The organism is Streptomyces sp. RLA131 (genome assembly GCF_056270125.1).
Window position 1 is genome coordinate 5,777,070 of the sequence record NZ_JBWDOQ010000002.1, and the last position, 114,568, is coordinate 5,891,637.

General features: G+C 71.3%; 95 protein-coding genes and 1 pseudogene (1 of these 96 running past the window's edge). 44 read left to right on the forward strand and 52 right to left on the reverse strand.

All coding sequences use genetic code 11. The annotated features are described in order from the left end of the window. From RWE79_RS27220 to RWE79_RS27245, 6 genes are all read left to right on the forward strand, one after another. A protein-coding gene (locus RWE79_RS27220; protein WP_475946132.1) for a F0F1 ATP synthase subunit delta crosses the window boundary here: on the forward strand, positions 1-418 show its 3' portion. The gene continues 398 nt to the left of window position 1, outside the view; 418 of the gene's 816 nt are visible here — the last part of the coding sequence; its start codon lies beyond the left edge, outside the window; its stop codon occupies positions 416-418. Positions 419-557: 139 nt separating this feature from the next. Further along, positions 558-2,129, forward strand: a complete 1,572-nt coding sequence (atpA, locus tag RWE79_RS27225) for a F0F1 ATP synthase subunit alpha (RefSeq protein ID WP_475942700.1) — start codon at positions 558-560, stop codon at positions 2,127-2,129. 2 nt (positions 2,130-2,131) lie between these two features. Beyond that, entirely contained in the window at positions 2,132-3,046 is a 915-nt protein-coding gene (locus RWE79_RS27230) for a F0F1 ATP synthase subunit gamma (RefSeq protein ID WP_475942701.1), read from the forward strand. 5 nt (positions 3,047-3,051) lie between these two features. Further along, positions 3,052-4,494: a F0F1 ATP synthase subunit beta gene (gene atpD / locus RWE79_RS27235; protein WP_475942702.1), complete on the forward strand. Its 1,443-nt coding sequence runs from the start codon at positions 3,052-3,054 to the stop codon at positions 4,492-4,494. 118 nt (positions 4,495-4,612) lie between these two features. Further along, positions 4,613-4,990 carry a F0F1 ATP synthase subunit epsilon gene (locus RWE79_RS27240; RefSeq protein WP_475946134.1) on the forward strand — a complete coding sequence of 126 codons (378 nt, stop codon included), beginning with the start codon at positions 4,613-4,615 and terminating at the stop codon, positions 4,988-4,990. Positions 4,991-5,111: 121 nt separating this feature from the next. Further along, the gene (locus RWE79_RS27245) at positions 5,112-5,567 is read left to right on the forward strand and encodes a DUF2550 domain-containing protein (RefSeq protein ID WP_475942703.1); all 456 of its coding nucleotides are present in this window, start codon (positions 5,112-5,114) and stop codon (positions 5,565-5,567) included. Between the two features lie 10 nt (positions 5,568-5,577). Here RWE79_RS27245 and RWE79_RS27250 read toward each other — a convergent pair whose 3' ends face one another. The 3 genes from RWE79_RS27250 to RWE79_RS27260 all read right to left on the reverse strand — a co-directional run bounded on the left by RWE79_RS27250 (position 5,578) and on the right by RWE79_RS27260 (position 7,893). After that, entirely contained in the window at positions 5,578-6,150 is a 573-nt protein-coding gene (locus RWE79_RS27250) for a cob(I)yrinic acid a,c-diamide adenosyltransferase (RefSeq protein WP_475942704.1), read from the reverse strand. A 108-nt stretch (positions 6,151-6,258) separates the two neighbouring features. After that, positions 6,259-7,014, reverse strand: coding sequence for an ABC transporter permease (locus RWE79_RS27255; RefSeq protein WP_475942705.1), 756 nt, complete (start codon positions 7,012-7,014; stop codon positions 6,259-6,261). A gap of 57 nt (positions 7,015-7,071) precedes the next feature. Beyond that, positions 7,072-7,893: an ABC transporter ATP-binding protein gene (locus tag RWE79_RS27260; protein WP_475942706.1), complete on the reverse strand. Its 822-nt coding sequence runs from the start codon at positions 7,891-7,893 to the stop codon at positions 7,072-7,074. 79 nt (positions 7,894-7,972) lie between these two features. Between RWE79_RS27260 and RWE79_RS27265 the strand changes: the two genes are divergently transcribed. From RWE79_RS27265 to RWE79_RS27280, 4 genes are all read left to right on the forward strand, one after another. Beyond that, complete coding sequence (locus RWE79_RS27265; RefSeq protein ID WP_475942707.1) at positions 7,973-8,629, forward strand: TetR/AcrR family transcriptional regulator; 657 nt, start codon at positions 7,973-7,975, stop codon at positions 8,627-8,629. Between the two features lie 79 nt (positions 8,630-8,708). Continuing rightward, the gene (locus tag RWE79_RS27270; protein WP_475942708.1) at positions 8,709-9,557 is read left to right on the forward strand and encodes a 3-hydroxyacyl-CoA dehydrogenase family protein; all 849 of its coding nucleotides are present in this window, start codon (positions 8,709-8,711) and stop codon (positions 9,555-9,557) included. A 179-nt stretch (positions 9,558-9,736) separates the two neighbouring features. After that, positions 9,737-10,057 carry an STAS domain-containing protein gene (locus tag RWE79_RS27275; protein ID WP_475942709.1) on the forward strand — a complete coding sequence of 107 codons (321 nt, stop codon included), beginning with the start codon at positions 9,737-9,739 and terminating at the stop codon, positions 10,055-10,057. Positions 10,058-10,230: 173 nt separating this feature from the next. Then, a complete protein-coding gene (locus RWE79_RS27280) occupies positions 10,231-12,756 on the forward strand; it encodes an ATP-binding protein (RefSeq protein ID WP_475942710.1) in 2,526 nt (841 codons plus the stop codon). Between the two features lie 46 nt (positions 12,757-12,802). Here the strand turns inward: RWE79_RS27280 and nucS are convergent, their stop codons facing one another. After that, the gene (nucS, locus tag RWE79_RS27285; protein WP_475942711.1) at positions 12,803-13,468 is read right to left on the reverse strand and encodes an endonuclease NucS; all 666 of its coding nucleotides are present in this window, start codon (positions 13,466-13,468) and stop codon (positions 12,803-12,805) included. Positions 13,469-13,714: 246 nt separating this feature from the next. Between nucS and RWE79_RS27290 the strand changes: the two genes are divergently transcribed. After that, on the forward strand, positions 13,715-14,107 hold the full coding sequence (locus tag RWE79_RS27290) for an SCO5389 family protein (RefSeq protein ID WP_475942712.1): 393 nt from the start codon (positions 13,715-13,717) through the stop codon (positions 14,105-14,107). Between the two features lie 41 nt (positions 14,108-14,148). On the opposite strand, the gene RWE79_RS27295 is transcribed toward RWE79_RS27290, so the two are convergent. Beyond that, complete coding sequence (locus RWE79_RS27295) at positions 14,149-15,210, reverse strand: LLM class flavin-dependent oxidoreductase (RefSeq protein ID WP_475942713.1); 1,062 nt, start codon at positions 15,208-15,210, stop codon at positions 14,149-14,151. A gap of 214 nt (positions 15,211-15,424) precedes the next feature. On the opposite strand from RWE79_RS27295, the gene RWE79_RS27300 reads away from it, so the two are divergent. Next, complete coding sequence (locus RWE79_RS27300) at positions 15,425-15,763, forward strand: ATP/GTP-binding protein (protein ID WP_475942714.1); 339 nt, start codon at positions 15,425-15,427, stop codon at positions 15,761-15,763. 19 nt (positions 15,764-15,782) lie between these two features. Here RWE79_RS27300 and RWE79_RS27305 read toward each other — a convergent pair whose 3' ends face one another. From RWE79_RS27305 to mce, 7 genes are all read right to left on the reverse strand, one after another. Continuing rightward, positions 15,783-16,679, reverse strand: a complete 897-nt coding sequence (locus RWE79_RS27305; protein ID WP_475942715.1) for an ABC transporter permease — start codon at positions 16,677-16,679, stop codon at positions 15,783-15,785. Beyond that, positions 16,676-17,833 (reverse strand): ABC transporter ATP-binding protein, encoded by a 1,158-nt coding sequence (locus tag RWE79_RS27310; RefSeq protein WP_475942716.1) that lies wholly within the window; start codon positions 17,831-17,833, stop codon positions 16,676-16,678. Before RWE79_RS27310 ends, RWE79_RS27305 begins: the two co-directional genes overlap by 4 nt. A gap of 84 nt (positions 17,834-17,917) precedes the next feature. Continuing rightward, positions 17,918-18,688: an ABC transporter permease gene (locus RWE79_RS27315; protein WP_475942717.1), complete on the reverse strand. Its 771-nt coding sequence runs from the start codon at positions 18,686-18,688 to the stop codon at positions 17,918-17,920. 1 nt (position 18,689) lies between these two features. Continuing rightward, entirely contained in the window at positions 18,690-19,688 is a 999-nt protein-coding gene (locus tag RWE79_RS27320) for an ABC transporter ATP-binding protein (protein ID WP_475942718.1), read from the reverse strand. A gap of 173 nt (positions 19,689-19,861) precedes the next feature. Further along, positions 19,862-20,791: a cellulose-binding protein gene (locus RWE79_RS27325; RefSeq protein WP_475942719.1), complete on the reverse strand. Its 930-nt coding sequence runs from the start codon at positions 20,789-20,791 to the stop codon at positions 19,862-19,864. Between the two features lie 105 nt (positions 20,792-20,896). Further along, complete coding sequence (scy, locus tag RWE79_RS27330) at positions 20,897-24,658, reverse strand: polarized growth protein Scy (RefSeq protein ID WP_475942720.1); 3,762 nt, start codon at positions 24,656-24,658, stop codon at positions 20,897-20,899. Between the two features lie 183 nt (positions 24,659-24,841). Next, a complete protein-coding gene (gene mce / locus RWE79_RS27335; protein WP_475942721.1) occupies positions 24,842-25,270 on the reverse strand; it encodes a methylmalonyl-CoA epimerase in 429 nt (142 codons plus the stop codon). A 148-nt stretch (positions 25,271-25,418) separates the two neighbouring features. Here mce and RWE79_RS27340 point away from each other — a divergent pair, with 148 nt between their 5' ends. Continuing rightward, on the forward strand, positions 25,419-26,630 hold the full coding sequence (locus RWE79_RS27340) for an acetyl-CoA C-acetyltransferase (RefSeq protein ID WP_475942722.1): 1,212 nt from the start codon (positions 25,419-25,421) through the stop codon (positions 26,628-26,630). A gap of 37 nt (positions 26,631-26,667) precedes the next feature. Further along, positions 26,668-27,627 carry a methylmalonyl Co-A mutase-associated GTPase MeaB gene (meaB, locus tag RWE79_RS27345; RefSeq protein ID WP_475942723.1) on the forward strand — a complete coding sequence of 320 codons (960 nt, stop codon included), beginning with the start codon at positions 26,668-26,670 and terminating at the stop codon, positions 27,625-27,627. 52 nt (positions 27,628-27,679) lie between these two features. On the opposite strand, the gene RWE79_RS27350 is transcribed toward meaB, so the two are convergent. From RWE79_RS27350 to RWE79_RS27375, 6 genes are all read right to left on the reverse strand, one after another. Further along, positions 27,680-30,091 (reverse strand): WD40/YVTN/BNR-like repeat-containing protein, encoded by a 2,412-nt coding sequence (locus RWE79_RS27350; RefSeq protein WP_475942724.1) that lies wholly within the window; start codon positions 30,089-30,091, stop codon positions 27,680-27,682. Between the two features lie 173 nt (positions 30,092-30,264). Beyond that, positions 30,265-30,759 carry a MarR family winged helix-turn-helix transcriptional regulator gene (locus RWE79_RS27355; protein WP_475942725.1) on the reverse strand — a complete coding sequence of 165 codons (495 nt, stop codon included), beginning with the start codon at positions 30,757-30,759 and terminating at the stop codon, positions 30,265-30,267. 65 nt (positions 30,760-30,824) lie between these two features. After that, complete coding sequence (locus tag RWE79_RS27360) at positions 30,825-31,610, reverse strand: AIM24 family protein (RefSeq protein ID WP_475942726.1); 786 nt, start codon at positions 31,608-31,610, stop codon at positions 30,825-30,827. A gap of 97 nt (positions 31,611-31,707) precedes the next feature. After that, complete coding sequence (locus RWE79_RS27365) at positions 31,708-32,358, reverse strand: AIM24 family protein (RefSeq protein ID WP_475942727.1); 651 nt, start codon at positions 32,356-32,358, stop codon at positions 31,708-31,710. Between the two features lie 2 nt (positions 32,359-32,360). After that, on the reverse strand, positions 32,361-32,999 hold the full coding sequence (locus RWE79_RS27370; protein ID WP_475942728.1) for an AIM24 family protein: 639 nt from the start codon (positions 32,997-32,999) through the stop codon (positions 32,361-32,363). Positions 33,000-33,002: 3 nt separating this feature from the next. Beyond that, positions 33,003-33,797: a DUF2127 domain-containing protein gene (locus RWE79_RS27375; RefSeq protein WP_475942729.1), complete on the reverse strand. Its 795-nt coding sequence runs from the start codon at positions 33,795-33,797 to the stop codon at positions 33,003-33,005. Between the two features lie 182 nt (positions 33,798-33,979). Between RWE79_RS27375 and RWE79_RS27380 the strand changes: the two genes are divergently transcribed. Next, positions 33,980-34,333: a DUF3817 domain-containing protein gene (locus RWE79_RS27380; RefSeq protein ID WP_475942730.1), complete on the forward strand. Its 354-nt coding sequence runs from the start codon at positions 33,980-33,982 to the stop codon at positions 34,331-34,333. Then, entirely contained in the window at positions 34,330-34,632 is a 303-nt protein-coding gene (locus RWE79_RS27385; RefSeq protein ID WP_475942731.1) for an MTH1187 family thiamine-binding protein, read from the forward strand. Before RWE79_RS27380 ends, RWE79_RS27385 begins: the two co-directional genes overlap by 4 nt. 67 nt (positions 34,633-34,699) lie before the next feature. On the opposite strand, the gene RWE79_RS27390 is transcribed toward RWE79_RS27385, so the two are convergent. Further along, the gene (locus RWE79_RS27390) at positions 34,700-35,689 is read right to left on the reverse strand and encodes an ArsR/SmtB family transcription factor (RefSeq protein WP_475942732.1); all 990 of its coding nucleotides are present in this window, start codon (positions 35,687-35,689) and stop codon (positions 34,700-34,702) included. 82 nt (positions 35,690-35,771) lie between these two features. Here RWE79_RS27390 and RWE79_RS27395 point away from each other — a divergent pair, with 82 nt between their 5' ends. After that, positions 35,772-37,007, forward strand: coding sequence for an MFS transporter (locus RWE79_RS27395; protein ID WP_475942733.1), 1,236 nt, complete (start codon positions 35,772-35,774; stop codon positions 37,005-37,007). Positions 37,008-37,155: 148 nt separating this feature from the next. Here RWE79_RS27395 and RWE79_RS27400 read toward each other — a convergent pair whose 3' ends face one another. Continuing rightward, positions 37,156-38,793, reverse strand: a complete 1,638-nt coding sequence (locus tag RWE79_RS27400) for a M4 family metallopeptidase (RefSeq protein ID WP_475942734.1) — start codon at positions 38,791-38,793, stop codon at positions 37,156-37,158. 370 nt (positions 38,794-39,163) lie between these two features. Between RWE79_RS27400 and RWE79_RS27405 the strand changes: the two genes are divergently transcribed. The 3 genes from RWE79_RS27405 to RWE79_RS27415 all read left to right on the forward strand — a co-directional run bounded on the left by RWE79_RS27405 (position 39,164) and on the right by RWE79_RS27415 (position 41,846). Continuing rightward, entirely contained in the window at positions 39,164-39,676 is a 513-nt protein-coding gene (locus RWE79_RS27405; RefSeq protein WP_475942735.1) for a MarR family winged helix-turn-helix transcriptional regulator, read from the forward strand. 33 nt (positions 39,677-39,709) lie between these two features. Next, positions 39,710-40,054 carry a DUF3817 domain-containing protein gene (locus RWE79_RS27410; RefSeq protein ID WP_475942736.1) on the forward strand — a complete coding sequence of 115 codons (345 nt, stop codon included), beginning with the start codon at positions 39,710-39,712 and terminating at the stop codon, positions 40,052-40,054. 91 nt (positions 40,055-40,145) lie between these two features. Continuing rightward, positions 40,146-41,846 (forward strand): acyl-CoA mutase large subunit family protein, encoded by a 1,701-nt coding sequence (locus RWE79_RS27415; RefSeq protein WP_475942737.1) that lies wholly within the window; start codon positions 40,146-40,148, stop codon positions 41,844-41,846. Between the two features lie 91 nt (positions 41,847-41,937). Here the strand turns inward: RWE79_RS27415 and RWE79_RS27420 are convergent, their stop codons facing one another. Continuing rightward, positions 41,938-42,552 carry a TetR/AcrR family transcriptional regulator gene (locus RWE79_RS27420; RefSeq protein WP_475942738.1) on the reverse strand — a complete coding sequence of 205 codons (615 nt, stop codon included), beginning with the start codon at positions 42,550-42,552 and terminating at the stop codon, positions 41,938-41,940. Between the two features lie 99 nt (positions 42,553-42,651). On the opposite strand from RWE79_RS27420, the gene RWE79_RS27425 reads away from it, so the two are divergent. The 4 genes from RWE79_RS27425 (at position 42,652) to RWE79_RS27440 (ending at position 46,812) form a co-directional block, all read left to right on the forward strand. Beyond that, positions 42,652-43,626 (forward strand): tetratricopeptide repeat protein, encoded by a 975-nt coding sequence (locus tag RWE79_RS27425; RefSeq protein ID WP_475942739.1) that lies wholly within the window; start codon positions 42,652-42,654, stop codon positions 43,624-43,626. A 609-nt stretch (positions 43,627-44,235) separates the two neighbouring features. Then, positions 44,236-44,862, forward strand: a complete 627-nt coding sequence (locus RWE79_RS27430) for a DUF6230 family protein (RefSeq protein ID WP_475942740.1) — start codon at positions 44,236-44,238, stop codon at positions 44,860-44,862. Between the two features lie 95 nt (positions 44,863-44,957). Beyond that, positions 44,958-45,542, forward strand: a complete 585-nt coding sequence (locus RWE79_RS27435) for a DUF6114 domain-containing protein (protein WP_475942741.1) — start codon at positions 44,958-44,960, stop codon at positions 45,540-45,542. Continuing rightward, positions 45,532-46,812, forward strand: a complete 1,281-nt coding sequence (locus tag RWE79_RS27440; RefSeq protein ID WP_475942742.1) for a hydrogenase expression protein HypF — start codon at positions 45,532-45,534, stop codon at positions 46,810-46,812. Before RWE79_RS27435 ends, RWE79_RS27440 begins: the two co-directional genes overlap by 11 nt. 114 nt (positions 46,813-46,926) lie before the next feature. Here the strand turns inward: RWE79_RS27440 and RWE79_RS27445 are convergent, their stop codons facing one another. After that, complete coding sequence (locus tag RWE79_RS27445; RefSeq protein ID WP_475942743.1) at positions 46,927-47,952, reverse strand: ATP-dependent 6-phosphofructokinase; 1,026 nt, start codon at positions 47,950-47,952, stop codon at positions 46,927-46,929. Between the two features lie 270 nt (positions 47,953-48,222). Here RWE79_RS27445 and pta point away from each other — a divergent pair, with 270 nt between their 5' ends. The 3 genes from pta (at position 48,223) to pyk (ending at position 52,959) form a co-directional block, all read left to right on the forward strand. After that, positions 48,223-50,307 carry a phosphate acetyltransferase gene (gene pta / locus RWE79_RS27450; protein WP_475942744.1) on the forward strand — a complete coding sequence of 695 codons (2,085 nt, stop codon included), beginning with the start codon at positions 48,223-48,225 and terminating at the stop codon, positions 50,305-50,307. Next, positions 50,304-51,452, forward strand: a complete 1,149-nt coding sequence (locus RWE79_RS27455; protein WP_475942745.1) for an acetate kinase — start codon at positions 50,304-50,306, stop codon at positions 51,450-51,452. The genes pta and RWE79_RS27455 overlap by 4 nt, the downstream gene beginning before the upstream one ends. An 85-nt stretch (positions 51,453-51,537) precedes the next feature. Next, the gene (gene pyk, locus RWE79_RS27460) at positions 51,538-52,959 is read left to right on the forward strand and encodes a pyruvate kinase (protein WP_475942746.1); all 1,422 of its coding nucleotides are present in this window, start codon (positions 51,538-51,540) and stop codon (positions 52,957-52,959) included. Positions 52,960-53,078: 119 nt separating this feature from the next. Here pyk and RWE79_RS27465 read toward each other — a convergent pair whose 3' ends face one another. From RWE79_RS27465 to RWE79_RS27480, 4 genes are all read right to left on the reverse strand, one after another. Further along, a complete protein-coding gene (locus tag RWE79_RS27465; protein WP_475942747.1) occupies positions 53,079-54,089 on the reverse strand; it encodes a chitinase in 1,011 nt (336 codons plus the stop codon). A gap of 11 nt (positions 54,090-54,100) precedes the next feature. Further along, entirely contained in the window at positions 54,101-55,336 is a 1,236-nt protein-coding gene (locus RWE79_RS27470) for a family 8 glycosyl hydrolase (protein ID WP_475942748.1), read from the reverse strand. 189 nt (positions 55,337-55,525) lie between these two features. Then, positions 55,526-56,224 (reverse strand): response regulator, encoded by a 699-nt coding sequence (locus RWE79_RS27475; protein WP_475942749.1) that lies wholly within the window; start codon positions 56,222-56,224, stop codon positions 55,526-55,528. After that, positions 56,221-57,858: a sensor histidine kinase gene (locus RWE79_RS27480; protein WP_475942750.1), complete on the reverse strand. Its 1,638-nt coding sequence runs from the start codon at positions 57,856-57,858 to the stop codon at positions 56,221-56,223. The genes RWE79_RS27475 and RWE79_RS27480 overlap by 4 nt, the downstream gene beginning before the upstream one ends. Before the next feature lie 134 nt (positions 57,859-57,992). On the opposite strand from RWE79_RS27480, the gene RWE79_RS27485 reads away from it, so the two are divergent. The 5 genes from RWE79_RS27485 (at position 57,993) to RWE79_RS27505 (ending at position 63,496) form a co-directional block, all read left to right on the forward strand. Beyond that, positions 57,993-59,354, forward strand: coding sequence for a cation:dicarboxylate symporter family transporter (locus RWE79_RS27485; protein ID WP_475942751.1), 1,362 nt, complete (start codon positions 57,993-57,995; stop codon positions 59,352-59,354). Between the two features lie 243 nt (positions 59,355-59,597). Continuing rightward, entirely contained in the window at positions 59,598-61,118 is a 1,521-nt protein-coding gene (locus tag RWE79_RS27490; protein WP_475942752.1) for a cellulase family glycosylhydrolase, read from the forward strand. Positions 61,119-61,254: 136 nt separating this feature from the next. Then, on the forward strand, positions 61,255-62,487 hold the full coding sequence (locus RWE79_RS27495) for a YncE family protein (protein WP_475942753.1): 1,233 nt from the start codon (positions 61,255-61,257) through the stop codon (positions 62,485-62,487). A gap of 131 nt (positions 62,488-62,618) precedes the next feature. Beyond that, the gene (locus RWE79_RS27500) at positions 62,619-63,053 is read left to right on the forward strand and encodes an SRPBCC family protein (protein ID WP_475942754.1); all 435 of its coding nucleotides are present in this window, start codon (positions 62,619-62,621) and stop codon (positions 63,051-63,053) included. Beyond that, positions 63,053-63,496 carry a MarR family winged helix-turn-helix transcriptional regulator gene (locus RWE79_RS27505; RefSeq protein ID WP_475942755.1) on the forward strand — a complete coding sequence of 148 codons (444 nt, stop codon included), beginning with the start codon at positions 63,053-63,055 and terminating at the stop codon, positions 63,494-63,496. The genes RWE79_RS27500 and RWE79_RS27505 overlap by 1 nt, the downstream gene beginning before the upstream one ends. Here the strand turns inward: RWE79_RS27505 and RWE79_RS27510 are convergent. The 8 genes and pseudogenes from RWE79_RS27510 to RWE79_RS27545 form a co-directional block, all read right to left on the reverse strand. Continuing rightward, positions 63,475-63,909 carry a GNAT family N-acetyltransferase gene (locus tag RWE79_RS27510; RefSeq protein WP_475942756.1) on the reverse strand — a complete coding sequence of 145 codons (435 nt, stop codon included), beginning with the start codon at positions 63,907-63,909 and terminating at the stop codon, positions 63,475-63,477. The genes RWE79_RS27505 and RWE79_RS27510 overlap by 22 nt on opposite strands. 227 nt (positions 63,910-64,136) lie before the next feature. Continuing rightward, complete coding sequence (gene glgB / locus RWE79_RS27515) at positions 64,137-66,647, reverse strand: 1,4-alpha-glucan branching enzyme (RefSeq protein WP_475942757.1); 2,511 nt, start codon at positions 66,645-66,647, stop codon at positions 64,137-64,139. Next, a complete protein-coding gene (locus RWE79_RS27520; RefSeq protein WP_475942758.1) occupies positions 66,644-68,116 on the reverse strand; it encodes a maltokinase N-terminal cap-like domain-containing protein in 1,473 nt (490 codons plus the stop codon). Before RWE79_RS27520 ends, glgB begins: the two co-directional genes overlap by 4 nt. 220 nt (positions 68,117-68,336) lie before the next feature. After that, positions 68,337-70,055, reverse strand: coding sequence for a maltose alpha-D-glucosyltransferase (gene treS / locus RWE79_RS27525; RefSeq protein WP_475942759.1), 1,719 nt, complete (start codon positions 70,053-70,055; stop codon positions 68,337-68,339). Beyond that, positions 70,052-72,049 (reverse strand): alpha-1,4-glucan--maltose-1-phosphate maltosyltransferase, encoded by a 1,998-nt coding sequence (locus RWE79_RS27530; RefSeq protein ID WP_475942760.1) that lies wholly within the window; start codon positions 72,047-72,049, stop codon positions 70,052-70,054. The genes treS and RWE79_RS27530 overlap by 4 nt, the downstream gene beginning before the upstream one ends. Before the next feature lie 371 nt (positions 72,050-72,420). Next, positions 72,421-73,827: a S8 family peptidase gene (locus tag RWE79_RS27535; protein WP_475942761.1), complete on the reverse strand. Its 1,407-nt coding sequence runs from the start codon at positions 73,825-73,827 to the stop codon at positions 72,421-72,423. A 123-nt stretch (positions 73,828-73,950) separates the two neighbouring features. Continuing rightward, on the reverse strand, positions 73,951-74,742 hold the full coding sequence (locus tag RWE79_RS27540) for a pectate lyase (RefSeq protein WP_475942762.1): 792 nt from the start codon (positions 74,740-74,742) through the stop codon (positions 73,951-73,953). 56 nt (positions 74,743-74,798) lie between these two features. Continuing rightward, positions 74,799-76,710, reverse strand: a pseudogene (locus RWE79_RS27545) (rhamnogalacturonan lyase). Between the two features lie 218 nt (positions 76,711-76,928). Between RWE79_RS27545 and glgP the strand changes: the two are divergent. Further along, positions 76,929-79,616, forward strand: coding sequence for an alpha-glucan family phosphorylase (gene glgP / locus RWE79_RS27550; protein ID WP_475942763.1), 2,688 nt, complete (start codon positions 76,929-76,931; stop codon positions 79,614-79,616). A 49-nt stretch (positions 79,617-79,665) separates the two neighbouring features. Here the strand turns inward: glgP and RWE79_RS27555 are convergent, their stop codons facing one another. Then, positions 79,666-82,050, reverse strand: a complete 2,385-nt coding sequence (locus RWE79_RS27555; RefSeq protein WP_475942764.1) for a glycoside hydrolase family 44 protein — start codon at positions 82,048-82,050, stop codon at positions 79,666-79,668. Between the two features lie 224 nt (positions 82,051-82,274). Beyond that, positions 82,275-82,760, reverse strand: a complete 486-nt coding sequence (locus tag RWE79_RS27560; protein ID WP_475942765.1) for an ATP-binding protein — start codon at positions 82,758-82,760, stop codon at positions 82,275-82,277. Between the two features lie 158 nt (positions 82,761-82,918). On the opposite strand from RWE79_RS27560, the gene RWE79_RS27565 reads away from it, so the two are divergent. Both RWE79_RS27565 and RWE79_RS27570 read left to right on the forward strand, forming a co-directional pair. After that, positions 82,919-83,782, forward strand: a complete 864-nt coding sequence (locus RWE79_RS27565; protein ID WP_475942766.1) for a helix-turn-helix domain-containing protein — start codon at positions 82,919-82,921, stop codon at positions 83,780-83,782. Beyond that, the gene (locus RWE79_RS27570; RefSeq protein WP_475942767.1) at positions 83,779-83,985 is read left to right on the forward strand and encodes a DUF397 domain-containing protein; all 207 of its coding nucleotides are present in this window, start codon (positions 83,779-83,781) and stop codon (positions 83,983-83,985) included. The genes RWE79_RS27565 and RWE79_RS27570 overlap by 4 nt, the downstream gene beginning before the upstream one ends. Positions 83,986-84,033: 48 nt before the next feature. Here RWE79_RS27570 and RWE79_RS27575 read toward each other — a convergent pair whose 3' ends face one another. Both RWE79_RS27575 and RWE79_RS27580 read right to left on the reverse strand, forming a co-directional pair. Next, positions 84,034-85,020 carry a hypothetical protein gene (locus RWE79_RS27575; RefSeq protein ID WP_475942768.1) on the reverse strand — a complete coding sequence of 329 codons (987 nt, stop codon included), beginning with the start codon at positions 85,018-85,020 and terminating at the stop codon, positions 84,034-84,036. Then, positions 85,017-85,574 (reverse strand): DUF6932 family protein, encoded by a 558-nt coding sequence (locus tag RWE79_RS27580; protein WP_475942769.1) that lies wholly within the window; start codon positions 85,572-85,574, stop codon positions 85,017-85,019. The genes RWE79_RS27575 and RWE79_RS27580 overlap by 4 nt, the downstream gene beginning before the upstream one ends. 836 nt (positions 85,575-86,410) lie before the next feature. On the opposite strand from RWE79_RS27580, the gene RWE79_RS27585 reads away from it, so the two are divergent. Further along, positions 86,411-87,928 carry an AAA family ATPase gene (locus RWE79_RS27585; protein WP_475942770.1) on the forward strand — a complete coding sequence of 506 codons (1,518 nt, stop codon included), beginning with the start codon at positions 86,411-86,413 and terminating at the stop codon, positions 87,926-87,928. 93 nt (positions 87,929-88,021) lie between these two features. On the opposite strand, the gene RWE79_RS27590 is transcribed toward RWE79_RS27585, so the two are convergent. Next, positions 88,022-88,357 carry a hypothetical protein gene (locus RWE79_RS27590; RefSeq protein ID WP_475946441.1) on the reverse strand — a complete coding sequence of 112 codons (336 nt, stop codon included), beginning with the start codon at positions 88,355-88,357 and terminating at the stop codon, positions 88,022-88,024. 21 nt (positions 88,358-88,378) lie between these two features. On the opposite strand from RWE79_RS27590, the gene RWE79_RS27595 reads away from it, so the two are divergent. Continuing rightward, positions 88,379-88,990 carry a PfkB family carbohydrate kinase gene (locus RWE79_RS27595; RefSeq protein ID WP_475946136.1) on the forward strand — a complete coding sequence of 204 codons (612 nt, stop codon included), beginning with the start codon at positions 88,379-88,381 and terminating at the stop codon, positions 88,988-88,990. Here the strand turns inward: RWE79_RS27595 and RWE79_RS27600 are convergent. The 3 genes from RWE79_RS27600 to RWE79_RS27610 all read right to left on the reverse strand — a co-directional run bounded on the left by RWE79_RS27600 (position 88,954) and on the right by RWE79_RS27610 (position 91,376). Beyond that, positions 88,954-89,100 (reverse strand): hypothetical protein, encoded by a 147-nt coding sequence (locus RWE79_RS27600; RefSeq protein ID WP_475942771.1) that lies wholly within the window; start codon positions 89,098-89,100, stop codon positions 88,954-88,956. The two genes, RWE79_RS27595 and RWE79_RS27600, sit on opposite strands and share 37 nt — an antisense overlap. A gap of 100 nt (positions 89,101-89,200) precedes the next feature. Beyond that, entirely contained in the window at positions 89,201-90,637 is a 1,437-nt protein-coding gene (locus RWE79_RS27605) for a sensor histidine kinase (RefSeq protein WP_475942772.1), read from the reverse strand. Between the two features lie 61 nt (positions 90,638-90,698). Then, positions 90,699-91,376 (reverse strand): response regulator transcription factor, encoded by a 678-nt coding sequence (locus tag RWE79_RS27610; protein WP_475942773.1) that lies wholly within the window; start codon positions 91,374-91,376, stop codon positions 90,699-90,701. Between the two features lie 136 nt (positions 91,377-91,512). Between RWE79_RS27610 and RWE79_RS27615 the strand changes: the two genes are divergently transcribed. After that, complete coding sequence (locus RWE79_RS27615) at positions 91,513-92,106, forward strand: PepSY domain-containing protein (RefSeq protein WP_475942774.1); 594 nt, start codon at positions 91,513-91,515, stop codon at positions 92,104-92,106. Between the two features lie 143 nt (positions 92,107-92,249). Here RWE79_RS27615 and RWE79_RS27620 read toward each other — a convergent pair whose 3' ends face one another. From RWE79_RS27620 to glgX, 8 genes are all read right to left on the reverse strand, one after another. Further along, positions 92,250-93,614: a DEAD/DEAH box helicase gene (locus RWE79_RS27620; protein WP_475942775.1), complete on the reverse strand. Its 1,365-nt coding sequence runs from the start codon at positions 93,612-93,614 to the stop codon at positions 92,250-92,252. A 231-nt stretch (positions 93,615-93,845) separates the two neighbouring features. After that, positions 93,846-94,049 carry a cold-shock protein gene (locus tag RWE79_RS27625; protein ID WP_475942776.1) on the reverse strand — a complete coding sequence of 68 codons (204 nt, stop codon included), beginning with the start codon at positions 94,047-94,049 and terminating at the stop codon, positions 93,846-93,848. Between the two features lie 180 nt (positions 94,050-94,229). Beyond that, a complete protein-coding gene (locus tag RWE79_RS27630) occupies positions 94,230-96,626 on the reverse strand; it encodes a M4 family metallopeptidase (RefSeq protein WP_475942777.1) in 2,397 nt (798 codons plus the stop codon). A 230-nt stretch (positions 96,627-96,856) separates the two neighbouring features. Further along, on the reverse strand, positions 96,857-98,614 hold the full coding sequence (locus RWE79_RS27635) for an ABC transporter ATP-binding protein (RefSeq protein ID WP_475942778.1): 1,758 nt from the start codon (positions 98,612-98,614) through the stop codon (positions 96,857-96,859). Continuing rightward, positions 98,611-100,440 (reverse strand): ABC transporter ATP-binding protein, encoded by a 1,830-nt coding sequence (locus RWE79_RS27640; protein WP_475942779.1) that lies wholly within the window; start codon positions 100,438-100,440, stop codon positions 98,611-98,613. The genes RWE79_RS27635 and RWE79_RS27640 overlap by 4 nt, the downstream gene beginning before the upstream one ends. Next, positions 100,437-102,287, reverse strand: coding sequence for an ABC transporter ATP-binding protein (locus RWE79_RS27645; RefSeq protein ID WP_475942780.1), 1,851 nt, complete (start codon positions 102,285-102,287; stop codon positions 100,437-100,439). Before RWE79_RS27645 ends, RWE79_RS27640 begins: the two co-directional genes overlap by 4 nt. A 73-nt stretch (positions 102,288-102,360) precedes the next feature. Continuing rightward, complete coding sequence (locus tag RWE79_RS27650; protein WP_475942781.1) at positions 102,361-104,178, reverse strand: ABC transporter ATP-binding protein; 1,818 nt, start codon at positions 104,176-104,178, stop codon at positions 102,361-102,363. A gap of 91 nt (positions 104,179-104,269) precedes the next feature. Continuing rightward, positions 104,270-106,558: a glycogen debranching protein GlgX gene (glgX, locus tag RWE79_RS27655; RefSeq protein ID WP_475946138.1), complete on the reverse strand. Its 2,289-nt coding sequence runs from the start codon at positions 106,556-106,558 to the stop codon at positions 104,270-104,272. A 264-nt stretch (positions 106,559-106,822) separates the two neighbouring features. Between glgX and RWE79_RS27660 the strand changes: the two genes are divergently transcribed. From RWE79_RS27660 to RWE79_RS27675, 4 genes are all read left to right on the forward strand, one after another. Further along, positions 106,823-108,019, forward strand: a complete 1,197-nt coding sequence (locus RWE79_RS27660; RefSeq protein ID WP_475942782.1) for a L,D-transpeptidase — start codon at positions 106,823-106,825, stop codon at positions 108,017-108,019. 160 nt (positions 108,020-108,179) lie between these two features. Beyond that, on the forward strand, positions 108,180-109,361 hold the full coding sequence (locus RWE79_RS27665; RefSeq protein ID WP_475946140.1) for a L,D-transpeptidase: 1,182 nt from the start codon (positions 108,180-108,182) through the stop codon (positions 109,359-109,361). 63 nt (positions 109,362-109,424) lie between these two features. Beyond that, positions 109,425-110,192, forward strand: a complete 768-nt coding sequence (locus RWE79_RS27670) for an enoyl-CoA hydratase/isomerase family protein (RefSeq protein WP_475942783.1) — start codon at positions 109,425-109,427, stop codon at positions 110,190-110,192. 265 nt (positions 110,193-110,457) lie between these two features. Then, positions 110,458-110,961, forward strand: coding sequence for an ATP-binding protein (locus RWE79_RS27675; protein ID WP_475942784.1), 504 nt, complete (start codon positions 110,458-110,460; stop codon positions 110,959-110,961). A 175-nt stretch (positions 110,962-111,136) separates the two neighbouring features. Here RWE79_RS27675 and RWE79_RS27680 read toward each other — a convergent pair whose 3' ends face one another. Further along, positions 111,137-112,174, reverse strand: coding sequence for a phosphatidylinositol-specific phospholipase C domain-containing protein (locus RWE79_RS27680; protein WP_475942785.1), 1,038 nt, complete (start codon positions 112,172-112,174; stop codon positions 111,137-111,139). Between the two features lie 89 nt (positions 112,175-112,263). Further along, positions 112,264-112,830 (reverse strand): TetR/AcrR family transcriptional regulator, encoded by a 567-nt coding sequence (locus RWE79_RS27685; protein ID WP_475942786.1) that lies wholly within the window; start codon positions 112,828-112,830, stop codon positions 112,264-112,266. Between the two features lie 167 nt (positions 112,831-112,997). On the opposite strand from RWE79_RS27685, the gene RWE79_RS27690 reads away from it, so the two are divergent. Together RWE79_RS27690 and RWE79_RS27695 are read left to right on the forward strand one after the other, a co-directional pair. Further along, the gene (locus RWE79_RS27690) at positions 112,998-114,155 is read left to right on the forward strand and encodes an MBL fold metallo-hydrolase (protein ID WP_475942787.1); all 1,158 of its coding nucleotides are present in this window, start codon (positions 112,998-113,000) and stop codon (positions 114,153-114,155) included. A gap of 182 nt (positions 114,156-114,337) precedes the next feature. Beyond that, positions 114,338-114,466 carry a hypothetical protein gene (locus RWE79_RS27695; RefSeq protein WP_475942788.1) on the forward strand — a complete coding sequence of 43 codons (129 nt, stop codon included), beginning with the start codon at positions 114,338-114,340 and terminating at the stop codon, positions 114,464-114,466. The last annotated feature ends 102 nt before the right edge of the window (positions 114,467-114,568 follow it).

Sequence of the window (114,568 nt, forward strand, 5' to 3'; positions counted from 1 at the left end):
CAGCTCCGAGCTGCGGGCGGCCCTGTCCGACAAGGCGGCGTCCAACACGGCCAAGGCCGAGCTGCTCCGATCGCTGCTGGGCGGCCGGGCCAACCCGGTGACCGAGCGGATCGTGGTCCGCCTGGTGACGCAGCCGCGTGGACGTAGCCTGGAGACAGGGATCGACGCCCTGTCCCGGCTGGCCGCCGCCCGTCGCAACCGGATGGTCGCGGTCGTGGTGTCGGCGGTTCCGCTCAGCGACCGGCAGAAGCAGCGTCTCGGCGCCGCGCTTGCCAGGCTGTACGGCCGGCAGGTGCACCTGAACCTCGACGTGGACCCCGCGGTCCTCGGCGGGATCACCGTTCGGGTGGGCGACGAGGTCATCAACGGGACCATCGCGGACCGTCTCGACGAGGCGGCCCGGCGCATGGCCGGCTGACACAGCCACTGACTCAAAGAGCCCAGTTTTTTCAGATAGAGCGCAGCCAGCGGCCCGAGTTGGGCCGTAGCACAGAATTTCTGGGGGGAGCCCCAGACCCCCCGGACTTCGGGCCCAACAAGGAGAGCAGGGAACCCAGATGGCGGAGCTTACGATCCGGCCGGAGGAGATCCGGGACGCGCTGGAGAACTTTGTCCAGTCGTACAAGCCGGACGCCGCCTCACGCGAGGAGGTCGGCACGGTCAGCGAGGCCGGAGACGGCATCGCGAAGGTCGAGGGCCTTCCCTCGGCCATGGCGAACGAGCTGCTGAGGTTCGAGGACGGCACCCTCGGTCTCGCCCTCAACCTCGAAGAGCGTGAGATCGGCGCGATCGTCCTCGGCGAGTTCAACGGCATCGAGGAGGGCCAGCCGGTCACCCGCACCGGTGAGGTCCTGTCCGTCGCTGTCGGCGAGGGCTACCTGGGCCGGGTCGTCGACCCGCTCGGCAACCCGATCGACGGCCTCGGCGAGATCGAGACCGACAGCCGCCGCGCGCTGGAGCTCCAGGCTCCCGGCGTCATGGCCCGTAAGTCGGTGCACGAGCCGATGCAGACCGGTCTCAAGGCCGTCGACGCCATGACCCCGATCGGCCGTGGCCAGCGTCAGCTGATCATCGGCGACCGCCAGACCGGCAAGACCGCCCTGGCCGTCGACACGATCATCAACCAGCGCGACAACTGGCGTTCCGGCGACCCGAAGAAGCAGGTCCGCTGCATCTACGTCGCCGTCGGCCAGAAGGGCTCCACCATCGCGTCCGTGCGCGGTGCCCTGGAGGAGGCCGGCGCCCTGGAGTACACGACGATCGTCGCGGCTCCGGCGTCCGACCCGGCCGGCTTCAAGTACCTCGCCCCGTACACCGGTTCGGCCATCGGCCAGCACTGGATGTACCAGGGCAAGCACGTCCTGATCGTCTTCGACGACCTGAGCAAGCAGGCCGACGCCTACCGCGCCGTGTCCCTGCTGCTGCGCCGCCCGCCGGGCCGTGAGGCCTACCCGGGCGACGTCTTCTACCTGCACTCCCGCCTGCTGGAGCGCTGCGCGAAGCTCTCCGACGAGCTGGGTGCCGGTTCCATGACCGGTCTGCCGATCGTGGAGACCAAGGCCAACGACGTGTCGGCGTTCATCCCGACCAACGTCATCTCCATCACCGACGGCCAGTGCTTCCTGGAGTCCGACCTGTTCAACGCGGGCCAGCGCCCGGCGCTGAACGTCGGCATCTCGGTCTCCCGCGTCGGCGGCTCGGCACAGCACAAGGCCATGCGGCAGGTGTCCGGCCGGCTGCGCGTGGACCTCGCCCAGTACCGTGAGCTGGAGGCCTTCTCCGCCTTCGGTTCCGACCTGGACGCGGCGTCCAAGTCCCAGCTGGAGCGCGGCAAGCGCATGGTCGAGCTGCTCAAGCAGGGCCAGTACGCGCCGTACCCGGTCGAGGACCAGGTCGTCTCCGTCTGGGCCGGCACCAACGGCAAGATGGACGACGTACCCGTCCAGGACATCCGCCGCTTCGAGCGTGAGCTGCTGGACTACCTGCACCGCGATCGCAAGTCGCTGATGACGGGCATCGTCGAGGGCGGCAAGATGGGCGACGAGACGATCCAGGCGCTGGGCGAGGCAGTCGACACCTTCAAGAAGCAGTTCGAGACCTCGGACGGCAAGCTGCTGGGTGAGGGCTGAGCATGGGCGCACAGCTTCGCGTATACAAGCGTCGCATCAAGTCCATCACCGCCACCAAGAAGATCACCAAGGCGATGGAGATGATCGCCGCCTCGCGCATCGTCAAGGCCCAGCGCCAGGTGCAGGCGTCGACCCCGTACGCGACCGAACTCACCCGCGCGGTGACCGCGGTGGCCATCGGGTCCAACACCAAGCACCCGCTGACCACCGAGGCCGAGAACCCGAGCCGGGTCGCGGTCCTGCTCGTCACGAGCGACCGCGGTCTGGCAGGCGGCTACTCCTCCAACGCCATCAAGGCCGCGGACCGGCTCACCGAGCGCCTGCGCGCGGAGGGCAAGGAGGTCGACTCGTACATCGTCGGCCGCAAGGGTGTCGCCTACTACGGCTTCCGTGAGCGCCCCGTCGTGGAGTCGTGGACCGGGTTCACCGACAAGCCGTCCTACGCGGACGCCAAGTCGGTGGCCGGACCGCTGATCGAGGCCGTACAGAAGGACACCGCTGAGGGCGGCGTGGACGAGCTGCACATCGTCTTCACGGAGTTCGTGTCGATGATGACGCAGACGCCGGTGCAGAACCGGCTGCTGCCGCTCAGCCTCGACGAAGCGGCCAAGGAACAGGAGTCGAAGGGGGAGATCCTTCCCCTCTACGACTTCGAGCCGTCGGCGGAAGGCGTCCTGGACGCGCTGCTGCCTCGCTACGTCGAGAGCCGGATCTACAACGCTCTGCTGCAGGCCGCCGCTTCCGAGCACGCCGCCCGCCGCCGCGCGATGAAGTCGGCGACCGACAACGCCGGGGACCTCGTCAAGAGCCTGTCCCGGCGTGCCAACGCGGCCCGCCAGGCCGAAATCACCCAGGAAATCAGCGAGATCGTCGGTGGCGCGAGCGCCCTGGCCGACGCGACCGCGGGGAGTGACTGACACCAATGACCACCACTGTTGAAACCGCCACGGCCGCCGGCCGCGTAGCGCGCGTCATCGGCCCGGTCGTCGACGTGGAGTTCCCCGTCGACGCGATGCCGGAGATCTACAACGCGCTGACCGTCCAGGTCGCCGACCCGGCCGAGAACGGCAAGCTCAAGACGCTGACCCTCGAAGTCGCCCAGCACCTGGGCGACGGCGTGATCCGTTCCATCTCCATGCAGCCCACCGACGGTCTGGTCCGCCAGGCCCCGGTGACCGACACGGGCGCGGGCATCTCCGTCCCCGTCGGTGACGTCACCAAGGGCAAGGTGTTCAACACCCTCGGCGAGATCCTGAACGTGGACCCGTCCACGGTCGAGGTCACCGAGCGCTGGCCGATCCACCGCAAGGCCCCGGCCTTCGACCAGCTCGAGTCCAAGACCGAGATGTTCGAGACCGGCCTGAAGGTCGTCGACCTGCTGACCCCGTACGTCAAGGGCGGCAAGATCGGTCTGTTCGGTGGTGCGGGCGTCGGCAAGACCGTCCTCATCCAGGAAATGATCATGCGTGTGGCCAAGCTGCACGAGGGCGTTTCCGTGTTCGCCGGCGTCGGCGAGCGCACCCGTGAGGGCAACGACCTGCTCGCCGAGATGGAGGAGTCCGGCGTTCTGGACAAGACCGCGCTGGTCTTCGGCCAGATGGACGAGCCCCCGGGCACCCGTCTGCGGGTCGCGCTGGCCGGTCTGACCATGGCGGAGTACTTCCGCGATGTGCAGAAGCAGGACGTGCTGTTCTTCATCGACAACATCTTCCGCTTCACCCAGGCCGGTTCCGAGGTCTCCACGCTGCTCGGCCGCATGCCGTCCGCGGTGGGCTACCAGCCCAACCTCGCGGACGAGATGGGTCAGCTCCAGGAGCGCATCACCTCGACCCGTGGTCACTCGATCACCTCGATGCAGGCGATCTACGTCCCCGCGGACGACCTGACCGACCCGGCTCCGGCCACCACCTTCGCGCACCTCGACGCGACGACGGTGCTGTCCCGGCCGATCTCGGAGAAGGGCATCTACCCGGCGGTCGACCCGCTGGACTCGACGTCCCGGATCCTGGACCCGCGCTACATCGCGCAGGACCACTACGACTGCGCCATGCGCGTCAAGGGCATCCTGCAGAAGTACAAGGACCTCCAGGACATCATCGCGATCCTCGGTATCGACGAGCTGGGCGAGGAGGACAAGCTCACCGTCCACCGTGCCCGCCGGATCGAGCGCTTCCTGTCGCAGAACACCCACGCGGCGAAGCAGTTCACCGGTGTCGACGGCTCCGACGTCTCCCTGGAGGAGTCGATCACCGCGTTCAACGCCATCGCCGACGGTAAGTACGACCACTTCCCCGAGCAGGCGTTCTTCATGTGCGGTGGCATCGAGGACCTGGAGCGCAACGCGAAGGAACTGGGCGTCGGCTGACGCTGACCGCTCATCGCGGCAGGGGGACGGACGCCCTGCGTCCGTCCCCCTGCCGCACCCCCGTTATCCTGTGTTTCACGCACCCGCCGGAAGGCGGTGGGTGCCGACCCGAGGAGCCATCTTGGCTGAGCTGCACGTCGAGCTGGTCGCCGCGGACCGCAGTGTCTGGTCCGGCGAGGCCACCCTGGTCGTCGCACGCACCGAGTCGGGCGACATCGGCGTCATGCCGGGCCACCAGCCGCTGCTCGGTGTGCTGCAGTCCGGCCCGGTGACCATCCGTACGAGTGACGGCGGCACGGTCGTGGCGGCAGTGCACGGCGGCTTCCTGTCGTTCGCCGACAACAAGCTGTCGGTCCTGGCCGAGATCGCCGAGCTCGCCGAGGAGATCGACGTCGCGCGGGCGGAGCGGGCACTGGAGCGCGCCAAGTCCGACGCCGACGCACTGAGCGAGCGCCGCGCCGAGGTACGCCTCCTGGCCGCCACGGGCACGCGCTGACAACCAGCCGGAAGCCGCGGAAAGCCTTTCGAGGCCTTCCGCGGCTGCGGCGCATCCGGCACGGGTGCCGGAGAGTATTCCTATTCGTGACGTCGAGCGTTGAGCGAGGAGGTCGGTGGGCGTGATCCTCGCTTTTCAGCTGTGCGGAGTGATTGTCGCCGCGGCGCTGCTGGGACTGTTCGTCTTCGGGCTGCGCAGGCGGCTCATCCAGCGGTCCGGTGGCACCTTCGACTGCAGCCTGCGTCTGGTCGGAGCGCCCGCCGCGGCGGACGCCGAGCCGTCGGGCAAGGGCTGGATCTACGGCGTCGCCCGCTACAGCGGCGACCGTGTGGAGTGGTTCCGGGTCTTCTCCTACGCCCCCCGGCCGCGCCGGGCCCTGGAACGTTCCGCCATCGAGGTGCTGCACCGCCGTGAGCCGCGCGGGCAGGAGGAGCTGGCGCTGCTGTCGGACTCCGTCGTCCTGGCCTGCGAGCACAAGGGCCTGCGGCTGGAACTGGCGATGAGCGACGACGCCCTGACCGGGTTCCTGGCCTGGCTTGAAGCCGCCCCTCCCGGCCAGCGGGTCAACGTGGCCTGAACGCAGTGGCCTAGCGGTTCTCGCCGGGCACCCACAGCACGTCACCGACGGCCCTGTTGGCGATCCGGGCCAGGATGAACAGCAGGTCGGAGAGCCGGTTGAGGTAGGTCGCCGTCAGGGGGTTCATCACCTCCGCGTGCACCTCCATGGCCGCCCAGGTGGACCGCTCGGCACGCCGCACCACCGTGCAGGCCTGGTGCAGCAGGGCCGCGCCAGGGGTGCCACCGGGCAGGATGAAGCTGCGCAGCTTCTCCAGCTCCTCCAGGAACCGGTCGCAGTCGCCCTCCAGCTTGTCCACGTACCCCTGCTCGACCCGCAGCGGCGGATACTTCGGGTCGGGCACCACCGGCGTCGCCAGGTCGGCCCCCACGTCGAAGAGATCGTTCTGTACGCGGGTGAGCACCGCCGTGACGTCGGGGGACAGCCCGCCCAGCGCGATGGCGACCCCGATGGCCGCGTTGGCCTCGTTGGCGTCGGCGTAGGCGGCGATACGCGGGTCGGTCTTGGCGGTGCGGCTCATGTCGCCCAGGGCCGTGGTGCCGTCGTCGCCGGTACGGGTGTAGATGCGCGTGAGATTGACCATGGGCCGAGCCTAGTGCGGTGGCCGCACGGGTTCACCAGGCCCGTGGGGTGGCTGGATGTGTCCTCGGATCGTGGGTCGGGCTGATATTCGGCCCGACCCGCGCACCGGTCAGGCGCCGGCCCTCACGAAAACCCTGGTGCCCACCGTCACCGAAGCGGCGGCGAAGACGACCGCGACCAGCGCGCCGATGCCGACGGTGCCGCTCCCGTAGTCCCCGACGAAGGAGGCGCGGACCGCGTCGACGAGGTAGCGGAACGGCACGAGGTGGGAGACGGCGTCCAGCCAGCCGGGGGCGAGGGCCATCGGGAGCAGGAGTCCGGAGAGCAGCATCGCGGGCATGTTGACCGCGTTGATGACGGGGGCGAACTCCTGCGGGGTGTTCACGCGCATGGCCAGCGCGTACGACAGCGAGGCGAGCGAGACGGTCAGCACGGCGACGAAGACGAAGCCCAGGGCGACACCGGCGACCGGCGCGCGGAGCCCGAGGGGCAGGGCGGCCAGGACCAGCACGAGCGACTGGACCAGCAGCAGGAGTACGTCCTTGAGGGCCCGCCCGAGCAGCAGGGCGAGCCGCGAGACCGGGGTCACCCGCATACGTTCCACGATGCCGTGCTGTTTCTCGACAAGGATCCCGAAACCGGCGAACGCCGCACTGAACAGGCCGAGTTGGATCATCAGCCCGGGGACCAGGGTCTGCCAGGAGCTGCCGGCGGTGCCGAGTTTCAGCCCCGTCAGCAGGGGGCCGAAGAAGACCAGGTAGAGCAGGGGCATGAGCAGGCCGAAGACCACACCCAGGCGGGAGCGCAGGGTCTGGCGCAGGTAGCGGCGGAAGACGAGCGCGGTGTCGGTGAGCAGCTGGGACAAGGCGGGCTCCTGGTGGGCGGCTGGTGAGACGCTGGTGAGTCGGCTGGTGGGACGGCGTCAGATGGCGACGGGGGCGGAGTCCCGGGGGGCGCCGGTGCGTCCGGTGACGGCCAGGAAGGCGTCCTGGAGCGTGGCGCCGGGGGAGCCCGCGTACTCGGTCTTGAGGGCGGCGGCCGTGCCCTCGGCGGCGATCCGGCCGTGGTCGACGATCACCAGGCGGTCGGCGAGCGCGTCGGCCTCGTCCAGGTAGTGCGTGGTGAGGAAGACGGTGGTGCCGCGCTCGGCGCGGATCCGCCGGACCAGGTCCCACAGGTCGGCCCGGCTGCCGGGGTCCAGGCCGGTGGTGGGCTCGTCCAGGAACAGGATCCCGGGCCGGTGGGTCAGGGCCATGGCGATGTCCAGGCGCCGCCGCTGCCCGCCGGACAGGGCGCCGCACTTGCGGTCGAGCAGGCCGTCCAGGCCCAGGTCGCCGGCCAGTTCTTCGGCGCGGGCCGCGGCCACGGCCCCGGGGAGCCGGTACAGCCGGCCCTGGGTGACCAGTTCCTCCCGCAGGGAGACCGCGGGGTCGACGCCGCTGGACTGGGCGACGTAGCCGATCCGTTCGCGTACCCCTTCCGGATCGCCGGCGAGGTCGCGTCCGGCGACGGTGGCCGTGCCGCCGGTCGGGGCGAGGAGCGTGGTGAGCATGCGCAGGGTGGTGGTCTTGCCGGCGCCGTTGGGGCCCAGGAAGCCGAGGATCTCGCCGCGCCCCACGGTGAGGTCGATGCCGCGTACGGCTTCGACGGCGCCGCGTTTGGTGTGGAAGGTCCGGGCGAGTCCGCGGGTGCTGATCACCGGGTCCGGATGGGGGAGTGCCGTGGTCGAGGAGGTCGTTGTCATGGCCCCAGAAAATCAGAGTGATAGCAAATTTGCAATGACTCCAAAAATTAAGTGATGCCAGCGAAGCTAGGATGGGGCCATGGACGCGACATCGGGCGCCGAGGGGCTGCGGGAGCGCAAGAAGCGGCAGACCAGGCAGTACATCTCCGACGTGGCCACCGGACTCTTCGTCGAGCGGGGCTTCGACGAGGTGACCGTCGCCGAGATCGCCGAGTGCGCGGACGTATCGGTCAACACCGTCTACAACTACTTCCCGGACAAGGTCGACCTCTTCTTCGACCGGCACGACGCGGTCGAGGAACGGCTGTCCGTCATCGTGCGCGGCCGCGCCCCGGGGGAGTCGGCCGCGCGGGCCGTCCTGCGCACCCTGCGCGAGGAGCTGACCTCGATCTCGCCCGCGCTCGGCCTGATGCCGGGCTATGCCAGGTTCCTGCGGGTCTGTCATGGCTCGCCCGCGCTGATGGCCGGACTCTGGCGCATGCAGAACCTCGCCGAGGACGCCCTGGCCCGCACCCTCCGCTCCGAGACCGCCGCGCGGGACGGCGACCCGCTGCCCGAACTGGTCGCCGGTCAGATCGCCTGGGTGCAGAACTCCGTGATGCGCGCGATCGGCCGCGCCATGGCCGACGGCGGCGAGCCGGACGGCGTGTCCCGGGCAGTCCTGGTCAAACTGGACGCCATGGGGGACCTGCTGAGCGACGCGGTCCTCAACTATGCGACGAAGGACACAGGGTGACCCGCCTCTCTTAGTGCTGCGCCCGCCTGTGAACCGACGTTAAGGTCCCCGCAACAGCGTCGAGAAGAAGGTGTGTGCCGTGGCGAAGAAGCTCGCCGTCATCGGAGCCGGCCTCATGGGCTCCGGTATCGCTCAGGTGTCGGCCCAGGCGGGGTACGAGGTGGTGCTCCGCGACGTCACGGACGAGGCGCTGGACCGGGGACTGGGCGGTATCCAGGCCTCCTACGACAAGTTCGTCACCAAGGGCAGGCTGTCGGCCGAGGACGCGGCGGCGGCGCTGGGCCGGATCACCACCACCACCGATCTGGACGCCGTGGCCGAGGCGGACATCGTCGTCGAGGCCGTCTTCGAGAAGATCGAGGTCAAGCAGGAGATCTTCCGGGCGCTGGACAAGATCGCCAAGCAGGACGCGGTGCTGGCCTCCAACACCTCCGCCATCCCGATCACCAAGATCGCGGCCGTGACGGAGCGCCCGGAGCGCGTGGTCGGCACGCACTTCTTCTCCCCGGTCCCGCTGATGCAGCTCTGCGAGCTGGTCCGCGGCTACAAGACCAGCGACGAGACCCTGGCCCGCGCCAAGGCCTTCGCCGAGGAGATCGGCAAGACCACGATCACCGTCAACCGTGACGTGGCGGGCTTTGTCACCACCCGCCTGATCTCGGCGCTGGTCGTCGAGGCGGCCAGACTCTACGAGTCCGGGGTGGCCTCCGCCGAGGACATCGACATCGCCTGCAAGCTGGGCTTCGGCCATGCGATGGGGCCGCTGGCCACCGCCGACATGACCGGTGTCGACATCCTGGTGCACGCCACCGGCAACATCTACACCGAGACCCAGGACGAGAAGTTCGCCCCGCCGGAGATCATGCGGCGGATGGTGGACGCGGGCGCCCACGGCCGGAAGACCGGCGAAGGCTTCTACAGCTACTGAGGCCACCGAGGCCACCGAGGAGATTCACCCGCACGGGTGAATTGGGTATCGGTTCGCTCACAGACGGCAACCTCTTAGTACGACGGACCGTCAGTTACGTAGTACTACGGCACATTCTCACGGGGCCCAGGGGACCCGCGGGATCCACGGGATACACGCGACAGGGGAGCGGAGCGGATATGCACATCAGGGGCGACCACGCCGAGCTGGTCGTCGGGGGCCGCCTCGACGTCCGCAGCGCGGCGGACGCCCGGACGGTCCTGCACCGCGCCGTCGACTCCGGCGAAGGGGACCTGGTGCTCGACCTGAGCGAGCTGGACTCGTGGGACGCCACGGGACTCGGTGTGATCATGGGGGCGCACCGCAGGGCCGGCCGGGCCGACCGGCGGCTGGTGCTGCGGTGCGTGCCGCCGCAGCTGCAGCGGCTGCTGGTCGCCACCCGGCTGCACCGCATCCTTTTCATCGAGGGGGGCATCGTGGTGGGATCGGCCCAGGGCTGACCAAGCTGGCCAAATCCGTACGCAAGGGCGGCCTGCCGCCCCTGGCGTTCATTCATACTGTGTGAAGGTCTAGGGTTCGGATCTGACCGGGCCCGGTCCAATGGCGGACGCGCGGTGGCCCTCGACACGGCCCTGCTCGCAACGCACCTGGGGGGCGGAGACATATGGACCACATGGACCCACACAACGGCGTGCCCGGCGAAGAGCCCGAGGACGAGAGGCCCGAGGGCACCGAGGCCGACGACAGCACCGTCGTCCTGCCGCACGCCCAGCGCCAGCCGCTGCTGCCGCCCGCCCAGGAACCGAGCGGCGCCGCGGCGGCGCGGATCGTACGGCTGGTCGCGGGCGACTACCTGCTGACCCTCAACCCGGTGGACGGCAGCGAGATCACCGGCTGCCCGCCGCAGGAGCGGCCCGTACCCGTGCGGCGCACCCCGCGGGAGCGTGCCGCCCGCCAGGCCACCGTCCGGCCCCCCGTGCCCCCCGGGCCGCGCGGGCCCGAGCTGCCCCTGCTGGAGCGCGAGGAGGAACGCGAACGGCTGGCCCGGCTGCTCGCCCGCGGCCGCTCCGTCCGGGTCGCCGGCCCCTCCGGCGCCGGCCGCAGTGTGCTGCTCGACGCCGTCGCCGCCGCCTGCTCCGAACTGGCCCCCGACGGGGTCATCCGGCTCTCCGGATACCGCCGCACCCCCAGCGACCTGCTCCAGGAGCTGTTCGCCGCCGTCTACGAGGCCGAGGGCCACCGGCCGGACCGGGCCCTGCTGCTCGACCTGCTGCGTGACGTGGGCGCGGTCGTGGTCGTGGACGACCTGGAGTTCGGCGGCGCCGCCCTGGAGGATCTGCTCGGCTCGGCGCCCGAGTGCGCCTTCCTGATGTCGGCGACCCCGGATGTCGCGCCCCCGGCCGCCGATTCGGCGGTCGAGGAGATCTTCCTGCCCGGCCTGACCCGGATCGCCTGCCTGGAGCTGCTGGAGCACGCGGTGGAACGGCCGCTCCAGGACGAGGAGGCCGCCTGGGCCGCGGACCTGTGGTTCGAGTCCGAGGGGCTGCCGCTGCGCTTCGTCCAGGCCGGCGCCCTGCTGCGGCGGCGCGACGAACAGGGCGTGCTGTCGGTCGCCGGTGACGAGCCGGTCTGGTCCTCCGGCTCCGGCCAGGACCGTGACCGTGACCACGACCTGGAGCTGGACCTCGGGACCACCGTGCCGCTGGACGCGCTGCGCGACGGCGTCCCGTCGGCGCCCGCCGGGCACATACCCCTGCCCTCGCTGGCCGAGAGCGCGGCCCCGGCCGAACTGCTCGCCTCCTGGCTCGGGGAGTCCGCGCGCGAGTCCCTGCGGTTCGCGGTCGCCCTGGGCGGCGAGATACCGCACCAGGCCCACCTGCCCGCCCTCGTCGGCGACACCCACGGCGACGCCGCCCTCGGCGAGCTGGTCGCCGTCGGCCTCGCCACCCCGGTCGCCGCGCACTACCGGCTCGCGGCCGGTGTACGGCAGCAACTGGCCCTGGCCGACGTCCCGGGCGGCCCCGGCCGCCCCGGTGGATCCGGCACCGACCGGGCGCACACCGCCGCCCAGCACTACGCCTGGTGGGCCGGGCACCGCTCCGTCTCCCCGGACCGGGTCGCCGCCGAGGCGGAGGCGATCCTCGCCGCACTGGCCGCGTGCCGCGACGGCGGGCACGCCAGCGCCGCCGTGCTGCTGGCCCGTACGGCCGCCCCGGTCTTCGCTGCCGCGCTCCACTGGAGCGCCTGGGAGCGGACGCTCCGGCTGGGCCAGGAGGCCGCCCGGCAAGCCGGTGAGGTCGCCGAAGAGGCTTACTTCCACCACGAGTTGGGCGTCCTCGCGCTCTGCACGGGCAGCCTCGACCGGGCCCGCAGCGAGCTGGAGGCCTCGATAGCCCTGCGGGGCGCTCTCGCGGACCGGCAGGGCACCACCGTGGGGCGCCGCACCCTGGCCCTGGTGGTGGACCGCTCCGGCGGCCCCGCCCCGGCCACCACGCCCGCCGGTGTGGAGGCGCCCACCGTCGGCACGGACTCCTCCGCGCTGCCCGGTGAGGCTCCGGCCACCGTCATCAGCAAGCGTCTCGCGCTGGGCGCGGCTCCCGGCTCCCGTACGGGCGGACCGCCCCAGCACGCCCGCCGCCGTCACCTCGCCGCGGCCGGCGCGGGCGCCCTGCTGGCGGCCGTGCTGGGCACCATCGTCACCCTGGGGACCACCTCCAACGGCGACGACACCAACACCCCGATGAACATCAAGCCGGTGGAGTCCGCCCAGCAGGACGAGGCCGACAACGACCTCCCCGCCGTCTCCGACCCGCCGGACGCCACCGCCAGTCCCGGCACGGCCGGTTCCGGCGCCTCCGCGGGGGCCACGTCGCCCGGGGCGACCGAGGGAGTGCTCTATCCCGGTGCCACCGGCACCTCCGGCAGCCCTTCGGCCACCGGCACGCAGAAGGCGACGAGCCGGCCGACGAAGACCCGTTCCTCGTCGACCCCGCGCCCGTCGTCCACGCACTCCGCCAGCCCGGCCCCGACGGGGTCGTCTTCGCCCTCCCCGTCGGCCAGCGTGTCACCGTCGGTCTCGTCGACCTCGCAGTCGCCGTCCACCTCCGACAGCGCCAGCGGAGCGGTGTCCACCAGCCCGGTGGGCTCCACCGTCGGTGACACGGGGGACGCCGGCGCCGCCGAGGGCCCGATCGCCTGAGCCGGACCGCTCGGCCGGACCACTCGGTCGGACGACAAGCTCCGGCTCAGAACAGCCGGAGCTTGTCGTCCTGGATGCCGCGCATCGCGTCGTAGTCGAGGACGACACAGCCGATGCCCCGGTCCGTGGCCAGTACGCGGGCCTGCGGCTTGATCTCCTGGGCCGCGAAGACGCCCTTGACCGGGGCGATCCGGGTGTCGCGGTTGAGCAGCTCCAGATAGCGGGTGAGCTGTTCGACGCCGTCGATCTCGCCGCGGCGCTTGATCTCGACGGCGACGGTGGTGCCGTCGCCGTCGCGGCAGAGGATGTCCACCGGGCCGATCGGGGTCGGGTACTCACGCCGGATCAGGGTCCAGCCCTCCCCGAGTACCTCCATCCGGTCCGCGAGCAGCTCCTGAAGGTGCGCTTCCACACCGTCCTTGATCAGGCCGGGGTCGACGCCCAGTTCGTGCGACGAGTCGTGCTGCACCTCCTCGATGGAGATGATCAGCTGTTCGCCGGCCTTGTTGGTGACGGTCCACAGACGGCCGTCCTCGCTCTCCTTCAGGGAGCACGGCGGCGACATCCAGTTGAGCGGCTTGTAGGCCCGGTCGTCGGCGTGGATGGACACCGATCCGTCGGCCTTGACGAGCAGCAGCCTGGTGGCCGAGGGGAGATGGGCGGAGAGCCGGCCCGCGTAGTCGACGGAGCAGCGGGCGATGACGAGACGCATGGTCGGCAACGCTACTCGAAGGCGCCCCCGGCACGCGATTCGCGGTCCGGACCGGCCGCACGCGGCGGTGGTCAAGAGTCGGTCAGGTTGTTGGAATGTGGCCGGTTGTGCGCCTCTGCTCCTGGTGCGGCCGGACCCTCACAGCCTACGGTTGTGAGTGGAAGCCGTCGTGCGGGAGAACACAGAGCGGCTTTCTCCGTTGTCCGTCTGACTCCTCGGACACGGGGGGTCACGAGAGGAGTACTCATGTCGCTCGACGTCTCACCGGCCCTCCTCGAACAGGCCGAGCGAGGCGAGGTCGACGAGCAGGAATTCGTCGACTGCGTCCGGACCTCCCTGCCCTACGCGTGGGAGATGGTCAGCTCTCTGGTGGCACAGCTCAAGGTGGACGGCGGTACGTTCGCCGACAACCAGACGCCGCCGCCGGACGAGCAAGCGCGTGGACAGCTGCTCCGCGCTCTGGCGAGTGACGCTATCCGGGGGGCCCTGCAACGGCATTTCGGGGTTCGGCTGGCCTTTCAGAACTGCCATCGGGTGGCGGTTTTTCCGCTCGACCCGGCGGTGGACGGAAGCTACGCCAAGTTCACCTCCGTACGGTCTCAACTGCTGAACCAGTCACCGGAGTTCAGGGACTGCTGAACCACCGCACCACAGCTCGGTGAACTGCTCCCGCGATTGGTTCAGCGCTGTGAAGTACCTGATCCGGCCAATTGCGGGAGCACTTCACTGCCCAGCGCCGCCACGTTCGCCTCGGTGGCCGCGAGATCACCGGAGCCCTCCACCAGCAGGGCGAAGCGCGTGATGCCGGTGCGCTCGGCGGTGGCGGAGAGCCGGTCCGCGCACAGCGCGGGCGGTCCCACCGGGTGCATGCCGCAGAGGAGTTCGGTGTAGGCGAACGGATCGCGCATCGCGCGCTCGCGGCCGTCGACGGTCACATGGGCCCCCAGGCCGCGCTGCAGCCAGCCGGGCATGGCCTTGAGCAGGGTCTCGGCCGCGTCCTGACGGCTGTCCGCGATCTGCGCGACTCCCGCCGATACATGTTCGGTCCCCGCCGACGCCACCATTTCGGGTGAAAGGCCCGCGCCGAGCGCCTCCGCCTGCCACATTGCGACCATGTCCGCCTTCTCCTCGTCGCCGCAGTGCATGCCCAGCAGCATCGGCAGCCCGCGGTGCGCGGCGAGCCGGACACCGGCGGGCGAGGTGCAGGCCACCACGACCTGCGGCCGGGACGGGCCGGCCGGTTCGTCGAACTCGTCCGGGCGCGGCACGACCGGCACTTCGCGGAACCGGAAGCGCGGACCGCGGCCCTCCACGCGGGCCTCGCCCAGCCACCGCAGCAGCAGGTCCAGCGACTCAGGGAACCCCGACTCGTACGCCGCCAGGCCCGCGCCGAAGACCTCCAGATCCACCCAGGGGCCGCCGCGGCCCACGCCGAGGGTGAAGCGGCCCCCGGAGGCGATGTGCAGCAGGGCCGCCTGTTCGCCCAGCGCCACCGGGTGCGCGGTGGGCAGCACGCTGACGGCTGTCCCGACCCCGATCCGGCTGGTGCGGCCGAGCAGCAGCGCGGCCAGCGTCACCGCGGAGGGGCACACGCCGTACGGGACGAAGTGGTGTTCGGCCAGCCACACCGTGTCCAGCCCGGCAGCCTCCGCGGCCTCGGCCGAGCGCACGGCCCGGTGCAGCGCCTCCGCCTGGCCCTGGCCCGGGAACTGGGCCGCGAGAACGAACGTACCGACGCGCATCGCGCTTCACACCCTCCGGTTGGCTCTGCCGGCATAAACGACTGACACGTGCCAAAGGCACGGTCGAACACCGTGATTTCATGATTTTGTACGGGCGAATCGGACAAATTAGGCAATGGTGGCGACGGGCGCCTACCCGGGCCCTGCGGCGGTACGCGCCCGCTGTCCTACGCTGGACACACCCGCGCTCCCGACCAGTCCGTGAGGTGTCCCCGTGTCCCCGCGCCGAAACCGCCAGCAGCGAGGCGGCGGCAAGCCCGCCCCCGCCGAGCGCCCCGGAGGCCTCGACGGCGGCCCCGGTTACGGTGCCGGACGCACCGAGACCTGGCAGGGGCAGGAGTGGTCGGTCCGCCCGGTGGCCGGCAGTACCGCCGGCAAGCACTACCGCTGCCCCGGCTGCGACCAGGAGATCCCGCCCGGCGTCGGCCATCTGGTGGCCTGGCCCGAGTTCGGCGGCGTGGACGACCGCCGCCACTGGCACCGCTCCTGCTGGAACGCCAGGGACCGCCGCACCACGAAGGTGCAGCGGTCCCGTAACGCGCCCAGGTACTGAGCCGGCTACGACCAGGTCGTCAGACGTCGCGCCTGGCCAGCACCGCGTACGCGCCGGCCAGCGCCACGGCCGTCACCACCGCCAGCGTCACCAGCTGCGGTACGCCGTTGACCTCGTCGGCCCCGGTCATGCTGACCCGGTAGAGGGCGGCCAGCCCGACCGGGGTGGAGTACGTGACGAGCTTCTCCTGCACATGCTCAAGGCCCGGGGCCTGCATGAAGATCGCGATGATCAGCGGCAGCAGCACCAGGCCCATCATGGTCGTGATCGCCCCGGCCGAGTGCCGCAGCAGGGTCCCGACCGCGAGCGCCAGCAGCGCGAGCAGCGCGACGTACAGTCCGGCGCCGACGGTGGCGCCCAGCCACTCGTAGCCGCTCGCCGTGGTGACGCCGTCCCGGATCGTGGCCCCGCTCCCGATGTCGCAGCACTCCCGGGTCGCGTTCCGGCCGCTCAGCGCGGCCCAGTTGACCAGCGCGGTCACCGAACAGGCCAGCGTCGTCAGCGCGAAGCTCAGCCCGAAGAGGACCATCGCCTTCGCGGTGAGCACCCGCCACCGCTGCGGGCACGCGGTGAACGTCGTACGGATCATTCCCGTCCCGTACTCGGAGGTGATCACCAGCACCCCGAGGGTGATCGTCGCGAGCTGTCCCAGCATCAGCCCGTACAGACCGGGGCTGAGCACCGGGTCGCTGTAGTAGCCGGTGCCGGCGGCCGTGATCGCCCACAGCATCAGCATGTTGATGCCGAGCACCAGCACCACCATGATTCCCAGCGTCCAGATGGTGGACCGCACCGTCCGGATCTTGGTCCACTCCGACCGCAGGGCGTGCGTGAGGCCGGTCGTCTCGACCGGGACCGGCGAGGCGAACCCCGGTGCGTACGGCCCCGAGGGGGCGGTTTCGACGGGCGTGATCATCGGGCGTCCTCGGGTGTGGTGGTGGCGGGGGCCACGGGCACGGCATACGGCTGCGGCTGTGCGTGCGCCTGCGGCTGTGCCTGCGCGTGCGCCTGCGGCTGTGCCTGCGCGTGCGCCTGCGGCGGGCCGGGCGGCAGCGGGGGCTGCGGCTGGGGCGGAGACTGAGGCGGAGACTGAGGCGGAGACTGAGGCGGGCCCCAGCCGGGCGGCACCGCCTGGTGCAGACCCCACCGCTGGTCCTGCGTCGAGCGGTAGTCCACCGCACCGCTCGTCATCCGCATGTACGCCTCCTCCAGCGAGGCCTGGTGCGGCGACAGTTCCCACAGCCGTACGTCCGCCTCGTGCGCCAGATCGCTGATCCGCGGCAGCTCCAGCCCCGACACGCGCAGCGCCCCGTCCGGCTCCGGCAGCACCTGCCCGCCGGCCTCCGACAGCGCCTTCGTCAGCTTCTCGCGCTGCCCGGCCACGTCCGGCGTACGGACCGTCGCGTATCCCGCCGAGTTGTGCGCGATGAAGTCCTTGACGCTCATGTCCGCCAGCAACTGCCCCCGCCCGATGACGATCAGATGGTCGGCGGTCAGCGCCATCTCGCTCATCAGATGGCTCGACACGAAGACCGTACGGCCCTCCGAGGCCAGCCTGCGCATCAGGTTGCGTACCCAGTGGATGCCCTCCGGGTCCAGCCCGTTCACCGGCTCGTCGAAGAGCAGCACCTCCGGATCGCCGAGCAACGCGCCCGCGATGCCCAGGCGCTGCCCCATCCCCAGGGAGAAGCCGTTGGATCTGCGGTGGGCCACCTGCCGCAGGCCCACCACGTCCAGCACCTCGTCCACCCGCCGCGCCGGTATGCCCGACAGCTGGGCCACGCACAGCAGATGCTGCCGCGCGCTCCGCCCGCCGTGCACCGCCTTGGCGTCCAGCAGGGCCCCCACCCTGCGCGGCGCGTTCGGCAGCTGACGGTACGGAAGTCCTCCGACGGTCACCCGGCCCTGCGTCGGAGTGTCCAGCCCGAGGATCATCCGCATCGTCGTCGACTTCCCGGAGCCGTTCGGCCCCAGGAAGCCCGTGACCGTTCCCGGCCGCACCTGGAAAGACAGGTTGTACACGGCCGTCTTCGCGCCGTAGCGCTTGGTGAGGCCCTGTGCCTCGATCAATGTCCCGCCCCTCGCTCGCCACCCACACTGCGTTTCAGGGTTAGGAGGCTACGGGGCGCTTTCCGGTTCCGTCACGGACAGCTGTCAGGCGTCCCGCTTCCTGAGCACGACGTAACCGCCGATCAGGGAGGCGGCCACCCACAGCAGCATGATGCCGAGCCCGCCCCAGGGCCCGTACGGGCGCTCGTCGTTGACCGAGACCACCTGGAGGATCTTGGAACCGGCCTGGTCCGGGAAGTAGCGGGCGACGTTCTTCGCCCCGGGGACGTTGGCGAGGATGGTGGAGATCAGGAAGAAGAACGGCATGAGGATGCCCAGGGAGAGCATCGGGCTGCGCAGCATCATGGCGACACCGGCGGAGAACAGCACCATCAGCGCCATGTAGAGGCCGCCGCCGAAGACGGCACGCAGCACACCGGTGTCGCTGATGGAGGTGCTGTGGTCGCCGAGGACGGCCTGACCGACGAAGAAGGTCAGGAAGCTGGTGGCCATGCCCACGATGAGGGCCAGCACACCGGTGACGACGATCTTGGACACATAGAAGGTGCCGCGCTGCGGCACGGCCGCCAGCGAGGTGCGGATCATGCCGGTGCTGTACTCGCTGGAGACCACCAGGACACCGAAGACGATCAGCGCGAGCTGGCCCAGCCACAGTCCGGAGAAGCTGGTGGAGGTCGGGTCGAACCGCAGCCGGTCGGACGCGTCGAGGTTCTTCCACTGGGTGGCGGTGAGCAGGCAGATCAGGCCGCTGACGACGATGGTGACGATCAGCGCTGACGCCAGGGTCCAGACGGTGGAGCGGACGGACCGGACCTTGGTCCATTCCGACTGGAGGACTGCGATCGGTGCCGCCATGTCAGGACTTCCCCTTCTTCTGCTGCCAGTCGGCGCCCCAGGCGGGCGCGGGCCGCTGCTCCTGCTGCTGGTCCGCGGGCGGGCCGCCGGTCGCCGGCATGCCCGCGTGGTACTCGACCGACTCGGCGGTCAGGCCCATGAAGGCCTCCTCCAGGGAGGCGCGCTGCGGGCTGAGTTCGTGCAGCACAAGCCGGTTCTGCGCGGCGAGTTCACCGATCTTCGCCGGATCGGCGTCCTGGACCTCCATCGACCCGTCGCCGACCGTCACCGGGGTCAGCCCGGCCGCCGCCAGCACGTCCTTCAACTGCTCGGGCTGCGGGGTGCGTACACGGACGTAGGACCGCGAGTTCTGCTCGATGAAGTCGGCCATCGAGGTGTCCGCGAGGAGCCTGCCCCGGCCGATGACGATCAGGTGCTCGGCGGTCAGGGCCATCTCGCTCATGAGGTGCGAGGAGACGAAGACGGTGCGGCCCTGGGAGGCGAGGTTCTTCATCAGATTGCGGATCCAGTGGATGCCCTCGGGGTCCAGGCCGTTGACGGGCTCGTCGAACATCAGGATCTTCGGGTCGCCCAGGAGCGCGCCGGCGATGCCCAGACGCTGGCCCATGCCGAGCGAGAAGCCCTTGCTGCGCTGCTTGGCGACGGCGGTCAGGCCGACCGTCTCCAGGACCTCGTCCACGCGCGCGCGGGGAATCCGGTTGGCCTGGGCCAGACAGAGGAGGTGGTTGTAGGCGGTGCGGCCGCCGTGCATGGCCTTGGCGTCCAGCAGCGCACCGATATAGGTGAAGGGGTCACTGAGTTGGGCGTAGTGCCTGCCGTCGATGGTGACGTCGCCCGAGGTGGGATTGTCCAGACCCAGGATCATGCGCATGGTGGTGGACTTGCCGGCCCCGTTGGGCCCCAGGAAGCCGGTGACGACACCCGGCCGGACAGAGAAGGAGAGATGGTCTACGGCGGTTTTGCTCCCGTACCGCTTGGTCAGCGCCTGAAGCTCGATCATGCGGTCCACGCTATGCGTCCCGCGCCCCGGTTGCACCCGGAAATACCGGTTCCGGATGGCTGCTCGGCGGCCCCCGTGAACGCCGGGGCCCCCGCCCGAGGAGTGGTGGGCGGGGGCTCCGGCGGCTGAGAGTCCGTCAGCGCCGAGGGGATGCGTCGGCGCTGGTGGATGGGTCAGCGCTGGGCGGGGACGCCACGGGTCACGGGCTCGTCGTCCGGGACGGTGGCGGCGGCGACGGCGGCACCGGTCAGCGTGGCGAGCATCTCGCGGACGTTGGTCAGCTGGGCGTTGATGCTGTCGCGGCGGTTGGTCAGGGCCGCGAGCTCGCGCTCGGACTCGCTGCGGATGCGGTCGGCCTTGGCGTTGGCGTCGGCGACGATGTCCTCGGCCTGGCGCTGGGCGGTCTCGACCGTCTGGCGGGCGCGGCGCTCGGCGTCGGTGCGGAGCTTCTCGGCCTCCAGGCGGAGCTGCTCGGCGCGGTGCTCGATCTCGGCGAGGCGCTTCTCGGCCTTGGCCTGACGGGAAGCCAGGTCACGCTCGGACTGCTCGCGGCGCTTGGCGAGGTTGGTCTCGAAGTCGGCGGCGGCCTGGGCGGCCTTGGCGCGGGTCTCCTCGAAGAGGGCGTCGGCCTCCTCACGCTTGGCCTGGGCGTCCTTCGTCGCGTCGTTGCGCAGCTGCGAGGCGTCGCCCTTGGCCTTCTCGACGATCCGTACGCCCTCGTCCTCGGCCTTGGACTTGCGCTCGGAGGCGAAGGACTCGGCGTCGTTACGGACCTGGTTGGCGGCCGACTCGGCCAGCTCACGGTGCTGCTCGGCGGCGCGACGGGCCTCCTCGCGCAGGTCCTTCGCCTCCTCCTCGGCGAGGCGGAGGATCTTCTCGACACGGGCACCGAGACCGGCGTACGACGGCTCGGCGTCGTTGACCTGGGCCTGGGCGTTCTGCGTTTCGAGGTGCAGCTCCTCGATGCGCTTCTCCAGCGCGTTGATCCTGGCCAGTGCGCTGTCACGGTCGGCGACCAGTTTCGTGATGCGGTCGTCCACCTGGCCGCGGTCGTACCCGCGCCTTACGAGCTCGAACCCGAAGGGGGAGGAAGTGTCGCTCATGGGGTTCCTGTCAATTCAGACCGGTGGTGGGGTGTTAGGGGGAATCCTAGGGGCCGCAAGGGCGCGGCATCGAGTCAATGTCCATTAGCTGTGCAGAATGTGCGCTCAATCGAGTGGCGCGTCGTCCGAGCGTTTGCCGCTCGATCGGGTGGCGCCCGCGCCGGCTCCCGCCGTCACCGCGCTCTTGCTGTCGGCCGGTGCCTGGAACGACTCCAGGGCCTCCAGCACGTCCTGTACGCGGGAGATCTCGGCGTTGATGTCCTGACGGCGGCGTACCAGCACCTCCAGCTCGCGTTTGCCCTCCGTTACGATGCGCTCCGCCTCGGCGCGCGCCTCCGCCTTGACCCGCTCCGCCTCGCGCTCGGTGTCGGCCTTCTTCTGCTCGGCACCCTTGAGCAGTTCCTCGGCCTTGCGCACCGCGGCGATCCGGACCCTGCTCGCCTCGGTTCCGGCGGTGGACCGGGTCTCCTCGGCCTCCGCCTTCGCCTGCTCGATCTCCCTGCGGGCCTTGGCCTCGGCCATGTCCAGCTGTTCGGTCGCGGCCTCGACCAGCTTGTCGACCCGCTCACCGGCCGACTTCATCTGGGCGGCGGCCTCCTTGCGGGCCCGGTCGTGCAGTTCCTCGACCTCGGCCTCGACGCGGGCGCGCAGCTCCTCCGTGCGCTCCCTGATGGCCGTGGAGTCCTGGCGGGCCTCGCGCAGCAGCGTGTCCGCGTCGGTACGGGCCCGCTCGACCATGCCGTTGCTCTCGGCGGTGGCCCCGCTGACGATTCGTTCGGCCTCCTTGCGCGCCGCGCCGACCATGGTGTCGGACTGCTCCTCGGCGGCCGCGCCGATCCGCACCGCCTCCTCGCGCGCCTTCGTGATGAGCTCGTCGGCCTGCTGCGCGGCCTCGCTGCGACGGCGGTTGGCGTCCTCGCGGGCCTGGTCGCGCACCGCCTGGGACTCCTCGCGGGCGGCCTCGGCGTCGCGTTCGGCGGTGTCGAGGGCGTCCTTGGCCAGGATGCCGAGGCGCTCGGCCTCCGCGCGGGCCTTGGCGATGAGCTGGTCGGCCTGCTGCGCGGCGTCGGTACGGCGCCGGTTGGCCTCGTCACGCGCCTGGTCGAGATTGCGCTGCGCCTGCTCGCGGGCGGCGCCCAGGGCGTCCTCGGCGGCCCTGCGGCGCTCGTCGGCGTCCCGCTCGGCGGTGTCCAGGGCGTCCTTGGCCAGGATGCCCAGACGTTCGGCGTCCCGCTGGGCCTTGGCGACGGTCTCGTCGGCCCGGACCGCGGCGTCGGCGCGCAGCCGGTCGGACTCCTCGATCGCCTCGGTGACCGTGCGGTCGGCCAGCGCCCGGGCGGCCTCGGCCTCCGCGCCGGCCTCCCGGCGGATGCGCGAGGCGTCGTCGGAGGCGCGCTCGCGCTCGGCGTTGGCGTCGGCGTGCAGCCGGTCGGCGGCCTGCTGGGCCTCGGCCTTGACGCGCTCGGCGGCGTGCTCGGCGGCGTTGCGCAGCCCGGCGATGTCCTGCTCGGCCTGCTCGTACAGCCCGGCGACGGAGTCGCGTACCTGCTGCGCGGTCTGCTCGGCGGTGCCGATCAGCTCGGCGGCATGCCGCTCCGCCTCGGCGACCAGCCGCTCGGCCTCGGCCTGCGCCTCGTCGACCCGCTTACGGGCCGAGGCCAGCAGCTCCTCGCTCTGCTGACGGGCCCGGGCCCGCTCCTGCTCCGCCTCCGCGCGCGCCGATCCGAGCATCTCCTCGGCCTCGCGGCGGCGGCGCAGCGCCTCCTCACGGGCGGCGGCCAGCGCCTCGGCGGCCTCGGCCTCGATCCGCTCGGCGGCGGTCGCGGCCTCGGCACGCACCCGGTTGGCGGTCTCCTGGGCCTCGGCCCGCAGCTGCTCGGCCTCGGTGGCCGCGTCGGTGCGCAGCCGTACGGCGTTCTGCTCGGCCTCGGCGCGGGTCTGCGAGGCGTCGGCGGCGGCCTCGTCCCGCAGCCGTACGGTGTCCTGCTCGGCGTGCTCCTGCAGGACCCGGACCCGCTCGGCGGCCTCGGCCCGTACCTGGGCGGCCTCCTCGGCGGCCTCGGAGCGCAGCCGCTCGGCCTCGGCGCGGGCGTCGCGCAGGGCCTCCTCGGCGGCGGCGATGCGCAGTTCGGCCTCGCTGCGCTGGCGGTTGAGGTCGGCGGCGGCCTCGTCCCGCAGCCGCTGGGCCGCCTCGACGGCCTCCTCGCGCAGCTGCAGCCCCGCGAACTCCGCGTCCTCCTTGACCTGGACGGCGTTCTGCTCGGCCTCGTTCCTGACCTGGTCGGCCTCGGTACGGGCCCGCTCCAGGGTCTCGTCGGCCTGGCGGCGCAGATTGGCGGCCCGCTCGATGGCCTCGGTACGGACCCGCTCGGACTCGGCGGTGGCGGCCTGGCGCTGCTCGTCGTTGTCGGCCTTGGCCTTGGTCAGCAGCTCCTCGGCGGTACGGGCCGCCTCCTCGATCTGCTGGACGGCCTCGCGGCGGGCCTCGCCCCGGATCCGCTCGCCCTCGGCGACCGCCTCGGCGCGCAGCTGCTCCGCCTCGCCGCGCAGCCGGCGCGCCTCCTCCTGGAGCTCGACGGTCTTGGCGCGGTACTCCTTGGTGTCGTCCTGCGCCGCCCCGCGCAGCTGCTCGGCGGACTCCTCCGCCTGGCCGCGCAGCCGTTCCGCCTCCGCCTCGGCCTCGCGCTTGATCCGCTCGGCCTCCTCGCTGGCGGCGCGGGTGGTGGCCTTGGCGTCCTCGGTGGCCTTGTCCAGGACCTCCTCGGCCTGCCGGGCGGCCTTGGCCAGCGCGGCGGCGGCGTCCTCGGCGAAGGCGGCCTTGGCGGTCTCGGAGGCCTCGGAGAGCATCCGCTCGGCCTTGGCGGCGGCGTCGGCCTTGACCTGCTCGGCCTCGGCCCTGGCGGCCTCGGACTCCTTGGTGGCCTCGGTGACCAGGCGGGCGATCTCGGCGCGGGCGGTGCGGGTGCGCTGCTCGTTGTCGGCGTCCACGGTGGCCAGCCGCTTGGCCGCGTTGGCGGCGGCCTCCTCGCGCAGCCGGTCGGCCTCGGCCTTCGCCTCGCGCAGCGTCTCCTCGGCCTCGCGCTTGCGCTCGTCGGCGGTGCGGGTCAGCTCGGCGGCCTGCTGGCGGGCCTGGTCGGCCTCGCCGATCGTGGAGCTGCGCAGCTGCTCGGCCTGGCTGGTGGCCTCCTGGGCCTGGGTGCCGGCCGCGTTCAGCAGCCGCTCGGCGTCGGTGCGGGCCCGGCGCAGCAGCTGCTCGGCCTCGGCCCGTGCGGATCCGGTCTCGGACTCCAGGCGCTCACGGGCGCCCTCCGCGATGCGTGTCGCCTCGGCCCGGGCGGCGGCCAGCCCGGCCTCCGCCTCGGCCCGGGACTCGTCCATGAGCCGCCGTGCCTGCGCCTCGCTGCGGGCCCGCAGCTGTTCGGCCCAGGCCACGTTCTCGTTGACGTGCTGCTCGACGCTGGCCCGGCGCTCGGCCAGCTCCTCGTCCAGGCGACGGCGGCGCGCGACGGCCTCGGCGTGCCACTCGGCCGCCAGCTGCGCCTGCCGCTCGGCCTGCTCCTGCAGCAGCCGCTGGGTGGCCGCACGGGCCTCGCGCAGCTCGCGTTCGGCGTCGGCGCGCAGCTGGTTCGCCTGGATCTCGGCGTTGCGCAGCAGCTGGTCGGCCTGGTGGCCCAGGTTGTCGTAGGCAGGACGGGACGCGAGGTTGCGGCGCGCCTCGTGCAGCTTGGCGCGCAGCACCTCCACCTGGTAGCCGAGGTCGTCTGCGTGTTGCAGCACCTTGTCCCGCTCGGTCCGAAGCCGTTCCATCTCGGCCTCGAACTGCGAGAGGTGGTCGCCCTCAACCTCGTAGCGGTCGTAGCCCCGCACTCCGCGGTCCCATCCGTCCGTCCTGGTGTACCCACCCGCCAACCGAGTGAGATTCCCCGGGGCCCTGTTTGTGGCAGGGCCTTACGGAGAATTGTGTCTGATCCACGCCGAAGCGCGGGCCGGTACCCCAACCGGCCCACCCCGGGGTCGCTCGGTCACTCTACCGGGGTGAATGGGCCTGGGTCAGTGGTCCTTGACGGACGTGACGAGCTCGGTGAGTACCCCGTGACAGTCCTTGGGGTGCAGAAACGTGATCCGGGACCCCATCGAACCGGTGCGCGGTTCGTCGTAGAGAACCCGAACACCCTTGCTTTTGATGTCGGCGGCCTCCCCGTCGACGTCGGCCGTGCCGAAGGCGATGTGGTGCACCCCCTCGCCGTTCTTGGCCAGCCACTTCGCGACGGTGGAGTCCTCGCGGGTCGGTTCCAGCAGCTGGAGGTAGGAGGCACCGCCGTCGTCGGTGTTATTGATCTTGAGCATGGCCTCGCGTACCCCCTGTTCCTCGTTGACCTCGGAGTGGAACACCTCGAAGCCGTAGGTGGCACGGTAGAACTCGACGGTGGTGTCGAGGTCGAAACAGGCGATACCGATGTGGTCGATTCGAGTCAGCATGAGTCCAGTGCACCGCTCCGGCGCATGGTCACGCAACGTGCGCGCCATCACACCCTCCGCCGGGTGACCGCCGGACTACCGCTCAGTACATTGGCTGCACCCTCGTAAAACGTTCGTTAACTCTCCCTCTGTGCAAAGGGGCCGCGTCATGACCAGCCAGGACAGCCAGGCAGCACGGACCTCCGTGATCGTCGCGGGTGCGCGCACCCCCATGGGCCGTCTGCTCGGCTCCCTCAAGAACTTCTCCGGGGCCGACCTCGGCGGCTTCGCCATCAAGGCCGCCCTGGAGCGGGCCGGCATCGGCGGCGACCAGGTGCAGTACGTGATCATGGGCCAGGTGCTGCAGGCCGGCGCCGGCCAGATCCCCGCCCGCCAGGCCGCCGTCAAGGCCGGTATCCCGATGAACGTCCCGGCGCTCACCGTCAACAAGGTCTGCCTGTCCGGCCTCGACGCCATCGCGCTGGCCGACCAGCTGATCCGCGCCGGCGAGTTCGACGTGGTGGTCGCCGGCGGCCAGGAGTCCATGACCAACGCCCCGCACCTGCTCCCCAAGTCCCGTGAGGGCTACAAGTACGGGGCCGTGGAAGTGCTGGACGCGATGGCGTACGACGGCCTGACCGACGCCTTCGAGAACATCGCCATGGGCGAGTCCACCGAGAAGCACAACACCCGGCTGGGCATCGGGCGCGCCGAGCAGGACGAGATCGCGGCGCTGTCCCACCAGCGGGCCGCCGCCGCGCAGAAGAACGGCGTCTTCGAGGCCGAGATCACCCCGGTCGAGATCCCGCAGCGCAAGGGCGAGCCCGTCGTCTTCAGCAAGGACGAGGGCATCCGCGCCGAGACCACGGCGGAGTCCCTGGGCCGGCTGCGCCCCGCCTTCACCAAGGACGGCACGATCACCGCCGGCACCTCCTCGCAGATCTCCGACGGCGCGGCCGCCGTGGTCGTGATGAGCAAGGCCAGGGCCGAGGAACTGGGCCTGGGGTGGATCGCCGAGATCGGCGCCCACGGCAATGTCGCCGGCCCGGACAACTCGCTGCAGTCCCAGCCCTCCAACGCCATCGCCCACGCCCTGAAGAAGGACGGCCTGGACGTCTCCGACCTGGATCTGATCGAGATCAACGAGGCGTTCGCCGCGGTCGCCGTCCAGTCCATGAAGGACCTGGGGGTAACACCTGAAAAGGTGAACGTGAACGGCGGTGCGATCGCCCTCGGTCACCCGATCGGTATGTCGGGCGCCCGGCTGGTGCTGCACCTCGCCCTGGAGCTCGGGCGGCGTGGCGGAGGCGTCGGTGCGGCGGCCTTGTGCGGTGGCGGCGGTCAGGGCGATGCTCTGATCATCCGCGTCCCCGGCAAGTGACCGCGCGCGTGACCCACCCGTACCGAACGGAGCAGTGATGGTGGACGTCCCCACCCTGGTCGAGCAGGCACGGCAGGGCCGCCCCCGCGCCGTGGCCCGGCTCATCTCCCTCGTGGAGGGGGCGTCCCCGCAGCTCCGCGACGTCATGGCCGCCCTCGCCCCGCTCACCGGCGGCGCCTACGTGGTCGGCCTGACGGGATCACCCGGTGTCGGCAAGTCCACCTCGACCTCGGCCCTGGTCACCGCCTACCGCCGGGCCGGCAAACGGGTCGGGGTGCTCGCCGTCGACCCCTCCTCGCCGTTCTCCGGCGGCGCGCTGCTCGGTGACCGGGTCCGGATGTCCGACCACGCCTCCGACCCCGGCGTGTACATCCGTTCCATGGCCACCCGCGGCCATCTGGGCGGCCTCGCCTGGGCCGCCCCGCAGGCCATCCGGGTCCTCGACGCCGCCGGCTGCGAGGTGATCCTCGTCGAGACGGTCGGCGTGGGCCAGTCCGAGGTCGAGATCGCCGCCCAGGCCGACACCTCGGTGGTCCTGCTGGCCCCCGGCATGGGCGACGGCATCCAGGCCGCCAAGGCCGGCATCCTGGAGATCGGCGACCTCTACATCGTCAACAAGGCCGACCGCGACGGCGCCGACGCCACCGCCCGCGAGCTCAACCACATGCTCGCCCTCGGCGAGTCCCGCACTCCCGGCGACTGGCGGCCCCCCATCGTCAAGACCGTCGCCGCCCGCGGCGAGGGCATCGACGAGGTGGTCGCCTCCCTGGAGAAGCACCGGGCCTGGATGGAGGAGCACGGCGTCCTGGCCGACCGGCGGCGCCGCCGCGCCGCCCTGGAGGTCGAGCACATCGCCGTCACCACCCTGCGCGAACGCATCGGCGACCTGCACGGCGACCGCCGCCTCGACGCCCTCGCCGATCGCATCGTCGCCGGTGACCTGGACCCGTACCGGGCCGCCGACGAACTGGTGGCCGGACTCACCGACCGCGCCTGACGGGTCCTGGCGGGGCCTGACCGGGCCTGTCGGGTCCTGGCGGGGTGGCGGGTCAGGCGCGGTCGCCGTGGACCACCCCGCGGCCGTTGGTGGCGACGTAGACCCGGCCGAAGACGCGGGGGTCGCCGGTGATGGCGGCGCCGGTCCAGCCGAACTGGTGCCGGTCGTCGTTGATACGCAGCCAGGTGGCACCGGCGTCGTCGGAGCGGAAGAGGCCGCGGACGCCGCTGATCCGGGCGGACACGAAGACGGCGGGATGGCGCCGGCCGGCGGCGGCCCGGCCGAAGCCCACGGCGTCGGCCTCGTCGACGCCGGCCAGCCGGGCGAAGGTGTCACCGCCGTCCGTGGAGCGCCACAGGCCGTACGCGGCGCCGGTCCTGCCGCCGGCGAACCACAGATGGCCGGGGTGGCCGGGGACGGCGGCGAAGCGGACGTTGCCGTCGGTGGGCAGGCCGGTGGCGGCGCAGGCCCTGAAGGTGGCCCCGCCGTCGGTGGAGCGGTGGAAGGTGCCGGCGGACACCGCGTAGGCGTAGAAGACCCCCGGCGTGGTCTTGTCGGCCTCGACCCGGGCGCCCGCGGGGACGCCGCCGCTGGCCGCCCAGACGCCGCCGGCGAGGTGGTGCACGGCGGCCCCGGCGGGGCTCCACACGGTGTGCCCGCCGTCGGCGCCGAGGGCGACGGTGCCGCCGCCCGAGGTGCCCTGCGGCTCGGGTCCCGCGGTGGCCCAGGTGCGGCCGTTGTCGGTGGAGGAGGCGAAGCGTACGCCGGCCTCGGAGTTGCCCACCCGCACGACGCGGTCGCCGTCCAGGCCCGCGTAGTCCAGGGAGGTGGTGGAACCGGCGACCGGGTCCAGGAACATCTGCGGGACCACGGCGAGGTCCGCGTGCCGGAAGCCGCCGATGTCGCCGAGCCCGGAGAGCAGATGGGCGCCGGTGGGCGGGCTGATGACATCGGCGACGGAGGTCTCCTCGATGCCCCGGGCCACCGGCTCGATGGCCACGAGGCCGCCGGAGTCCCAGTCGGTGAGGTTCCCGGTGCCGTACAGCGTGGCGCCGGTGCCGTACATCATGCGGTCGGAGTCGAAGGGGTCGATCTCCAGGGTCTCGGTCATCCAGCCGAGTTTCGGGGAGAGTTCGGGGTACTGGTCCCGCTCGCCCCGGCCCCAGGTCAGCCACGGGCTCGTGGAGACGTCGATCGTGTAGTGGTTGACGCGGTCGGGGTAACCGTCCCACTCCCACAGCGACTTCCAGGTCGCGCCGGCGTCGGTGCTGCGGTACACGAGCGTGTCCGGCCACCAGCTGCTGTAGCCGGTGACCATCACGGTGTCCGGGTTCTGCCGGTCCACGGTGAGGCCGCTGAAGCCGAAGGCGGCGCCGGCCACCGGGCTGACGTCGGTCCAGTCGCCGGAGGCGGTGTCGAGCTTCCACAGCGCGCCCCGGGCGCCGCCGTACGGGCCCGCGACGTCGCTGTAGGCGACGTACAGGCTGCCGGAGGACTCCTCCAGGACCGCCTTGTGCGGGATCAGCCCGGTGGGCTGGCCGTCGACCCGGGCCCAGGTGGAGCCGCCGTCGGTGGTGCGGTAGACGCTGTTGTCCTTGTCGGCGACGCCGACGTAGAACGTCGGGGTGGCCCTGCCCGCGGTGCCGCTGCCCTTGTCGAACAGGACCCAGACCAGGCCCATCGGGTCGCTCTGGTAGCCGCTGGTGTCGGTCGGGTCGTCGGCGTACAGGCCGGGGTCGGGGAAGGCGGTGACCTGGCTCCAGCTCTGGCCGCGGTCGCTGCTGCGCCACAGGCCCTTCCCGCTGGGGGCGCCGAGGAGCAGGATCCTGTTGCGGTTGGGGTCGACGGCCAGCCGCTCGCCCATGCCCCGGCCGGGCATGTTGCCGCCGAGCTTGAAGGGCAGGTCGGTGCGCTGCCAGGTCCGGCCGTAGTCGGCGGAGCGCAGCACGGCGCCGTTGCCGGGGTCCGCGTCGGTGGTGTACGAGCCCGCGGCCAGGTATACGCGGCGCGGTTCCACCGGGTCGCTGGCGATGCTGACGATGCCGGTCAGGCCCCAGTCGTCCCAGCCGATCCAGTCGGTGAGGGGGATCCAGCGCCTGCTCCTGCTGTCCTGCCGGTACGCGCCGCCGATGTCGGTGCGTACGTAGACCAGTCCCGGCTCGGTGCGGTTGAAGATCACGCCGGGTATGAAGCCGCCGCCGTCGATCCTGGCGTTGCCCCAGGTGTACGCCTGGCAGACGGGCGCCCCGGCGCCGGCGCGGGTGTGCTCGACCGCGCGCGGCGCGACCGGGGACGGGGCCGCGGGGTGTCCCGAGGCGGCCCCTGCCGCCCGTGCGGACGGTGTCCCGGTGCCGACGGCCGCCGCGGCGACGGCGGTGGCGGCGCCGGCGCGCAGCACGCCGCGGCGGGCGTATCCGCGGGCGGCGGAGGAGTCCTGGGCGTCCTGCTGGATGTCTTCTGGCATGGCTCGTAGCACCTTCGCTCCGGTGGGGGCGCTCGCGTGGACCACGGCTCGGCGCGAGCGGTGCGACGATAGAATCGAAGCGCTTCGAAGAAAAGACCTCCGACAGCTTCTTCTGCGCCCGTTGTTCGGGGAGAGAGCTGCCGGAGGCAATCGAAGCGCTTCGCCAGGGGCCGTCAGCCGCGCCCGCGCACCGCCCGCAGGTGCTCCGCCACCGGTGTCAGGGACCGCTGCAGGGCCGTCAGGTCCTCGCCGGTGAGCAGGTCGATGAAGTGCTCCCGGACCGCGGCCACATGGTGCGGGGCGACCTTCTGCATGGTGTCCCAGCCGGCGTCGGTGAGGACGGCGTACAGGCCCCGGCGGTCGGACTCGCAGTTCTCGCGGCGGACGAGGCCGCCGGTCTCCATCCGGGAGATCTGGTGCGAGAGGCGGGACTTGGACTGCAGGGTGGCACGGGCGAGGTCGGACATGCGCAGGCGCCGGTCGGGCGCCTCGGAGAGGTTGACCAGGATCTCGTAGTCGTTGTACGTCAGTCCGAAGGGCTGGAGGTCGCGTTCGAGCTGGTGGGTCAGGAGCTTGCTGACCTCCAGATGGGTGCGCCAGGCACGTTGCTGCTCAGGGGTGAGCCAGATGGTGCCGTTCGGGGTCTCCGTCGTCGTCTCCGTCTGCATGCTGTGAGTATACCAAGAAAGTTGAAAACCGGACTATCTGGGGTACCCCTTGCGTGTTCGGGCGGTCACAGACCGAAGCGGCGCTGGAGGTCGCCGAGCTGACCGGGAAGCCTCGGCGCGCCGGGCTGCTGGGCGTGGCCGCCGCCGGGAACGCCCTGCTCGTGCGGGGTGGCCCCGGTCGGCAGCTCGGGCATCAGGACCTCCGTCGACTGCAGCAGCACCTGGCCGGCCCCGACGAACTCGAACTGGTGCTCCTCCCCCGAGGTGCCGCCGATGCCGGTCAGCGCCCGGATGCCGCCGAGCACCCCCCGCATATAGCTGTGGTCGTAGTGGTGACAGGGCGACGGGCAGTCCGCCCAGCCCACCAGGGCCTGCGGGTCGACCCGGACCGGCGGCTCCACGAAGTGCACGGCGCCGTTCGAGGCGGCGACGAACTTGCCGGTGCCGATGAGGGTCAGGAACCCCGGGATGATCGACTGCTTGAGCGACAGACCGGGCTGGAAGGCCAGCAGGTTCCCCGACCGGATGGTCAGATTGCCGTTGTCGAGGTCGTAGGAGTTGACGTCGAAGGCGCGGTCGGCGAGCAGCAGCTTGCCCTGCCCCTCGGCGACCACCCAGTCGGCGGCGTGCAGCGGGGAGTGGAAGTTGGTGCGGACCAGGCCGTCGAGCGCGCCGTGGCCGATCCCGTTGAAGGTGATCTGCCCGTAGTAGGCGATCATCTTGCCCTTCTGCAGGAACCACTGGCCCTTGAGGTCCACGCAGAACGCGTACGGATTGACGTTGTCGTCGACCGGCAGCGTGTACGGGTCATGGGCGACGGGCCCTCCCGGGCCGGGGAACGGGGACGTCATCGGGCCTCTCCTCGTGGTGCCGCACCCGGCCGCGCGGCCGTGGTGCCGTCCGGCCGCCGGCGGCCGGTGTGTTGTTCCCGCGCGGGCGGACGCCGCGTCACAGCTTCTCCTCCGACGCCTGCACGTACACCGTGCCCTGGCCGGACAGCTCCAGCTGGAAGGCCTCGCCGGAGCCGCGCCCCACCATGTCGCGCCAGCCCAGCGCCGTGGACAGCTTGTTGCGTACGTCGCCGCGGTGGGCGACATACGCCTGGGGGTCGACATGGACCGGCCGCTGCGGGGTGATCGGCAGCTCGATGACGCCGCCGTGGGCCATCACGGCGACCGCGCCCTGCCCCTGCAGGGTGGTGGTGAACAGCCCCTGCCCGGTCACCTGGCCCCGGATGACGCCCATGACGCCGCCCTGGGAGCCCATGAACATGGTGCTCTGCCGCAGGGTGCCCTCGAAGGCCAGCAGCCGGTCCGCCTCGACGTACAGGGTGTCGCCGCGCAGGTCGATGGTGTGGACGTGGTGGCCGCCGTGCCCGAACATCACCGAGCCGCGCCCCTCCACCGTCATCAGCGGGGTGGCCTCGCCGGCCACCCGCCGCCCGATCATGGAGGCGACGCCGCCCTGCCCGCCCTGCATGTTGGGGGTGAAGGTGACCTCGCCCCGGTACGCGAGCATGGCTCCGCGCTGGCTGAACAGCCGCTGCCCCGGGACGACCTGGGCCTCGACCATCTTGGAGTTGATCCGGGTGAAGGCCATGGCTAGAACTGCCCCCCGACCGTGTTGCGCTCGCTGGGCTGGACGTAGACCAGGCCCTCGCCCTCGAAGCGGATCTGGAAGGACTCGCCGCCGCTCTCACCGATCAGCGCCCGCCAGCTCACTCCCGTCTGGAGGTTCTGCCGGAGGTTGCCGGTGTGGGCGACGTACGCGCCCGGGTCGACGTTCAGCGGCGTGCCGGAGGTGACCCGCAGCACGATGGCCGGCCCGTCGGAGGTGATGGCGGCCTGGCCGACACCCTCGACGGTCGTGGTGAACAGCCCGTTGCCCTGGGAGGCGCCGCGCAGACCCGTGAAAGTGGTGCCGGTGCGCAGGGTGGCCTCGGTGGCCAGCAGGTTGCTCGCCTCGACGTACAGCTTCTCACCGCCGAGCCGGACCAGGTTGATCTCGCTCGCGCGGTCGGCGAAGAAGCAGGTGCCGTGCCCCTTCACCTCCATGACCTCCATCGACTCACCGGTGAGCCGGCGGGTCACCATGCCGCGCAGGCCCTCACCGCCCCCGGACATCTTCTTGAACGCCATCTGGCCGTCGTACGCGACCATCGCGCCGTTCTTCGCCTTCACGGCATCGCCGGTCATGTCCACGGCGAGCACTTTGCTGCCCTGCAGTCGGAATCGCGCCACGGGTCAGACCGTACCCTGAGCCGGGGCCACGGCCGAGGGCGCTTCGCCCGCCGCCACCTCGACCTCCAGCAGCGAGGCGCCGCGCCGCTCGGCCTCGAAGGCCTCCACACCGCCGCGCAGCCCGAACAGCCGCTTGGAGACCAGGATGTAGAGGACGGCCAGGATGTTGAGGACCAGGGTCGCGATCTTGATCCAGCTGACCTTCTCGGTCAGCTCGTAGATCTCCAGCGGAAGGAACGCGGCGGTCGCGACGACCGTCAGGTACTCCGCCCAGCGCTTGGTCATCCACAGGCCGACGGCCTCGACGATCTCGATCAGCGCGTAGAGCAGCAGCGCGACGGCGACGATCAGCAGCGTCGAGTGCTTGTACTCGAAGGTCTTGCGGATGGTGTCGACGACGGGGGAGTGGTCGACGTCGTAGTGGAAGTGCCGGGCGACCGGCCGGAAGACCGTGAGGTTCTCCTCGAAGAACCGGTGCACCGCGTCCTGCCGGTTGCTGAACCGCCACACCGCCCAGGCGGCCAGCACGATGAAGATCCCGCGCAGCGCCCGCTCCACGGCCAGGAAGCGCAGGATGAACAGGTCGCGCAGCGCCCGCCCGCGCGGCACCTCGGGCGCGTGGTCGGCCGGGCCGGAGCCGTGCGGCTCGCCGAGGGCGAAGTCGCCGCAGCGCAGGCAGCGCCAGGCGTCGCCGAGCGCGGTCGCCGCGTGCAGCCGTTCCCGCAGGTGGTCCTCGTCCGGGGCGTAGGTGACATGTCCCTTACGGGAGCAGGTCCGGCGGTCCCAGTCGAACGTCATCGCTTTCCATCCCCGTCGCCGGTGTGTGCTGTGGAGGGGGACGCTACCGGGCGTACCGGCGGTTGCCGACCCCCGGTGCGGCGGCCCGCGGTCCGGCGGGCGATAATGGGCACACCTTGTGAACGCGTGCACAAGCTGTGCGGGCCGGCACCGGCCCCGAGCCCCGACCCCGAAGGTGATCCGTGGACATCAACACAGCATCGGCGCTGCGCCGGCTCCGCCTGGTCTCCGCCCCCGAGGCGGTGTCCTTCCTGCTGCTCCTGGTCTGCTCGGTGCTCAAGCGCACCACGGACTTCAACGCGGTCCCGGCCATGGGCATGATCCACGGCATCCTCTTCATCCTCTACGTACTCTTCTGGGCCGACGCCTGGAAGCGGGCGAAGTGGCCGCTCCGCCGGGCCGCGCTCTACCTCGTGCTGTCCGTCCTGCCCACCGGCGGCTTCTTCGCCGAGCGCAAGCTGAGCCGTGAGACGCAGGACAGCGTGATCGCCTCCCGCGCCCGTGCGGAAGCGGCCGAAGCAGGTGCCAAGGCATGATCGTCTCCTTCTCCGTCACCCCGCTCGGCGTCGGCGAGGAGGTCGGCGAGTACGTGGCCGACGCCGTCCGGGTGGTCCGTGAGTCCGGGCTGCCGAACCGCACCGACGCGATGTTCACCTCCGTCGAGGGCGAGTGGGACGAGGTCATGGACGTCGTCAGGCGCGCGGTCGCGGCGGTCGAGGCACGCGCCCCGAGGGTCTCGCTGGTGCTCAAGGCCGACATCCGCCAGGGCGTGACGGACGGCCTGACGGCCAAGGTCGACACGATCGAGCGGCACCTGTCGGCCGGCGGGTCCTAGGCGTTCGAGGATCGCGCGGCCGAAGGCCCGGCGATCCGTTGGACGGGCCCGTGGGGGCCCGGGGCCTTTACGCCGTGCCCGCGCCGGCCAGGGCGGTGCCCAGCGGCGTGCGCTCGTACAGCACCTGGTGCCCGTGACGGCGCGAGGTGAGCAGGCCCGCGACGCGCAGCGCGGTCAGGTGGGCGGAGACCGAGGACGCGGCCAGGCCGAGCCGGCCGGCCAGGGCACTGGTGGAGGCCGGTTCGTCGAGGCCGCCGAGGACGGCGGCGCGGTTGCGGCCCAGCAGGCCGACCAGCGCGTCCGAAGGCGTCCGCGGGGTCTGCCGCAGCCCGCCGACACCGCGCGCCGGGTAGATCACCGTCGGCTGCCAGGGCTCGGCGAAACCGCTGACCGCGTCCGGCCAGGCGAAGGCGCTGGGCAGCAGCAGCACCCCCCGGCCGTCGAGCCGCTGTTCCTCCAGGATGCCGTCCCGGGTGCGCAGGGTCAGCGTGCCGTCCGCCCAGACCAGTTCGGGGTGCAGGCCGGTGAACAGCCCACCCAGCCCGTCGTTGGCCAACTGCCGTGAACGGTAGGCGATATCGGCCTCCAGCAGGGACCGCAGCCGGGGCCAGTCCGGGGCCACCAGCGCCAGCCAGGCCCGTTCGGTGGCATCGGCCAGCCGCTGGACGGCCGCCGCCGGATCCGCCAGCAGCTCCCGGCCCAGGGCCGACCGCGCGGCACCCGGCGTCCCGGCCAGGGACCTGGCCATCTCCGCCCGGGCCAGCGCCGGGTCGGTGCCGCGCAGCAGCGCCAGCTCGTCCTCGAAGGAGGGCGCCGGAGCGGCCGGGGGGCGGCCCAGGAAGTCCGGGGTGTAGCCCGGCTGCGGCATGAACAGCCACAGCGGCGCCAGATCCAGCCCCGCCACCGCATCCCGCATCCGCCGCAGCCACGGCTGGTGGTAGCCGTGCCGCTCGGGGCGCCGCAGGGTGCGTACCGCCTCGTGCGTCTCGCACAGCGGCGACAGCGCGAACCGGCAGCGCAGCAGGTCGTCGGTGCCGAAACGCAGATGCAGCGGCACGGCCGGCCCGCCCCCTCCCGTCCTGGATTCGTCTCAGGCCGAAAGACTACGGCGCGCGGACGGCGTGCCCCACGCTGCTGCCATGCCAACCAAAGCCCGCTCGGGTGCGATTCCGGCTGCCGAGCCCAGTGCCGGCTACCGGTCGGTGTTCGCCGTCCGCGAGTTCCGCTTCGTCTTCGCGGCGGACGTGGTGTCCATGCTGGGCCGCGTCGTCTGCGAACTCGCCCTGTCCGTCCTGGTCTACCGGCTGACCGGGTCACCGCTGCTGAGCGCGCTGACCTGGGCGCTGGGCATGCTGCCGTACGTGGTGGGCGGGACGCTGCTGTCGTCGGTCGCCGACCGGTATCCGCCCCGCCGGGTGCTCGTGGGGTGCGACCTGGTCTGCGCGGTCTGCGCGGCGGGGATGGTGGTGCCGAGCGCACCGATCGCCGTGCTGCTGGTGCTGCGCTGCGCGACGGCCGTCGTCGGGCCGGTGTTCGGCGGCACCCGGGCGGCCACGCTCAGCGACATCCTGGGCGAGGGCGACCGCTTCGTCCTGGGCCGGTCGCTGCTCCGGCTGGTCGCGCAGAGCGCGCAACTCGCCGGGTTCGCGGCGGGCGGGCTGCTGCTCGCCGTCGTCTCCCCGCGCTCGGTCCTCGTGCTCACCGCGGTCGCCTTCCTCGGCTCCGCGCTGCTGCTGCTCACCGGTACGCGGGCCCGCCCGGCCCGTACGGGGGCCGGGGCGCGGCTCACCACCTCGGCCGGTATCGGGCGCCTGCTCGGCGACCGGCGGATCCGCGCCCTGCTCCTGCTGTACTGGGTTCCGCCGATGTTCGTCGTCTGGTCCGAGGCGCTGATGACGCCGTACGCCGACTCGCTCGGCCTCGGTCCGGCCGGTCTCGGCCTGCTCATGACCGGTATGCCCGTCGGGGCCGTCACCGGCGAGCTCCTCGTCGGTTCACTGCTCGGCCCCGCCGCCCGCGCCCGGCTCATCGTCCCCGTCGCGGTGGTGTCCATGCTGCCGCCGCTGGGCTACCTGCTGCACCCCACCCTCGGCTGGGCCCTGCTGGTCCAGTTCCTGACCGGCTGGGGCATCACGTACAGCCTGGGGCTGGACCGGTGGTTCGTCCGCGCCGTGCCGGAGGAGGTGCGGGGGCAGGCGATGACCCTGATGACGGCCGGCCTGATGACGACGCAGGGGCTGGGGATGGCGCTGGCGGGTGTGGCGGCGGAGTTCGCGCCGGTGCATGTGGTGGTGGCGGGGGCCGGGGTGGTGGGCTGTGTCTGTGTGCTGGGTGTGGTGCGGGAACTGAGGGCGACCCGGGCTGACAGCGGCTGACGCGGAGTGACACCGGCTGACGCGGGAGCCGTGGCTGACGCGGGAGCCGCGGGATGAAGCGGGATGACGTGCGCCGGCGGTGGCGCGTCCCGTGGGGCTCGGGGGACGCGCCACCGCCGGCGCTGGTCGGCCGTGAGGGCCTGCCGGGTCAGCTGACGTTGACACCGGTCCAGGCGGCGGCGACGGCGGCGTACTCGGTGGAGGAGCTGCCGTACAGGTCCGCGGCGGCCTTCAGGCTGCCGGTGCGGGCGCTCGCGTAGTTGGTGGTGGAGGTGAAGTACACGCTCAGCGCGCGGTACCAGATCGCGGCGGCCTTGGCGCGGCCGATGCCGGTGACGGTGGTGCCGCTGTACGTCGGGCTGGAGTAGCTGACGCCGTTGATGGTCTTGGAGCCGCTGCCCTCGGACAGCAGGTAGAAGAAGTGGTTGGCCACGCCCGACGAGTAGTGGACGTCGAGGTTCTTCACCGTCGAGGACCAGTAGTCGGCGGAGCCGCCGTCCTTGGAGGGCTTGTCCATGTAGCGCAGCGGGGTGCCGTCGCCGTTGATGTCGATCTCTTCGCCGATGAGGTAGTCCGGGGTGTCGGCGGAGAGGTTCTCGTAGAACTCGACCATGGTGCCGAAGATGTCGGAGGTTGCCTCGTTGAGGCCGCCGGACTCACCGGTGTAGTTCAGGCCCGCGGTGTTGGAGGTGACGCCGTGGGAGATCTCGTGGCCCGCGACGTCGAGCGAGGTGAGCGGGGAGGCGTTGCCCGACCCGTCGCCGTAGGTCATGCAGAAGCAGCTGTCGTCCCAGAAGGCGTTGACGTAGCTGCTGCCGTAGTGGGTGCGCGACAGCGAGCCGACACCGTTGTTCTTGATGCCGCTGCGGCTGAAGGTGTTGAGGTAGTAGTCCCAGGTGGCCGCGGCGCCGAACTGGGCGTCCACACCGGCCGACTGGCGGCTGGAGGTGCTGCCGGTGCCCCAGGCGTTGTCGGTGTCGGTGAAGGTGGTGCCCGTCGAACTGGTGGCCTTGTTGTTCAGGTCCGTGGTGTAGATGCCGCCGCGGCTGGCGTCCTTGAGCGAGTAGGTGGTGCCGCTCAGGGTGGTGGTGAGGGGGACGGACCCGACCCGGACGCCGTTGCCGGTGCCGGTGGCGGTCTCGATGCCCTCGTACTTCTCGATGACGGCGCCGGTCGAGGCGTCGGTGATGACGTTGACCTTGCTCGGCGTGCCGTCGGCCTGGGTGCCGGTGACCACCGTGCGGTAGGCCAGGCGGGGGGTGCCGGAGACGGCCCAGACGACCTTCTCGGGCTTGCCCGCCGTACCGACCGACTTCAGCGGCTCCTCGCCCTTGGCCAGGGCGGTCTTGAGCAGCTTCTTGACGGTGCCGGTGGCGGCCGCCCTGGTGTCGGCCGCGGAGACGGCCGGGGTGAGGGTGGCCGGCTTGACGGCCTTGGAGGTGGCGCGGCTCACGGACTTGGTGGCGCCGCTCTTGGTCTCGTGCACGACGAGGTCGCCGCCGAGCACCGGCAGGCCCGCGTAGGTGCGGTCGTAGCGCAGGTGGCGGGTGCCGTCCGCGTCCACGACGACGTCCTTGACCGTGAGCTTCTCCTTGGCGCCGAGGCCGAGGGAGTCCGCGATCTGCGGTGCCTGGGCGGTGCCGTAGGCGATGGCCTTCACCTGGGAGCCGGCGATCGAGGCGGCGAAGGACGGGGCCGGGGCCGCGCTGGCCGAGAAGGACTGCAGACCGGAGGCTATGAGCGCGGCTGCTGCCGCCGCGGTGCCGAGAACGAGCTTGTTCCGCAAGGTGATGCTCCTCGTCAGAGGTTGGTGTGGGGGGATGCGCGGATAAATCCGCGCTGGCCAGGAGCTTGGCATCGTTCAACGGGTAAATGACAGGTCCACTACAGGCAATGGCCGGTTAGGTGGGTGCCGGACCGCCCTTAGCCGCGGCTTACTCCGGACAAAGCAGGGCCAGAGGGTGATCAACCGGTCGGAGGACTAGGGGAAACCCTCCCCCTACAGGGGTGGTTTTCGGACGGACTCCGGTCTTGGGGTGGCTGAAACACGCCCGAAATACTCGCCTTCGGCCCGGCGCTTAAGATCATCTGTTCGGGTCCGGTCCGTTCACTGAGACATGGCTGCCCTCAATGTGACCGGCGGGTAGGCTCTGGCCGTGCCGAAGCCGCTGAGTCTGCCTTTCGACCCGATCGCGCGCGCCGACGAGACCTGGGAGCGCCGCTGGGGCCGGGTGCCCTCGATGGCCGCGATCACCTCGATCATGCGTGCGCAGCAGATCCTGCTCGGCCAGGTCGACGCCGTCGTCAGGCCGTACGGCCTCACCTTCGCCCGCTACGAGGCGCTGGTGCTGCTCACCTTCAGCAAGGCCGGCGAGCTGCCGATGTCCAAGATCGGTGAGCGGCTGATGGTGCACCCCACCTCCGTCACCAACACCGTCGACCGGCTGGTCCTGGCCGGTCTGGTCGCCAAGCGGCCCAACCCCAACGACGGGCGCGGCACGCTCGCCTCCATCACCGACAAGGGACGCGAGGTCTGCGACGCCGCGACCCAGGACCTGATGGCGATGGATTTCGGCCTCGGCACGTACGACGCCGAGGAGTGCGGGGAGATCTTCGCCCTGCTGAGGCCGCTGCGGATAGCCGCTGGCGACTTCGAGGAGGGCGCGTAAAGCGCCGGAATCGCGCCGGTTAGGCTCACTGCCATGAAGCAGAGTGTTCTGACCCGGTACCGCGCGCTCGCGTACACCACCGGCGTACTGCTGATCCTGCTGACCATCGGTGTGATCGCCAAGTACGTCCTGAAGATCGACGGCGCGGCGGGTTTCACCCAGGTCGTCGCCATCGCCCACGGCTGGCTCTACGTCGTGTACCTGGTCCTCGCCTTCGACCTCGGGACCAAGGCGAAGTGGCCCTTCGGCAAGCTGCTGTGGGTGCTGCTGGCCGGGACCGTTCCGACGGCCGCCTTCTTCGTCGAGCGCAAGGTGTCGCGCGAGGTGGAGCCGCTGATCGCGGCCGCCGCCGGTGACGCGGAGCCCGTCAAGGCCTGACCCGCCGGTCAACCGCCCGCCGCGGGTCTCACCCGTGCGGTGGGCGGTTTGCCATCGACATTTACTAGGACGTCCTAGTAAATTCGTTCGTATGGACGCCGATGCGATCGACGAGGCCCGCCAGCGCTGGCAGGCCCGCTACGACGCCTCCCGCAAGCGGGACGCGGACTTCAGCACGCTCTCCGGGGATCCCGTCGAGCCGGTGTACGGACCGCCCCCGGGCGTCGACGTGCCCGGATTCGAGCGGATCGGCTGGCCCGGGGAGTACCCCTTCACCCGTGGCCTCCACCCCACCGGCTACCGCGGCCGGACCTGGACCATCCGCCAGTTCGCCGGCTTCGGCAACGCCGAGCAGACCAACGAGCGCTACAAGATGATCCTCCAGGCCGGCGGCGGCGGCCTGTCCGTCGCCTTCGACATGCCCACCCTCATGGGCCGGGACTCCGACGACCCCCGCTCCCTCGGCGAGGTCGGGCACTGCGGCGTCGCCATCGACTCGGCCGCCGACATGGAGGTCCTCTTCCGGGACATCCCCCTCGGCGAGGTCACCACCTCCATGACGATCTCCGGGCCCGCCGTCCCGGTCTTCTGCATGTACCTGGTCGCAGCCGAGCGCCAGGGCGTCGACCCGGCCGTGCTCAACGGCACCCTCCAGACCGACATCTTCAAGGAGTACATCGCGCAGAAGGAGTGGCTCTTCGCGCCCGAGCCGCATCTGCGCCTGATCGGCGACCTCATGGAGCACTGCGCGCGTTCCATCCCGGCGTACAAGCCCCTGTCGGTCTCCGGCTACCACATCCGCGAGGCCGGTTCCACGGCCGCGCAGGAGCTCGCCTACACGCTCGCCGACGGCTTCGGCTACGTCGAACTGGGGCTCTCGCGCGGGCTGGACGTGGACACCTTCGCGCCGGGGCTGTCCTTCTTCTTCGACGCGCATCTGGACTTCTTCGAGGAGATCGCCAAGTTCCGTGCCGCGCGCCGGATCTGGGCGCGCTGGATGCGTGATGTGTACGGCGCGAACAGCGACAAGGCGCAGTGGCTGCGCTTCCACACCCAGACCGCCGGCGTGTCGCTGACCGCCCAGCAGCCGTACAACAACGTCGTACGGACCGCGGTGGAGGCCCTCGCGGCCGTGCTCGGCGGCACCAACTCCCTGCACACCAACGCCCTCGACGAGACCCTGGCGCTGCCCAGCGAGCAGGCCGCCGAGATCGCCCTGCGCACCCAGCAGGTCCTGATGGAGGAGACCGGCGTCACCAATGTCGCCGATCCGCTCGGCGGTTCCTGGTTCGTCGAGGCGCTGACCGACCGCATCGAGGCCGACGCGGAGCGGATCTTCGACCGGATCAAGGAGATGGGCGCACGGGCCGTTCCCGACGGCCGGCACCCCATCGGGCCGATGACCTCCGGCATCCTGCGCGGTATCGAGGACGGCTGGTTCACCGGCGAGATCGCCGAGGCCGCCTTCGCCTACCAGCGGGGCCTGGAGAAGAAGGAGAAGCGGGTCGTCGGTGTCAACGTCCACCACGGCTCGGTCACCGGGGACCTGGAGATCATGCGGGTCAGCCACGAGGTCGAGCGCGAGCAGGTCCGCGCCCTCGGCAGCCGCCGGACGGACCGCGACGAGACGGCCGTCCGGTCGGCCCTGGACGCCATGCTGGCCGCCGCCCGGGGCGGTACGAACATGATCGGACCGATGCTGGACGCAGCGCGGGCCGAGGCCACGCTGGGCGAGATCTGCGGCGTGCTCCGCGAGGAGTGGGGCGGGTACACCGAGCCGGCGCGGTTCTGACCCCGGGGCGGGGCGGGCGGTTGAGGCCTCGCGGGCGGTCGCGGGCGCTGTCCGCCGGTGGGGCCGGGCCGGACCGGGGCCCGGTGGGCCCTCAGGGCGAGGCCAGGCCGCCGAGCAGCAGGCCTGTGAAGCGCGCGGCCCAGTCGGGGGTGACCGGTTCGCCGGTCACCAGGACGCGGTGGACGACGGCCCCGGCGATGACGTCGAAGATGAGGTCGATCTGGGGTGACGGGTTGTCGCCGGGCGCGTCCGGGGGGATCTCGCCGCGCTGTTGGGCGCGCAGGCGGCCCTCGACGACCAGCCGCTTCTGCCGGTCGACGATGGACGAGCGGATCCGCAGCCGCAGCGCGGCGTCGGCGGTGGACTCCGAGACCACGGCCATCAGCGCGGTCTTGGCCTCGGGCAGTTCCAGCAGGGCGGCGAACTGCAGCACCACGCCCTCGATGTCGGCGTACAGGCTGCCCCGGTCGGGGAGCCGCAGCTCGTCGAAGAGGACGGCGACGGCGTCGACGACGAGGTCGTTCCGGTTGGTCCAGCGCCGGTACAGCGTGGTCTTGGCCACCCCGGCCCGCGCGGCGACGTCGCTCATGGTGAGCCCGCCCCAGCCCAGTTCCACCAGGGCGGCACGGGTTGCCTCCAGGATCGCCGCGTCGGCCGAAGCGCGGCGCGGGCGGCCGGTGGGTTTTCCTGTGGCGCGGGTAGACATGGTTCCGGAGCCTATCCCGGCGCCCGCCGTGTTACGCTACGGCGCGTAGCGTAAAGGGGCGATTGTCCGAGGACCGTGTCGAGGGGGGAGGATTGGTCCATGCAGCCACGGAACATGTCCATGAGCGGCGTGGTCGACCTCGCCGCGGTGAAGGCGGCCAGTGAGGCCAAGGCGAAGGCCGAACAGGCCCGCGCGGAAGCCGCTCGTAACGGCGGCGGGACCGCCGCACCCGCTTCTTCCCTTGTGTTCGACGTCAGTGAGGCGACCCTGGAGAGCGATGTACTCCAGCGCTCCAACGAGGTGCCGGTCGTCATCAACTTCGAGGCCGACCAGGCCCCGGTCAGTATCGAACTCGGCGACGCCCTGGCCCGGCTGGCGGGCGAGTACGGCGGCCGGTTCGTCCTGGGCCGGGTCGATGTCTATGCGAACCAGCTGCTCGTCCAGCAGTTCAGGCTCCAGGGCATCCCGGCGGTCTTCGCGGTGCTGGCCGGTCAGGTGATGCCGCTCTTCGAGGACGTCGCGCCGGAGGACCAGATCCGCCAGGTGCTGGACCAGCTGATCGCGGTGGGGGAGCAGCGGTTCGGGATCCAGGGCGCCCCCGTCGAGGGAGCCGTGGCCGACGAGGCCCCGGCCGTCGAGCCCGAGCGGCCGGCGACCCCCCAGGAGCTCGCGCTGTCGGCGGCGCACGACGCGCTGGACCAGGGCGATCTGGGTGGCGCGATTCAGGCGTACAAGAACGTACTGTCCGACGACCCCGCCAACACGGAGGCGAAGCTCGGATTGGCCCAGGCCGAGCTGCTGAGCCGGGTGCAGGACGCAGACCCGCAGGCCGTGCGCAAGGCGGCGGCGGACGCCCCGGCCGATGTCGCGGCGCAGCTGGCCGCGGCCGACCTGGATCTGGCCGGCGGTCATGTGGAGGACGCGTTCGGGAGGCTGGTGGACACGGTGCGCAGGACGGCGGGCGACGACCGGGACGCCGCCCGGGTGCGTCTGCTGGAGCTCTTCGAGGTCATCGGGACGGACGACCCGCGGGTGACCGCGGCCCGGGCGGCGCTGGCACGCGTACTGTTCTGACCCCGTCACACAGGGTGACCGGACTCGAAAAAGTGTTCGCTCACGAGGTGATGACTCGGCCGCGCTTTACCAAATCTTGATGAAGCGCGGCCTCTGTTACTCGTGGTAGGAGAACGGCGCCCTTTCGTCCGTTTCCATCATTCTTTATCCAACTTTCACGGACCCCACTCAACTACCCAGTGTGAGTGAGTTGGTTGCGTCCTGCCGTCGCGGGTTATCGCTCCGTTACCCGCTAGTAACGAAGCCCCTTGTGCGACGGCCGGGAATGGACCACGATCGGCCAAGCTCGGTCCGTCACCGCAGCCCGGCACCCGGTCGGTGCTGAGGAGGACGGGTCCCCACCGGGCCGGGTACGCGGCCACCGCCGCGTCCCGTGGACAGGGGGGTCTCTGCCGACCGGCGGGGCCTGTCCAGCAGGTTGCGCGAGAGCGTGGCCGAGCGGTTGTCGCTCGGGGGTGATCGCCGATGCTACGGACACTGCCGTCCGCCCTCCCGTGGGATGGCCGCCCGTCGATGGCGCTCCCCTTCCCGAGGACGTAGCTCTTCTCCCATTTCAGGCCCGGATCCCGATCTCGGCCGGAGATGTACGTCCGAGAAGGAGGAAATTTCATGGAGTCGCTCGTTCGCGGCGGTACCAGATGGAAGCGGTTCGCCGTCGTCATGGTCCCGTCCGTCGCAGCCACCGCGGCGATTGGTGTTGCCCTGGGCCAGGGTGCGCTCGCCGCGTCGTTCAGTGTGTCCGGACAGCAGTTCAAGGTTTCGGCCGAGAAGCTGACCGGTGAGGGCTTCGTCCAGTACGGGGCACTCGACACCCAGCACGGCGGCAAGGTTGTCCCGGTCGCGGTCGCGGGGTTCAACAGCGCCACGATCCAGAGCCTTTGCCAGTCCGTGGTCGTGCCGGTCCCGGTCTTCGGCGATGTGACGCTGAAGCTGGGCGCGGGTAGCGGTGACTCGCCTGTCGAGGCGAAGAACCTCTACATCGACATGGACCAGCTCAACGCGGACGCCACGTTCACCAACATCAACATTGGTGTCGCGGCGGCCGACAGCACGAAGGGTCCCGGCATCCACACCGGCGACGCAGCCCTCCCGGGCTCCTTCGCGCAGGAGGCCGACAAGGCCGTTCTGACCGACGTGAAGCAGACCGCCTGGGCGACCAGCGCGGGCACCTTCAAGCTCAGCGGGCTGAGCATGACGGTCAAGAAGGGCTCCGGCTCAGGTTACGAGTGCTTCTAAGCACTGACTGAGGGGGGTGAGGGGCGCGGGACGCCCCTCACCTTTCCCATCCACACCCTCTTTCTTTGAAAGCCAGTCCCAGGGAGCTGTTTTCCATGAGCGCCGAGACAAACGGCCGGGTCGGCTATTGGCGGTTCCGCTTCCACGCGTGGCGCGGGCAGCGGCCGTTCTGGGCGGGCCTGCTCACGATCCTCGCCGGGGGGCCCATCGCGTACTTCCCGTACGCACATCTCAACCTCGGCGGGCTCACGGTGGCCATGGCCACCACGGCCGGAGCCGGTTCGCTGATCATCGGCGTACTGCTGGTGACGCTGGGGCTGACCATGTGGTTCCAGGCTGTGGCGCGGGTCTTCGCGGGTGTCGCGACGATCATGCTCTCGCTGGTCTCCCTGGTCGTCTCCAACATCGGCGGCTTCCTCATGGGCTTCCTGCTCGGCCTGATCGGCGGAGCCCTCGCCGTCGCCTGGGCCCCCGCGGGCCCGGCGGCCGACCCCGGCGCACAGCCGGCCGAACTGCCGGACGGCGGCGACACCGACGGCGGCGACACGGACAACGGCGGCCAGGGCGAGTACGGCCGGTCCCCCGAGGACGGGCAGCACTTCGAGCACGAGCACGACCATGAGCACGGGCACGGTCACGACCACGCCGTAGAAGCGAACGGGAGGCACAGTGCGGGGTGACGAAGGGCAGCAGGCCGACGTGGCCGTGAGCGGCGGCTCACGGGTCAGAACGGGGCCGCGGCACGCGGCCCCGAGGAAGTCGCTGCTGACCAAGTTGCAGGTGCCCGCGGGCAAGGCGATAGCCATCGCCGCCATGCCGACCGCCGTTTTCATGGGCATGGGCCTCATGCCGAAACTGGCCTCCGCCGACACGCTGCCGAAGAACCCGTTCTCGGGCACCTCGTGCTCCGACACCACGGAAGAGGCCTCGGAGTCGGCCACCCCGTCGACGAGTTCGAGTCCCTCGTCGTCGAAGTCGTCGACGTCATCGTCATCGTCGTCGTCCTCGGGCGACACCAAGGCGACCGCCACGCCCACCCCGTCGGCGACCAAGTCGGCGGAGTCGGATTCGTCCTCGTCCTCCGGGGAGTCGAAGGAGACGACGGCCACACCGTCCGCGTCGGCCAGCGCCTCGGCGTCGGCCAGTGCGAGCGCCACCACCAACCCGCTGGACCCGCTGGGCGTCGGCGACGCCCTCAAGGACCTGCTGGGCCTGAGCAGCACCGAGTCGTCCACCACCACGACGACGAGTACTACGACGACGACCTCGGACGACGCGTCGGCCGACGCCGGTGCGACCGCCACCGCCACGGCCACCCCGAAGGCGAGCTCCACCAAGGACGCGGCCACCGAGACGGTCGAGAAGTCGGTCAAGGAAGCCGTGGTGAAGGCGACCACCGCCGCCGACGCCACCACGTCGTCGGCGACCGCCTCCCCGAGCGCCTCGGCGTCGTCCAGCAAGAGCGCGTACCCCTGCCCCACCCGCGACGCCGAGGCCCTGGCCGACGCGGAGTACGAGGAGACCTCCTCGCTGCTCCCCGACACGGCCTGGACCCTCAAGTCGGACCTGCTCACCCTCACGGGCCTTGACTACAAGGGCATCGTCGAGGTGAAGACGCACAACGGCACGGTCAAGAAGGTCCTCAAGTTCACCGCGACCGGGGTGGACATCAAGAACCTGCACCAGATCGTGGACGGCCCGGGGAGTACGACGTCCCATGTGAAGGGGGCCGACGGTTCCACGTCGACCATCAAGGACGGCACGGTGACCATGTACACCGAGTCGCTCAAGGGCAACCTCTTCGGCCTCATCCCGATCACCTTCACGCCCGACAGCCCGCCCCCGATCAATGTGCCGGTGGCCTTCTTCACCGACGTCACGGTCGTGCAGGCCGGCCAGTTCGGCGGCACGCTGACCATCCCCGGCATGCACGTGTACAACGAGAGCTAGATCCCCAGACCTTTCCGGGAGCCGCACACAACGGTGGGGGGCACGCGAGCAGGACCGCGTGCCCCCCACCGGTGTGTCACGTCCCGCGCGCGGCCCACACGTCCCGCGCGGGGCTCAGAAGACCGACTCCGCCTCCTCCATCCGGTCGTCCGGCACCCGCTTGAGCGCGGTCACCGCGTCCGCCAGCGGCACCATGTCGATCGTCGTGCCGTGCAGTGCCGCCATGTGCCCGAAGGCGCCCTTGTGGGCGCCCTCGACGGCATGCCAGCCGAAGCGGGTCGCCAGGATCCGGTCGTACGCGGTGGGAACGCCGCCGCGCTGCACATGGCCGAGGATGACGGGCCTGGCCTCCTTGCCGAGGCGGTGCTCCAGCTCGGCGGCCAGGCGGGTGCCGATCCCGATGAAGCGCTCGTGGCCGTACTGGTCGATCGCGCCCTTCGCGTACGGCATGGTGCCGTCGGCCGGGTGGGCGCCCTCGGCGACACAGATGACGGCGAACTTCTTGCCGCGCGCGAACCGCTCCTCGACCATGGTGACCAGGTCGGCGGGGTCGAAGGGCCGCTCGGGCAGGCAGATGCCGTGGGCGCCGCCGGCCATCCCGGACTCCAGGGCGATCCAGCCGGCGTGCCGGCCCATGACCTCGACCACCATCACCCGCTGATGGGACTCGGCGGTGGTCTTGAGACGGTCGATGGCCTCGGTGGCGACCGTGACGGCGGTGTCGAAACCGAAGGTGCGGTCGGTGGAGGAGATGTCGTTGTCGATGGTCTTCGGTACGCCGACCACCGGCATCCCGGCGTCGGCGAGCATCCGGGCGGCGGTGAGCGTGCCCTCGCCGCCGATGGGGATCAGCACGTCCAGGCGGTAGCCGGCGCAGATCCGCCGCCAGTTGTCGGCGGCCTCGTGCAGCCGGGACCGCTCCAGGCGGGCCGAGCCCAGGATGGTGCCGCCACGGGCGAGGATGCCGCTGACCGAGTCCAGGTCCAGGGGGCGGAAACGACCTTCGAGGAGCCCCTTGAAGCCGTCCTCGAAGCCGATGACCTCGTCGTGGTGCTCGGTCACGGCGCGGTGCACGACGGAACGGATCACAGCGTTGAGCCCGGGGCAGTCGCCGCCGGCGGTGAGAACTCCGATGCGCATGGCGGTAGGTCTCCTTGATTGTCCGTACACGCACCGTTAACCCTATATGTGCCCTCTCGTGCGAGGCTGCCGCAGACGCATCCGCGGTCCCCGGCGAGCCCGGGCCCGCGGCAGTGCGCACCCCCGGGACCCGGCGGGCGCTTTATGCGGGCCTGACGCTATTGTCAAGAGGGATCGGCGGACTGCCGGGCCGGAGACGCGACCGGGCGGCCCCCGGGCCCTGAGCCGCTTTTCCAGTGATTTCCCATTTCCAGCGATCGGAGACAGTGCGTGACGCGCAGCGTGTACGTGACCGGTATCGGCCGCGGTGACGGCCGGCAGGTCGTCGAGCTGGGGGTCATGGAACTCCTCACCCGGCAGGTGGACCGGGTCGGTGTCTTCCGGCCACTGCTGCACGATGTGCCCGACCGCATGTTCGACCTGCTGCGCAGCCGCTACCGGCTCTCCCAGGATCCGCGGACCGCCTACGGCACGCGGTACGAGGAGGCCGCCGCCCTCCAGGCCGAGCAGGGCCGCGACGCGTTGATATCCGTCCTGGTCGACCGCTTCCACACCGTGGCCCACGACTACGAGGCGGTACTCGTCCTCGGCTCCGACTTCGAGGAGACCAACCTCCCCGGAGAGCTGGGCATCAACGCCCGCCTGGCCAACGAGTTCGGCGCCTCCGTCCTGCCCGTGGTCGGCGGCCGCGACCAGAGCGCCGAGTCGGTCGCCGCCGAGGTCCGCAACGCCCACCTGGCCTACCTCAACCTCGGCTGCGACATCGTCGCCGTCATCGCCAACCGCGTCCCGCGCGACGCCGTCGCGGAGACCAACGAACGGCTGAGCCGCCGGCTGCCCGTGCCCGCGTACGTACTGCCCGACGAACCGGCGCTGTCCGCCCCCACCGTCTCCCAGATCGCCCACGCGCTGGAGGCCGAGGTACTGCTCGGCGACCACTCCGGGCTCTCGCGCGACGTGATGGACTTCGTCTTCGGCGGCGCCATGCTGCCGACCTTCATCAAGGCCCTCACCCCCGGCTGCATGGTGATCACCCCCGGCGACCGCGCCGACCTGATCATCGGCTCGCTGGCCGCCCACTCCGCCGGCGCACCCCCCATCGCGGGCATCCTGCTCACCCTCGACGAGCGCCCCGGCCCCGAGATCATCGCGCTGGCCACCCGGCTCGCCCCCGGCACACCCGTCATCTGCGTACCGGCCGGCAGCTTCCACACCGCCACCGAACTGTCCACCATGGAGGGCAAACTCGGCGCCGCCACCCCGCGCAAGGCCGAGACCGCGCTCGGCCTCTTCGAGCGGCACGTCGACACCGCCGAACTGCTCCAGCGGCTCTCCGTCGTGCGCAGCGAGCGCGTCACCCCGATGATGTTCGAACACGAACTCATCGAGCGGGCCCGCTCCGCCCGCCAGCGCGTCGTCCTCCCCGAGGGCGCCGAGGAACGCATCCTGCGCGCCGCCGAGGTGCTGCTGCGCCGCGACGTCTGCGACCTGATCCTCCTCGGCGACCAGGACGCGGTGCGCAAGCGCGCCGCCGAAATGGGCATCGACCTCGACGTACCCGCCTGCGAGGTCGTCGACCCGCAGACCTCGCCGCTGCGCGAGAGCTTCGCCGAGCTGTACGCCAACGTCCGCGCCCACAAGGGCGTCTCGTACGAGCTGGCCTACGACGTCGTCGCCGACGTCTCGTACTTCGGCACACTGATGGTGCAACAGGGCCTGGCCGACGGCATGGTGTCCGGCGCCGTGCACTCCACGGCGGCCACCATCCGCCCCGCCTTCGAGATCATCAAGACCTCCCCGGGCGCCTCGATCGTGTCGTCGGTGTTCTTCATGTGCCTCGCCGACAAGGTCCTGGTCTACGGGGACTGCGCCGTCAACCCGGACCCGGACGCCGAGCAACTGGCCGACATCGCCATCCAGTCGGCCGCCACCGCCGCCCAGTTCGGCGTCGAGCCCAGGGTCGCGATGCTCTCGTACTCCACCGGGACCTCCGGCTCCGGCGCGGACGTCGACAAGGTGCGGCGCGCCACGGAACTCGTACGCCGGCTGCGGCCCGATCTGCTGGTCGAGGGCCCCATCCAGTACGACGCGGCGGTGGACGCCCATGTGGCCGCCACCAAACTGCCGGAGTCGCGGGTCGCGGGCAACGCGACGGTGCTGATCTTCCCGGACCTCAACACCGGCAACAACACCTACAAGGCCGTCCAGCGCTCGGCGGGCGCCGTCGCCGTCGGCCCGGTGCTGCAGGGCCTGCGCAAGCCGGTCAACGACCTGTCGCGCGGCGCGCTGGTCTCCGACATCGTCAACACGGTGGCGATCACCGCCATCCAGGCCCAGGGGGAGTCCGACCAGTGACCGCCAGCCGTGTGCTCGTCATCAACTCCGGCTCGTCGTCGGTGAAGTACCAGCTCATCGACATGGCCGACGGCCGCCGTCTGGCCTCCGGACTGGCCGAGCGGATCGGCGAGCAGGGCGGCGCTCCCGACCACGGTGCCGCGCTCAAGCACGTCGCCGACGAACTGGCCGGCCAGGGCCTCGGCCTGGACTCGCCGGAGCTGGCGGCGGTCGGCCACCGGGTCGTGCACGGCGGTACCCGTTTCACCGAGCCGACACTGGTCACCGACGAGGTGCTGGCCGCCGTCGAGGCGCTCGTACCGCTGGCGCCGCTGCACAACCCGGCCAACATCACCGGGATCAGGGTCGTCCGCGAGCTGCGCCCCGACCTGCCGCAGGTCGCCGTCTTCGACACCGCCTTCCACTCCACGATGCCCGAGGCCGCCTACCGCTACGCGCTGGACCGGGCCACCGCCGACGCCCACCGGATCCGCCGCTACGGCTTCCACGGCACCTCGCACTCCTACGTCTCGCGCGCCACCGCCGAGCTGCTGGGCCGGGACCCCGCCGACGTCAACGTGATCGTGCTGCACCTGGGCAACGGGGCCTCCGCCTCGGCCGTGCGCGGCGGGGTGTGCGTGGACACCTCGATGGGGCTGACCCCGCTGGAGGGCCTGGTGATGGGCACCCGGTCGGGCGACCTGGACCCGGCCGTACTGCTGCACCTGCAACGGACGGCGGGGATGACGCCGGACGAGGTGGACACCCTGCTCAACAAGCGCAGCGGCCTGCTGGGGCTGTGCGGGGACAACGACATGCGGGAGATCGGCCGCCGGATGGCGGAGGGCGACGAGCGGGCGCAACTGGCCTTCGACATCTACATCCACCGGCTGCGCAAGTACGTGGGCGCCTACGCGGCCGTACTGGGCCGGGTCGACGCCGTCACCTTCACCGCCGGGGTCGGCGAGAACTCCGCCGCGGTGCGCGAGGCGGCGCTGCGGGACCTGGCTCTGCTGGGAATCAAGGTGGATGCGGTACGCAATGCCGTAAGGGGCAGTGCGGCGCGGCTGATCTCGGCTGAGGACAGCCGGGTGGCGGTGGCGGTCGTACCGACCGACGAGGAAATGGAGATCGCGCGGGAGGCGTACTCGCTGGTCACCCTCTAATCTATGGCCCGCCGTCCGCACCGAGAACCAGCACGCCCGCACAGGAATTATTCCGGAGCGGAACAAACCCGATAGGATCGTCTTCATGCGCCGAGCGAAAATCGTCTGCACCCTGGGTCCCGCCGTTGATTCCTACGACCAGCTGAAGGCACTGGTCGAGGCCGGCATGAATGTGGCCCGTTTCAACTTCAGCCACGGCAGCCACGCCGAGCACGAGGAGCGCTACCACCGGGTGCGCAAGGTCTCCGAGGAGACCGGGCGTGCGATCGGCGTACTGGCCGACCTGCAGGGCCCCAAGATCCGTCTCCAGACCTTCGCGGACGGACCTGTCGAGCTCGTCGCGGGCGACGAGTTCACCATCACCACCGAGGACGTCCCCGGTGACAAGACCATCTGCGGTACCACCTACAAGGGCCTGCCCGGCGACGTCAGCGCCGGCGACCCGGTCCTGATCAACGACGGCAACGTCGCGCTGCGCGTCATCGAGATCGAGGGCCCGCGCGTGCGCTGCCTGGTGGTCGAGGGCGGCGTCATCTCCGACCACAAGGGCATCAACCTGCCCGGCGCCGCCGTCAACGTCCCCGCGCTGTCCGAGAAGGACATCGACGACCTGCGCTTCGCGCTGAACATGGGCGCCGACATGGTCGCCCTGTCCTTCGTGCGCGACGCCAAGGACGTCCGCGACGTCCACCGCGTGATGGACGAGGTGGGCCGCCGGGTCCCGGTCATCGCCAAGGTGGAGAAGCCGCAGGCGGTCGACAACATGGAGGACGTCGTCGCGGCCTTCGACGCGGTCATGGTCGCCCGTGGCGACCTCGCCGTGGAGTACCCGCTGGAGAAGGTGCCGGTCGTCCAGAAGCGCCTGATCGAGCTCTGCCGCCGCAACGCCAAGCCGGTGATCGTCGCGACCCAGATGATGGAGTCGATGATCACCAACTCGCGCCCCACGCGCGCCGAGGCCTCCGACGTCGCCAACGCCATCCTGGACGGCGCGGACGCGGTCATGCTCTCCGCGGAGTCGTCGGTCGGCAAGTACCCGATCGAGACCGTCAAGACCATGTCCCGGATCGTCGAGGCCGCCGAGGTCGAGCTGCTCAAGCAGGGCCTGTGGCCGCTGAACGGGCGCAAGCCCCGTACGCAGTCCGGTGCCGTGGCCCGCGCCGCCGCCGAGCTGTGCGACTACCTGGACGGCAAGGCCCTGGTCGCCTTCACCCAGTCCGGCGACACCGCCCGCCGCCTGGCCCGCTACCGCGTCCCGCAGCCGGTCATCGCCTTCACCACCTCCGAGTCGACCCGCAGCCAGCTCGCGCTGACCTGGGGCGTCTCCACCGTCGTCGTCCCGCATGTGGAGACCACCGACGAGATGGTGCGCATCTGCGAGGCCGAGATGCTCAAGCTCAGCGAGTTCGGCGAGGGCGACACCGTGATCATCACGGCCGGTTCGCCGCCCGGCGTCCCCGGCACCACCAACATGGTCCGGGTCATCCACCTCGGCGAAGGTGTCTGATATCCGGCATCTGATACGCGATATCTGATATGCGGTATCTGGTATCTGGTATCTGACGTACGTCATGTCGCAGCGCAGGGCGCCGACCCCACCGGGGGCCGGCGCCCTGCGCCGTTCGTTCACCCGGTGTAGCCCGCCAGGGCCCTGGTGAAGTCGTACGTGCCCTGGCTGATCCCGCTGCACGAGTCGGCGTCGCTGCCGGAGCCGCACGCGCGGTCGCGGTTGACCGACCAGAAGCTCACCCGGGCCAGGTGATGGCTCCTGGCGTAGCCGAGCATCGAACGGAAGTCCGCCAGGGTGATCCTCTCGCCGTCCACATCGGTGATGCCGTTCATCGACGAGAACCCGACCTTGCGGTATGCGGCGTCGGAGGACAGGCCGTAGGCGGCGGCCACGTCGTTCTTGAGGCCGTTGACGGCCGACTTGGTGGCGGCGGCCATGTCGATGGCGCCCTGGTCGTAGTCGAAGGGCATCACGGCCCAGGCGTCGGGGTCGAGGCCCTTGGCCGCGCCGCGCCGGATGAGGTCCTGGCCGTCGGCGTCGGGACCGGAGGTCGTGGTGCCGACGGTGATGTAGGTCCGGAGGCCGGGATTGGCGGCCTTGACGGTCTTGAGGGCGTCGACGACCCGCTGCCGCACCGTCGCGCTCTCGAACTCGGTGGACTCGATGTCGATGTCGATGGAGGTGAGCCCGAGGGCGTCGATGGTCTTCTGGTACGCGCCCGCCAGCTTCGCCGCCGACGAACACCGCTCGCCGAGCTTGTCGCCGCTCCAGCCGCCGAAGGAGACGGTGACGTCGCCTCCGGCGGCGCGTATCGCGTTGATGGTCCGCTGGTCCGTGCCGCCCGTCAGGGCGCGGCTGCCGTCCCACGCGGGGTTGCAAGTGCCGTCGGCGAGGACGAAGGCCATGGTGAACTGCTTGACGCCGGTCGCCGACATCACCGACGTGGCGGACGGCGGGTCGCCCCAGCCGAGGTAGAGGTAGGGCGCGGCCAGCCCGCTCGGCAGCGCGGCGGCCCGGTGGGGTGCGGCCTGGGCGGTGGCCGTGAGGGCGGTGACGGCGGCCGGGCCCGCCGCGGCGGTGACGGCGGCGACCCCGGTGACGGCGAGGCGGCGGAAAGCGGTGGGCATGATGAATTCCCTCACGGAGTCAGGTAGTTGTGGGTGACGACGAGCATCGACTGGAGCTGGACGCTCGTGGAGTAGTAGTCCGAGGAGCTCGGCGCGGTGGCGAGCATCTGCCGCCACAGCGCGTCCAGCCAGGCCTGGCCGCCGCTGTCGTTCATCGCCGCAACCCCGAACGGCGCGAAGAACGCCGGCTCGCCCGGGTCCCCGTAGGCCGTGCCGCCGAGGGTGTAGCCGGACACGATCCGGGCCGGGTCGCCGCCGGTCCTCGACCTGGCCCAGCGGCTCAGCGCGCGGGCGGCCGTCGTGGACTTCGGGTCGCCGTACAGGGCGGCGTCGGTGCCCAGCCGCCAGGGGTCGCGGCAGGCGTTCCAGTTGTAGTCGCCGTCGTGCGGGTCCTCCAGCACCTCGCCGGAGGCGGGCCGGGGGCTGGTGGTGGTGTCCACCACGAAGTCCGGCAGCAGGCCGGTGCCCGGGGCGTACCGGGCCTGAAGGTCGGCGGTGACCTGCTGGGTCCTGTTCAGCACGGTGTCCCAGGTGCTGTCCCCGGTGGCCTTGCGGAACGCCCTGAAGTGGTCCGGCATCCAGTCCGAGGTCCGGCTGACGAGGTCGTAGCTCCCGGACGACCAGTCCCCGAGTTCGAGCAGGTGCGTGGTGGCGTTCAGTTCGCTCACCTTGACGGCGTTGATCCGCCGCACGGCCAGTGCCCGGTAGTCGTACGTGCCGGCGCTGCCCCACTGGCGGTCGGCCAGCAGCAGGCCGTAGGCGGTGTCCAGGTCACCGTCGGTCGCGGAGTCCGAACCGTTCACGCTGGTGCAGGCGGTGTTCTGCTCGGCGGCCTGGAGGCCGGGGTTGTTGACGGAGGGGTGGGCGAGGACGAAGGCGAGGATGCCGTCGAAGATCTTCTTCGCGTCGGGGTCGGCCCCGGCCATCGTCGCGGTCACCACCAGGCCGTAGCCCTGGGCCTCGGCGACATAGGGGTGGTCGGCGTCGGGGGAGAGGACCTCGTACCAGTCGCTGCGGCAGTTGTGCTTGACGAAGTACGACTTCCACTTCGCGTAGTAGCCCGCCACCTGGGCGTCGAGCGCGGCCTGCTCCCCGGTGGGGGTCAGGGTGCCGGCGGCGTAGCCGACGCGGTGGCTGCCGAAGGGGGTGGTCGGCGCGGCGGTGGTGGCGGCGTCGCTGGGTACGCCGGTGGTCAGGAGCAGGCCTGCGGCGAGGAGGCCGCCGCGGATCAGGGCATGACGTCTCATCAGGCCTCCGTATGCCTGAGTGGGGGAGGGACGGTGCGCTGAGAAACGCTAACGACGCGGCATGCTCGCGACAAGGTGTTGGTTAGGAAAGTTTACTGTTCTTCATTGGGGCCACCTCGGCCCGGCTCGCCCCACCTCGGCCCGGCTCGCCCCGCACGCCCGTACCCCGCTGATCGCCGCCGAAGGCGCTCAGCGGGCGCCGGGCGCCCAGCGGTAGCAGAGCTCGGGCCGGCCCACCTGGCCGTACTGGGGGCTGCGGACGGCCCGGCCGGTGTCGACGAGGTGCTCCAGATACCGCCGGGCGGTGATCCGGGAGACGCCGACCGCCGCCGCCGCGGCGTTCGCGGAGATCCCCTCGCCCTCCTGCGACGCCCGCCGCAGAGCGGCCGTGACGGCCTCCAGGGTGGGCACGCTCAGGCCCTTGGGCAGCACCGACTCGGGGCTGCGCAGCGAGGCCAGCGCACGGTCGACCTCGTCCTGGCCGGAGGCCTCGCCGCCGGCCAGTTCGCTGCGGTAACGGGCCCACCGCTCCAGGCGGTCCCGCAGCGAGGGGAAGGTGAAGGGCTTCAGCAGGTACTGGACGACGCCCACGGAGACGGCCTGCCGCACCACGCCCAGGTCCCGTGCCGACGTGACGGCGACGATGTCGGCGGTGTGCCCGGCCGCGCGCAGCTTGCGGACGACCTGGAGGCCGTGGCCGTCGGGGAGGTTGAGGTCGAGCAGGATCAGGTCGACGGGCCCCTTCTCCAGGAAGCGCAGGGCCGCCCCGCCGGAGTGCACGACGGCGGCCACCTCGAATCCGGTCAGACGCTCGACGTACATCCGGTGCGCGTCGGCCGCGACCGGGTCGTCCTCGACGACCAGAACCCTGATCCCGGCGCTGCTCATGCACGGACCTCCTGGCCTTGCGGATGCAGGGGCAACCGTACGGTGAACTCCGCGCCGCCGCCCGCCGCGCGGTCCAGCCCCACGCTGCCGCCGGCCCGGCGGGCCGCCTGCTCGACCAGCGCGAGCCCGAGCCCGTGGCCCTCGCTCTTGGTGGTCCAGCCGCGCCGGAAGACCTCACGGATGGTGGCGGGGTCCACCCCGCGCCCCGAGTCGGCCACCCGGAGCAGCAGTTCACCGGCGTCGACCCGGGCGGTGACGTCCACCCGGGGCCGGCCGCCGCCGGCCGAGGCACCCTCGACAGCCGCGTCGATGGCGTTGTCGATCAGGTTGCCCAGCACCGTGACCAGGTCGCGGGCCGCCAGTTCGGGCGGCAGGACGCCGTCGTCGATCGAGCTGTCCTCGGTGACCGTCAGCTCGACGCCCCGTTCGCTGGCCTCCGCCGCCTTGCCGAGCAGCAGCGCGGCGAGCACCGGCTCGCCGACGGCCGCGACGACCTGGTCGGTCAGAGCCTGGGCCAGCTCCAGTTCGGCGGTGGCGAACTCGACCGCCTCGTCCGCCCGCCCCAGCTCGATCAGCGAGACCACGGTGTGCAGCCGGTTGGACGCCTCGTGCGCCTGCGAGCGCAGCGCCTCGGCGAAGCCGCGTACCGAGTCCAGCTCACCGGTCAGCGCCTGGAGATCCGTGTGGTCGCGCAGGGTCACCACCGTGCCGCGCCGCTCGCCGCCGCGCACCGGCGAGGTGTTGACCACCACGACCCGCTCGGCGGTCAGATGGACCTCGTCCACCCGTGGCTCGGCCGCCAGCAGCGCCCCGGTCAGCGAGGTGGGCAGTCCCAGCTGGTCCACGTACCGGCCGACCACGTCCCCCGGCAGGGCGAGCAGTTCGCGGGCGGCGTCGTTGCACAGCGCGACCCGGCGGTCGGCGTCCAGCAGTACGAGGCCCTCGCGCACCGCGTGCAGGGTCGCCTGGTGGTAGTCGTACATCCGGCTCAGCTCGCCCGCGGCCATGCCGTGGGTGTGGCGCCGCAGCCGGCGGTTGGCGACGTAGGTGCCCAGGCCGCTGACCACCAGGGCGGCCAGCGCCACCCCGAGCAGGACGGTGAGCTGCCCGCGGACCTGGTGGCTGATCGCCTCGACCGTTATCCCGACGCTCACCAGCCCGACGATCCGTGTGCCGTCCCGCACCGGTGTCACCACCCGCACCGACGGCCCGAGGGTGCCGGTGTACGTCTCGGTGAAGGTCTCGCCGCGCTGCGCGCGCCCGATGTGCCCGAGGAAGTGCTTGCCGATCAGGGTCCGGTCCGGGTGGGTCCAGCGGATCCCGTCCGGATCCATGATCGTGACGAAGGCCACCCCGGTGTCATCGCGGACCTTCTCGGCGTACGGCTGCAGGGTCGCGCTGGGGTCCCGCGAGCGCGCGGCGGCGGCCACGGCGGGCGAGTCGGCGACCGACACGGCGGCGGCCGTCACCCGGTCGGTGGCGGCCTGCACGGCCCGGCTGTCGGCGTTGACGTACGCGAGGATCGCGCAGCCCGCGACCACGGCGGCCACGATCACGACCTGCATCGCGAAGAGCTGCCCTGCCAGGCTGCGCGGGCGTGAGGGGGTACTGCGGGAGAACGGCACGCGCGGCATGGGACCAGTGTGCACGTATCGGCGCGAACTCAATGAACGCAAACGTGACCTGCCTCACGCGGGGAGCGCATAGTCGCCGGGACCCCCATACATCAGTGGCGTTGGGACGACGCCCGATGACCGAGGAGACAAAGGTGTCAGCCGAGGCAGTTCAGGGCCGCAGGGACCGAACCCATTACCTCTACATCGCCGTGATCGTGGCGGTGCTCGCCGGTATCGCGCTCGGCCTCGCCGCGCCCGGTGTCGCCAAGGAACTCAAGCCGCTCGGCACCGGCTTCGTGTCACTGATCAAGATGATGATCTCGCCGATCATCTTCTGCACGATCGTGCTCGGTGTCGGCTCGATCCGCAGTGCCGCCAAGGTCGGCAAGCTCGGCGGCCTCGCACTCGGCTACTTCACCGTGATGTCGTTCGTCGCGCTCGCCATCGGCCTGGTCGTCGGCAACATCCTGCACCCCGGGTCCGGCCTCCACCTGGACGCGGCCGCGAAGGCCGTCGGCCACACCCAGGCGGCCACCATCACCGAGGGCCCCGTCGATTTCGTGCTCGGCATCATCCCGACCACCCTGGTGTCGGCCTTCACCGAGGGCCAGGTGCTGCAGACACTGCTGGTCGCACTGCTGGTCGGCTTCGCCCTGCAGGCCATGGGTTCCGCCGGTGAGCCGGTGCTGCGCGGTGTCGGGCACATCCAGAAGCTGGTCTTCCGCGTCCTGTCCATGATCATGTGGGCCGCCCCGGTCGGCGCCTTCGGTGCCATGGCCGCCGTGGTCGGCGAGACCGGCGTCGACGCGCTCAAGGCCCTCGCGACGATCATGCTGGGCTTCTACGTCACCTGTGTGCTCTTCGTCGTACTGGTGCTCGGCACCCTGCTGCGGCTGGTGGCCAAGGTCAACCTCTTCCAGCTGCTGAAGTACCTCGGCCGGGAGTTCCTGCTGATCCTGTCCACCTCGTCCTCGGACTCGGCCCTGCCGCGCCTGATCGCCAAGATGGAGCACCTCGGCGTCAGCCGCCCGGTCGTCGGCATCACCGTGCCGACCGGCTACTCCTTCAACCTCGACGGCACCATGATCTACCTGACCATGGCCTCGCTGTTCATCGCCGACGCGATGGGCCAGCCGCTGGCGCTGGGCAGCCAGATCACGCTGCTGCTGTTCATGATGATCGCCTCCAAGGGCGCGGCCGGGGTCTCCGGCTCCGGGGTCGCCGTCCTGGCCAGCGGCCTCCAGTCGCACCGCCCCGCGCTGGTCGACGGGGTCGGCTTCATCATCGGCATCGACCGCTTCATGAGCGAGGCCCGGGCGCTCACCAACTTCGCGGGCAACGCCGTCGCCACGGTCCTGATCGGTACCTGGACCAAGGAGTTCGACGGCGAGCGGGCCCGCCGGGTCTTCGCCGGTGAGCTGCCCTTCGACGAGACCACGCTGCTGGACGACCCGGCCCCGGCCCCGGCCCCGGACGCGATCCCGGCCCCGGCCAAGGAGCCCGCGGCGGTCTGACCAACCGCCGCCGCACGGTCCGTACGGTCCCGCCGGGAGCCCCCTCCGCCCGGCCGGACCGTACGGACCCACTTGTTTCCACCCCGCGGAGTCCCCGCGGCGTCCTCGCGGAGCACCCGCGGAGTCCTCGCGGAAGTCCCGGGTGGGGTTACGGCCGCGCCGGCCCTTGACAGCGGTCCCGAACGCGTTCAGCATCCCCCATGCTCACGCCAATGGGAGCGCTCCCACCCCTGGAGGACCCACATGCGCAGAACAGCCTTAAGACTCCGGCTCAGAGCCCTGGCCGCCGGTCTGCTCGCCGCGGCGCTGGCGGCGAGCGGCCTGCTGGTGGCCTCGGGCACGGCCCACGCCGCCGCCGGTGACGGTCCGTGGTCCACCTCCGGCGGCCAGATCGTCGACGCGGCCGGGAGTCCGGTGCGGATGACCGGCATCAACTGGTTCGGGCTGGAGACCGCGAACTACTCGCCGCACGGCCTGTGGAGCCGCAACTACCAGGACATGCTGGACCAGGTGAAGTCGCTGGGCTACAACACCCTGCGGCTGCCGTACTCCAACCAGCTCTTCGACTCCGGCTCGACCCCCAACAGCATCGACTACGCCAAGAACCCCGACCTCCAGGGCCTGAGCGGCCTCCAGATCATGGACAAGATCGTCGGCTACGCGGGACAGATCGGGCTGCATGTCCTCCTCGACCAGCACCGTCCCGACTCGGGCGCCCAGTCCGAGCTCTGGTACACCTCCGCCTACAGCGAGTCCCGCTGGATCAGTGACTGGGTGATGCTCGCCAACCACTTCAAGGGCAACCAGGCCGTCGTCGGCGCCGACCTCCACAACGAGCCGCACGGGCAGGCCACCTGGGGCACCGGGGTGCAGGCCACGGACTGGCGGCTGGCCGCCGAGCGGGCGGGTGACGCGGTCCTGGCCGCCAATCCCGACTGGCTGATCATCGTCGAGGGGATCGACTGCTACAGCGGTGACTGCTACTGGTGGGGCGGCAACCTCCAGGGCGCCGACAGCGCGCCCGTACGGCTCAGCAAGCCCAACAAGCTGGTCTACTCGGCCCACGACTACGCCACCTCGGTCTATCCGCAGTCCTGGTTCGACGCCTCCGACTTCCCGGCCAACCTCCCCGCGATCTGGGACCGGAACTGGGGTCATCTGAAGAAGTCCGGGACCGCCCCTGTCCTGCTCGGCGAGTTCGGCAGCACGCTCACCGCGGCCAAGGACCAGCAGTGGCTGGCCAAGCTCATGGAGTACCTGGGCAAGGGCACCGGCGGCTTCGACTTCACCTACTGGTCGCTGAACCCCAACTCCGGTGACACCGGCGGCATCCTCAAGGACGACTGGGTCACCGTCGACACCGTCAAGCAGGCCTACCTGCAGCCCTATCTGCTCCCCGTCACGGGTACCGGCAGTGGCGGTGGGGGCACAACGCCGCCGGCGACGGTCTCCTGCCATGTGTCGTACGGGCTCACCGGCAGCTGGACCGGTGGCTTCCAGGCCGACGTCACCGTCAAGAACACCGGCGGTACGGCCATCTCCGGCTGGACGCTGGGCTTCTCGTTCCCCGGTGACCAGAAGATCGCCAGCAGCTGGAACGCGACGGTCGGCCAGTCCGGGCAGGCCGTCACCGCCAAGGACGTCGGCTGGAACGGCACCATCGCCGCGAACGGCGGGACGGCCGGCTTCGGCTTCACCGCCTCCTACAGCGGGACCAACGCCGTCCCCGCCTCCTTCACCGTCAACGGCACCGCCTGCGTCTGAGCGGGTTCCGGTGCCGCCGGGAACCTGATCGCGACAAGGTCTTACCGCCGGTAACTCCTCCGTGGCACAGTATCCCCTGCCATGCCATTGTCATGGCTCTTTCATGCTCAAGGGTGCGGATGAAGGGATGGTCCTCATGGGCTTCACGGAGATACGGGGCAGGCGCCGCAGGCGTGCCGGGGGTGCCGGTCTGGTGGCCGCCGTGCTGGCGGCGCTGGGTCTGCTGGCGGCGAACGTGGCTCCGGCCGCGGCCGCCGCCGGCGGCACCCTGCGCGATGTGGTGCTGATCGGCAACAGCTCGGCCGGTACGGTCTCGCTGCTGGACGGCCACACGTTCAAGAACCTCGGCTCGGTCAATGTCGCCCCCGACAAGCAGGCGATCTTCGACGGCTGGGACATCTTCCGCAAGACCATCCACTCCGTCGTCGTGGACCAGGCCAAGGGTGAGAAGCTCGTCGACGACGCCCATCTGTCCCCCGACGGCCGCACGGTCTACGTCTCCCGGGGCACCCTCGGTGACGCCGCCGCCTTCGACGTGGCCACCGGCAAGGAGCTGTGGCGCACCGACATCGAGGGCTACAAGGCGGACCATGCCGCCCTCTCCCCGGACGGCACCCGCTTCATGGTCTCGGCCATCGCCGCCTCGAAGGTGAAGTCCATCGACACCGCCACCGGTCAGGTGGTCGGCGAGTTCGCCACCGGCACCTATCCGCACGAGAACATGTACTCCGCCGACGGCAAGCACATCTACAACATGAGCATCGGCACGACCTCCTTCCCCAAGGCGCTCAACTTCCTCAAGGGCACCAAGGCCGTCACCGTGGTGGACTCCTCCACCCTCAAGGTGGTCAGGACCTACACCTTCGACTACGGCGTGCGCCCGGCCGTCATCACGCCGGACGAGACGACCATGTACGCCCAGCTGTCGTATCTCAACGGCTTCGTCGAGTACGACCTCACCACCGGAAAGACCCTGCGTACCGTCGAGATGCCCTTCAGTGACAAGGCGGCCGCCCTCGCTCCCGACGACTACCCGCAGAACTCCGCCCACCACGGGATGGCTTTCAACGGGGCGAGGACCAAGCTCTGCGACGTCGGCACGATCGACGACTACACCGCCATCGTCTCGCGCCCGGCGCTGTCCACCGACGGCTTCGTCAACTACCCCACCGACGCCCTGCCGTACTGGGCCACCACCAGCGTCGACGGCGACTACTGCCTGGTGACCCTGAGCAATCTCGACCAGGTCTCGGTCGTCGACTACCGCACGGCCAAGGAGGTCGCCCGGATCGATGTCGGTGACTTCCCGCAGCGTGAGCGCCTCGGAAAGGTCGACGAGGCCGCCCTCGGTGGCCTGACGGCTCCGTAACGGTCCCGCGGGTGCGGTGCGCCGGGTGGTGGCGGGGGCCGCCGCCCGGCGCATCCGCGCGTTCCGGGGTGGACAGTCAGTCTGCGCGCAGATAGTCTGTGCGTAGATTAACTACCGGGAGGCAGCAGCCCATGTGGTCCTACGAGCACAGCACGGCCATCGACTCCGACTCCGCCGGCTCCGGCGCCCGCGTCACCCCCGACGCGATCTGGCGGCTGTGGGCCGACGTGGAGAACTGGGGCACCTGGAACGCGGACATCGAGGAGGTCGTGATCAGCGGACCGTTCGCGCCCGGCGCCGCGATCACCATGACCCCGGCCGGTGAGGACCCGGTGGAGCTGCGGGTCGCGGAGCTGGCCGAGGGGGAGATGTTCGTGGACGAGGCCCGCTTCGGGGACCTGGTGCTGCGCACGACGCACCGGGTGGACGAGGCCCGGGTGACCTACCGGATGGAGATCACGGGCCCCGGGGCGGACGAGGCGGGCCCGCGGATCGGGCCCGCGATCACGGCGGACTGGCCGGAGACGATGGCCGCGCTGGTCGCGCTCGCGGCGGCCCGAGGCTGATGCCGCTCAGCCCCGGGGAGAGCCCCGGATTCCTGCTCTGGCACGCCACGCTGCGCTGGCAGCGCGATGTGGCGGCGGCGCTGGGCCCGCTCGGGCTGACGCATGTGCAGTTCGTGCTGCTGGCCTGCACCTGGTGGCTCAACGAACAGGGCGACCACCCCAACCAGCTCACCGTGGCCCGGCAGGCGGGCACGGACGTGAAGATGACCTCGCAGGTGCTGCGCGCGCTGGAGGGCAAGGGGCTCGTCGAGCGCGCGGTGGACCCGGCGGACACCCGCGCCAGGCGGCTGCGCGTCACCGGCGCCGGCGCCGAACTGGCCCCCAGGGCCATCGAGGCCGTGGAGCGGGTCGACGCGCGGTTCTTCGGGCCGGTACGGGTCGAGGACGCGGTGGCGCTGCTGGCGACCCTGGCCGGGGGCGGTCAGCCCAGGGACTTGGCGTAGCAGCGGGTCAGCGGCTCGTCGACGTACTTGCCGTACGGCTCGGTGCGCAGGTAACCGCTGCTCTCGTACAGGGCGATGGCCTCGGGCTGGCGGATGCCGGTCGTCAGGCGCAGGGTGTCGTGGCCGAGGGACCGGGCCAGCTCCTCCAGGGCGCCGAGCAGGGCGCGGGCGATGCCGCGGCCCCGGTAGGCGGGCACCACGTACATCCGCTTGACCTCGCCCAGGCCGGGGCCGGCGGGCTGGACGGCGCCGCAGCCGACGGCCAGGCCGTCGACCGCGGCGGTGAGGAAGCGGGCCCCGGGGCGCACCTGGGAGCGGCCCTCGGGACCGTAACGGTCGACGAGTTCCTGGTAGGCGGCGTCGATCAGCTTGGCCAGGGACTCGTCGGCGGTCGTGCGCTCCTCGATCAGCATCCGTCCAGCCTAGGCCGTGTTTTAGAAGTAGCGCCGGCCGCCCGGAGGGCGGGTCCCGCGGCGTCTGGTGCGGTGCATCGCAAGGCGGAGAACTGTCCTCGTAGTGGGCTACTCGGACAATTCGACAACGCAGCGAGGTGCCGTGCCTGGGGGTACCACCCAGCCGCCAGGCTGGGGGAGCGTCGCGGGACAGGCGGGACTTCTAAAACACGGCCTAGGGCCGGGGCCTAGGCCGGGCGGAGCCAGACCGTGGCCAGCGGGGGGAGGGTGAGCTGGATGCTGTGCCGGCGGCCGTGCCAGGGGTGGGACTCGGCCTTGAGCGGGTCCGGGTTGATGACGCCGCTGCCGCCGTACCGGCCGGCGTCGGTGTTGAGGACCTCACGCCAGGCGTCGGTGCCGGCGGCCGGGTCGGGGATGCCGAGCCGGTAGCCGTGGCGGACGACGGGCGAGAAGTTGCTGACGGCGATCAGCGGGCCGCCGTCGGCGTCGTAGCGCACGAAGGAGAAGGCGTTGTCCTCGGCGGCGTCGCCCTCGATCCAGGAGAAGCCCTCGGGCGAGGTGTCCAGCTGCCACAGGGCGGGCGTGCCGCCGTAGACCTGGTTCAGGTCGCGCACCAGGTCGCGTACGCCCCGGTGGTCGGCGGCGGCGGAGTACGTGGGGTCCAGCAGCCACCAGTCGGGGCCGTGGTCGTGGGACCACTCGGCGCCCTGGGCGAACTCCTGCCCCATGAACAGGAGTTGCTTGCCGGGGTGGGCCCACATCCAGCCCAGGTAGGCGCGGTGGGTGGCGCGCTGCTGCCACCAGTCGCCGGGCATCTTGCCGACCAGGGCGCCCTTGCCGTGCACGACCTCGTCGTGGGAGATGGGCAGGACGTAGTTCTCGCTGTACGCGTAGACCATCGAGAAGGTCATCTCGTGGTGGTGGTACCGGCGGTGGACGGGTTCGTGCTGCACGTACTCCAGGGAGTCGTGCATCCAGCCCATGTTCCACTTCAGGCCGAAGCCGAGGCCGCCGAAGCCGGTGGGGCCGACCAGATGGGTGGGGCGGGTGACGCCGTCCCAGGCGGTGGACTCCTCGGCGATGGTGACCACGCCGGGGCAGCGGCGGTAGACGGTGGCGTTCATCTCCTGGAGGAAGGCCACCGCGTCCAGGTCCTCCCGGCCGCCGTGCACGTTGGGCGTCCAGTCGCCCGCCTCGCGCGAGTAGTCCAGGTAGAGCATCGAGGCGACGGCGTCCACCCGCAGCCCGTCGATGTGGAACTCCTCGCACCAGTAGACGGCGTTGGCGACCAGGAAGTTACGGACCTCGGTGCGGCCGAAGTCGAACTCCAGCGTCCCCCAGTCCGGGTGCTCGCCGCGGGTGGCGTGCTCGTAGCAGTGGGCTCCGTCGAAGTTGGCCAGCGCCCAGTCGTCCTTGGGGAAGTGGGCCGGCACCCAGTCCATGATCACGCCGATACCGGCCCGGTGGAGGGCGTCGACCAGGTACTTGAAGTCGTCCGGGGTGCCCATCCGCGAGGTGGGGGCGTAGTAGGACGTGACCTGGTAGCCCCAGGAGCCGCCGAAGGGGTGCTCGGCGACCGGCATCAGCTCGACATGCGTGAAGCCCAGGTCCTTGATGTACGCGGGCAGCTGCTCGGCCAGTTCGCGGTACGACAGGCCGGGCCGCCAGGAGCTGAGGTGCAGCTCGTAGACGGAGAACGGGGCCTGGTGGACGGGGGTGCGGCCGCGCCCGGCGAGCCATGCGTCGTCCTGCCAGACGTGGTGCGAGGCGCTGACGATGGACGCGGTGGCCGGCGGCACCTCGGTGCGGCGGGCCATCGGGTCGGCCTTGAGCCGCCGTTCGCCGGCCGGGGTGGTGATCTCGAACTTGTAGTGGGCGCCCTCGCCGACCTCGGGCAGGAACAGCTCCCACACCCCCGAGCCGCCGAGCGAGCGCATGGGGAAGCCGGTGCCGTCCCAGTAGTTGAAGTCGCCGACCACGCGGACCCCGCGGGCGTTGGGCGCCCACACCGTGAAGCGGGTGCCGGTGACGCCCTCGTGGGTCATGGGCTCGGCACCGAGGGCCTGCCAGAGCTGCTCGTGGCGGCCCTCACCGATCAGATGCAGGTCCAGCTCGCCGAGGGCGGGCAGGAAACCGTAGGGGTCGTGCAGCCGGTGCTCGCCGTCGTCGTACGTGACCAGCAGCCGGTAGTCGGCCGGGACCGCGTCCAGCGGGAGCACCGCGGCGAACAGCCCGTCGCCCTCGTCGGCCAGTCCGGCCCGCGTCCCCGCCCCGGGGACGGTCACCGCGACGCCCAGGGCGTACGGGCGCAGCGCCCGGAAGAGCACCCCGCCGGGCACCGGGTGGGCACCCAGGACGCCGTGCGGGTCGTGGTGGGAGCCGTCCAGCAGCCGCTGCCGGTCCCCGGGGTCGAGCGGGGGCGCGGGCAGCGCCCCGCCGGCCCGTGCCCCGGCGGCGGGCGCCTGAACCGGAACCGGAACCTCAGCCGGAACCTCGGCGGAGGCCGGTGCCGGGCCCTGTGCCGGGGCCTGGCCGGGGGCCGGGGCCTGGGCGGGGGCCTGGCCGGGGGCCGGGGCCTGGGCGGGGGCCTGCGCCGCCCGGGGCCGGGCCGACAGGGGGGTCGCAGCCGGTCGCGGGGCCGTGCCCGAGGCGGGCGGGCGGTCCGACCCGGCGGGGTCGTAGCCGCGGGCCGCGGCTTCCGGCTGGGATCCGGCGCCGGGTGGCAGGCGATCGGTCACGGGGTGGTCCTCCCTGAACTTCCTGACGGGGCTTGCGCGAGGCGTTGGACGGCGGACATGGGGATGGACAGCCAGGCGGGGCGGTGCCGGGCCTCGTAGAGCACCTCGTAGACCGCCTTGTCGGTCTCGAAGGCCCGTATGACGACCGGTTCGTCGCGCGGGTCGGCGCCGGTGACCTGCGCGTAACCGGTGCAGAACGCGGCCCGGTTGCGCTCGGCCCAGGCGGCCGCGCCGGAGTCGTCGGGGTCGCGGTGCCGGGCGGCGTAGTCGAAGGAACGCAGCATGCCGGCGACGTCCTGCACCGGTGGCGCGGGGCGGCGGCGTTCGGCCAGCGGCCGGGCCGGCTCGCCCTCGAAGTCGATGAGCACCCAGCCTCCCCCGGAGTCCTCCGGGCCTGGGGGCACCCCCGGGCCCGGGGTGTGCAGCGCCTGGCCCAGGTGCAGGTCGCCGTGGATGCGCTGGGCCGCCAGCACGGTGCCCCGGTCACCCAGTTCGGCCAGGTCGTGGAAGGCGGTGCGCAGCGCGGTACGGAAGGGCCGCAGGGCCGGGACCGCGAGCGCGGCCGCGTCCAGCCGCTCGGCCATGGCCGCCGTCAGTACGGAGATCTGGGGGCGGCGCAGTACGGCGGTGGGCAGGGCGCGGGCCAGCGCCAGGTGCACCTCGGCGGTGGCCCGGCCCAGGGCGTGCGCCTCGCCGGTGAAGCCGGTCCCGGTGTCGACCGCCCGCAGGGCCAGGTCCCAGGCGTCCGTGGCGCCGGGCAGGTACCGTTGCAGTACCCCCAGCGTGGCGGGTTCCTCGTACGTCCCCACGGCCTCGAACCATGCCGCCGGGGCCGCCACCCGCCGTGAGCCGGCCCGGCCCAGCGCCTGCGACAGTTCCAGGTCGGGGTTGAGGCCGGGGGCCACCCGCCGGAAGAGCTTCAGGATGAACGTATCTCCGTAGATGACGGAGGTGTTGGACTGCTCGGCGGTGGACAGCCGGGGGGCCAGCCCGCCGGGGATCCTGACCGAGGGTTCGCAGCCGAAGCGCAGTTCCCCGATCCGTCCGGGTGCCCGCAGCCGTTCCAGCAGCACCCCGGCCAGCCGGGGGTCGTACAGCGCCTCGTGGACGGTGAGTCCGTCCAGCGGGCCGCCGACCGCGTGACCGATCAACGCCGGTGCGAGCGCGGGCGGGAGGAGCGGCCGGGTGCCCAGGAGGAGTTGGTAGCACTCGGGGCGCCGGTCGCTCTGGTGGACGTCGAGCAGCAGATGCAGCATTCCCGGGGTGCCGATGCGTCCGTCGCCGGGCAGCAGTTCGGTCGCGGAGACCAGGCCGAACCCGGTGATGGGCCGGCCCTTCCCCGCGAACCACCGCTGCCGTGGCAGCCATTCGCGCAGCAGCGGGGTGAGCGAACCCAGCAGCCCGTCCTCGGCGCCGCCCGGAACAGGGGTGTAGGTGGGGGAGGAGTGAAGCCACGAGGTGTCCGACATGACGTCCTTTCCTCGGAAGCCGGGGGCCGGGCCTGCTGATCCCCTCAGTTGAAGGGCCGAGCGGTGGGGGACGTCCGACGAGGGAACCGTGTCGGACGAAAGCCATCCGAGCAGGTGGTGCAATTGGCGTACGCCGCAGGCGTACCCAGACCCTGCCCCGGCAGCCCCGGGCAAAACAGCCCGAAGCCGCCGGGTCGGGGTGACCGGTCCGGCGGCCGCGCTAGGCCGCGTCGCGGCGCAGCCGGAACCAGTAGAAGCCGTGTCCCGCCATGGTCAGCAGATACGGCAACTCCCCGATGGCCGGGAAGCGTACGCCGCCGATCAGCTCGACCGGATGCCGGCCGCTGAAGGCCGCCAGGTCCAGTTCGGTCGGCTGGGCGAAGCGCGAGAAGTTGTTCACGCACAGCACCAGGTCGTCACCCTGCCCCTCGACCGAGGGGGCCTCCCGCAGGAACGCGAGCACGGCCGGGTTGGTGGACGGCAGTTCGGTGTAGGACCCCAGTCCGAAGGCAGGATTCTGCTTGCGGATCTCGACCATTCTGCGGGTCCAGTGCAGCAGCGAGGACGGACTCGACATCTGGGCTTCCACATTGGTGACTTGGTAGCCGTAGACCGGGTCCATGATCGTCGGCAGGTACAGCCGCCCGGGGTCGCAGGAGGAGAATCCGGCGTTGCGGTCCGGAGTCCACTGCATGGGGGTCCGTACCGCGTCGCGGTCACCGAGCCAGATGTTGTCGCCCATGCCGATCTCGTCACCGTAGTAGAGGATCGGGGATCCGGGCAGCGACAGCAGCAGTGCCGTGAACAGCTCGATCTGGTTGCGGTCGTTGTCCAGCAGGGGGGCGAGCCGGCGCCGGATGCCGATGTTGGCCCGCATCCGCGGGTCCTTGGCGTACTCGGCGTACATGTAGTCCCGCTCCTCGTCCGTGACCATTTCGAGCGTGAGCTCGTCGTGGTTGCGGAGGAAGATGCCCCACTGGCAGCCGTCCGGCTTCTCCGGTGTCTTGGCGAGGATCTCCGAGACCGGGTAGCGCGACTCCCGCCGTACCGCCATGAAGATGCGCGGCATGACCGGGAAGTGGAAGGCCATGTGGCACTCGTCGCCGCCCTTGCGGAAGTCGCCGAAGTAGTCGACGACGTCCTCCGGCCACTGGTTGGCCTCGGCCAGCAGCACCGTGTCCGGGTAGTGCGCGTCGATCTCCTCGCGCACCTGCTTCAGGAAGGAGTGGGTACGCGGCAGGTTCTCGCAGTTGGTGCCCTCCTCCTGGTACAGGTAGGGCACGGCGTCCAGCCGGAAGCCGTCGATGCCCAGGTCCAGCCAGAACCGCAGCGCGGCGACGATCTCCTCCTGCACGCGGGGGTTCTCGTAGTTCAGGTCCGGCTGGTGGGAGAAGAACCGGTGCCAGTAGTACTGCTTGCGCACCGGGTCGAAGGTCCAGTTGGAGGTCTCGGTGTCGACGAAGATGATCCGGGCGTCCTGGTACTTCTTGTCGTCGTCCGCCCAGACGTAGTAGTCGCCGTACGGGCCCTGCGGATCCGACCGGGACTGCTGGAACCACTCGTGCTGGTCGCTCGTGTGGTTCATGACGAAGTCGATGATCACCCGCATTCCGCGCTGGTGCGCGGCGTCCACGAACTCCACGAAGTCGGCGAGGTCGCCGAACTCCGGGAGTACCGCGGTGTAGTCGGAGACGTCATAGCCCCCGTCGCGCAGCGGTGAGGCGAAGAAGGGCGGGAGCCAGAGGCAGTCCACTCCGAGCCATTGGAGGTAGTCGAGCTTTGCGGTGATGCCCTTCAGGTCCCCGACGCCGTCGCCGTTGCTGTCCTGGAAGGACCGTACGAGCACCTCGTAGAAGACGGCCCGTTTGAACCAGTCGGGGTCGCGGTCCTTGGCGGGGGTGTCCTCGAAGGTGTCGGGGACGGGTTCGTTGACGATCAAGTGGGTGACCCTCCTGTCGCGGGAGTAGGTCGCAGGGAGAAGACATGCGCGGGCGCGGGCCCTCGGCCCGGTTCCAGGCGCACATAGTTGTCCCTGCCCCAGTGGTAGGTCTCACCGGTGAGCTCGTCGCGCACCGGGAAGGACTCGTGCCAGGCGAGGCCGAGGTCCGGCATGTTCAACGACACGGTGGCCTCCTGGGTGTGGTGAGGGTCCAGGTTGACGACCACCAGTACGACGTCGTTGCCGTTCCGTTTCGAAAACGCCAGCACCGCATCGTTGTTCACGTGGTGGAAGCGCAGGTGCCGCAGCTGCTGAAGCGCCGGGTGACGGCGGCGCAGCCGGTTGAGAGTCGTGATGAGCGGGACCAGGGACTGCCCCGAGGCCTCGGCCGCGGCCCAGTCGCGCGGCCTGAGTTCGTACTTCTCCGAGTGTAGGTACTCCTCGCTGCCCTCGCGCACCGCGACGCTCTCGCAGAGCTCGAATCCCGCGTACACGCCCCAGGTCGGCACCAGGGTCGCGGCGAGCACGGCCCGGACCTCGAAGGCGGTGCGTCCGCCGTGCTGCAGATAGGCGTGGAGGATGTCCGGGGTGTTGACGAAGAAGTTCGGCCGCATGTAGCTCGCGGCCTCGCCGGACAGCTCGGTGAGGTACTCGGTGAGTTCTTCCTTGGTGTTGCGCCAGGTGAAGTACGTGTACGACTGCTGGAAGCCGATCTGCCCGAGCGTGCGCATCATCGCGGGCCGGGTGAAGGCCTCGGCCAGGAAGATCACGTCGGGGTCGGTGCGGTTGATGTCGCCGATGACCTTCTCCCAGAACACCACCGGCTTGGTGTGCGGGTTGTCGACCCGGAAGATCCGCACCCCGTGGTGCATCCAGTGCCGCAGGACCCGCTCGGTCTCCTTCACCAGGCCGCCCAGGTCGGCGTCGAAGGCGACCGGGTAGATGTCCTGGTACTTCTTCGGCGGGTTCTCGGCGTACGCGATCGAGCCGTCGGCACGGTGGGTGAACCACTCCGGATGCTTGGCGACCCAGGGATGGTCCGGCGAGCACTGCAGCGCGAAGTCCAGGGCGACCTCCATCCGCAGCTCGCGGGCGCGTTCCACGAAGAAGTCGAAGTCCTCGATGGTGCCCAGGTCCGGGTGGACGGCGTCGTGCCCGCCCTCCGGGGAGCCGATCGCCCAGGGCGAGCCCACGTCGTGCGGCCCGGGGGTCAGGGAGTTGTCCGGTCCCTTGCGGAACGCTGAGCCGATCGGGTGGACGGGTGGCAGATACACCACGTCGAAGCCCATCGCGGCGATCGCGGGCAGCCGTTCGGCCGCCGTGCGGAAGGTGCCGGACCGCGGCGGCTCGATGCCGCGCGGATCGACCACCGCGCCCTCCGAGCGCGGGAAGAACTCGTACCAGGACCCGAACAGCGCCCGCCGGCGCTCCACCTGGAGCACGACCGGCCGGGCGGTGCTGACGAGCTCGCGCAGCGGGTGGCGCGCCAGGATCGCGGTGACCTCCGGCGCGGTGGCCGCGGCGTGGCGCGCCGAGGGCGTGCGCGTCTCGTCCCGCAGGGCGTCCACGGTGGCCAGCACCACGGCCCGGCCCTTCTTCTTGGGCACCTCGGTGGCGGCGCGTTCGTACAGTTCGGCGCCCTCGGCGAGCATCAGTTCGGTGTCGATGCCGGCCGGGATCTTGATGCCCGCGTTGTGCCGCCAGGTCTCCAGCGGATCGCTCCACGCCTCGACGGTGTACGTCCAGCGGCCCTCGGAGGTCGGGGTGACATCGGCGCCCCAGCGGTCGGTGCCCGGCGCCAGTTCCCGCATCGGTGTCCACGGGCCGCTGCGGCCCGACGGATCACGCAGGACGACATTGGCGGCCACCGCGTCGTGGCCTTCTCGGAAGACCGTCGCGGTCACCTGGAAGGTCTCGCCGACCACCGCTTTCGCGGGGCGCCGCCCGCAGTCCACGAGCGGGCGGAGGTCCAGGACGGGGATACGGCCGATCATTGCCTCACCTGGTTGCGCTGGTAGTCGGTCGGAGGATGCAGCTGGGGGTGTCTCTTGGGGTGTCTCGGGGGGTGGTGCGGGGGGTGGAAGCCGGCGATGTGCCTTCGACCTTTTTACTTGGTTTTGCCCCGCGGTGTCGTGGTGGGTACTGGCGGGCATGGCCGCTCCTGTCCGCGTTCACTCGGGTGGGCTGATACGAGTTGTCTGGGACGAGAGATGTACGCGTGCGCTGCGCTGCGCCGCACAAAGGGGAGCCTGCCCATTGGATGACGGGTGGATGCCCCCGCGATAGGGGTACCGGCGCGTAAGTTCGGCCGGGACCATGGTGCGCCGGCGGTGTGCGCGCGAGTGCGCACGGCGGTGTGCACGGGTCAGTCCGTGACCTGGAGCAGGCGGTTGGGGGTGGCGTGCCCCGTCCCGGTGACGGCACCCCTGGCGGCGGCGCGGACCAGGGCCCGGCCGACCCGGGCCGGGGTCGCGGCCGGGTGGCCGGACAGGTACAGCGCGGCCGCGCCCGCGACGTGCGGGGCGGCCATGGAGGTTCCGGACCGTACGGCGTGGGCGGTGTCGCCGGTGCGGGAGGCGGAGACGATGTCCACGCCGGGAGCGTAGAGGTCGACGCGCGCCCCCCAGTTGGAGAACGACGCCTGGGCGTCGTGGCTGTCGCCGGCCGCGACGGTCAGGGCCTGTTCGACCCGGGCGGGTGAATAGAGCGAGGCCGGGAGGCTGTCGTTGCCGGCCGCGACGGTGAAGGTGACGCCGGAGGTGATGGCACCGCGGACGGCCGCGTCGAGCTGGGCGTTGGCGGGGCCGTCGAGCGAGAGATTGGCCACCGCCGGCCGGCGCGCGTGCCGGGTGACCCAGTCGATGCCGGCGATCACCCGGGCCGTGGTGCCGTCGCCGGCCGCGTCCAGCACCCGGACCGCGACGATCTCCGCCCGGCCGGCGACGCCGTAATCGCCGCCCGCGACGGTGCCGGCGACATGGGTGCCGTGGCCGTTGTCGTCCTCGGCGACGGCGTCGTGGCCGACGAAGTCCCAGCCGTTGGAGGCCCGGCCGCCGAACTCGTGGTGGCTGATCCGCACCCCGGTGTCCAGGACGTACACATGCACCCCCGCCCCGCCCCGGCCGGACCGGCGGTACGTATGGTCCAGGGGCGGCGCCGGCTGGTCGACCCGGTCCAGGCCCCAGGAGAGCGGGGCCGTCCGGGACCGGACCAGGGACGGGTCCAGGGGCGGGTGCAGGGACGGGTCCAGGGACGGGTCCAGGGACGGGTGCAGGGACGGGTCCAGGGACGGGTCCAGGGACGGGTGCAGGGACGGGTGCAGGGACGGGTCCAGGGACGGGTCCAGGGACCGGTTCCGGGGCTGGTTCCGGGACGTGGACCGGTCGAGGGAGAGTCTGCTGTCCTGGGTGACCGAGGCCACCGCCGGGTCGGCGGCCAGCCGTTGGGCCTGCCGCTCGCCGATCCGCAGCGCGTAGCCGTTGAGCGCCGTGCCGTAGGTGTGCTCGACCCGGCCCCCGTACTCCTGCGCGAGCCGCCGGCCGGCCGCCGACGCGGCCCGGATCCCGGAGCCCGGCTTGAGGGTCACGATGTAGCTGCTGCCCACGGAGCCGGGCCTTCCGGCGCCGAGTACATGTCCGGCGGCGGGGGCCGTACGCGCGGGCGCCGTACGTACGGGCGGGGCGCCGGTCGCCGCGGTCGTCACCGTCAACGTCACCGCCGCCGTCACCGCGGCGGTGACGGCGGCGGCCGGACGCGAGCGTGCGAACGGCATGACGTAAGCCCCCTCCGGTGGTCTCACAGGATCGTCACAGGAGAGGATTTCGTGATGTACAGCCCGCACACAAGGGGCCCACGGGGGTGGAATCGGTCAAACCGTCCCCGTGGGCCGCACGCCTCACTGGTAGGTGATGTCCGAGGATGTGTAGTTGCAGTACGTTCCGTCGGCATCCGTGCCGTTCGTGGTGGGTTCGGCGCCGGTGCTGTTCCCGATGTACTTCTGACAGGGGATCATCTTCTTGCTGCTGTCACCGATGATCGTGATGGCGCGCAGGGCCACCGAGTCGCCGTAGTTGGTGTTGATGCCGGCGATCCTGCTGCCCTTCCAGGTCAGTTCGACGGTGTTGAGGATGATGCTCCGCTTGTACTGCTTGGAGCAGTTGCCGCACGAGCGGACGAAGGTCCCGAAGGTCTGCGCCGCGAACTTGGAGATGACCAGCTTGCCGGCCCCGTTGAACTGGAAGACCTTGTCCGAGGCCTCCTTCGCGCCGCCGCCGTAGACGGTGTGGACGGTCGAGGACGAGGAGCCCAGGAAGGTGGCCGCGTCCTCGCCGACGTCCTCCCACCACACGTTCTGCAGGGTGCAACTGCCCAGGCAGTGCACCCCGTCGGCGGCCGGGGAGCCGATGATGACGTTCTTCAGCGTCGCCCCGTCGGCGAGTTCGAAGATCGGGCCCTGGTCCTCGTCCTGGTTGTCGGTGCCCAGGTCGCCGGTGCCGTAGTAGCGGGCGTAGCCGTAGTCCTTGGTGCCGGAGACCGAGATGGTGGAGCCGGTGCCGACCGAGCTGGTCGCCGTCGGCCAGGTGGCGGCCTCGGCGGTGGACAGGGTCGTTCCGGTCACCAGCGCGGTGACGGTGAGCGCGAGCGCCGAGACGACCCCGGCGAGTGCGCGAATGCCTGATCTGTGCATGTCGTCCCTACCTCCAGTGGGGGGATGGATGGACGGTTACCGCGAGGGGACGGTGCTCAGGGGGTGGTGACGACCGGACGCGGCGCGGTGGCCATGCCGTTGCCGATGAAGAAGCTCGGGTGCGGTGGCTGGTTGTAGGCGGTGTTCTGCCATGCCAGCGCGGTCCGGTACTGGGAGTCGTGCAGCAGGGTCGTGATGCGGGTGGATGTCTCGTACGGCGTGGAGTAGATACGAAGTGCCGTGTTGTCGGTCGTCGGCCAGACGACCTCCTCGCGCCAGTCGCCGAGGATGTCGCCGGACAGCGAGGGAGTCGCCTTGGTGCTGTTGTTGGAGTGCACGCCCGAACCGGTCAGCAGCCGGGTGTCGGAGCTGGTGCCGTACTTGTCGATGTGCGTGCCGTCCAGCAGCTCACGGGTGGTGTCGCCGTCCCACCAGGACAGGAAGTTGACCGAGGACGGTTCGCGGCCCTTGGTGGCGCCGGCCTCGTCGCGGATGTAGCTGTCGGAGGCGGACCAGACCTCGGCGCCGTCGTTGCCGGCGTAGATGTCGCCCGCGACGCCCCGGCCGTTGTCGCAGCCGCAGGAGGCGAGCTGCCACAGGATCTGGCCGTTGGCGGGGTCGATGTAGAGCTCGGCGGGCTGGCTGGTGCTCTCGGAGACCTTGAAGTACTCCAGGCCGGGGTTGGACGGGTCCAGGTCGCCCAGGTGCTGGGCGTCGCCGTGTCCGGTCTTCGTCGTCCACAGGCCGTTGCCGTTGTCGTCCACGGCCATCGCGCCGTACACGATCTCGTCCTTGCCGTCGGAGTCGACGTCCCCGATCGACAGGCTGTGCGAGCCCTGGCCGTCGTAGCCCTTGCCGCTGTTGGTCGAACTGTTGGTGTCGAAGGTCCAGCGGCGGGTGAAGGCGCCGTTGCGCCAGTCCCAGGCGGCGACGACGGTGCGGGTGTAGTAGCCGCGCGCCATGATCAGCGAGGGTCGCGCGCCGTCCAGGTACGCCGTACCGGCCAGGAAGCGGTCGACCCGGTTGCCGTAGGAGTCGCCCCAGGAGGAGACGGTGCCGCGGGCCGGTACGTAGTCCACCGTGCCCATCGCCGCGCCGGTCCGCCCGTTGAACATCGTCAGGTACTCGGGGCCGGACAGTACGTAGCCGCTGCTGTTGCGGTAGTCCGCCGAGGCGCTGCCGATCGTGGTGCCGACGCCGTCGACCGTCGCGTCGGCGGTCTTCACGGCGACCTCGGCCTGGCCGTCGCCGTCGTAGTCGTACACCTGGAACTGGGTGTAGTGCGCGCCCGAGCGGATGTTGCGGCCCAGGTCGATACGCCACAGCCGGGTGCCGTCCAGTTTGATGCCGTCGATGATCGTGTCGCCGGTGTAGCCGGACTGCGAGTTGTCCTTGGCGTTGGTGGGCTGCCACTTCAGGACGAAGTCCAGGGCGCCGTCGCCGTCCAGGTCGCCGATGCTCGCGTCGTTGGCCTCGTAGGTGTACGCGACGCCGTCGGGGGTGGTGCCGCCGGCCGGGGGCGTGATGGGCACGTCCTTGTAGCCGGTGCGGAACCCCGGTGCGGAACTGGACGGCGTGCTCCGAGTCGGACTGCTCCACCCCGTCCACCACGGCGCGCACGGTGTAGTCGGCCTGCGCCGGCGCACCCGAGTGGAACCAGTTCGTCGAACCGGTGACGAGGGAGGAGTTCACCTTCGTACCGGCCCGGTAGACATTGAAGGACACCGTGTCCGGGTCGGTGGCCAGCCAGCGCCAGCTCACCAGGTTGCCCGCGTCGGTGTGCACGCTTACTACGCCGCGGTCCAGAGCCTCCATCTGACGGGCCGTCGCCGCAGGTGCGGCAGGGGCCAGGGCGATCAGTCCGCCGGCCGCCAACACTGCCGCGAAAATGGCTCTGAGCAGCGGAATCACATACACACGGGGGGAACGGGAGCCCGGCGCCGGCACGTGCGGGTGCGGTCGTTGCATGGCACCTCCTGTGGGGGAAAGGCCTTACCACTCTGGCTGTTGCCGCCGTGTTACGGAAGGTTGCCGCTCCATTATTTTTGTCGCGTACTTGCCAGACGGTGGCTCCTGCCCCGGTGCTTCGGCCCGCCACTCGCTTCCGCCCCCGCGGCCGACACCCGGCCCGCCGGTTGGGCGGATGTACGCGAATCGGGCCGGGTGCCGCCGCTAGCTTGGGAAGCGTGAAGGCTATTCGTCGATTCACCGTGCGAACTGTCCTGCCCGAACCTCTACGACCGCTGCAGGAACTGGCGCAGAATCTGCGCTGGTCCTGGCACCCCGAGACCCGTGAACTCTTCCAGGCCGTCGACCCCGACGGGTGGCCCGCCGCCGCCGGGGACCCGGTACGGCTGCTCGGCGCCGTCTCCAAGGAACGGCTGAACGCCCTCGCCCGGGACCGGCGTTTCCTGCGCCGCCTGGCCGCCGCGTCGGAGGACCTGAGCGACTACCTCACCAACCCGCGCTGGTACCAGGGCGCCGACGGGGCCGACGACGGGGCCGACGGCGGGGCCGATGGCCCCGACGGCGCCCCGGCCGGACTCCCCTCCGCCATCGCCTACTTCTCGCCCGAGTTCGGGATCACCGCCGCCCTGCCGCAGTACTCCGGCGGGCTCGGCATCCTGGCCGGGGACCACCTCAAGGCCGCCAGCGACCTGGGCGCGCCCCTGATCGGCGTCGGCCTGCTCTACCGCCACGGATACTTCCGCCAGTCGCTGTCCCGGGAGGGCTGGCAGCAGGAGCAGTACCCGGTCCTGGACCCCAACGAGCTGCCGCTCACCCTGCTCCGCGAGGACGACGGCACCCCGTCCTGCGTCATGCTCGCCCTGCCCGGCGGACGCGCGCTGCGCGCGCACATCTGGAAGGCCCAGGTGGGACGGGTACCGCTGCTCCTCCTCGACTCCGACGTCGAGGAGAACCACCCCAACGAACGGGACGTCACCGACCGCCTCTACGGCGGCGGCAGCGAGCACCGGCTGCTCCAGGAGATGCTGCTCGGCATCGGCGGGGTGCGCGCCGTACGTACCTACTGCCGGCTCACCGGACACCCCGCGCCCGAGGTCTTCCACACCAACGAGGGCCACGCCGGATTCCTCGGCCTTGAGCGCATAAGGGAACTGAGCCGGGCCGACGCCCCCGACGGCCTCGGCGACTTCGACTCCGCCCTGGAGGCGGTGCGGGCCGGCACCGTGTTCACCACGCATACGCCGGTGCCCGCCGGCATCGACCGCTTCGACCGCGAGCTGGTCGCCCGGCACCTCGGCGACGGCGGCGAACTGGCGGGCGTCGATGTCCAGCGGGTGCTGGAGCTGGGCATGGAGACGTACTCCGGCGGCGACCCGAACGTCTTCAACATGGCCGTCATGGGGCTGCGGCTCGCCCAGCGGGCCAACGGTGTCTCCACGCTGCACGGCGCCGTCAGCCGGCGGATGTTCGCCGGCCTCTGGCCGGGCTTCGACGCCGAGGAGGTGCCGATCACCTCCATCACCAACGGCGTCCACGCCCCGACCTGGGTCGCGCCCGAGGTGTTCCGGCTCGGCGCCCGCCAGATCGGCACCCAGCGGGCCGAGGACGCCATGATGATCGGGATGTCCGACCGCTGGGAGTCCGTCGCCGACATTCCCGACGCCACGGTCTGGGAGCTGCGCCGGGTGCTGCGCGAGCAGCTGGTGGAGGACGTACGGCGCCGGGTGCGGGCGTCCTGGCGGCAGCGGGGCGCGGGACTGGCCGAACTGGGCTGGGTCGACGGCGTCCTGGATCCCGATGTCCTGACCATCGGCTTCGCCCGCCGGGTCCCCTCCTACAAGCGCCTCACGCTGATGCTCCGCGACCAGGACCGGCTGATGGACCTGCTGCTGCACCCCGAGCGGCCGGTCCAGATCGTCGTCGCCGGCAAGGCGCACCCCGCCGACGACGGCGGCAAGCGGCTCGTCCAGGAGCTGGTCCGGTTCGCCGACGACCCGCGGGTGCGGCACCGGATCGTCTTCCTGCCCGACTACGACATGGCCATGGCCCAGCACCTGTATCCCGGGTGCGACGTCTGGCTCAACAACCCGCTCCGGCCGCTGGAGGCCTGCGGCACCTCGGGGATGAAGGCCGCCCTCAACGGCTGCCTCAACCTGTCGGTGCTGGACGGCTGGTGGGACGAGTGGTTCGACGGCAACAACGGCTGGGCCATCCCCACCGCCGACGGCTTCGGCGCGGACGACGACCCCGACCGGCGTGACGACATCGAGGCCACCGCCCTCTACGAGCTGATCGAGGGCCAGGTCGCGCCCCGCTTCTACGACCTGGGCAAACAGGGGCTGCCCCAGCGCTGGATCGAGATGGTCCGGCACACCCTCACCACCCTCGGCCCGAAGGTGCTGGCGGGCCGCATGGTCCGGGAGTACGTCGCCCGGCTGTACGCCCCGGCGGCGCGGTCCCACCGGGCCGTCACCGGGGACACCGCGAGGGAGCTCGCCGGGTGGAAGCGGCGGCTGCGCGAGCAGTGGCCCCGGGTGACCGTCGACCACGTCGAGGCGGGCGCCGTCGGCGGCTCGCCGGAGCTGGGCTCGACGCTCACCCTGCGGGTCCAGGTCGCCCTGGGCGAGCTGGAACCGGGTGACGTCGACGTCCAGGCCGTCTCCGGACGGGTCGACGAGTCGGACCGGATCGCCGACCCGTCGGTGATCTCCCTCAAGCCGGTCGGCCGGCCCGGTCTGGACGGCCGCTGGCTCTACGAGGGCCCGCTGACGCTGGACCGTACGGGACCGTTCGGCTACACCGTCCGGGTCCTGCCGACGCACCGGTTGCTCGCCTCCCCGGCCGAGCCCGGCCTGATCGCCGTCCCGGCCCCGTCGGAGGGCATGACGGCCGGGATACTGCGCTGACCGTGCCGGCGGCCCGCGGACAGCTGTCCGCGGGCCGCCGGCGTACGGCTCACCGCACGGCGTCGGCGCCGGGCGCGTGACCCACCGGGGCCGCGACATGCGCGGCGGCCGCGGTGCCGGCGAGGGTGCAGGGCCTGCCGTTCAGGGTGAAGCCCCCCGGTGCGGGGTTGGCGCCGGTGTAGGCGCCGTTGAACCCGATGCCGGTGGAACCGCCGGTGGGCAGCGCGGCGTTCCAGCCGGCGTCCTTGACGGTGACCGCGCTGCCGCTCTGGCTCCAGGTGCCGTTCCAGCCCTGGGTGACCTTCTGGTTGCCGGTGAAGGAGAAGCCGAGCTGCCAGCCGTTGAGCGCGGGGCCCTTGTTGGTGATCGTGACGGTGGCCGTGAATCCGCTGCCCCAGTCGGTGTTCACCCCGTAGGCGACCGTGCAGGCGGCTGCCGGGGCCGTGGCGGTGGTCACCCGCACCGGGGCCGACGCCGGGGAGCTGCGGCCGGCGGTGTCCTTGGCCACCACGCGGAAGGTGTAGGCGGTGGCCGGGCTCAGCCCGGTGACGGTGGCGCTGGTGGCGGGGGCGTCGACCGTGGCGACCGGGGAGGTGCCGGCGGGGTCGCCGGAGTACACCTGGTAGCCCGCCACCGGGGACGACCCGGCGCCGGACGCGGTCCAGGCCAGGGTGACCCGGTCAGAACCGACCGAGGAGGCCACCGGGGTACCCGGAGCGGTGGGCGGCTTCGCCTCGGCGGACCCGGCGGGCAGGACGTACTCGGTGACGGAGTACGCCGGGAAGGTGGCCGTGAAGCCGCCGTCGGTCAGCGGCTGGTCGGCCGGGTGCGCGATCGAGGTGACGTCGTCCTGGCCGTAGCGGTAGACCTGCGCCGAGCCGTTCGGCGCGGTGCTGCCGGTCACGGACACCGGGGCGGTCAGGTCACCGGTGGTCTTGTTGACGACCATCACGGTCAGCGCGTGGTCGCTGCTGCGCTCGGCCGCGTAGACGGAGAGCTTGTCCTGGTCCGCGCTGCCCGCCCGGACGGAGGTGTCGCCGAAGGACCCGCCGTTGCCGTCGTAGTTGCGGAACATGCGGAACGCGTAGGCGCCGGGCTCGGTGGACGTGGGCGGATCCCACAGGGTGGCCAGGTCGAGGCCCTCCCGTCCGAAGATGCCGAGCACGTCGGCCTCCGCGAGGGCCCCGTCGATGTGGTCCAGCGCGCCCCAGTTGTACTCGGTGATCGCGAGCTTGGTGCCCGGGTAGTTCTCGTCGACCAGGGAACGCAGCCGGGGGATGAACTGGACGGGCTGGTTGATCCAGCTCTCGTCCACGTACGTGGGGTCCCACAGCTGCCGCGTGGAACGCAGCCGCAGGGCCTGGGTCGCGGCGTCCTCGCCACCGCTGAACACCCCGGACTGCTGGGGGTAGATGTGCTCGTCGAAGTAGTCCAGGACGCGGGTGCCGTGGGCCTGCTCGTAGGCCTTCATCTGCTGGAGGTACCAGGGCGCGAACTGCGCTCCGCCGTGGGCCGCCCGGTCCGGGGGGTCGGACCAGCAGTCGCCGCCGGTCTCGTTGCAGGTCTTCTGGTCGAGGCCGGAGTAGACCAGGGAGTTGAAGCCCCAGCCGACCGGGCCCAGGGTCTGCGCCTTCGGGTCGGCGGCCTTGATCGCCGCGGCGGTGGCGTAGGTGCGCTCGCGCATCTCGTCGTAGCCGGTACCGGCGGGGTGCACGTCCCGGTGGGTGCTCCACCACAGGTCGGGCTCGTTGTCGAGGTCGTAGTAGCGCACCCCGCCGTCGTCCGCGGAGCCGTAGGCGCCGTCCAGGTACCGCACCCAGTCCTTGGTGAACTCCGGGCCGGCGGCGACGCTGGTGTCGGCCGGGTCGTTGCCGGTGACCTTGGTGCCGTCGGTCTTCACGCCGTTGCCGCAGTCCGGACGCCACTGGGCGTCGCTGCCCTGCTGGGGCCCGTACTTGGCGATACCGAAGCCGCAGGCGGCGTCGCGGGCCGCCGTCGTCGAGCCGATCATCGGCACGGTCAGCAGGCTGTCGCTGCCGGTGCGGATGTTCTGCTCCACGAACTTGTCGGCTTCCGAACCGTCCGGCAGGGCGGCGGTGCCGTTGTCGTAGTACAGGTTCTCGAAGTACCAGTCCGCGCCCGCGTTGTAGGCGTCGAGCTTGTAGTTGTAACGGGTCGTGGCGTTCCCGCCCCAGCGCCTGACCGGCAGCCGCAGCTCCTCGGCCAGCGACTCGTCGGCGAAGTTGATCCCGTAGATGTCCGGGTCGATGGCCCGGCGCCCGGTGGTGGCGTCGACGCTGAGCGCGGGGCCCGCCGCGGCGGCGGACGGCGCGCCCGCGTCCGGTAAGGCGCGCGCCTGGACGGGATCGGCCAGACCGGTCCCGGCCACCAGCAGCGCCGCGGCTGCCAGCGCGGCTTTCGCGGTCATGCGCATGGTCTTCTCCTCAACGGCCACGCGACACGGCTCGGCCACGCCACGCCCGCGCGGCGGCGTACGAGCGTACGGGCGCCCGGGACCATGGCACCGGACGGGCGGCGCCCTACGGCCTGACGGTGGGGGGAAAGTACCTGACATCATGGGAGCGCTCCCATGGCGTTCACATGTTCAGCGACCCCGGCAGCACTGTCAACCTCCCGGACCAAAGGTCCGGTGAGCCATCAGCCACGGGCGCACCCGGGGCCCTGGTCCTGGACGAGGGCGAGCTCCGCCCAGACCGTCTTGCCCGACGGGTGGCGGGGCTCGGTGCCCCAGCGGTCGGCGAGCGCGTTGACCAGCAGCAGGCCCCGGCCCGACGCGGCGGAGGGCGCGGGGAGGGAGGCCGCCCGCACGGGTGGCCGTTCACCGCGCGAATCTGCGACCTCGATACGCAGGGTGGCGGGCGCGGTGGGCCCCACGGCGGTGACCAGATGCAGCCGCAGCCGGAAGTCCCGACCCGGCAGGCGGCCGTGCAGTGCGGCGTTCGCCGCCAGCTCGGCGACCAGCAGAGCCGCCGTCTGCGACGCCTCGGCCGCGGGCGGCCAGCCCCACGCCTCCAGTTGGCGGGTCGCCGCCAGCCGCGCCAGGTGCGCGCCGCATCTGGTCGAGCTGAACTGCTGGGTGAAGGTGGGCGGAGTCCGGCGGACCAGGGGGATTTCGGACGTCATGTCACTGAGCGTGGCCGGTCCGGCGTACCCTGGCCAGGACGGCGGCCGGTACGGAGGGTATGTGTCCGGGTGCGGAGCGTCACGCGTACTGGTCGGCTGCCGTAACGGGGCGCGGCGGGGCGCTGTTTGCTCTACGGCGTGCGGAGGGACGGGCCACGATGACGGCGGAGCTGGAGCGGCGGCCCGAGCCGCCGGAGGAGATCGACGGCTCGGCAGACCTGTTCCGGGCCGTCGGCAGGCAGATCAAGCTGCTCCGGGAGCGGACGGGCCTGACCCAGCGGGAGTTGGGAGACCGGCTCGGCTACGGCGAGGAGCACATCTCGTCCGTGGAGCGCGGGCGTCGCACCCCGCAGCCGGAACTGCTCCACGCGGCGGACGAGTTGCTGGGCGCCGGCGGGCTGCTGGCCGCCGCCAACGAGGACGTCGTCCGGGCCAGGGCCCGCACCCGGGTCCGGCACCCCTCCTGGTTCCGGGACTACGCCCGGCTGGAGGCCGATGCCGTCGAGCTGCACGACTACAGCAATCACGACATTCCCGGGCTGCTCCAGACCGAGGGCAGGGCACGGGCCTTGTACGCGATGCGCAAGCCGCTGCTGGACGAGGAGACCATCGCGCAACGGGTGGCCTCGCGGCTGGCACGTCAGGACATCCTGACCCGCTGGCCTGCTCCGATGGTGACCTGCGTCATCGAGGAGGCTGTGCTGCGACGACCCATCGGCGGGTGGGAGGTGCACAGGGGACAACTGCAACAGCTGCTCGGACTGGGTCAGTTGCGCAGTGTGGAGCTCCAGGTGATGCCGATGAACAGGGTCGAACATGCCGGGATGGGCGGCCCGTTCATCCTGCTCACCCCGAAAGGACGTCCACAGGTGGGCTATGTGGAGGTTCAGAACGTCAGCCGTCTGGCAACGGAATCCGAGGAAGTTCGTATCCTGGCGGCGCGGTACGGCAGTATCAGAGCGCAGGCGCTCACTCCGCAGGAGTCCTTGACCTTGCTTGAGAAGATGCTGGGAGAACAATGAGCACCGACGAATCCGTGCCCGTCGCCTGGTTCAGGAGCAGCTACAGCGGCAACGAGGGCGGGGCGTGTATAGAGGTCGCCGCCGCCACGGGCGTGGTGCACGTGCGTGATTCCAAGGACCGGCATGGTCCTCGGCTGGCGTTCTCGCCGGAGGCGTGGGCGGGGTTCGTCGCCTTTGCCGGCGGCCGCAGCCCTCGTGCGTGACCGCCGAGGGCACCTGCGGGGCGCTGTTTCGGCGGTCGCCGAGCCACATCAATCCTGAGTGAGTTCCAGTCCGAGCAGGACGAAGCTGTGGTGCTCCCGCCCGTGGGGAGAACGCACGGTGGCGACCAGGAGTTGAGCTGCTACCTCCCGGCCCGCATAGGCTTTCAGCAGGCCGGTCACCTCCTGGTCCACCCGGGCTGTGATCATACGGTGGTCCGGAGTCTCGACCTCTACCGTTCTCCGGGCCTTGCTGCCGCCCACCACGGTGCCGATCAACCGGGTCTCGCTCTCCTCGATGCGCGCTGCCCGCAGTGCCTCCCGGCAGCGGCGGGCGCTCTCCACGCCCAGGGCCGAGATGCGGGTGCCACTGTGCGGCGAGCGCCAGGTCAGCCGCACGTCGGCACCTGAGTCGGCCAGCACGCCGGTCAGGTCTGCCAGGCGGTTGAAAGCACGGCTCCCGAACGGAAGAGCTGTCTCGATCACAGCGTCCTCGGCTCCGGTTCCGGAGCCGGCCCGATCGGTGATGTCCAGGACTGCGCACACGGCTTTGTCGAGCAGCGTCTCCACTGGACCCAGGCCCGGCAAGGCGGCCTCAGCCTCTGGCTGAGCCTCCTCCAGGACCATTCCGTACGATGAGGGGAATACTGCCGCCGAATAGAGGCGCGTCGCCCGCTGGATCTCCTTCGGAACAGGCCCCGAGTCGTGAGTCGGCCGCCGGTCGTCCAGGGCGTGCGCGATGGCGGACACGGCGTCCTGCAACGCTGTCAACCAGCGACCGAGGACAGCCGACTCGATCCGGTGTTCCCGCACGGGAGGACCGTCCAGGGTGAGCTGAAGGCATCGACGCGGCGCGCTGACGTAGTCCGCTCCGGCATCCGAGCCTATGGCCCTGAGTAGTCGCTCATGCTGGGCAGCGGCCAGTTCGGCTGTGGAGCGTACGGGCTCGTGGCCGGGAGCTTTGGCGCGACGTTCCCGCATCCAGCCGCGGAGCGCATCTTTGTCGGTCGGGTCGGGCAGGTTCTGCGATGTGCTCACAGCAGTACCTCCACATATCCGCGCCGTGTGCCTGCCGGGACGTTGTTCGTCCCCTCCCGGCAGCGCTGCCAGATCTCGTCGTAGATCCCGAGCCGCCGGAACACCTCATGGTCTCCCTTCGCCATAGCTCCAGTAACACCAAGGTCCCGGAAAGTCATGGTCTCAGGCAAGCGAAGCACATAAGCGTCGATCCACATGTCGTTGAGCACACACCAGTCGCGGGTGCCGAGGTTGTCGAGCTGGTCGGCGGTGTCCGGATCTGCGTCCACTCTGTCGTAGGCATCTGGTGGGATCAGATAGGTCACGTCGATGTCGCCGGGGTCCGCTTTGGCGCTGACGAAGCTGCCCGCGAGCCAGAGCCGTCCGATCGCCCCGGTGGCGAGTTCCACGAGTGAGCGATGGACTTCCAACTGGCTGTACAGGTCCTGGCGTGAGGTCGACTGCCCGAATCGGTCAGCGCTGACCAGCCGGTCCTCGACTTCGTCCCACGTCATGGGGAAACGTCCGGGCGGAAGGTATCCCGTCACCGGGTCGAAGGCGGGCAGGGCGGGCATGGGACTCCCCCTGTGCGTGACTGCCCGATTACCCTATGGCACGCTGTCCGGGTGGGGTGAGAGAGCGCGTGATTCACCCGGCAGAGGGACCGTGAGGGCGTCCGGTGAATCCCACACGGCCAAGGTTCGCCGGGAAGGTTTGTACACAATGCGTCGAGGAGCCGCTTGCGTTCGGCGCCGAGGTCTGCGACGGACCAGCACAGGACGGTGCTGCCGCCGAAGGGGGCTGTGCCTGGGCGATGCCTGGTGGAAGTCGAACTCCATCCCGCCGAGGCCGGGCCATGCGTAGACATTGGAGCCGTTCACATCGAGCTGGACCTCGCCTCGAAGATGGCGGGCCATCAGCGGGCGGCGGCTTCGGGATCTGCGACGAGGGTGGACACGGTATCGCGGCCGCAGCCCTCGGGGCTGAGGGCCGCCCCCCTCGGCGGGGGTCAGCCGCGGGGGGTGCCCGGGTTGCCGTCGCGGCGGGCTCGGCGGCCGGCTGCGCCGCCGCGGCCGGCGGTGGAGGCGGCGCGGCCGCGGGTGTGGCCGACGCCGTCGGCGGGTGCGGTGCGGCGGGGGCGGCGGCGCTTGGCGGGGGCCGCGGCGGCCGGGGCCGGGACCGTGCCGGGGGCCTCGATGACGGTGACGGCGGTGCCGGGTGCGGGAGCGTCGCTCCCGCACCGGGGACAGGTTGTGAATCGGGGCGGAGCGGGAGAGGCCGTGCTGTGACGCTTGGTCTGGCTGCCCGGCGGTTTCTCACCGCCTGAGTGGTGCGCGTTGCCGGGTGCACATCGGTTGATGTTGATAAGGAGTATAGTCCTTAGGCCTGTACTCCTAAGAGGATGAGGAAGATGCAGCGTCGCACCCATCCGGGCAAGCCGTCCCACGTATTCGACCGCGGTGCCGAGTGGGACGGGCTCATGGCTTTCGTGAGCCGGCCCCTGCCGCGTGCCATGCTCGGGGTGGTCAGTGGCAGACGGCGCATGGGCAAGACCTATCTGCTGCGCGCCCTAGTCGAGAGGCATGGGGGCTTCTACTTCGGAGCCACGGCGGCGACGGAGGCGGAGTCCCTTCGTCAGTTCGCTGCGGCCCTTGCCCATCACGTGGGGTCCCCGGTGCCGTTCTCCTTCGCCACCTGGGACGACGCGATCACCTACCTGTTCGAGCTCGCCGTGCCCCGACACGGGGAAGCGCCGCTGCTGGCGGTCATCGACGAGTTTCCGTATCTGGTGAAAACGGCTCCGGAACTCCCGTCTCTGATTCAACGGGAGATCGACCGCTTCCAGGTTGTGGACAGCCGGATGCGGCTGCTCCTGTGCGGATCGGCGATGTCCGTCATGGGCGGTTTGCTGGCGAGCTCCGCGCCCTTGCGCGGACGGGCCCAACTGGAACTCGTTGTACGGCCTTTCGGATATCGGGCGGCCGCCGCTTTCTGGGAGGTCGCTGACAGCCCGGCGCTCGCGGCTCGGCTCCATGCCGTGGTCGGCGGCACGCCGGCGTACCGCCGGCAATTCCTGTCGGACGACGTTCCCGCCGGTCTGGAGGAGTTCGACGACTGGATCTGCCGTACGGTCCTGTCCCCCTTCAGTCCCCTGTTCCGGGAGGCGCGGTATCTGCTCGCCGAAGAGGCGGACATCCGTGACACCGCCCTCTACCACTCTGTCCTTGCCGCCGTGGCTCAGGGCAACACCACCCGAGGGGGGATCGCGGGGTATATCGGGCGTAAGTCGGTGGACATCTCGCATCCGCTCCATGTGCTGGAGGACAGCCACCTGTTGGCTCGGGAGGCCGACATCTTTCGGGCCGGCAAGTCGCAGTACCGCATCACCGAGCCACTGATCAATTTCTACGAGGCCGTGATGCGGCCCTCCTGGGCCCGTCTGGAGAGCGGCCAGGCGGCCGAGGTGTGGGCCCAGTCCGCGGAGCGCTTCGCGGCCCAGGTAGCCGGGCCGCACTTCGAGACGGTGTGCCGTGAGTACATGCTCGGGCCCGGGCGGTCTCTGCTCAGCTCGGCCCTGGGCGACGTCGGCTGCGGTGTGGTGACGGATCCTGTGGCACGACGGCAGATTCAGGTGGATGTAGCCGTGCTCGAACCCGGGTCGGGGGGGAGAAAGCCGACGGTCCATCTTCTCGGCGAGGCGAAGTGGGGCACGGTCATGGGACTGAGCCATCTGGAGCGGCTTGCCCGGGCGAGGGAGATCCTCGCCGGCCGCGGCCTGGACACCAGCCAGTGCGGGCTTGCCTGCTTCAGTGCCGCAGGCTTCAGTGACGCCTTGCGCGCCGAAGCGGCCCGTGGCGAGGACGGCGTGCTGCTCATCGGTCTCGACGAACTCTATGGCCGGGCAGTGCCCGTCCCGCCCCGGGGTTAGGGCCGGCATCCAGAGGCTCTGGCCGGTCTGACGCGCACCACACGGGGTGCGGGAGCGTCGCTCCCGCACCCCGCGCCGGTGAGTGGCGGGCCCTTACGGGAGCTTCACCAGCGTGTAGTCGTCGCAGTATCCGGCCGCGGAGCCGGAGTTCTTGTAGCAGTAGACGTCGGCCGAGGTGGTGGATCCGCCCGTGGTGAAGAAGATGGGCTGCTGGGTGTAGCTCGTGGTCGAGGCCCGCAGGTAGGTCTCGGTGCCGCCGAAGCTCTTCACGCCGACCGCGACCTCCTCACCGGCGGTGGCCACCTTGGCCCAGGCGGCCAGCAGGTAGCTGCCGCTGGAGGTGAGGCCGCTGACCGTCTGGATGCCGCCGCTGGCGCTGACCCCCGTCTGCAGGGAGTACGTGCCGGTGCGGGCGTTCGACGCGACCACGCCGGCCGCCGTGCCGGCGCTCTGGACCCAGAGCCTTCCCCGCCCTACCTCGTCACGGTCGGCGAGGTACTGGGGGTCCTGTCCGCGCCGGAACCGGGGCCGCTCGGGATGGGCGCCGTACTGCGCCTTGGCATCGCCGGGGCCGAGTCGAACGTCGCCGTCGGCGTCAGCCGGCTCGGCGGGGCGGTCACCTGGATCGGCCGCGTCCGCGAGGACGACCTGGGCGAAGTGATCCTGCGCGAGCTGCGGGCCGAGGGCGTCACCACCCTCGCCGTCCTCGACCCCGCCCCCACCTCGCTGCTGCTCAAGGAACGGCGTACGGCGACACACAGCCGGGTCACCTACTACCGCACCGGCACCGCGGGCGGCCGGCTCAGCCCGCAGGACATCCCCGTGCCCGCCCACGTCCATACCCGGCCCCTCGCGCGGCCGGCCCAATCGCTGGGCAGCGAGGGCGCCCGGCCCTGGGCCGTGGGCGTCCACGGAGACCGGCCGTGCGCCGAGGCCGTCGGCGAGGACATCGCCGCGCTGATCGCCGGTATCGGCGTTCTCGGTCCCCGCCAGGACCGAGAACGCTCAGACAGGGGCTTAAGTGTTCAGGAGGTCTCGACGAAGCGGACGGACCATGCGTAGCCGCTCAGGTTGTCCTGCGGGACCCGCCGGACCTCTCTGACCTGGCAACCGTCGTGGGCGTACTTACTGGCGAAGCGGTCGAGGCGCTGGGCCTCGGAGAGATCCTCCATGGACAGTGGTGCTCCGACGACGAGGTCTTCGTGAAGAACCCCTTCCGCCGTGGAACCGTCCGCGCTGGCCGGGCAACGATGCGTTCTGGGTAGGGCTACGTCACCAGTGTCCATCCGATGCGGCTGCTTCATGACACGGACGGTGCGCGAGAGGGAGACGGGCCACGATGCGCGCGCCGTGCGGGTGGGGCTCGGCGGTGAGGGTGCCGTCGTGGTGGGCGGCGATGTCGCGGGCGATGGCCAGGCCGAGGCCGGCACCGCCGAGGTCGCGGCTGCGGGCGTCGTCCAGGCGGGTGAAGCGCTCGAAGACCCGGTCGCGGTCGGCCTCGGGAATGCCGGGTCCGTCGTCGCCCACCTCCAGCACGGCGGTGCGGTCGGCGGGGTCCGCGCTCAGGGTCAGCGTGATGTTCCGGTCGGCGTGGCGCTGGGCGTTGTCGAGCAGATTGGTGAGGAGCCGGGTGAGCCAGCCGCGGTTGCCGTCGACGGTGATGCCGGGCCGTAGCGTGGCATCGATCCGGAGCCGGTCGCCCGGACGGGCGTCGATCACCGTACGGCAGAGATCTGCCAGGTCCAGCGGCTGCCTCGGGACGGGCTCGGCCGCGTCCAGACGGGCGAGGAGCAGCAGGTCGGCGGCGAGATCCTGGAGCCGGACGGTGTCCTCCAGCGCGTCGCTGACCAGATCCGGCCACAGCGCCGGGTCCGGATGCGCCAGGGCGACCTCCAGCTGCGTACGAAGGACGGTGATCGGGCTGCGCAGTTCGTGCGAGGCGTCGGCGATGAACCGGCGCTGGCGGACGACCGCGTCCTCCAGGCGGTCGAGGGTGGCGTTCATGGTGCGGGCGAGGCGGGCGATCTCGTCCTGGGCGGCCGGGACCGGGACCCGGCGGTGCAGGGCGTGCCCGGTGATCTCGGCGACCTCGGACCGGATGGCCTCCACGGGACGCAGCGCCCGGCCGGTCACCCACCAGGTGACCAGGGCGACCGTGGCCAGCAGCAGCGGCATGCCGATGCCGAGCGCGGCCCCGGTGATCTCGTCGGCCGCGTCCGCGTCCCGCAGCGAGGTGCCCGCGTAGACGGTGACCTCGCCGCTGGGGGTCCGGGCGCTGACGGCGACGATCCGCTGACGGTGTCCGTCGTCGAACGGTTCGCCGGAGCGGGTGGTGCGCGTTGTGCCGTCACGGGGGCTGAGGCGGGCGATGGCCGGGCGGCCGGTGAGGTTCTGGCTCGCGGCCACCACGTGGCCGTCGGCGTCGACCACCTGGATGAAGTCGGCGCCGTGCGCGAGCGGCAGCAGCTCCGGGAGCTTGCCCTGGGCGGCCAGCCCGGCCACGGTGTCCGCCTGCTGGGTGGCGGCCTCGTCGGCGTTGCGCTGGAGGTCGATGTGGAGGATCGCGAACAGCGCGAAGGAGGCCGCCGCCAGCGCGACCGCGACGACCGCCGTCGCCCCGACCGTCGCCCGCGCCCGCACCGACCCCGGCCACAGGCGCCGTACGCTCCGCAAGCGCCGCAGCGCGGCGAGGTGACCGGAACGGTTCACCGGGTCCGTCCGGTGGCCGGTTCCGTCCTCGATCGCCGGTCGGGCTGATTCTTCGGCCGCACTAGCCACCGTCGGCCGCCAGACGGTAGCCGGCGCCGCGTACGGTCTCCAGGGCGGAGCGCCCGAAAGGGGTGTCGATCTTGCGGCGGACGGCGCTGACGTGCACTTCCACCAGGTTGAGGTCCGCCTCGAAGGCGGAGTCCCAGACGTGGTGGAGGATCTCGCGCTTCGGCACCACCTCGCCGGCGCGCCGGGCCAGGTACTCCAGGATGGCGAATTCCCGTGTGGTGAGCCGTATGTCGCTGCCGTCGCGTACGCAGGTGCGGCGGGCCGGGTCGATCACCAGGTCGCCGAGTTCGAGGGTCGCCGGGAGCCGGTGGCCGGTTCGGCGGTGCAGCGCGCGGAGCCGGGCGACCAGGACGACATACGAGAACGGCTTGGACAGGAAGTCGTCGGCACCGGTGTCCAGCGCCTCGGCCTCGTCGTACTCGCCGTCCTTGGCGGTGAGCATCAGGATCGGCGTCTCGCTGCCGGCCGCGCGCAGCCTGGCGCAGACCCGGTAGCCGTTGAGACCCGGCAGCATGATGTCGAGCACGATCACGTCATAGCTGTGCTCCAGGGCGAGCCACAGCCCCTGGTTCCCGTCATGGGCGACATCGACGGTGAATCCCTCGGCCGTGAGGCCCCGCTGCAGGGCGGCGGTGAGCCGCTTCTCGTCCTCGACCACCAGTACGCGCACGATGTACAGCCTCGCACGTCGTCCGGGCGGTACCTGAAGAGGCCTTCAGCTGCCTTCAGCCTGGCTTCAGCAACCGCGTTGCAAGCTCTCGGCAGCAGCCGGCACCAGGTCGGCCGACGCCATCAGGAGCCCGCGCATGTCCCAGTCCGTCCCGCCCGAGCAGCCAGAGCAGCCCGAGTCCACGCCGGTCACGCCGGCCAAGCCGACCAGGTCGTTGCGGCAGCGACTGCCCCGGATGAGCCGACGCCGTGGAGCGGCCCTCGGCGCCGCGGTCGTCCTGGTGGGCGGCGCGGCGGTCGGCGTCGCCGCGACCGTCCACCACGACCAGGGCCACGGCCGCGTCACGGCGAGGCGCGGTGGCGAGGACGGCGGGCAGCGCACCCGGGGTGACGCGCGAGGCCAGGACGGCGGCCGTGGGAACGACGGGTCCGGGCTCCGCCGGAGCCCGCGGACGGCCCCGAGTGCTCCGAGCACCCCGAGTGCTCCGAGCACCGGTAGTACTCTCGCGCCCGCGCCGCTGCCTTCGGTCTCGGCCGCCAAGGCGATCGAGGCGGCCACGGGCGCGGTCTCCGGCGGCAAGCCGGACTCGCTGCGCGCGGTCGCAGAGCAGGGCGGCGGAACCGCCTGGGAGGTCGAGGTGCTGGGTACCGACGGCGTCCGGCACCTGGTGACCGTCGACGGCGCGAGCGGCACCGTGACCGGCAACACCGTCGAGTCCGCCGCGAGCTAGTAGGTGCGGTGACCGCGAACGTTCACCGGGTTGCGCAGCCGACGGTTGCGGGGACCGGCACGTCTTCCTCCGACCGCTCCGGGTTGCAGCCGCCGCTCCGCGGCCGGACCGCCGCCGGGCCCGGCCGCCCCCCTCGGCGGGGGTCAGCCGCGGGGGGTGCCCGGGTTGCCGTCGCGGCGGGCTCGGCGGCCGGCTGCGCCGCCGCGGCCGGCGGTGGAGGCGGCGCGGCCGCGGGTGTGGCCGACGCCGTCGGCGGGTGCGGTGCGGCGGGGGCGGCGGCGCTTGGCGGGGGCCGCGGCGGCCGGGGCCGGGACCGTGCCGGGGGCCTCGATGACGGTGACGGCGGTGCCGGAGGGCCGGCGGGCGCCGGTGAGCTTGACCAGTTCGGGGTCGCCGGGGCGGACCCGGGCGGTCTGCGGGCGGATGCCGGCGGCCGTCATCAGGCGGGCCGTCTCGCGCCGCTGCTCGGGCAGTACCAGGGTGACCACGGCGCCGGACTCGCCGGCGCGGGCGGTGCGGCCGCCCCGGTGCAGGTAGTCCTTGGGCTCGGTGGGCGGGTCGACGTTGACGACCAGGTCGAGGCCTTCGATGTGGATGCCCCGGGCCGCGACGTTGGTGGCGACCAGTGCGGTGGCCCGGCCCTCACGGAAGTGGTCCAGCGCCCGGTCCCGCTGGGGCTGCGACTTGCCGCCGTGCAGCGCCACGGCCCGTACGCCCTGCCCGAGCAGGTGCTTGACCAGCCGGTCGGCACCCCGCTTGGTGTCGACGAACATGATCACGCGGCCGTCCCGGTTGGCGATCTCCGCGGTGGTGGCGCGCTTGGTGCCGTCGTCGACGTGCAGCACGTGGTGGCTCATGGTCGTGACCGTGGCCGTCCCCGGGTCGACGGAGTGTGTGACGGGGTCGGTCAGGAAACGTTTGACGAGCTTGTCGACCTGACGGTCCAGGGTCGCCGAGAACAGCATCCGCTGGCCGTTGGGGTCGACCTGGTCGAGCAGCCGGGTGACCTGGGGGAGGAAGCCCATGTCGGCCATCTGGTCGGCTTCGTCGAGGACTGCGATGGTGACCTTGTCCAGCGCCACCGCCCGCCGGTCGATGAGGTCGAACAGCCGCCCGGGGGTGGCGACCAGGATCTCCACGCCCTTCTTGAGGGCGTCGATCTGGCGGTTGATCGAGGTGCCGCCGAAGACGACGGCGCTACGCAGTCCGACCGCGTCGGCGTACGGGGTGAGCGCCTCGTTGACCTGGGTGGCCAGCTCCCGGGTGGGGACCAGCACCAGGACCAGCGGCCGCTTGGGCTCGGCGCGGCGGCCCGCCGTACGGCTGATCATCGCGAGGCCGAAGGCCAGGGTCTTGCCGGAACCGGTGCGGCCGCGTCCCAGCACGTCCCGTCCGGCCAGCGAGTCCGGGAGGGTGGCGGACTGGATCGGGAACGGTTCGGTGACCCCGTTCTCGGTCAGGGCGGACACCAGCGCCGGGTCGAGGGGCAGGTCGGAGAACGTGAGCATGTGATGGGCCTTCCGGGAGCGCGGCAGGGGGATCTGAGCCGGCGCCTCCGTAAGGAGTGAGGAACCGGCGCTTTGCCGGCTGTTCCCGGCACGACGGCCGAAGCCGACGCAGCGACCCATGGTGACGTCTGCCGCGCGCGGCGACGGTGCCGTGCGGTGGCGCGATGGGCGCTGAAAGGAGGGCGGCCCGCACCGCCAGGGTGCGGGCCGCCCGGTGCTGAGCGGGGTGGCTCAGATGGGGCGGATGTTCTCCGCCTGCGGGCCCTTCTGGCCCTGCGTGACGTCGAACTCGACCTTCTGGCCCTCAAGCAGCTCACGGAAGCCCTGAGCGGCGATGTTGGAGTAGTGGGCGAAGACGTCGGCGCCGCCGCCGTCCTGCTCGATGAAGCCGAAGCCCTTTTCCGAGTTGAACCACTTCACGGTTCCGGTCGCCATATCTGTCTCCTAACGGGATGGGTTCCCAAACACCGGACATGGCCGGAAAAACAAAAGTGCGCCGAGATCGCTAACGATCTGGCGCGCACAAAGTTCATGGGTACCACACGAGCAACGTGGACCACCCTAACAGAGGTGGCCCACGTCGCTCTGTGATCTACGTCGCTCTCACCTGCTGAATCAGCTGGTGGTGACCGCGGTGTCGTCGATGACGAAGCTGGTCTGGAGCGAGGAGTCCTCGACGCCGCTGAACTTCAGGGTGACGGTGGTGCCGGCGAAGGCGGACAGGCTGAACGACTTGGCGACGTAGCCGGTCGCCTTGTTCAGGTTGGAGTAGGTGGCCAGGGTGGTGGAGCCGGCGGTGACCGTCAGCTTGTCGTACGCGGTGCTGGTGCTGGTCTCCGCGGTGTCGACGTGGAGGTAGAAGGTGAAGGTGGTGCCGGTGCAGCCGCTGGGGATGGTCACCGACTGGGACAGCGTGTCGGTGTGGGTCGAGCCGTAGCCGTCCAGCCAGGCCTTGTACGAGCCGGTACGGGCGGCCTGGCTGGTGGAGCTGGTGATGACGCCGCTGCTGGCGGTCCAGGTGGTGGCGCCGGACTCGAAGCCCGCGTTGCCGAGCAGCTGCGTGGAGGTGCAGGTGCCGCCGCCGCCGGAGGAGCTGACCGTCCAGGTGAAGGCCGCGGTGCCCGTGGCGCTCGCGCTGTCGGTGACCGTGACGGTGGTGCTGTAGGTGCCCGCCGTGGTCGGGGTGCCGGTGATGGCGCCGGTGGAGCTGCTGATCGACAGGCCGGTGGGCAGGCCGCTGGCGCTGTAGGTGAGCGAGCCGCTGTTGGTGCTGCTGGCCGCGATCTGCAGGCTGACGGCGGTGCCGACGGTGGAGCTCTGGCTGCCCGGGTTGGTGACCGTCACGCCGGTCGTCGGGACGGTGATGTGGCTGCCGACGTTGATGCCGGCGAAGGCGTTGCCGACCCCCGCGTACTGGGCCGAGCTGGTGCCGTACAGCGCGCCGGCGGCGCTCAGGGCGGCGGTGCGGGCACCCGCGTAGGTGGTGCTGGACGACATGTACGTCGTCAGCGCCTTGTACCAGATCTGCAGGGCCGCGGCCCGGCCGATACCGGCGACGGCCACGCCGTCGGAGGTGGTGCTGGTGTACGAGGTGCCGTTGATGACCTTGGTGCCGCTGCCCTCGGAGAGCAGGTAGAACATGTGGTTCGCCGGGCCCGAGGAGTAGTGGACGTCCAGGTTGCCGACGCCGGAGTACCAGGAGTCGGCGGAGCCGCCGTCCTTGGAGGGCTTGTCCATGTAGCGCAGCGGGGTGCCGTCGCCGTTGATGTCGATCTTCTCGCCGATGAGGTAGTCGCCGACGTCGCTGCTGTTGTTGGCGTAGAACTCGACGCCGGTGCCGAAGATGTCGGAGGTGGCCTCGTTGAGGCCGCCGGACTCACCGGTGTAGTTCAGGCCCGCGGTGTTGGAGGTGACGCCGTGGCTCATCTCGTGGCCCGCGACGTCGAGCGAGGTCAGCGCGTGGGTGCTGCTGGTGCCGTCGCCGTAGGTCATGCAGAAGCAGGTGTCGTCCCAGAACGCGTTGACGTACGCGGTGCTGTAGTGGACGCGGGAGTAGGCGGCGACGCCGTCGTTCTTGATGCCGCTGCGCCCGAAGGTGTTCTTGTAGAAGTCCCAGGTCATCTGGGCGCCGTAGGCGGCGTCCGCGCCGGCGGTCTGGGTGTTGGAGCCGGAGCCGGTGCCCCAGACGTCGTCGGAGTCCGTCATCAGGGTGCCGGTGCCCGACGTGGCGTTGCTCAGCGAGTACGTCTTGTGGCCGCCGCGCGTGGTGTCGTACAGCTGGTACGTCGACCCGGACAGCGTGGTGTTGAGGGTGACGGTGCCGCTGTACTGGGTGTTGCCGGTACCGGTCTTGATGCCCTGGTACTGGTAGAGCTTCTTGCCGGTGGTGGCGTCGGTGACGACGTGCAGCTGACTGGGCGTGCCGTCGTCCTGCAGGCCGCCGATGACGGTCTCCCAGGCGAGCTTGGGAGTGCCGCTGCCGGCCCAGATCACCTTGCGGGCGCTGTCGGTGGTGGCCTTGCCGGCGTCGAGGGCCTTCGCGGCCGCGAGCGCCTTGGACTCCGCCGAGGACTTGGCGTACGACGCGGTGGTGGAGGCGACCTTGATGGTGTGCTTGTTGTTGAAGGTCGTGCCCACGGTGCCGAGGGCGTCACCGGCCGGCGGGGTGTGGACGATCAGGTCGCCGCCGAGGACGGGCAGACCGGCGTAGGTCCGCTCGTAGCGGGTGTGCAGGGTGCCGTCCTGGTCCTTGGTGACGTCCCTGACGACCAGCTTCTCCTTGGCGCCCAGGCCGAGCGTCCTGGCGGTGGCGGAGATCTTCTTGTCCGCGCTCTTGATGAGCGCGGCGTGCTGCGCGGGGGAGAGCTTGGCCTCAAGCCCTCCGGTCCGAAGGGCGCTCGCGTGGGGGGCGGGCTTTGCGGTGGCCGGAGTCGACTGTATGCCGACGGCCAGGAATGCGGCGGTGGCGACCAAAGCGCCGGCTGCGGCCGCCTTGCGGGGGGATCGTCTCACTCGTACTCCTACTGCGACGGACGCCGATCGGCGTCCGGTGACAGACCGGGCAGACGGGGTGTGCTGACCGGGGAAGAGCTGAGCAGTGCGGGGCCGTTGCTTTGCCAGGACTGTGCCGAGGCTGTGCCGGTCCTGTGCATTTAACTGTCTGCAGGCTGCCACTCTTTACCCGTACATGTCATCGAGATGACTGCGACTTGAGGGTTATCCCTCGACACCCTTTATCGGCTTTACCTGCTTTTACCTGCGCTGTCCGGCCGTCGGACGGCGCCCGGCGGACGGTCGCCGTGCCAGGAATTCCACAGCGCCGCGTAGGCACCGCCCGCCGCCACCAGCTCCTCGTGAGTGCCCAGTTCGGTGAGCCGGCCGCCCTCCATCACGGCCACCCGGTCCGCGTCGTGGGCGGTGTGCAGCCGGTGCGCGATGGCGATCACCGTACGTCCCTCCAGCACGGTGGCCAGCGCGCGTTCGGTGTGGCGGGCGGTACGGGGGTCCAGCAGAGCCGTCGCCTCGTCGAGGACGATCGTGTGCGGGTCGGCCAGGACGACACGGGCGAGGGCGAGTTGCTGCGCCTGCGAGCCGTCGAGGCGGGGCGCCGCGCCGAGGTCGGTGGCCCAGTCGGCGCCCACGGCGGTCAGCGCGGCCGCCAGCTGGTCGTCGCTCGCCGACGGCGCGGCGATGAGCAGGTTGTCCCGGAGCGAGCCGAGGAAGACATGATGCTCCTGGGTCACCAGGACGACGTGCCGCCGCAGTTGCTCGGCATCCAGTTCGGAGATGGGCACGCCGCCGACCGTCACGGACCCCGACAGCGGCGCGTCGATGCCGGCCAGCAGCCTGCTGAGGGTGGACTTCCCCGCGCCGGACGGCCCGACGACGGCCAGCCGTTCGCCGGGCCGGATCGTCAGGTCGATGCCGTGCAGGACCTCGGCCCCGCCGTCGTACGCGTACCGGGCGCCCGTGATGTCGATCCGGTCCCCGTCCGGCACCGGGACCGCCGCCGGAGCGGACCGCGGAGCGGTGGCGAGGCCCTCGACGCGGGCGAAGGACGCGCCGCTGCTCTGCAGTTGCTCGATCCACATCAGGGCCTGGTCCAGCGGTTCGGCGACCTGCCGCAGATACAGCGCGGCGGCGGCCACCGAGCCCAGGGACGTGATCCCGTGGGCGTGCAGTACGGCGCCGGCCAGCAGCACGCCGACCACGGGCACCAGGTACGAGATCTCCACGGCGGGGAAGAACACCGTGCGCAGGGCGAGCGTCGCGAACCGCGTCCGCCGGCTCTCCTCGATCGTCCGCCCGCTCACCGCCAGCCGCCGTTCCTGGAGGCCGAACGCCTCGACCGTCCGCGCTCCGGAAGCCGTGGCCGCGAGGATCTCGGCGACCTCCGAATTGGTCGCGCCCTCCGCCAGATACGCGTCCCGGGCCCGCCGCAGATACCAGCGCAGCGCGTACCGGATGCCGATGAGGCCGAGCAGCCCGCACCCGCCCAGCACCGGGTCGATCACGAAGACCGCGCCGAAGAGGAACAGGCACTGGACCACCGCGATGAACATCTGCGGGCCGACGTCGCGCAGGGTGGCCGCGAGCGACGCGATATCGCCGGTGCCCCGGGCCGTCAGATCGCCGCTTCCGGCCCGCTCCACCACCGAGGCCGGCAGGGCCAGCGCCCGGTCGACGAACTGCTCGCGCAGCCGGGCCAGCGCACGTTCGCCGAAGCGGTGCCCGGCGTAGCCCGCCCAGCGCGACAGCAGCAGCTGGACGAGGGCGAAGACCACGATGACCAGCGCCAGCCGGTCCACCGCGCGGACGCCGGAGCCCGCCCGGACCTCGTCGATGATGCGGCCGAGCAGCCAGGGCCCGGCCAGCCCGGACGCGGCGGCGGCCGCGTTGAGGGCGAGGACGGCGGCGAAGGCGCGGCCGTCGGCACGGACCAGGCCGAGCACGGCACGGCGGACCTCGGCCGGTCCGGCGACGGGGAGCTGGGCGGTCATCGGACGGTCTCCTCCTCCTCGGCTGCGAATTCGGTGCCGATTTTGACGGTGCCGATTTTGGCGGTGCCGATTTTCTCGGTGTCGGTGTCGGTGTCGGTGTCGGTGTCGAAGTCCGCGTCCCGGGCGACGAGCGCCCGGTATCCCGGCTCGGCGTACAGCAGTTCGCGGTGCGTACCCACCGCGGCGGCCCGGCCCTCCACCAGGTAGTACACGGCGTCCGCCTGCTCAAGCAGCAGCGGCGAGGTGCCGGTGACCAGCGTCGTACGGCCGCCGCGGAACGTACGCAGCCGGGCCGCGACGGCTGCCTCGGTGTGCGCGTCCAGGGCGGAGGTGGGCTCGGCCGCGAGCAGCACCTCCGGGTCGGCCAGCAGCGCCCGGGCCAGGCGTACCCGCTGCCGCTGGCCGCCGGACAGGTTGCGGCCCTGCGCGTCGACGGGGGAGTCCAGCCCGTCCGGCAGGCCCTGGACGATGTCGTCGGCCACGGCGGCGTGCAGGGCCCGCGCGACGGCGGAGTCGGTGTGCTCCCGGGCGCCGCAGACCATGTCGCGCAGGGTGCCCGCGAACAGATCGGCCTCGTTGTCCGCGACCAGGACGCGGGCCCGCACCCGGGCCACCGGCACGTCGTCCAGCCGCACCCCGCCCCAAGTCGCGTCCGACCCCGAGAACCGGCCCAGCCGGTCCACGACGGCGGCCGCGTCGGCGGGCCGGTCGCTGACCAGGGCGGTGAACCGGCCCGGGGCCGCCGTCACCCCGGACCGCGGGTCGTGCAGCGCGGACGGCCCGGCGGGCGCCTCCCGGGTGCCGGTGTCGGCGGCGGGCTCCAGCGCCAGGAAACGTACGACCCGGCGGGCCGCCACCAGGCTGCGGCTGATCTGGTAGGCGCCCTCGACGAAGAACGCCACCGGGGCCACCAGCACCGCGACATACCCGTACACCGACACCAGCTCGCCCACGCTGATGCTGCCCTGTGCGGCCAGCCGCGCGGCCAGCCACGTCACGACGGCCAGGAACAGCGTCGGCAGCCCGCTGCCCAGCGCCTGCACCCAGCTGGTCACCGCGCCGACCCGGTACCCCTGCTCCCGCAGCCCGCTCGACGCACTCCGGAAGCGGTCCGCGTACAGCTCCTTGCCGCCCAGCCCGTTGAGCACGCGCAGGCCCTCCGCCAGGTCGCCGATCCGGGCCGTCAGCCCGCTCTGCCGTTCGCGGTAGGCACCCTCGGCGCTCTGCAGCCGCCCCAGCAGCGGGCCGAGCAGGAGCGCCATCACCGGCATGCCCAGCAGGACGACGGCGGCCAGCGGCCCGGAAATGGACATCAGCACACCGGCCACCACCAGGTACGCGACGACCGAGCCGACGCCCGGCCCGGCGATGGTCAGGGAGTTGGAGATGGTCTGCACATCGCTGACGCCGACCGTCACCACCTCCCCGGCCTGCACCTGACGTGGCAGAGCCGCCCCCAGCCGCACCGCCTGCCGGATCACCACCTTGACGACCCGGAACCGGGCGTCCATCCGCAGCCGTGTCATCGTCCGGTGCCGCATGATGCTCACCCAGGCGTTGAACACCCCCGTGACCAGCAGCGCCGACGTCCAGCCGATCACGGCCGTCATGTTCCCCGGCGCCAGGCCGTCGTCGATCGCCCGGGACATGAAGTACGGCGGCGCGGTCAGCACCACCATCCACACCGTGCCGTACACCGCCCCGCCCACCGCCCGGTGCGGCTGGCTGGTGAGCAGCCACCACAGGAAGCGTCCCGGCCCCCGGCCCGGCGGCGGCGTGCCGGGGTCGGCGTAGGCGTCGATCGGGCGCATGGGTTTCCGCGTCATACGAGGCTGTCCCGCCAGGCCTGGTGCAGCCCGGCGAACCGCCCGTCCCGTGCCACGAGATCATCCGGTGTGCCGTCCTCGACGACCCGTCCGGCGTCCATCACCAGCACCCGGTCGGCGATCTCGACGGTGGAGAGCCGGTGCGCGATGATCACCGCGGTACGTCCGGCCAGCACGGTACGCATCGCCCGCTGCACCGCCCGTTCACCGGGCACGTCCAGGGACGAGGTCGCCTCGTCGAGGATGAGCACGGCCGGATCGGCCAGCAGCGCCCGCGCGAAGGCCACCAACTGCCGCTGCCCGGCCGAGATCCGGCCGCCGCGCTTGCGTACGTCGGTGTCGTAGCCGTCGGGCAGGGCGGCGACGAAGTCGTGGGCGCCGATGGCCTTCGCGGCGCTCTCGATCTCGGCGCGGGTCGCGTCGGGCCGGCCGATCGCGATGTTCTCGGCGACGGTGCCGGAGAACAGGAACGCCTCCTGCGTCACCATCACCGTGCCGCGCCGTAGTTCGGGCAGCGCCAGCTCGCGCAGGTCGACACCGTCGAGCAGCACCCTGCCGTCGGTGGGGTCGTAGAACCGGGCCAGCAGCTTGGCCAGCGTCGACTTCCCCGCCCCGGTCGCCCCGACCACGGCCACCGTCTGGCCGGCCGGCAGCCGCAGGTCCAGGCGCGGCAGCACCTCGCCGCCGGTCCGGTAGGCGAAGCGCACCCCCTCGAACACCACCTCACGGCCGGGCATCCCCTCCCGGCGCGCCGGGAGTTCGCGGGGCGTCACCGGCTCCGGCACCGACGGCGTCTGTGCCAGCAGTCCCGCGATCTTGTCCAGCGAGGCCGCCGCCGACTGGTAGGAGTTCAGGAACATCCCGAGCGGGTCGATGGGCGCGTACAGCCTGCGCAGATACAGCACGAAGGCCGCCAGGACACCCAGCGCCAGGGTGCCCTCCGCCACCCGGTAGGCACCCCACAGCACGACCAGCGCCACCGAGGTGTTGGCCAGCAGCCACGAGGACATGGCGAACCGGCCCATCTCCAGGATCGCGTCCCCGTTCGCCCGGCGGTGCGTGGCGTTGAGCGCGCCGAACGCCTCGTCGTTGGCCTTCTCACGGCGGAACGCCTGCACCGGCCGGATGCCGTTCATCGTCTCGGTGAACTGCACGATCACGGCGGCGATCGCCGCCGACCGCCTCGCGTACACCTGGTGCGACCGCCGCCGGAAGGCACGCACGGTCAGCACCAGCGGCACCGCCGTCACCAGCGCGAACAGCCCCAGACCCCAGTCGAGGTACAGCAGCACGAGGGAGATGTAGACCACCGAGAGGCCGACGTTGAGCAGCTCCTGCAGCCCGTCGGTGAGCAGCTCCCTGATCGACTCCACGTCGGAGGTGGCCCGCGCGATGATCCGGCCCGAGGTGTAGCGCTCGTGGAAGTCCAGGCCCAGGGACTGCGCGTGCCGGAAGATCCGGCCCCGCAGGTCCAGCAGGATGTCCTGGCTGATCCGGGCGGCCGCCCGGACGAACACACGCTGAAGCACCGCGCCCAGCACGGCACAGCCGAGGTAGGCCACGGCCACGGCGATCAGCGGCCCGTTGTCGTCGTGCCGCAGCGCCGGGATCGCGTGGTCGATGGCGTACGCCACGATCAGCGGGCCCGCCTGCACACAGGCCTGCTGCACCACCAGCAGGACCGCGGCCACCCAGATCCGGGGCCGGTGCGGGGCCATCAGGCCCCGCAGCAGGCGGCGCGAAGCGCCGTCCGGCGTGGGCAGTTCGGCCTCCGCCGCCGGGGGCGGTTCCGCCGAGGCGGGCGGCTCCGCCGCCTGCTCAGCGGGTTGTTCGGTGATCGAGGTCATCGGCCGGGGCTCCTCTCGTTGCACGAGGCTGGGGGTAGGTCGGCCGCCCGAGGCGAGCGAAGCGGGGTGGGGGTCATGCCGCGCCTGCTGTCCGGCCGGACATCAGGTGGCGGTACCGCGCGCTGCGGCCCAGCAGTTCGTGGTGGGTGCCGACGGCGGCGATCCGGCCGTCGTCGAGCAGGGCGACCCGGTCGGCCAGCATCACCGTCGAGGGCCGGTGGGCGACCACCAGGGCGGTGGTGGTGGCGAGCACCTTGCGCAGGGCGGCCTCCGCCAGGGCCTCGGTGTGCACGTCGAGCGCGGAGAGCGGATCGTCGAGCACCAGGAAGCGGGGGCGGCCCACCACGGCCCGGGCCAGGGCGAGCCGCTGGCGCTGCCCGCCGGACAGGCTCAGCCCCTGCTCGCCGACCTGGGTGTCCACCCCCTGCGGCAGGTTCCGGACGAATCCGCACTGGGCGATGTCGAGCGCCCGCGTCAGTTCCGCCTCGCCGGCGCCGGGCGCGCCCATCAGGACGTTGTCCCGCACGCTCGCCGAGAACAGCGTGGGCTCCTCGAACGCCGTGGACACCAGCGCGCGCAGCGCGGCCCGGGTCAGCCGCGTGGTGTCCACCCCGTCCAGCGTCAGGCGGCCCCCGGTCGCCTCGTACAGCCGGGGGATCAGCGCGGTCAGCGAGGTCTTGCCGGAGCCCGTCGCCCCGACCAGGGCCAGCGTCTCGCCGGTACGGATGTGCAGGCTGACGCCGGTCAGCAGATCCGGGGTGCCCTCCGGCGCGTCCGGGTACCGGAAACGTACGTCCTCGAACCTGATGCCGTCCGCGGTCCCCGCGGGCACTTCCGCCGGCCCGTGCCCGTGCCCCTGTTCGTGCCCGTGCTCGTGCTCCTGCGGGAGCGGGGTGTCGAGGACCTCGTAGACCCGGTCGGCGGAGGTCGCCGCCTCGTTGCTGATCGACAGCAGCCAGCCCAGGGACTCCACCGGCCAGCGCAGCGCCAGCGCCGTCGTCAGGAACGCCACCAGCGTGCCGGTCGACAGCCGCCCGTCGGCGACCTGCACCGAGCCGACCACCAGGGCCGCGCCCAGTGCCACGTCGGGCAGCCCGACGATGAGCATCCACAGGTCCGACAGCAGCCGCCCCTTCAGCAGTTCGGTGCCGCGCAGCGCCCGCGACTGCTCGCGGAAGGCCACCGCCTGGCTGCGGTGCCGGCCGAACGCCTTGATGATGCGGATACCGAGCACCGACTCCTCGACCAGCGTCGTCAGGTCGCCGATCTGGTCCTGCGCGCGGCGCGCCGCCAGCGAGTACCGCGACTCGAAGTACGAGCACAGCACCACCAGCGGCACGGCCGGGGCCAGCAGCATCAGCCCCAGTGACCAGCGCTGGGAGAGCAGGATCCCGAAGCCCACCACGATGGTGGTGGAGTTGACCACCAGGAACACCAGCGGGAAGGCCAGGAACATCCGGCAGATCTGCAGGTCGTTGGTCCCGCGTGACAGCAGCTGGCCCGACCCCCACCGGTCGTGGAAGGCCACCGGCAGCCGTTGCAGATGCCGGAACAGATCGCCCCGCATCCTCGCCTCCAGGGCGGCCAGCGGCCGGGCGATCAGCCACCGCCGCAGCCCGAACAGCGCCGCCTCCAGCAGCCCCAGCGCCAGCACCACCCCGCCGCCGAGCCACACCCCCGACGGGTCGTGGTCCGCCACCGGCCCGTCCACGATCCACTTCAGCACCAGCGGGATCAGCAGCGCCAGGCAGGACGCCACCACCGCCACTCCCGCCGACCCGAAGAGTCTCGCCCTGATGGGCCGTACGTAGGGCCACAGCCGCACCAGCGAACGCACGGCTGACCGGGAACGAGGGGACGCGGACTCGGTTTGGTCGGTTGGCTCGGGCATTTAACCGAGACTACGGGTGACCACTGACAATGCTCACCTGGATTTCCGGCCGTCCGGTGGTGCGCGGGCGCAGGCCGGGCTCAGGCCGGGCTCAGGCCGAGCGGATCTGGTGGACCTGTACCGACCGCGCGCCGACCGTCACCGTCCCGCCCGCCGCGTACCGGGTCCCGGGGGCCGTGGACTGGTCCTCCAGGGCGGTGTCGAGGACGAGTTCGTACTCCTCGGCCCAGGGGAGTCCGGGCAGGGTGAAGTCCGTGGGGAGATGGCCGGCGTGCAGGACGACGAGGAAGCTCTCGTCGATGATCTCGCGGCCCAGGGCGTCGCGCTGGGGGATGTCGAAGCCGGAGAGGTACATGCCGAGGGTCGCGGAGGGGGAGTGCCAGTCGGCGTCGGTCATCTCCTCGCCGGCGGCGGTGAACCAGGCCAGGTCGCGCAGCCCGCCGTCGGACCGGGCGCGGCCGGAGAAGAAGGCGCGGCGGCGCAGTACGGGGTGGTCGCGGCGCAGGGCGATGAGCCGGGCGACGAGGTCGTGCAGGGAGCGCCACCGCGGCTGGTCGAGCAGTGACCAGTCGATCCAGCTGATCTCGTTGTCCTGGCAGTAGGCGTTGTTGTTGCCGCCCTGGGTGCGGCCCATCTCGTCACCGGCGACGAGCATGGGGACGCCGGTGGAGAGCAGCAGGGTGGACAGCAGGTTCCGGAGCTGGCGGCGGCGCAGCCCGTTGACGTCCCGGTCGTCGGTCTCGCCTTCCGCGCCGCAGTTCCAGGCGCGGTTGTCGTTGGTGCCGTCGCGGTTGTCCTCGCCGTTGGCGGCGTTGTGCTTGTGCTCGTAGCTGACCAGGTCGCGGAGGGTGAATCCGTCGTGCGCGGTGATGAAGTTGACCGAGGCGTAGGGGCGCCGGCCGCCCCAGGCGTAGAGGTCGCTGGAGCCGGAGAGGCGGTAGCCGAGGTCGCGTACGTCATGCCGGGCGCCGCGCCAGAAGTCGCGGACGGTGTCGCGGTAGCGGTCGTTCCACTCGGTCCACAGGGGCGGGAAGGCGCCGACCTGATAGCCGCCGGAGCCCACGTCCCAGGGCTCGGCGATCAGCTTGACGCGGCGCAGGACCGGGTCCTGGGCGATGACGGCGAGAAAGGGGGAGAGCATGTCGACGTCGTGCATGGAGCGGGCGAGGGCGGCGGCCAGGTCGAAGCGGAAGCCGTCGACGCCCATCTCGGTGACCCAGTAGCGCAGCGAGTCGGTGATCAGGCGCAGGACGTGCGGCTGGACGACGTGGAGGGTGTTGCCGCAGCCGGTGTAGTCGGCGTACCGCCTCGCGTCGTCGGCCAGGCGGTAGTAGCCGCGGTTGTCGACGCCGCGCAGCGAGAGGGTGGGGCCGAACTCGCTCCCCTCGGCGGTGTGGTTGTAGACGACGTCGAGGATGACCTCTATGCCGGCCGCGTGCAGGGCGCGGACCATGCCGCGGAACTCGTTGACCTGCTGGCCGCGGGTGCCGGAGGCGGAGTACGCGGCATGCGGCGCGAAGTAGCCGACCGAGTTGTAGCCCCAGTAGTTGCGCAGGCCCCGGCGGAGCAGGTGGTCCTCGTGGGCGAACTGGTGGACCGGCAGCAGCTCGACGGCGGTGACGCCGAGGTTCACCAGGTGCTCGACGGAGGCCGGGTGGGCGAGACCGGCGTACGTGCCGCGCAGCCGCTCCGGAATGCCGGGGTGGCGCATGGTGAAGCCGCGGACGTGCAGCTCGTAGATGACGGAGTCGGCCCAGGGGGTCTTGGGGCGGCGGTCGTGCGTCCACTCGTCGGGCCAGCCCACCCCGTCCGCGACCACGACGCCCTTGGGGACGTACGGTGCCGAGTCGCGGTTGTCCCGGACGGTGTCGGCGATGTCGTGCTCGGGCCAGTCCCGTACGTGCCCGTAGACCTCGGGCGGCAGGGTGAAGTCGCCGTCGACGGCCCGGGCGTACGGGTCCAGGAGCAGCTTGGCGGGGTTCCAGCGGGCGCCGGTCCACGGGTCCCAGCGGCCGTCGACCCGGTAGCCGTAGCGGGTGCCGGGCAGGACGCCGGGGACGAAGCCGTGCCAGATCTCGTGGGTCAGCTCGGTCAGTTCGAGCCGCTCCTCGCGTCCCGCCTGGTCGAACAGGCACAGCTCGACGGCCTCGGCGCCGCCGGCCCACAGGGAGAAGTTGGTGCCGGGGCGGCCGTCGGGGCCGGGGTGGAACCGGGCGCCGAGCGGCTGCGGGCTGCCGGGCCACACGGGGCGCTCGGGTACCGGGCCGGGTACCGGGCCGGGTACCGGGCCGGCGGCGCGGCCCGTGTCCGTGCCCGGGTCGGCCGTCGGGCCCGTGCCCGGGTCGGCCGCGGGGCCGGGAGCCGTGCGGGGCTCCGGCACCGGTGGCTGCGGCGGGGCGGTGATGGGTCCGGCCCGGTGGCCGTTGGGCCGCGGGGCGGCCTCGACCTCCTTGTGCTCGCGCGTCCCTGACACGTGCCCTCCTGCGGCTCCGCCGGCAGCCGGTCCGCGACGTCCCTGTCGCGGGCGGTGCCGTCCTCCACCTCTACCCACCTTTACTTCCCGTTCAGACGTCAGTAGTCACCCGTGTGCCGTCCTGTGCGTGCGGCACGTTTCCCCCGGCCCCGTACGGTCGTTGAGCGGAGTGTGACGAAAGCGGTGAGGCGCGCGCTGCGCGCGTGCGCGGGTGCGGGGCTGGCCCTGGTGGTGGCCGGCTGTGGTTTCGGCGGCGGCGAGGGTGGTGCGACGGACGAGGAGAGCCCCCCGGCGGTGTCCGCGGCGCGGATCCTGATCACGCCGCAGGACGGCGCGAAAGGGGTGCGCCCGGACGCGCCGTTCGGCGTGGAGGTGGACGACGGGACGCTGACCTCGGTACGGGTGGCGGACGCGGACGGCCGGCAGGTCGGTGGCCGGATCTCGGCCGGCGGGCAGCTCTGGCGGCCCTTCCCGGCCGGCCGGCGCCTCGCGCTGTCGGCGAAGTACACCGTGGACGCCGAGGCGGTGGACGAGTCGGGCCGGCGGGCCGCCAAACACGCGGTGTTCACCACGCTGGTGCCGCGCAACACCCTGGTCGGCTACTTCACGCCCGAGGACGGCTCCACGGTCGGCACCGGCATGATCGTGTCCCTGACCTTCAACCGTCCGGTGACCGACCGCGCGGCCGTCGAGCGCGCGATCTCGGTCGGCTCCCGGCCGGCGGTCGTCGTCGCCCCGCACTGGTTCGGCAACTCCCGCCTGGACTTCCGTCCCGAGCACTACTGGGCGCCGGGCACCCGGGTCACGCTGCGGCTGCGGCTGCGGGACGTGGAGGGGGCGCCCGGGGTGTACGGGACGCAGTCCAAGGACGTCGGCTTCACCGTCGGCCGGGACCAGAGCGACCTGGTCGACGCGGACGCGCACACCATGACCGTACGCCGTGGCGGCCAGGTGCTGCGGACCCTGCCCATCTCGGCGGGCAGCCCGTCCAACCCCACCTACAACGGGAAGATGGTCATCTCCGAGAAGCTGAAACTGACCCGGATGAACGGCGACACCGTCGGCTTCGGCGGCGAGTACGACATCCCCGACGTCCCGCACGCCATGCGGCTCACCCGTTCCGGGACGTTCGTGCACGGCAGTTACTGGGCGGGGCGGTCGGTCTTCGGCCGGGAGAACACCAGCCACGGCTGCGTGGGGCTGTTCGACGTGAAGGGCGGCCAGGACGACACCCCCGCCGGGTGGCTGTTCCAGCACTCCCTGGTCGGCGACGTGGTGGAGGTCGTCAACTCCCATGACCGGCAGGTCGCTCCGGACAACGGGCTGGGCGGCTGGAATCTGTCCTGGCGGGAGTGGATCACGCACTGATCGGAATGGGACGGAACGGTGACACGGCCGCCGTCCGTACTCTCAGCTTCATGTGGTTATCTGACCCCAGCGTTGGCCTGGTATGGGGAGACAACAATTGAAGCCGATACGTACGGCGCCGGGAACCAGACGGACCACTCTGGCACTGCTCATCGGAACGATGATGCTGGTGGCCACGGCGTGCGGGGGCAGCGACAGCGGCAGCGGCAGTGACGGAGACAGCGGGGGCAACGGGGGCAAGGCATCGGCCCAGGGGGGCGCGTCGGCCACGCCCAGCCCGAAGGCACAGGTCACCGTCGTGCCGAAGAACGGCGCCGACGGGGTGAAGACCTCCGGTGTGCTGAAGGTCAGCGCCGACAAGGGCACGCTCACCTCGGTGGTGGTCAAGGACAGCAAGGGCAACAAGGTCGACGGCGAGATAGCCGACGGCGGTGCCGGCTGGGAGCCCAGCGGCACCCTGGCCGCAGGCACCAAGTACTCCGTCGCGGCGACCGCCAAGGACGGGGCCGGCCGTACGACGACCAAGCACTCGTCCTTCACCACGGTGACGCCGAAGGGCACCTTCGTCGGCTACTACACGCCGGAGAACGGCCAGACCGTGGGCACCGGCATGGAGGTCTCGCTCAACTTCAACCGGGCGATCACCGACAAGAAGGCCATCGAGAAGGCCGTCAAGGTCACCGCCAGCACCGGAGTCGAGGTCGTCGGCCACTGGTACGGCAACCAGCGCATCGACTTCCGCCCCGAGAAGTACTGGGCGGCCGGCACCAAGGTCACCCTCAGCCTGCGTCTCAACGGTGTCGAGGGCGCGTCCGGCATCTACGGCACCCAGTCCAAGGACGTGAAGTTCACGGTCGGCCGCAGCCAGGTCAGCATCGTGGACGCCTCGACCCACATGATGAAGGTGTACCGCTCCGGGAAGCTCCTCAAGACCATCCCGATCACCAGCGGCGCCCCCGGCAAGACCACCTACAACGGCAAGATGGTCATCACCGAGAAGTTCAAGACCAAGCGGATGAACGGTGACACCGTCGGCTTCGAGGGCGAGTACGACATCCCCGACGTGCCGCACGCCATGCGGCTGACCACCTCCGGCACCTTCATCCACGGCAACTACTGGGCCGCCGGTGTCTTCGGCAACTCCAACGTCAGCCACGGCTGCGTCGGCCTGCGCGACGTGAAGGGCGCGGGCGACTCCAGCACCCCGGCGGCCTGGTTCTACGCCAACTCGATCATCGGCGACGTCGTCCAGGTCAAGCACAGCAACGACAAGACGGTGCAGTGGTACAACGGCCTCAACGGCTGGAACATGGACTGGTCCGACTGGACCAAGAGTTCCTGACGTGGTGGTTCCCGTGACCCGCGTCGCAGCGTAAACGCCCGTTCACGACTACCCTCGTCGGCCATGACAGTGAACCTTGAGGTCGACGAGGGCGTCGGCACGATCCGCCTGGACCGTCCGCCGATGAATGCCCTGGACATCGCCACCCAGGACGGGCTCCGCGCGGCCGCGGAGGAGGCCGGCCGCCGCGACGACGTACGCGCCGTCATCGTCTGGGGCGGCGAGAAGGTGTTCGCGGCCGGCGCGGACATCAAGGAAATGCAGGACATGGACTACGAGGCCATGGCGGTGCGCGGCAAGGCCCTGCAGGACTCGTTCACGGCCGTCGCCCGCATCCCCAAGCCCGTGGTGGCCGCCGTCACCGGCTACGCCCTCGGCGGCGGCTGTGAGCTGGCGCTCTGCGCCGACATCCGGATCGCCGCCGAGAACGCCAAGCTGGGCCAGCCCGAGATCCTGCTCGGCCTCATCCCCGGCGCGGGCGGTACGCAGCGTCTCGCCCGCCTCGTCGGGCCCTCCCGGGCCAAGGACCTGATCTTCACCGGCCGTCAGGTGCGGGCCGACGAGGCCCTGGCCATCGGCCTGGTGGACAAGATGGTCCCCGCCGGGCAGGTCTACGCCGAGGCCCGCGCCTGGGCCGAGCGCCTGGCCCGCGGCCCCGCGGTCGCCCTGCGGGCGGCAAAGGAGGCGGTGGACGCCGGCCTGGAGACCGACCTGGAGACCGGCCTCGCCATCGAACGCGGCCTGTTCGCAGGCCTGTTCGCGACACAGGACCGTACGACCGGCATGCGCAGCTTCGTCGAGGAAGGTCCGGGCAAGGCCAAGTTCCGCTGACGCTGCGGGCGTTCCGTCCTCAATCGCCGCGCCGGAGCGTGGCGTACGGCGGCCTTAAGTCAGCCTTAAACGGGACTTAAGGCCGCCCGCGCCACGCACCACCTCCGCGATCAACTCGCACCGCATCGCCCCAGTTCACCCGGGTTGTCCAGGGCTCATCAGTGCCCTGGGCATATGCCGCGGGAGATACTCGGAGGCAAAGGTTCCGTTGGGTGAATTCCGCCGATCCGCCCCGAACCACCGCCCGTACGGCCATCATGAAGGCATGGCGGGGCAGGGAGCATCGGAGCGATCACAGCGGGTGACATTACCCGCTGCGGAATGGGCGCCCACGGCGACGGACGCGATGGACGGCGTCGCCTCGGCAAACCTTGATCTGGTAGGTGACCCCTCGGTCGAAGAGGTACGTCTCACCTCCCGGCCCGAGTCCGCGGGCACCGCCCGCCGGCTCGCCCTGACCGTCCTGCGGTCCTGGGCCCTGCCCCAGCTCGACGACGTGGTCGAACTCCTCGTCTCCGAGCTCGTCGGCAACGCCGTACGCCACACCGGCGCCCGCACCTTCGGGCTTCGCATGCTGCGCCGCCGCGGCTGGGTCCGCGTCGAGGTCCGCGACCCCTCCCGCGCGCTGCCCTGCCTCATGCCGGTCCGCGAGCTCGACGCCGGCGGGCGCGGCCTCTTCCTCGTCGACAAGCTGTCCGACCGCTGGGGTGTCAACCTCCAGCCCTGCGGCAAGACCACCTGGTTCGAACTGCGCGTCGCCGACCGCTGAAACCGAAAAGGCCCCCGGCATCGTTGTGCGACGCCGTGGGGGCCTCTTCTGTTGGCCGCGGGCCAGGGGGGTGGGGCCGCGACTGGTTCCACTGTACGCGCCCGGCCACCCCCCTCCTAGTCAACCGAAGGTGATCCTGGCCACTAGCCTTGCAAACGGTGGTGAAACCGCTCGCTTACCCACGTGTCGTGACCGCGCCAAGTACGGTGGCCGGCAGTGCCGACCAGTCCGCCGTGATGATGCTGGCGTGATCCGCCGCGAGCAGCGACAGGCGGGCCAGGGCCTCCGCCTCGGTGGGGGCGGTGGAGGAGATGGCGGGGGAGACGCCGGCCGCGCCGGTCATGATGAGCAGATAGTGGCGGCTGTCGTACCAGGCCGTGTCGTAGCCGTTGTTGACGTAGGTCGCCGCGTCGCCGTCGAAGACCACGAACCACGGGCGGTCGGTCGTGTCGCTGTACCGCGTGCGCGGGTCCCCGGCGGCGGCGTCGAGGACGGCGGGGAACATCTGGGCCTTGGAGATGTTCCCGGCGGCCTTGAGGTCGCGCAGGTAGTCGGCGTACTCCTTGTCCGTCCAGTACGAGTCGAAGGGGTTGGACTTCTCGAACGTGCCGGGGATGACCTCGAACATCACCTTGCCGGCGAGCGCGTCCCGGCTCGGCCAGGCGTCGGCCTGGGCGGCGTCGTCGAGGGTGGCGTACGTGGAGCCGAGCAGATCGGCGGGCTTGAGGACGCTGTTGCCGAGCTTGGCGGAGATCAGCGCGTCCAACTCGTCGGGACCGAGGCCGCCGTTGTTGTTGTAACCGTTCTTCATCTCGATCTTGAAGACGATCGGCCGGTGGTCCGGGTGGAGCTGCTGCCACGCCGCGATGTTGTCCAGGCAGCTGCCGAAGTCCTGGTTGCGGCTCTTGCTGTACAGCTCCGACGGCTCGTCGGCGGCCTCGCAGTTGTTGTCGTTGCCCAGCGGGTTGCTGTGGCTCACCCGCCACCGCTTGCTGATGCTGTCCGTCCAGATGTCCACCTCCAGCAGCGACGCCCCGGAGTCCAGGGCGTTGGCGAAGTAGGTGTAGGTGCTCTTCTGGTAGGCGTTGTGCACGCCCACCGTCGCCGCCCCCGACAGCTTGGGGGCCGCGGCCTGGGCCGTCCCGGCGGGAACGACGAGCAGGGTCGCCGCGAACGCCGCGAACACCCCTGAGAACCACCGTGCGGAACGCATCCGCATCCCCTTCCGCTCCAGTCGCATCGGTCAACTGCGTGGGAGCGTAGGGGGTTTGGGTTACCTGTGGGTAGACCCCGGGAGACGTCTTATCCGTGGTTTCTCAGGCCGTCGAAGTGGATGGTGAGCCAGCGCGCCCGGACGGCCGGGGGCCGGTCGGTGGGGGCGGTGAAGAGCAGCAGGGCGAAGTCCTCGGCGGTGGCGTCCGGGCGCAGGACGCCCGCGTCGCGTCCCGCGTCGACGAGCTCGGCCACCGCGGCGTAGGCGCGCTCCTCCAGCGGTCCGTACGAGGTGGCTCCCAGGGTGCGGGCGGCGGTCTTGACGGCGTGGTCCTCGGCGGCCCGGTCGGTCAGCCGGGTGACCAGGCTCCTGATCTCCTCCAGGGCGGGGGCGCCGTCGACGACCCGGGCGGCGGTGGCCTCGATGTCGGCGACCATGGCCTCGCCGTGCTCCTGGACGACCGCGCCCACCAGCTCGGCCTTGGTGGGGAAGTTCCGGTACAGGGTGCCCACGGCGACGCCGGCCGCCGCCGCGATGGCGTCCATGCCGACCTCCGGGCCGTGCAGGGTCACCTGTTCACGGGCGGCGGCCATGATCTTCTGCCGGTTGCGTACCGCGTCGGCACGGAGCTGCCGGGGTTGCCGGGGCTGGGTCATGGCGGGACCTCTCATCGGTTGCTTCAAGATGAATCATAGTTCATGATAAAGATGAGCGATGGTTCATCTTGTCTGCCGCCCGTGCCGCCCGTGCCGTCCGTGCTGCCCGCGCCGTCTGCGCGGCTCTCCGTACGGTCCGTCCTGCCTCCTGCCCCGAAGGAATGCCCGTGTCCGGCTCAGCCCCGATCCTCAGCCGCCTGTTCCGCCCCGCCGCCCTGGGCGGAATCCCCGCCGGGGAACGCCTGGAGCGCATGCGGCGCTCACCGAACTTCGTCGACGGAGCCGCCGTCAACCCGATACCCGCCCGGATGATGGCGGCCGGCGACGTCATCCCCTATCTGCGCTCAACCCTGCGCTCAACCCTGCGCCGGGCCGACCGGCCCCGCCGTGCCCCCGTCCTGCCGGTCCCCGTCGTGCGACCGGCGACCGGTGACCCGGCGTCAGGGCTCCGCCTGACCTGGATGGGGCACGCCACCGTGCTCGCCGAAATCGACGGCGCGCGCGTGCTGTTCGACCCGGTGTGGGGTGAGCGCTGCTCCCCGTTCCCGTTCGCCGGCCCGCGTCGGCTGCACCCCAACCCGCTGCCCCTGGGCGAACTCGGCCCGGTCGACGCGGTCGTGATCTCGCACGACCACTACGACCACCTGGACATGCCCACCATCCGCCAACTGGCCGACACCGGGGCCCTGTTCGCCGTACCCCTGGGGGTCGGCGCGCATCTGGAGCGCTGGGGCGTCCCGGCCGGACGGATCACCGAACTCGACTGGCACGAGTCGGTGCGAGTGGCCGGCCTGACCCTGACCGCGACCCCCGCCCGCCACTTCTGCGGCCGGGCCGTACGCGGGCACACCCTCTGGGCCTCGTGGGTCGTCACCGGCCCCGAACACCGCGTCTTCCACAGCGGCGACACCGGCTACTTCCCCGGTTTCGCCGAGATCGGCGCGGCGTACGGCCCGTTCGACGCCACCATGATGCAGATCGGCGCGTACAGCGAGTTCTGGCCGGACATCCACATGTTCCCCGAGGAGGGCGTCCAGGCCCATCTGGACCTCTCGGCGGGCAAGCCCCACGGCGCGCTGCTGCCCATCCACTGGGGCACCTTCAACCTCGCCCCGCACGCCTGGGACGAGCCCGCCGAACTCACCCTGGCCGCAGGCGACCGGGCCGGCGTCACCGTCGCCGTCCCCCTGCCGGGCCAGTCCTTCGAGCCCGCCGCCGACATCCCCCGGCACCCGTGGTGGCGCACCCTCACCTCCGCGGACCCGGTGAGCGTCCCCGCCCCCGCCGGGCCCGCCGGGCGCTTCGATACTGCGGATATGTTGTGATTCTGTCACAGCTATTTCCGGTAAACGCAACCGGAAACTGAGAATCGATCTCACCTCTAATTCATTGTCATCTCAGGGGATTTGGCTTCCGTCGGTGATTCCGGCGCGTATTGTTTTACATGTCGAAGCCGAAAGGGCCCAGACGGAAAACAAGACCGAATCACCCGTACAAGGAGAAGACCATGGCCTTCAACAAGATCGTCCCCGTCACCAAGCCGGCCGCCAAGCACCACAAGAAGCACGCCCCGGTCAAGCCGGTCGTGAAGAAGGTCGCCAAGAAGATCGAGCGCAAGCGCCCGATCGGCGGCTGACGCCCGGTCAGCATCCACCACCGGGCACGAGGGCGGGCGCGCGGTCAGTGTGCCGCGCCGCCCGCCCCGCCGCCGGAGAACACACATGCAGAAAAGCCGCAT

What these genes read in the sequence shown, in the direction of transcription:
- RWE79_RS27480 (WP_475942750.1), bottom strand. Translation starts at nt 57,858, where the DNA reads ATGCCGCGCGTGCCGTTCTCCCGCAGTACCCCCTCACGCCCGCGCAGC.
- RWE79_RS27615 (WP_475942774.1), top strand. Translation starts at nt 91,513, where the DNA reads ATGTCCCAGTCCGTCCCGCCCGAGCAGCCAGAGCAGCCCGAGTCCACG.
- RWE79_RS27395 (WP_475942733.1), top strand. Translation starts at nt 35,772, where the DNA reads ATGCCAACCAAAGCCCGCTCGGGTGCGATTCCGGCTGCCGAGCCCAGT.
- RWE79_RS27465 (WP_475942747.1), bottom strand. Translation starts at nt 54,089, where the DNA reads ATGCCCACCGCTTTCCGCCGCCTCGCCGTCACCGGGGTCGCCGCCGTC.
- RWE79_RS27435 (WP_475942741.1), top strand. Translation starts at nt 44,958, where the DNA reads ATGAGCGCCGAGACAAACGGCCGGGTCGGCTATTGGCGGTTCCGCTTC.
- RWE79_RS27600 (WP_475942771.1), bottom strand. Translation starts at nt 89,100, where the DNA reads ATGGAGGATCTCTCCGAGGCCCAGCGCCTCGACCGCTTCGCCAGTAAG.
- nucS (WP_475942711.1), bottom strand. Translation starts at nt 13,468, where the DNA reads ATGCGTCTCGTCATCGCCCGCTGCTCCGTCGACTACGCGGGCCGGCTC.
- RWE79_RS27375 (WP_475942729.1), bottom strand. Translation starts at nt 33,797, where the DNA reads ATGACGTTCGACTGGGACCGCCGGACCTGCTCCCGTAAGGGACATGTC.
- RWE79_RS27350 (WP_475942724.1), bottom strand. Translation starts at nt 30,091, where the DNA reads ATGCCAGAAGACATCCAGCAGGACGCCCAGGACTCCTCCGCCGCCCGC.
- atpA (WP_475942700.1), top strand. Translation starts at nt 558, where the DNA reads ATGGCGGAGCTTACGATCCGGCCGGAGGAGATCCGGGACGCGCTGGAG.
- RWE79_RS27670 (WP_475942783.1), top strand. Translation starts at nt 109,425, where the DNA reads ATGACAGTGAACCTTGAGGTCGACGAGGGCGTCGGCACGATCCGCCTG.
- RWE79_RS27675 (WP_475942784.1), top strand. Translation starts at nt 110,458, where the DNA reads ATGGCGGGGCAGGGAGCATCGGAGCGATCACAGCGGGTGACATTACCC.
- RWE79_RS27250 (WP_475942704.1), bottom strand. Translation starts at nt 6,150, where the DNA reads ATGGTCAATCTCACGCGCATCTACACCCGTACCGGCGACGACGGCACC.
- RWE79_RS27520 (WP_475942758.1), bottom strand. Translation starts at nt 68,116, where the DNA reads ATGTCGGACACCTCGTGGCTTCACTCCTCCCCCACCTACACCCCTGTT.
- RWE79_RS27635 (WP_475942778.1), bottom strand. Translation starts at nt 98,614, where the DNA reads ATGACCGCCCAGCTCCCCGTCGCCGGACCGGCCGAGGTCCGCCGTGCC.
- RWE79_RS27420 (WP_475942738.1), bottom strand. Translation starts at nt 42,552, where the DNA reads ATGTCTACCCGCGCCACAGGAAAACCCACCGGCCGCCCGCGCCGCGCT.
- RWE79_RS27355 (WP_475942725.1), bottom strand. Translation starts at nt 30,759, where the DNA reads ATGCAGACGGAGACGACGACGGAGACCCCGAACGGCACCATCTGGCTC.
- RWE79_RS27385 (WP_475942731.1), top strand. Translation starts at nt 34,330, where the DNA reads ATGATCGTCTCCTTCTCCGTCACCCCGCTCGGCGTCGGCGAGGAGGTC.
- meaB (WP_475942723.1), top strand. Translation starts at nt 26,668, where the DNA reads ATGGTGGACGTCCCCACCCTGGTCGAGCAGGCACGGCAGGGCCGCCCC.
- RWE79_RS27445 (WP_475942743.1), bottom strand. Translation starts at nt 47,952, where the DNA reads ATGCGCATCGGAGTTCTCACCGCCGGCGGCGACTGCCCCGGGCTCAAC.
- RWE79_RS27410 (WP_475942736.1), top strand. Translation starts at nt 39,710, where the DNA reads ATGAAGCAGAGTGTTCTGACCCGGTACCGCGCGCTCGCGTACACCACC.
- RWE79_RS27570 (WP_475942767.1), top strand. Translation starts at nt 83,779, where the DNA reads ATGAGCACCGACGAATCCGTGCCCGTCGCCTGGTTCAGGAGCAGCTAC.
- RWE79_RS27490 (WP_475942752.1), top strand. Translation starts at nt 59,598, where the DNA reads ATGCGCAGAACAGCCTTAAGACTCCGGCTCAGAGCCCTGGCCGCCGGT.
- RWE79_RS27425 (WP_475942739.1), top strand. Translation starts at nt 42,652, where the DNA reads ATGCAGCCACGGAACATGTCCATGAGCGGCGTGGTCGACCTCGCCGCG.
- RWE79_RS27260 (WP_475942706.1), bottom strand. Translation starts at nt 7,893, where the DNA reads ATGACAACGACCTCCTCGACCACGGCACTCCCCCATCCGGACCCGGTG.
- RWE79_RS27665 (WP_475946140.1), top strand. Translation starts at nt 108,180, where the DNA reads ATGATGCTGGTGGCCACGGCGTGCGGGGGCAGCGACAGCGGCAGCGGC.
- RWE79_RS27230 (WP_475942701.1), top strand. Translation starts at nt 2,132, where the DNA reads ATGGGCGCACAGCTTCGCGTATACAAGCGTCGCATCAAGTCCATCACC.
- RWE79_RS27530 (WP_475942760.1), bottom strand. Translation starts at nt 72,049, where the DNA reads ATGATCGGCCGTATCCCCGTCCTGGACCTCCGCCCGCTCGTGGACTGC.
- RWE79_RS27295 (WP_475942713.1), bottom strand. Translation starts at nt 15,210, where the DNA reads ATGCGCGTCGGTACGTTCGTTCTCGCGGCCCAGTTCCCGGGCCAGGGC.
- RWE79_RS27325 (WP_475942719.1), bottom strand. Translation starts at nt 20,791, where the DNA reads ATGAGCGACACTTCCTCCCCCTTCGGGTTCGAGCTCGTAAGGCGCGGG.
- RWE79_RS27625 (WP_475942776.1), bottom strand. Translation starts at nt 94,049, where the DNA reads ATGGCGACCGGAACCGTGAAGTGGTTCAACTCGGAAAAGGGCTTCGGC.
- RWE79_RS27280 (WP_475942710.1), top strand. Translation starts at nt 10,231, where the DNA reads ATGGACCCACACAACGGCGTGCCCGGCGAAGAGCCCGAGGACGAGAGG.
- RWE79_RS27275 (WP_475942709.1), top strand. Translation starts at nt 9,737, where the DNA reads ATGCACATCAGGGGCGACCACGCCGAGCTGGTCGTCGGGGGCCGCCTC.
- RWE79_RS27535 (WP_475942761.1), bottom strand. Translation starts at nt 73,827, where the DNA reads ATGCCGTTCGCACGCTCGCGTCCGGCCGCCGCCGTCACCGCCGCGGTG.
- RWE79_RS27365 (WP_475942727.1), bottom strand. Translation starts at nt 32,358, where the DNA reads ATGGCCTTCACCCGGATCAACTCCAAGATGGTCGAGGCCCAGGTCGTC.
- RWE79_RS27695 (WP_475942788.1), top strand. Translation starts at nt 114,338, where the DNA reads ATGGCCTTCAACAAGATCGTCCCCGTCACCAAGCCGGCCGCCAAGCAC.
- RWE79_RS27315 (WP_475942717.1), bottom strand. Translation starts at nt 18,688, where the DNA reads ATGGCGGCACCGATCGCAGTCCTCCAGTCGGAATGGACCAAGGTCCGG.
- pyk (WP_475942746.1), top strand. Translation starts at nt 51,538, where the DNA reads ATGCGCCGAGCGAAAATCGTCTGCACCCTGGGTCCCGCCGTTGATTCC.
- RWE79_RS27340 (WP_475942722.1), top strand. Translation starts at nt 25,419, where the DNA reads ATGACCAGCCAGGACAGCCAGGCAGCACGGACCTCCGTGATCGTCGCG.
- RWE79_RS27475 (WP_475942749.1), bottom strand. Translation starts at nt 56,224, where the DNA reads ATGAGCAGCGCCGGGATCAGGGTTCTGGTCGTCGAGGACGACCCGGTC.
- RWE79_RS27565 (WP_475942766.1), top strand. Translation starts at nt 82,919, where the DNA reads ATGACGGCGGAGCTGGAGCGGCGGCCCGAGCCGCCGGAGGAGATCGAC.
- RWE79_RS27510 (WP_475942756.1), bottom strand. Translation starts at nt 63,909, where the DNA reads ATGCTGATCGAGGAGCGCACGACCGCCGACGAGTCCCTGGCCAAGCTG.
- mce (WP_475942721.1), bottom strand. Translation starts at nt 25,270, where the DNA reads ATGCTGACTCGAATCGACCACATCGGTATCGCCTGTTTCGACCTCGAC.
- RWE79_RS27585 (WP_475942770.1), top strand. Translation starts at nt 86,411, where the DNA reads ATGCAGCGTCGCACCCATCCGGGCAAGCCGTCCCACGTATTCGACCGC.
- RWE79_RS27305 (WP_475942715.1), bottom strand. Translation starts at nt 16,679, where the DNA reads ATGATCACGCCCGTCGAAACCGCCCCCTCGGGGCCGTACGCACCGGGG.
- RWE79_RS27555 (WP_475942764.1), bottom strand. Translation starts at nt 82,050, where the DNA reads ATGCGCATGACCGCGAAAGCCGCGCTGGCAGCCGCGGCGCTGCTGGTG.
- RWE79_RS27685 (WP_475942786.1), bottom strand. Translation starts at nt 112,830, where the DNA reads ATGACCCAGCCCCGGCAACCCCGGCAGCTCCGTGCCGACGCGGTACGC.
- RWE79_RS27430 (WP_475942740.1), top strand. Translation starts at nt 44,236, where the DNA reads ATGGAGTCGCTCGTTCGCGGCGGTACCAGATGGAAGCGGTTCGCCGTC.
- RWE79_RS27640 (WP_475942779.1), bottom strand. Translation starts at nt 100,440, where the DNA reads ATGACGCGGAAACCCATGCGCCCGATCGACGCCTACGCCGACCCCGGC.
- RWE79_RS27320 (WP_475942718.1), bottom strand. Translation starts at nt 19,688, where the DNA reads ATGATCGAGCTTCAGGCGCTGACCAAGCGGTACGGGAGCAAAACCGCC.
- RWE79_RS27580 (WP_475942769.1), bottom strand. Translation starts at nt 85,574, where the DNA reads ATGCCCGCCCTGCCCGCCTTCGACCCGGTGACGGGATACCTTCCGCCC.
- RWE79_RS27560 (WP_475942765.1), bottom strand. Translation starts at nt 82,760, where the DNA reads ATGACGTCCGAAATCCCCCTGGTCCGCCGGACTCCGCCCACCTTCACC.
- RWE79_RS27470 (WP_475942748.1), bottom strand. Translation starts at nt 55,336, where the DNA reads ATGAGACGTCATGCCCTGATCCGCGGCGGCCTCCTCGCCGCAGGCCTG.
- RWE79_RS27360 (WP_475942726.1), bottom strand. Translation starts at nt 31,610, where the DNA reads ATGACGTCCCCGTTCCCCGGCCCGGGAGGGCCCGTCGCCCATGACCCG.
- RWE79_RS27650 (WP_475942781.1), bottom strand. Translation starts at nt 104,178, where the DNA reads ATGCCCGAGCCAACCGACCAAACCGAGTCCGCGTCCCCTCGTTCCCGG.
- atpD (WP_475942702.1), top strand. Translation starts at nt 3,052, where the DNA reads ATGACCACCACTGTTGAAACCGCCACGGCCGCCGGCCGCGTAGCGCGC.
- RWE79_RS27540 (WP_475942762.1), bottom strand. Translation starts at nt 74,742, where the DNA reads ATGCACAGATCAGGCATTCGCGCACTCGCCGGGGTCGTCTCGGCGCTC.
- RWE79_RS27500 (WP_475942754.1), top strand. Translation starts at nt 62,619, where the DNA reads ATGTGGTCCTACGAGCACAGCACGGCCATCGACTCCGACTCCGCCGGC.
- RWE79_RS27505 (WP_475942755.1), top strand. Translation starts at nt 63,053, where the DNA reads ATGCCGCTCAGCCCCGGGGAGAGCCCCGGATTCCTGCTCTGGCACGCC.
- RWE79_RS27620 (WP_475942775.1), bottom strand. Translation starts at nt 93,614, where the DNA reads ATGCTCACGTTCTCCGACCTGCCCCTCGACCCGGCGCTGGTGTCCGCC.
- RWE79_RS27495 (WP_475942753.1), top strand. Translation starts at nt 61,255, where the DNA reads ATGGGCTTCACGGAGATACGGGGCAGGCGCCGCAGGCGTGCCGGGGGT.
- RWE79_RS27645 (WP_475942780.1), bottom strand. Translation starts at nt 102,287, where the DNA reads ATGACCTCGATCACCGAACAACCCGCTGAGCAGGCGGCGGAGCCGCCC.
- RWE79_RS27415 (WP_475942737.1), top strand. Translation starts at nt 40,146, where the DNA reads ATGGACGCCGATGCGATCGACGAGGCCCGCCAGCGCTGGCAGGCCCGC.
- RWE79_RS27290 (WP_475942712.1), top strand. Translation starts at nt 13,715, where the DNA reads ATGTCGCTCGACGTCTCACCGGCCCTCCTCGAACAGGCCGAGCGAGGC.
- RWE79_RS27265 (WP_475942707.1), top strand. Translation starts at nt 7,973, where the DNA reads ATGGACGCGACATCGGGCGCCGAGGGGCTGCGGGAGCGCAAGAAGCGG.
- RWE79_RS27680 (WP_475942785.1), bottom strand. Translation starts at nt 112,174, where the DNA reads ATGCGTTCCGCACGGTGGTTCTCAGGGGTGTTCGCGGCGTTCGCGGCG.